General features: G+C 62.3%; 103 protein-coding genes, 5 tRNA genes and 1 riboswitch (2 of these 109 only partly in view). Of the genes, 38 read left to right on the top strand and 70 right to left on the bottom strand.

Going from position 1 to position 113,733, the window contains the following annotated elements:
* Positions 1-412: the 5' portion of a helix-turn-helix domain-containing protein gene (locus tag KHO53_RS19495; protein ID WP_213570680.1), read on the bottom strand. Its footprint begins 152 nt before the window's first position; the window shows 412 of its 564 coding nt (coding positions 1-412); its start codon is at positions 410-412; its stop codon lies off the left edge, out of view.
* An 84-nt stretch (positions 413-496) separates the two neighbouring features.
* Between KHO53_RS19495 and KHO53_RS19490 the strand changes: the two genes are divergently transcribed.
* The 7 genes from KHO53_RS19490 (at position 497) to KHO53_RS19460 (ending at position 7,654) form a co-directional block, all read left to right on the top strand.
* Entirely contained in the window at positions 497-1,441 is a 945-nt protein-coding gene (locus KHO53_RS19490) for a DMT family transporter (RefSeq protein ID WP_213570679.1), read from the top strand.
* 149 nt (positions 1,442-1,590) lie between these two features.
* On the top strand, positions 1,591-4,506 hold the full coding sequence (locus KHO53_RS19485; protein ID WP_159388323.1) for a monovalent cation/H+ antiporter subunit A: 2,916 nt from the start codon (positions 1,591-1,593) through the stop codon (positions 4,504-4,506).
* Positions 4,506-4,850, top strand: a complete 345-nt coding sequence (locus tag KHO53_RS19480; protein ID WP_010224297.1) for a Na+/H+ antiporter subunit C — start codon at positions 4,506-4,508, stop codon at positions 4,848-4,850. The genes KHO53_RS19485 and KHO53_RS19480 overlap by 1 nt, the downstream gene beginning before the upstream one ends.
* Positions 4,847-6,532 (top strand): monovalent cation/H+ antiporter subunit D, encoded by a 1,686-nt coding sequence (locus KHO53_RS19475; RefSeq protein ID WP_100782974.1) that lies wholly within the window; start codon positions 4,847-4,849, stop codon positions 6,530-6,532. Before KHO53_RS19480 ends, KHO53_RS19475 begins: the two co-directional genes overlap by 4 nt.
* On the top strand, positions 6,529-7,017 hold the full coding sequence (locus KHO53_RS19470) for a Na+/H+ antiporter subunit E (RefSeq protein WP_010224302.1): 489 nt from the start codon (positions 6,529-6,531) through the stop codon (positions 7,015-7,017). Before KHO53_RS19475 ends, KHO53_RS19470 begins: the two co-directional genes overlap by 4 nt.
* On the top strand, positions 7,014-7,292 hold the full coding sequence (locus KHO53_RS19465) for a K+/H+ antiporter subunit F (RefSeq protein ID WP_010224304.1): 279 nt from the start codon (positions 7,014-7,016) through the stop codon (positions 7,290-7,292). Before KHO53_RS19470 ends, KHO53_RS19465 begins: the two co-directional genes overlap by 4 nt.
* Positions 7,289-7,654, top strand: coding sequence for a Na+/H+ antiporter subunit G (locus KHO53_RS19460; RefSeq protein WP_036994447.1), 366 nt, complete (start codon positions 7,289-7,291; stop codon positions 7,652-7,654). The genes KHO53_RS19465 and KHO53_RS19460 overlap by 4 nt, the downstream gene beginning before the upstream one ends.
* A 14-nt stretch (positions 7,655-7,668) precedes the next feature.
* On the opposite strand, the gene KHO53_RS19455 is transcribed toward KHO53_RS19460, so the two are convergent.
* Entirely contained in the window at positions 7,669-7,875 is a 207-nt protein-coding gene (locus tag KHO53_RS19455; protein ID WP_010224308.1) for a hypothetical protein, read from the bottom strand.
* Positions 7,872-8,342 (bottom strand): hypothetical protein, encoded by a 471-nt coding sequence (locus tag KHO53_RS19450; RefSeq protein WP_010224310.1) that lies wholly within the window; start codon positions 8,340-8,342, stop codon positions 7,872-7,874. The genes KHO53_RS19455 and KHO53_RS19450 overlap by 4 nt, the downstream gene beginning before the upstream one ends.
* Positions 8,343-8,660: 318 nt before the next feature.
* On the opposite strand from KHO53_RS19450, the gene KHO53_RS19445 reads away from it, so the two are divergent.
* On the top strand, positions 8,661-8,873 hold the full coding sequence (locus KHO53_RS19445) for a hypothetical protein (RefSeq protein WP_036994446.1): 213 nt from the start codon (positions 8,661-8,663) through the stop codon (positions 8,871-8,873).
* A 12-nt stretch (positions 8,874-8,885) separates the two neighbouring features.
* Here the strand turns inward: KHO53_RS19445 and KHO53_RS19440 are convergent, their stop codons facing one another.
* The 7 genes from KHO53_RS19440 to exaC form a co-directional block, all read right to left on the bottom strand.
* Positions 8,886-9,101, bottom strand: a complete 216-nt coding sequence (locus KHO53_RS19440; protein ID WP_213570678.1) for a hypothetical protein — start codon at positions 9,099-9,101, stop codon at positions 8,886-8,888.
* A gap of 115 nt (positions 9,102-9,216) precedes the next feature.
* Entirely contained in the window at positions 9,217-10,437 is a 1,221-nt protein-coding gene (locus KHO53_RS19435; protein WP_374045272.1) for a methyl-accepting chemotaxis protein, read from the bottom strand.
* A 543-nt stretch (positions 10,438-10,980) separates the two neighbouring features.
* Complete coding sequence (locus tag KHO53_RS19430; protein ID WP_010224318.1) at positions 10,981-11,385, bottom strand: TraR/DksA family transcriptional regulator; 405 nt, start codon at positions 11,383-11,385, stop codon at positions 10,981-10,983.
* A 284-nt stretch (positions 11,386-11,669) separates the two neighbouring features.
* Positions 11,670-13,337: a PAS domain-containing hybrid sensor histidine kinase/response regulator gene (locus KHO53_RS19425; protein ID WP_010224320.1), complete on the bottom strand. Its 1,668-nt coding sequence runs from the start codon at positions 13,335-13,337 to the stop codon at positions 11,670-11,672.
* Entirely contained in the window at positions 13,321-14,484 is a 1,164-nt protein-coding gene (ercA, locus tag KHO53_RS19420; protein ID WP_010224321.1) for an alcohol dehydrogenase-like regulatory protein ErcA, read from the bottom strand. The genes KHO53_RS19425 and ercA overlap by 17 nt, the downstream gene beginning before the upstream one ends.
* Positions 14,485-14,607: 123 nt before the next feature.
* Positions 14,608-14,679 (bottom strand): pyrroloquinoline quinone precursor peptide PqqA, encoded by a 72-nt coding sequence (gene pqqA, locus KHO53_RS19415; protein WP_009394664.1) that lies wholly within the window; start codon positions 14,677-14,679, stop codon positions 14,608-14,610.
* A gap of 110 nt (positions 14,680-14,789) precedes the next feature.
* On the bottom strand, positions 14,790-16,310 hold the full coding sequence (gene exaC, locus KHO53_RS19410) for an acetaldehyde dehydrogenase ExaC (protein WP_100782972.1): 1,521 nt from the start codon (positions 16,308-16,310) through the stop codon (positions 14,790-14,792).
* 205 nt (positions 16,311-16,515) lie between these two features.
* Between exaC and KHO53_RS19405 the strand changes: the two genes are divergently transcribed.
* Positions 16,516-21,027 (top strand): hypothetical protein, encoded by a 4,512-nt coding sequence (locus KHO53_RS19405; RefSeq protein ID WP_213570677.1) that lies wholly within the window; start codon positions 16,516-16,518, stop codon positions 21,025-21,027.
* 40 nt (positions 21,028-21,067) lie between these two features.
* Here the strand turns inward: KHO53_RS19405 and KHO53_RS19400 are convergent, their stop codons facing one another.
* The 7 genes from KHO53_RS19400 to KHO53_RS19370 all read right to left on the bottom strand — a co-directional run bounded on the left by KHO53_RS19400 (position 21,068) and on the right by KHO53_RS19370 (position 28,763).
* A complete protein-coding gene (locus tag KHO53_RS19400; protein WP_213570676.1) occupies positions 21,068-21,841 on the bottom strand; it encodes an enoyl-CoA hydratase in 774 nt (257 codons plus the stop codon).
* A 14-nt stretch (positions 21,842-21,855) separates the two neighbouring features.
* Positions 21,856-22,983 carry an acyl-CoA dehydrogenase gene (locus KHO53_RS19395; protein ID WP_010224327.1) on the bottom strand — a complete coding sequence of 376 codons (1,128 nt, stop codon included), beginning with the start codon at positions 22,981-22,983 and terminating at the stop codon, positions 21,856-21,858.
* An 8-nt stretch (positions 22,984-22,991) separates the two neighbouring features.
* Positions 22,992-24,185 (bottom strand): acetyl-CoA C-acyltransferase, encoded by a 1,194-nt coding sequence (locus KHO53_RS19390; RefSeq protein WP_010224328.1) that lies wholly within the window; start codon positions 24,183-24,185, stop codon positions 22,992-22,994.
* Positions 24,186-24,203: 18 nt separating this feature from the next.
* Positions 24,204-24,971 (bottom strand): SDR family NAD(P)-dependent oxidoreductase, encoded by a 768-nt coding sequence (locus KHO53_RS19385; RefSeq protein ID WP_010224330.1) that lies wholly within the window; start codon positions 24,969-24,971, stop codon positions 24,204-24,206.
* A gap of 12 nt (positions 24,972-24,983) precedes the next feature.
* Positions 24,984-26,636, bottom strand: a complete 1,653-nt coding sequence (locus KHO53_RS19380; protein WP_010224332.1) for an AMP-binding protein — start codon at positions 26,634-26,636, stop codon at positions 24,984-24,986.
* Between the two features lie 158 nt (positions 26,637-26,794).
* The gene (locus tag KHO53_RS19375; RefSeq protein WP_010224334.1) at positions 26,795-27,826 is read right to left on the bottom strand and encodes an AraC family transcriptional regulator; all 1,032 of its coding nucleotides are present in this window, start codon (positions 27,824-27,826) and stop codon (positions 26,795-26,797) included.
* A 73-nt stretch (positions 27,827-27,899) separates the two neighbouring features.
* The gene (locus KHO53_RS19370) at positions 27,900-28,763 is read right to left on the bottom strand and encodes a LysR substrate-binding domain-containing protein (protein WP_036994439.1); all 864 of its coding nucleotides are present in this window, start codon (positions 28,761-28,763) and stop codon (positions 27,900-27,902) included.
* Between the two features lie 112 nt (positions 28,764-28,875).
* Here KHO53_RS19370 and KHO53_RS19365 point away from each other — a divergent pair, with 112 nt between their 5' ends.
* Both KHO53_RS19365 and phnX read left to right on the top strand, forming a co-directional pair.
* Positions 28,876-29,982 (top strand): 2-aminoethylphosphonate--pyruvate transaminase, encoded by a 1,107-nt coding sequence (locus KHO53_RS19365; protein ID WP_036994438.1) that lies wholly within the window; start codon positions 28,876-28,878, stop codon positions 29,980-29,982.
* A gap of 56 nt (positions 29,983-30,038) precedes the next feature.
* Positions 30,039-30,866, top strand: a complete 828-nt coding sequence (gene phnX, locus KHO53_RS19360; protein WP_100782967.1) for a phosphonoacetaldehyde hydrolase — start codon at positions 30,039-30,041, stop codon at positions 30,864-30,866.
* A gap of 65 nt (positions 30,867-30,931) precedes the next feature.
* On the opposite strand, the gene KHO53_RS19355 is transcribed toward phnX, so the two are convergent.
* Positions 30,932-31,486 (bottom strand): NADPH-dependent FMN reductase, encoded by a 555-nt coding sequence (locus KHO53_RS19355; RefSeq protein WP_010224342.1) that lies wholly within the window; start codon positions 31,484-31,486, stop codon positions 30,932-30,934.
* Between the two features lie 150 nt (positions 31,487-31,636).
* Between KHO53_RS19355 and KHO53_RS19350 the strand changes: the two genes are divergently transcribed.
* A complete protein-coding gene (locus tag KHO53_RS19350; RefSeq protein ID WP_010224343.1) occupies positions 31,637-31,855 on the top strand; it encodes a hypothetical protein in 219 nt (72 codons plus the stop codon).
* A 6-nt stretch (positions 31,856-31,861) separates the two neighbouring features.
* Here KHO53_RS19350 and KHO53_RS19345 read toward each other — a convergent pair whose 3' ends face one another.
* The 4 genes from KHO53_RS19345 to KHO53_RS19330 form a co-directional block, all read right to left on the bottom strand.
* Positions 31,862-34,117, bottom strand: a complete 2,256-nt coding sequence (locus KHO53_RS19345) for an Orn/Lys/Arg family decarboxylase (RefSeq protein ID WP_010224344.1) — start codon at positions 34,115-34,117, stop codon at positions 31,862-31,864.
* A gap of 78 nt (positions 34,118-34,195) precedes the next feature.
* Positions 34,196-34,993, bottom strand: coding sequence for a DNA polymerase III subunit epsilon (gene dnaQ, locus KHO53_RS19340; protein ID WP_081492822.1), 798 nt, complete (start codon positions 34,991-34,993; stop codon positions 34,196-34,198).
* A gap of 37 nt (positions 34,994-35,030) precedes the next feature.
* Positions 35,031-35,477, bottom strand: a complete 447-nt coding sequence (gene rnhA / locus KHO53_RS19335) for a ribonuclease HI (protein ID WP_010224348.1) — start codon at positions 35,475-35,477, stop codon at positions 35,031-35,033.
* A gap of 50 nt (positions 35,478-35,527) precedes the next feature.
* Positions 35,528-36,286 (bottom strand): methyltransferase domain-containing protein, encoded by a 759-nt coding sequence (locus KHO53_RS19330; RefSeq protein ID WP_213570675.1) that lies wholly within the window; start codon positions 36,284-36,286, stop codon positions 35,528-35,530.
* Positions 36,287-36,365: 79 nt separating this feature from the next.
* Between KHO53_RS19330 and gloB the strand changes: the two genes are divergently transcribed.
* From gloB to KHO53_RS19295, 7 genes are all read left to right on the top strand, one after another.
* Positions 36,366-37,145, top strand: a complete 780-nt coding sequence (gloB, locus tag KHO53_RS19325) for a hydroxyacylglutathione hydrolase (RefSeq protein WP_010224352.1) — start codon at positions 36,366-36,368, stop codon at positions 37,143-37,145.
* Positions 37,146-37,244: 99 nt separating this feature from the next.
* Positions 37,245-38,666 (top strand): transglycosylase SLT domain-containing protein, encoded by a 1,422-nt coding sequence (locus KHO53_RS19320; RefSeq protein ID WP_010224354.1) that lies wholly within the window; start codon positions 37,245-37,247, stop codon positions 38,664-38,666.
* 126 nt (positions 38,667-38,792) lie between these two features.
* Complete coding sequence (locus tag KHO53_RS19315; protein WP_050990027.1) at positions 38,793-40,622, top strand: extracellular solute-binding protein; 1,830 nt, start codon at positions 38,793-38,795, stop codon at positions 40,620-40,622.
* Entirely contained in the window at positions 40,619-42,472 is a 1,854-nt protein-coding gene (locus KHO53_RS19310) for an extracellular solute-binding protein (RefSeq protein ID WP_026001399.1), read from the top strand. The genes KHO53_RS19315 and KHO53_RS19310 overlap by 4 nt, the downstream gene beginning before the upstream one ends.
* 1 nt (position 42,473) lies before the next feature.
* Positions 42,474-43,547 (top strand): microcin C ABC transporter permease YejB, encoded by a 1,074-nt coding sequence (locus KHO53_RS19305; protein ID WP_010224360.1) that lies wholly within the window; start codon positions 42,474-42,476, stop codon positions 43,545-43,547.
* Between the two features lies 1 nt (position 43,548).
* Positions 43,549-44,568, top strand: a complete 1,020-nt coding sequence (locus KHO53_RS19300; RefSeq protein ID WP_010224362.1) for an ABC transporter permease — start codon at positions 43,549-43,551, stop codon at positions 44,566-44,568.
* 1 nt (position 44,569) lies between these two features.
* Positions 44,570-46,177, top strand: a complete 1,608-nt coding sequence (locus KHO53_RS19295) for an ABC transporter ATP-binding protein (RefSeq protein WP_036994432.1) — start codon at positions 44,570-44,572, stop codon at positions 46,175-46,177.
* A gap of 134 nt (positions 46,178-46,311) precedes the next feature.
* Here KHO53_RS19295 and KHO53_RS19290 read toward each other — a convergent pair whose 3' ends face one another.
* The 7 genes from KHO53_RS19290 to KHO53_RS19260 all read right to left on the bottom strand — a co-directional run bounded on the left by KHO53_RS19290 (position 46,312) and on the right by KHO53_RS19260 (position 55,360).
* Entirely contained in the window at positions 46,312-48,183 is a 1,872-nt protein-coding gene (locus KHO53_RS19290) for a SurA N-terminal domain-containing protein (protein ID WP_213570674.1), read from the bottom strand.
* A 198-nt stretch (positions 48,184-48,381) separates the two neighbouring features.
* Positions 48,382-48,654 (bottom strand): HU family DNA-binding protein, encoded by a 273-nt coding sequence (locus tag KHO53_RS19285; protein ID WP_010224366.1) that lies wholly within the window; start codon positions 48,652-48,654, stop codon positions 48,382-48,384.
* A 148-nt stretch (positions 48,655-48,802) separates the two neighbouring features.
* Positions 48,803-51,199, bottom strand: a complete 2,397-nt coding sequence (gene lon, locus KHO53_RS19280) for an endopeptidase La (RefSeq protein WP_010224367.1) — start codon at positions 51,197-51,199, stop codon at positions 48,803-48,805.
* Positions 51,200-51,350: 151 nt separating this feature from the next.
* The gene (clpX, locus tag KHO53_RS19275) at positions 51,351-52,634 is read right to left on the bottom strand and encodes an ATP-dependent Clp protease ATP-binding subunit ClpX (RefSeq protein WP_010224368.1); all 1,284 of its coding nucleotides are present in this window, start codon (positions 52,632-52,634) and stop codon (positions 51,351-51,353) included.
* 108 nt (positions 52,635-52,742) lie between these two features.
* Positions 52,743-53,384, bottom strand: a complete 642-nt coding sequence (clpP, locus tag KHO53_RS19270) for an ATP-dependent Clp endopeptidase proteolytic subunit ClpP (protein ID WP_010224369.1) — start codon at positions 53,382-53,384, stop codon at positions 52,743-52,745.
* A gap of 91 nt (positions 53,385-53,475) precedes the next feature.
* On the bottom strand, positions 53,476-54,786 hold the full coding sequence (gene tig / locus KHO53_RS19265; RefSeq protein WP_010224371.1) for a trigger factor: 1,311 nt from the start codon (positions 54,784-54,786) through the stop codon (positions 53,476-53,478).
* A gap of 271 nt (positions 54,787-55,057) precedes the next feature.
* Positions 55,058-55,360, bottom strand: coding sequence for a DUF6388 family protein (locus tag KHO53_RS19260; protein ID WP_213570673.1), 303 nt, complete (start codon positions 55,358-55,360; stop codon positions 55,058-55,060).
* A 190-nt stretch (positions 55,361-55,550) separates the two neighbouring features.
* Here KHO53_RS19260 and KHO53_RS19255 point away from each other — a divergent pair, with 190 nt between their 5' ends.
* Positions 55,551-56,084, top strand: a complete 534-nt coding sequence (locus tag KHO53_RS19255; protein ID WP_269467559.1) for a sigma-70 family RNA polymerase sigma factor — start codon at positions 55,551-55,553, stop codon at positions 56,082-56,084.
* Positions 56,081-57,037, top strand: a complete 957-nt coding sequence (locus tag KHO53_RS19250) for a FecR domain-containing protein (protein ID WP_213570672.1) — start codon at positions 56,081-56,083, stop codon at positions 57,035-57,037. Before KHO53_RS19255 ends, KHO53_RS19250 begins: the two co-directional genes overlap by 4 nt.
* A 6-nt stretch (positions 57,038-57,043) precedes the next feature.
* Here KHO53_RS19250 and KHO53_RS19245 read toward each other — a convergent pair whose 3' ends face one another.
* The 11 genes from KHO53_RS19245 to KHO53_RS19195 form a co-directional block, all read right to left on the bottom strand.
* Positions 57,044-57,811: an ATP-binding cassette domain-containing protein gene (locus KHO53_RS19245; protein ID WP_213570671.1), complete on the bottom strand. Its 768-nt coding sequence runs from the start codon at positions 57,809-57,811 to the stop codon at positions 57,044-57,046.
* A gap of 1 nt (position 57,812) precedes the next feature.
* Positions 57,813-58,823, bottom strand: a complete 1,011-nt coding sequence (locus KHO53_RS19240) for a FecCD family ABC transporter permease (protein ID WP_010224383.1) — start codon at positions 58,821-58,823, stop codon at positions 57,813-57,815.
* Positions 58,820-59,650, bottom strand: coding sequence for a heme/hemin ABC transporter substrate-binding protein (locus KHO53_RS19235; protein WP_036994423.1), 831 nt, complete (start codon positions 59,648-59,650; stop codon positions 58,820-58,822). The genes KHO53_RS19240 and KHO53_RS19235 overlap by 4 nt, the downstream gene beginning before the upstream one ends.
* Entirely contained in the window at positions 59,647-60,567 is a 921-nt protein-coding gene (locus tag KHO53_RS19230) for a ChuX/HutX family heme-like substrate-binding protein (protein WP_213570670.1), read from the bottom strand. The genes KHO53_RS19235 and KHO53_RS19230 overlap by 4 nt, the downstream gene beginning before the upstream one ends.
* Positions 60,568-60,592: 25 nt before the next feature.
* The gene (locus KHO53_RS19225) at positions 60,593-61,513 is read right to left on the bottom strand and encodes a ChaN family lipoprotein (protein WP_213570669.1); all 921 of its coding nucleotides are present in this window, start codon (positions 61,511-61,513) and stop codon (positions 60,593-60,595) included.
* Between the two features lie 11 nt (positions 61,514-61,524).
* Entirely contained in the window at positions 61,525-63,936 is a 2,412-nt protein-coding gene (locus tag KHO53_RS19220) for a TonB-dependent receptor (protein WP_213570668.1), read from the bottom strand.
* 209 nt (positions 63,937-64,145) lie between these two features.
* A tRNA-Leu gene (locus tag KHO53_RS19215) sits at positions 64,146-64,230 on the bottom strand.
* A 53-nt stretch (positions 64,231-64,283) separates the two neighbouring features.
* Positions 64,284-64,359, bottom strand: a tRNA-His gene (locus tag KHO53_RS19210).
* Between the two features lie 84 nt (positions 64,360-64,443).
* Positions 64,444-64,528 (bottom strand) — tRNA-Leu (locus KHO53_RS19205).
* 53 nt (positions 64,529-64,581) lie between these two features.
* Positions 64,582-64,657: transfer RNA gene (locus tag KHO53_RS19200), tRNA-His, on the bottom strand.
* Between the two features lie 41 nt (positions 64,658-64,698).
* Positions 64,699-64,775, bottom strand: a tRNA-Arg gene (locus tag KHO53_RS19195).
* A 284-nt stretch (positions 64,776-65,059) separates the two neighbouring features.
* On the opposite strand from KHO53_RS19195, the gene folD reads away from it, so the two are divergent.
* Positions 65,060-65,914, top strand: coding sequence for a bifunctional methylenetetrahydrofolate dehydrogenase/methenyltetrahydrofolate cyclohydrolase FolD (gene folD, locus KHO53_RS19190; RefSeq protein ID WP_115087907.1), 855 nt, complete (start codon positions 65,060-65,062; stop codon positions 65,912-65,914).
* Positions 65,915-66,022: 108 nt separating this feature from the next.
* On the opposite strand, the gene KHO53_RS19185 is transcribed toward folD, so the two are convergent.
* Genes KHO53_RS19185 through KHO53_RS19160 form a run of 6 tightly spaced genes read right to left on the bottom strand, consistent with a single transcriptional unit; the run spans position 66,023 to position 71,957 of the window.
* Positions 66,023-67,762, bottom strand: coding sequence for an ABC transporter substrate-binding protein (locus KHO53_RS19185; RefSeq protein WP_036994421.1), 1,740 nt, complete (start codon positions 67,760-67,762; stop codon positions 66,023-66,025).
* A gap of 50 nt (positions 67,763-67,812) precedes the next feature.
* Positions 67,813-68,085: a DUF2160 domain-containing protein gene (locus KHO53_RS19180; RefSeq protein WP_010224612.1), complete on the bottom strand. Its 273-nt coding sequence runs from the start codon at positions 68,083-68,085 to the stop codon at positions 67,813-67,815.
* Positions 68,086-68,095: 10 nt separating this feature from the next.
* Complete coding sequence (locus KHO53_RS19175; protein WP_010224614.1) at positions 68,096-68,896, bottom strand: carbohydrate ABC transporter permease; 801 nt, start codon at positions 68,894-68,896, stop codon at positions 68,096-68,098.
* Between the two features lie 9 nt (positions 68,897-68,905).
* Positions 68,906-69,769, bottom strand: a complete 864-nt coding sequence (locus KHO53_RS19170) for a carbohydrate ABC transporter permease (RefSeq protein WP_010224616.1) — start codon at positions 69,767-69,769, stop codon at positions 68,906-68,908.
* Positions 69,766-70,863, bottom strand: a complete 1,098-nt coding sequence (locus tag KHO53_RS19165; protein WP_036994420.1) for an ABC transporter ATP-binding protein — start codon at positions 70,861-70,863, stop codon at positions 69,766-69,768. The genes KHO53_RS19170 and KHO53_RS19165 overlap by 4 nt, the downstream gene beginning before the upstream one ends.
* Positions 70,863-71,957 carry an ABC transporter ATP-binding protein gene (locus tag KHO53_RS19160; RefSeq protein WP_010224620.1) on the bottom strand — a complete coding sequence of 365 codons (1,095 nt, stop codon included), beginning with the start codon at positions 71,955-71,957 and terminating at the stop codon, positions 70,863-70,865. The genes KHO53_RS19165 and KHO53_RS19160 overlap by 1 nt, the downstream gene beginning before the upstream one ends.
* Before the next feature lie 244 nt (positions 71,958-72,201).
* Between KHO53_RS19160 and KHO53_RS19155 the strand changes: the two genes are divergently transcribed.
* The 9 genes from KHO53_RS19155 to KHO53_RS19115 all read left to right on the top strand — a co-directional run bounded on the left by KHO53_RS19155 (position 72,202) and on the right by KHO53_RS19115 (position 80,808).
* The gene (locus KHO53_RS19155; RefSeq protein ID WP_100782961.1) at positions 72,202-74,010 is read left to right on the top strand and encodes a sigma-54-dependent Fis family transcriptional regulator; all 1,809 of its coding nucleotides are present in this window, start codon (positions 72,202-72,204) and stop codon (positions 74,008-74,010) included.
* 5 nt (positions 74,011-74,015) lie between these two features.
* A riboswitch (cobalamin riboswitch) is annotated at positions 74,016-74,219 on the top strand.
* A 106-nt stretch (positions 74,220-74,325) separates the two neighbouring features.
* Complete coding sequence (locus tag KHO53_RS19150; protein WP_159388314.1) at positions 74,326-74,712, top strand: (2Fe-2S) ferredoxin domain-containing protein; 387 nt, start codon at positions 74,326-74,328, stop codon at positions 74,710-74,712.
* Positions 74,713-74,922: 210 nt separating this feature from the next.
* Entirely contained in the window at positions 74,923-75,840 is a 918-nt protein-coding gene (gene ctlX, locus KHO53_RS19145) for a citrulline utilization hydrolase CtlX (RefSeq protein ID WP_036994469.1), read from the top strand.
* 20 nt (positions 75,841-75,860) lie between these two features.
* Positions 75,861-76,907 carry an ornithine cyclodeaminase gene (ocd, locus tag KHO53_RS19140; protein ID WP_213570667.1) on the top strand — a complete coding sequence of 349 codons (1,047 nt, stop codon included), beginning with the start codon at positions 75,861-75,863 and terminating at the stop codon, positions 76,905-76,907.
* Positions 76,908-77,155: 248 nt separating this feature from the next.
* Complete coding sequence (locus tag KHO53_RS19135; RefSeq protein ID WP_213570666.1) at positions 77,156-77,935, top strand: ABC transporter substrate-binding protein; 780 nt, start codon at positions 77,156-77,158, stop codon at positions 77,933-77,935.
* A 75-nt stretch (positions 77,936-78,010) separates the two neighbouring features.
* On the top strand, positions 78,011-78,736 hold the full coding sequence (locus KHO53_RS19130) for an ABC transporter permease (RefSeq protein ID WP_010224629.1): 726 nt from the start codon (positions 78,011-78,013) through the stop codon (positions 78,734-78,736).
* Positions 78,733-79,446 carry an ABC transporter permease gene (locus KHO53_RS19125; protein WP_010224630.1) on the top strand — a complete coding sequence of 238 codons (714 nt, stop codon included), beginning with the start codon at positions 78,733-78,735 and terminating at the stop codon, positions 79,444-79,446. Before KHO53_RS19130 ends, KHO53_RS19125 begins: the two co-directional genes overlap by 4 nt.
* A gap of 3 nt (positions 79,447-79,449) precedes the next feature.
* Positions 79,450-80,301, top strand: coding sequence for an ABC transporter ATP-binding protein (locus tag KHO53_RS19120; protein WP_010224631.1), 852 nt, complete (start codon positions 79,450-79,452; stop codon positions 80,299-80,301).
* Between the two features lie 12 nt (positions 80,302-80,313).
* Positions 80,314-80,808: an Lrp/AsnC family transcriptional regulator gene (locus tag KHO53_RS19115; protein WP_010224632.1), complete on the top strand. Its 495-nt coding sequence runs from the start codon at positions 80,314-80,316 to the stop codon at positions 80,806-80,808.
* 9 nt (positions 80,809-80,817) lie between these two features.
* On the opposite strand, the gene KHO53_RS19110 is transcribed toward KHO53_RS19115, so the two are convergent.
* From KHO53_RS19110 to KHO53_RS19070, 9 genes are all read right to left on the bottom strand, one after another.
* On the bottom strand, positions 80,818-81,870 hold the full coding sequence (locus KHO53_RS19110) for an AI-2E family transporter (protein WP_010224634.1): 1,053 nt from the start codon (positions 81,868-81,870) through the stop codon (positions 80,818-80,820).
* A 12-nt stretch (positions 81,871-81,882) separates the two neighbouring features.
* Positions 81,883-82,680, bottom strand: coding sequence for a DUF4892 domain-containing protein (locus KHO53_RS19105; protein WP_026001403.1), 798 nt, complete (start codon positions 82,678-82,680; stop codon positions 81,883-81,885).
* 115 nt (positions 82,681-82,795) lie between these two features.
* The gene (locus KHO53_RS19100) at positions 82,796-83,650 is read right to left on the bottom strand and encodes an alpha/beta hydrolase (protein ID WP_036994415.1); all 855 of its coding nucleotides are present in this window, start codon (positions 83,648-83,650) and stop codon (positions 82,796-82,798) included.
* A complete protein-coding gene (locus KHO53_RS19095; protein WP_213570665.1) occupies positions 83,647-84,441 on the bottom strand; it encodes an alpha/beta hydrolase in 795 nt (264 codons plus the stop codon). Before KHO53_RS19095 ends, KHO53_RS19100 begins: the two co-directional genes overlap by 4 nt.
* Positions 84,442-84,533: 92 nt before the next feature.
* Entirely contained in the window at positions 84,534-84,881 is a 348-nt protein-coding gene (locus tag KHO53_RS19090; protein ID WP_036994412.1) for a hypothetical protein, read from the bottom strand.
* A gap of 91 nt (positions 84,882-84,972) precedes the next feature.
* Positions 84,973-85,416 carry a hotdog fold thioesterase gene (locus tag KHO53_RS19085; RefSeq protein WP_010224643.1) on the bottom strand — a complete coding sequence of 148 codons (444 nt, stop codon included), beginning with the start codon at positions 85,414-85,416 and terminating at the stop codon, positions 84,973-84,975.
* A 38-nt stretch (positions 85,417-85,454) separates the two neighbouring features.
* Entirely contained in the window at positions 85,455-85,910 is a 456-nt protein-coding gene (gene sixA, locus KHO53_RS19080) for a phosphohistidine phosphatase SixA (protein WP_010224645.1), read from the bottom strand.
* Positions 85,907-86,254 carry a DUF4389 domain-containing protein gene (locus KHO53_RS19075; protein WP_010224647.1) on the bottom strand — a complete coding sequence of 116 codons (348 nt, stop codon included), beginning with the start codon at positions 86,252-86,254 and terminating at the stop codon, positions 85,907-85,909. The genes sixA and KHO53_RS19075 overlap by 4 nt, the downstream gene beginning before the upstream one ends.
* Positions 86,255-86,267: 13 nt before the next feature.
* Positions 86,268-87,293, bottom strand: a complete 1,026-nt coding sequence (locus KHO53_RS19070) for an NAD(P)H-dependent glycerol-3-phosphate dehydrogenase (protein WP_010224649.1) — start codon at positions 87,291-87,293, stop codon at positions 86,268-86,270.
* A gap of 171 nt (positions 87,294-87,464) precedes the next feature.
* Here KHO53_RS19070 and KHO53_RS19065 point away from each other — a divergent pair, with 171 nt between their 5' ends.
* The 5 genes from KHO53_RS19065 to fabB all read left to right on the top strand — a co-directional run bounded on the left by KHO53_RS19065 (position 87,465) and on the right by fabB (position 94,347).
* A complete protein-coding gene (locus KHO53_RS19065; RefSeq protein ID WP_213570664.1) occupies positions 87,465-89,576 on the top strand; it encodes a TonB-dependent receptor domain-containing protein in 2,112 nt (703 codons plus the stop codon).
* Entirely contained in the window at positions 89,576-90,469 is an 894-nt protein-coding gene (locus KHO53_RS19060) for an ABC transporter substrate-binding protein (protein WP_213570663.1), read from the top strand. The genes KHO53_RS19065 and KHO53_RS19060 overlap by 1 nt, the downstream gene beginning before the upstream one ends.
* On the top strand, positions 90,466-92,394 hold the full coding sequence (locus KHO53_RS19055; RefSeq protein WP_159388308.1) for a response regulator: 1,929 nt from the start codon (positions 90,466-90,468) through the stop codon (positions 92,392-92,394). Before KHO53_RS19060 ends, KHO53_RS19055 begins: the two co-directional genes overlap by 4 nt.
* Positions 92,395-92,599: 205 nt before the next feature.
* Complete coding sequence (gene fabA, locus KHO53_RS19050) at positions 92,600-93,115, top strand: 3-hydroxyacyl-[acyl-carrier-protein] dehydratase FabA (RefSeq protein WP_010224657.1); 516 nt, start codon at positions 92,600-92,602, stop codon at positions 93,113-93,115.
* Between the two features lie 11 nt (positions 93,116-93,126).
* Positions 93,127-94,347: a beta-ketoacyl-ACP synthase I gene (gene fabB / locus KHO53_RS19045; RefSeq protein ID WP_213570662.1), complete on the top strand. Its 1,221-nt coding sequence runs from the start codon at positions 93,127-93,129 to the stop codon at positions 94,345-94,347.
* Between the two features lie 170 nt (positions 94,348-94,517).
* Here fabB and KHO53_RS19040 read toward each other — a convergent pair whose 3' ends face one another.
* Together KHO53_RS19040 and KHO53_RS19035 are read right to left on the bottom strand one after the other, a co-directional pair.
* Positions 94,518-96,143, bottom strand: coding sequence for a methyl-accepting chemotaxis protein (locus KHO53_RS19040; RefSeq protein ID WP_213570661.1), 1,626 nt, complete (start codon positions 96,141-96,143; stop codon positions 94,518-94,520).
* A gap of 139 nt (positions 96,144-96,282) precedes the next feature.
* A complete protein-coding gene (locus KHO53_RS19035; RefSeq protein WP_010224660.1) occupies positions 96,283-96,747 on the bottom strand; it encodes a DUF3859 domain-containing protein in 465 nt (154 codons plus the stop codon).
* Between the two features lie 167 nt (positions 96,748-96,914).
* Between KHO53_RS19035 and KHO53_RS19030 the strand changes: the two genes are divergently transcribed.
* A complete protein-coding gene (locus KHO53_RS19030) occupies positions 96,915-97,775 on the top strand; it encodes a pirin family protein (protein WP_010224661.1) in 861 nt (286 codons plus the stop codon).
* A gap of 102 nt (positions 97,776-97,877) precedes the next feature.
* Here KHO53_RS19030 and KHO53_RS19025 read toward each other — a convergent pair whose 3' ends face one another.
* The 4 genes from KHO53_RS19025 to KHO53_RS19010 all read right to left on the bottom strand — a co-directional run bounded on the left by KHO53_RS19025 (position 97,878) and on the right by KHO53_RS19010 (position 101,593).
* Positions 97,878-98,603 (bottom strand): dienelactone hydrolase family protein, encoded by a 726-nt coding sequence (locus KHO53_RS19025; protein WP_010224662.1) that lies wholly within the window; start codon positions 98,601-98,603, stop codon positions 97,878-97,880.
* Between the two features lie 56 nt (positions 98,604-98,659).
* Positions 98,660-100,564 (bottom strand): molecular chaperone HtpG, encoded by a 1,905-nt coding sequence (gene htpG / locus KHO53_RS19020; protein ID WP_010224663.1) that lies wholly within the window; start codon positions 100,562-100,564, stop codon positions 98,660-98,662.
* A gap of 94 nt (positions 100,565-100,658) precedes the next feature.
* A complete protein-coding gene (locus KHO53_RS19015; protein WP_010224664.1) occupies positions 100,659-101,120 on the bottom strand; it encodes a PaaI family thioesterase in 462 nt (153 codons plus the stop codon).
* Positions 101,117-101,593, bottom strand: coding sequence for a PaaI family thioesterase (locus KHO53_RS19010; protein ID WP_010224665.1), 477 nt, complete (start codon positions 101,591-101,593; stop codon positions 101,117-101,119). Before KHO53_RS19010 ends, KHO53_RS19015 begins: the two co-directional genes overlap by 4 nt.
* 153 nt (positions 101,594-101,746) lie before the next feature.
* Between KHO53_RS19010 and KHO53_RS19005 the strand changes: the two genes are divergently transcribed.
* The gene (locus KHO53_RS19005; protein ID WP_026001405.1) at positions 101,747-102,025 is read left to right on the top strand and encodes a hypothetical protein; all 279 of its coding nucleotides are present in this window, start codon (positions 101,747-101,749) and stop codon (positions 102,023-102,025) included.
* Positions 102,026-102,112: 87 nt separating this feature from the next.
* Here KHO53_RS19005 and KHO53_RS19000 read toward each other — a convergent pair whose 3' ends face one another.
* The 9 genes from KHO53_RS19000 to sdhA form a co-directional block, all read right to left on the bottom strand.
* Positions 102,113-102,853, bottom strand: a complete 741-nt coding sequence (locus KHO53_RS19000; RefSeq protein WP_010224666.1) for a DUF599 domain-containing protein — start codon at positions 102,851-102,853, stop codon at positions 102,113-102,115.
* Between the two features lie 189 nt (positions 102,854-103,042).
* Positions 103,043-104,356, bottom strand: a complete 1,314-nt coding sequence (brnQ, locus tag KHO53_RS18995; protein ID WP_010224668.1) for a branched-chain amino acid transport system II carrier protein — start codon at positions 104,354-104,356, stop codon at positions 103,043-103,045.
* 354 nt (positions 104,357-104,710) lie between these two features.
* Entirely contained in the window at positions 104,711-105,595 is an 885-nt protein-coding gene (sucD, locus tag KHO53_RS18990; protein ID WP_038613108.1) for a succinate--CoA ligase subunit alpha, read from the bottom strand.
* Positions 105,595-106,761 (bottom strand): ADP-forming succinate--CoA ligase subunit beta, encoded by a 1,167-nt coding sequence (sucC, locus tag KHO53_RS18985; RefSeq protein WP_010224674.1) that lies wholly within the window; start codon positions 106,759-106,761, stop codon positions 105,595-105,597. Before sucC ends, sucD begins: the two co-directional genes overlap by 1 nt.
* 175 nt (positions 106,762-106,936) lie before the next feature.
* Positions 106,937-108,373, bottom strand: a complete 1,437-nt coding sequence (gene lpdA / locus KHO53_RS18980) for a dihydrolipoyl dehydrogenase (RefSeq protein ID WP_010224675.1) — start codon at positions 108,371-108,373, stop codon at positions 106,937-106,939.
* Positions 108,374-108,478: 105 nt separating this feature from the next.
* Complete coding sequence (gene odhB / locus KHO53_RS18975) at positions 108,479-109,696, bottom strand: 2-oxoglutarate dehydrogenase complex dihydrolipoyllysine-residue succinyltransferase (protein ID WP_213570660.1); 1,218 nt, start codon at positions 109,694-109,696, stop codon at positions 108,479-108,481.
* Between the two features lie 42 nt (positions 109,697-109,738).
* Entirely contained in the window at positions 109,739-112,570 is a 2,832-nt protein-coding gene (locus KHO53_RS18970) for a 2-oxoglutarate dehydrogenase E1 component (protein WP_010224677.1), read from the bottom strand.
* A 247-nt stretch (positions 112,571-112,817) separates the two neighbouring features.
* Positions 112,818-113,522, bottom strand: a complete 705-nt coding sequence (locus KHO53_RS18965) for a succinate dehydrogenase iron-sulfur subunit (RefSeq protein WP_010224678.1) — start codon at positions 113,520-113,522, stop codon at positions 112,818-112,820.
* Positions 113,523-113,533: 11 nt separating this feature from the next.
* Positions 113,534-113,733, bottom strand: partial view of a succinate dehydrogenase flavoprotein subunit gene (sdhA, locus tag KHO53_RS18960; RefSeq protein ID WP_010224679.1) — the 3' end only. It continues 1,573 nt past the right edge of the window; 200 of the gene's 1,773 nt are visible here — the last part of the coding sequence; its start codon lies off the right edge, out of view — the gene reads right to left on this strand; the stop codon is at positions 113,534-113,536.

Here is a 113,733-nt window from a genome sequence, read left to right as displayed (position 1 = left end):
ACAACTGCTCGCTCCAGCCATCGGCATCGGGCTCGCAGGGGTAGACCTCGCCAGGCTCCAGGCGCCACTCCCAGAGTTCAACTTCACGGCTGGCAGCGGAGCTGGCCAGCAACACGGCCTTGCTGCCGGGATGCACGCCGGTCCAGGCCAGTTCGTTGATCCGGCTCGGGTCGCGGTTGTCTGGCGCTTTGATCAAGTCACTGAAGGCGACTTGCAGGGCTTGGGCGATCAGATCCAGTGTGGTCAGGCTGACATTTTTCTCGCCGGCCTCGATAGCCACCAGCATGCGGCGGCTGACGCCAGACTTTTGCGCCAGGGTGCTCTGGCTCATTTCGCCAGCATGACGCAGGCGACGAATGTTCTGGCTGACGTGCTGAAGCACCGAAGCGCGTTGACTGGAATCTTTGTGCACTATATTGCTCATCAATAGGGGTTGCGCAGTATACTGCCCACTTTCGCCGCAATTGTGCGTCGACCCTTTCCCGTGTGCAAGGCCATGACTCCAACGAACGCTGCTGAACGCCCTTCCGTTTCCTTCCGGCTGAGCAAGGCCGAACTGGTGCTGGTGTTTATCACCATGCTCTGGGGCGGCACCTTCTTGCTGGTACACAACGTGATGAAGGTCAGCGGACCGATGTTTTTCGTCGGCCTGCGCTTTGCCGCCGCCGCCTTGTTCGTCGGCCTGGTCTCAGCCCGTACGTTGCCCGGCCTGACCGCCACCGAACTCAAGGCCGGGGTGTTGATCGGCGTGTCGATCATGCTCGGCTACGGCCTGCAGACCGTGGGCCTGCAAACCATCAGCAGCAGCCAGTCGGCGTTCATCACCGCCCTGTACGTGCCCTTCGTGCCCTTGCTGCAATGGCTGGTGCTGGGCCGCCGCCCCGGCCTGATGCCGAGCCTGGGCATTGGCCTGGCATTTGCCGGCCTGATGCTGCTGGCGGGCCCCGGCGGCGGTTCGCTGCAGTTCAGCCCCGGCGAAATCGCCACCCTGGTCAGTGCCGTGGCCATCGCCGCGGAAATCATTCTGATCAGCCGTTATGCCGGCCAGGTCGATGTCCGCCGGGTGACCGTGGTGCAGCTGGCCACCGCGTCGGCGCTGTCGTTCATGCTGGTGGTACCGACCCAGGAACGCCTGCCGGACTTCTCCTGGCTGTTGCTGCTCAGCGCCGTGGGCCTGGGCGCGATGAGCGCGGTGATCCAGGTGGCGATGAACTGGGCACAGCAATCGGTTTCGCCGACCCGCGCCACCCTGATCTACGCCGGTGAGCCGGTATGGGCCGGCATCGTCGGGCGCATCGCCGGCGAACGCCTGCCGGGCGTGGCCTTGCTCGGTGGTGTGCTGATTGTCGTCGCCGTGGTGGTCAGCGAACTGAAGTTTCGTCGCCGTGGCGAAGAGCAGTCCCTGGCGGTTGACGCCGAAGAACCTGAAGCGGGTCTCTGATCGGCAAATGCAGGCTATCCTTTGAAAAAAACTGTTATAAAAAAAAGGATTGATACAGCGCTCTTGTAGGATTCTGCGACAGCTTGCGGGTTGGTGATCGACCGGTCGCCACGTATGATCCCTTACAAACTCCTGCAGATTAGAAATCTATGTCCTTGATAGTGCTACTGCTTCTGCCGTTTATCGGCAGCTGCCTGGCGGCTGTCTTGCCGCACAACGCACGCAACAGCGAATCGCTGCTGGCCGGACTGGTCGCCCTGGTGGGCACTGTCCAGGTCGCTTTGATGTACCCGCAGATCGCCCATGGCGGTGTGATCCGAGAAGAATTCCTGTGGCTGCCGAGCCTGGGCCTGAACCTGGTCCTGCGCATGGACGGCTTCGCCTGGCTGTTCTCTTTACTGGTGCTGGGCATCGGCACCCTGGTGTCGCTGTACGCACGCTACTACATGTCCCCGCAAGACCCGGTGCCACGCTTCTTTGCCTTCTTCCTGGCGTTCATGGGTGCCATGCTCGGCCTGGTGATCTCCGGCAACCTGATCCAGATCGTGTTCTTCTGGGAACTGACCAGCCTGTTCTCGTTCCTGCTGATCGGCTACTGGCACCATCGCGCCGACGCCCGGCGCGGTGCCTACATGGCCCTGATGGTTACCGGTGCGGGCGGGCTATGCCTGCTGGCGGGGGTATTGCTGCTCGGCCATGTGGTCGGCAGCTACGACCTGGACAAGGTCCTCGCTGCCGGCGAGCAGATTCGCCACCATACCCTGTATCCCGTCCTGTTGCCCCTGATCCTGCTTGGCGCGTTGAGCAAAAGCGCGCAGTTTCCATTCCACTTCTGGCTGCCCCATGCCATGGCGGCGCCCACGCCGGTCTCGGCCTACCTGCACTCGGCGACCATGGTCAAGGCCGGGGTGTTTCTGCTGGCGCGGCTGTGGCCGGCGCTCTCCGGCACCGAAGAGTGGTTCTGGATCGTCAGCGGTGCCGGTGCCGCCACCCTGGTGCTCGGCGCCTTCACGGCAATGTTCCAGAACGACCTCAAGGGCCTGCTGGCCTATTCAACCATCAGCCACCTGGGCCTGATCACCCTGCTGCTGGGCCTGAACAGCCCGTTGGCGGCGGTCGCAGCGGTCTTTCATATCCTCAACCACGCCACCTTCAAGGCGTCGCTGTTCATGGCCGCGGGGATCATCGACCACGAAAGCGGTACCCGTGACATTCGCCGCCTCAGCGGCCTGTTCCGGCTGATCCCCTTCACCGCGACCCTGGCCATGGTGGCCAGCGCCTCGATGGCCGGGGTGCCGCTGTTGAACGGCTTCCTGTCCAAGGAGATGTTCTTCGCCGAAACCGTGTTCATCAGCTCCACGGCCTGGGTCGAAGCGGCCCTGCCGGTAATCGCCACCCTCGCCGGTACCTTCAGCGTCGCCTATGCCTTGCGCTTTACCGTCGATGTCTTCTTCGGCCCGCCGGCCACCGACCTGCCGCACACACCCCACGAGCCGCCGCGCTGGATGCGCGCGCCGGTCGAGTTGCTGGTGATGACCTGCTTGCTGGTGGGGATCTTCCCGGCCCAGTCGGTCGGCCCGCTGCTGGCCGCCGCAGCGCTGCCGGTGGTTGGCGGTACCCTGCCCGAATACAGCCTGGCCATCTGGCACGGCTGGAATGCCCCGCTGATCATGAGCCTGATCGCCATGAGCGGCGGCATCGTGCTCTACCTGCTGCTGCGCAATCAGCTCAAGCTCGGGCGCTTCCCGTCACCACCGCTGATCGAGCGATTCAATGGCAAGCGCCTGTTCGAACACGGCCAGGTGCTGATCATGCGAGCCGCCCGCCGCTTCGAACGGGTGTTCACCACCCGGCGCCTGCAGAAGCAGCTGTTCATGCTGGTGCTGATCGCCCTGTTGGCCGGCCTGCTGCCGATGTTGCACAGCGGCCTGAGCTGGGGCGACCGGCCGAAGATTCCCGGTTCCGGGGTGTTCGTCATGCTCTGGCTGATCGCCATCGCCTGCGCCCTGGGCGCCGCCTGGCAGGCCAAGTATCATCGTCTGGCGGCCCTGACCATGGTCAGTGTCTGCGGTTTGATGACTTGCATTACCTTCGTCTGGTTCTCGGCACCGGACCTGGCCCTGACCCAACTGGTGGTCGAAGTGGTTACCACGGTGCTGATCTTGCTCGGTCTGCGCTGGCTGCCTCGGCGAATCGAAGGCGTCTCGCCGCTGCCGGGGACCCAGGAACGTGCACGGCTGCGCCGTCTGCGCGACCTGCTGCTGGCAATCGGCGTGGGAGGCGGCATGGCATTGCTGTCCTACGCCATGCTGACCCGCCCGACCCCCAACGACATCTCCTCGTTCTACCTGAGCCGGGCCATGCCCGAGGGCGGCGGCAGCAACGTGGTCAACGTCATGCTGGTGGACTTCCGCGGTTTCGATACCCTGGGCGAGATCACCGTACTGGTGGCCGTGGCCCTGGCGGTGTTCGCCCTGCTGCGACGCTTCCGCCCGCCCAAGGAAAGCATGCAGTTGCCGGCCCAGCAGCGCCTGCTGGCACCGGACGTGGTCACCGACCTGGTCAACCCGCGCCACGCGGCCGACACCGCGCTGGGCTTCATGATGGTACCGGCGGCGCTGGTGCGCCTGCTGCTGCCGATCGCCCTGGTGGTATCGATGTACCTGTTCATGCGCGGCCACAACCAGCCAGGTGGCGGCTTCGTTGCCGGCCTGGTGATGTCGGTGGCGTTCATTCTTCAGTACATGGTGGCCGGGACCCAGTGGGTCGAGGCGCAGATGAGCTTGCGGCCGCTGCGCTGGATGGGCACTGGCCTGCTGTGCGCCACCCTGACCGGCGTCGGGGCGATGTTGCTGGGCTACCCGTTCCTGACCACTCACACCGCGCACCTGCACTTGCCACTGCTGGGTGACACCCACCTGGCCAGTGCGCTGTTCTTCGATATCGGCGTGTTCACCGTGGTGGTCGGTTCGACCCTGCTGATCCTCACCGCGCTGGCTCACCAGTCGGTGCGCGGTCATCGCCCGGGCAGCCAACAGAAACCCACTCAAGCAGGAGCCGCCTGATGGAAGAAGTCATTGCAATCGCCATCGGTGTGCTCGCCGCCTCCGGGGTCTGGCTGATCCTGCGGCCACGGACCTTCCAGGTGGTGATGGGCCTGTGCCTGCTGTCGTACGGGGTCAACCTGTTCATCTTCAGCATGGGCAGCCTGTTCATCGGCAAGGAGCCGATCATCAAGGACGGCGTGCCCCAGGACCTGCTCAACTACACCGACCCGCTGCCCCAGGCCCTGGTGCTCACCGCGATCGTCATCAGCTTCGCCATGACCGCGCTGTTCCTGGTGGTGCTGCTGGCCTCCCGCGGCCTGACCGGGACCGACCACGTCGATGGCCGGGAGCCTAACGAATGAGTGCGATGAACCAACTGATCGTCGCGCCCATCCTGCTGCCGCTGCTGACTGCGGCGCTGATGTTGCTGCTCGGGGAAAAACGCCGGCCGCTCAAGGCCCGTATCAACCTGATCTCCAGCCTGCTCGGTTTGGGCATCGCCATCACCCTGCTGCTGTGGGTGCAGGGCCAGGGGCAAGCCAGCTCGATTGGCGTGTACCTGCCCGGCAACTGGCCGGCGCCATTCGGCATCGTGCTGGTGGTCGACCGCCTTTCGGCCCTGATGCTGGTGCTGACCGGCATCGTCGGGGTCAGCGCCCTGGTGTTCGCCATGGCCCGCTGGGATCGCGCCGGCGCCAGCTTCCACGCCTTGTTCCAGATTCAACTGATGGGCCTGTACGGGGCGTTCCTCACTGCCGACCTGTTCAACCTGTTCGTGTTTTTCGAGGTCCTGCTGGCGGCGTCCTACGGTCTGATCCTGCACGGTTCGGGTCGTGCCCGGGTCAAGGCCGGACTGCATTACATCGCCATCAACCTCCTGGCTTCATCGCTGTTCCTGATTGGCGCGGCGATGCTCTACGGTGTCACCGGTACCCTGAACATGGCCGACCTGGCACTGAAGATCCCGCTGGTGCCGGAGGCTGATCGCGGCCTGTTGCACGCCGGCGCGGCGATCCTGGCCACGGCGTTCCTGGCCAAGGCCGGGATCTGGCCGCTGAACTTCTGGCTGGTGCCGGCTTATTCGTCAGCCAGCGCGCCAGTGGCTGCGTTGTTCGCGATCATGACCAAGGTCGGTTTCTACACCGTACTGCGTCTATGGACGCTGCTGTTCTCCGGCCAGGCTGGTGCTTCGGCGTTCTTTGGCGGCGACTGGCTGATCTATGGCGGCCTGGCCACCCTGGGTTGCGCGGCGGTGTCGATACTCGCGGCACAGCGCCTGGAGCGCATGGCCAGCCTGAGCATCCTGGTCTCGGCCGGCACCCTGCTGGCGGCTATCGGCTTCGGCCAGGCGACCCTGACGGCAGCAGCGTTGTTCTACCTGGTCAGCTCGACCCTGGCGCTGTGTGCGCTATTCCTGCTGGCCGAACTGATCGAGCGTTCGCGCTCGGCCAACGAAATCCCCCTGGACGATGAAGGTGACGGCCTGCCCTCCTGCGTAGAATCGCTGCACCCGCCCAAAGGCATCAACCTCGATGACGAACAGAAGGCAGTGATCGGCCAGGTGATCCCCTGGACCATGGCGTTCCTGGGCCTGAGCTTCATCGCCTGCGCCCTGCTGATCATCGGCATGCCGCCGCTGTCGGGCTTTATCGGCAAACTCAGCCTGATCAGTGCGCTATTCAATCCCCAAGGCTTGGGTGTCTCGCCAGAGCAACCACTGAGCATCGCCGGCTGGATGCTGGTGGCATTGCTGGTGCTCTCTGGCATGGCCTCGCTGATCGCCCTGACCCGCGTCGGCATCCAGCGTTTCTGGACCCCCCAGGAGCGCCCGTCGCCATTGCTGCGCCGTTATGAGTGCATCCCCATCGTGGTGCTCCTGGGCCTGTGCGTGCTGCTCAGCCTGCGCGCCGAACCATTGCTGCGCTACACCCAGGACACTGCGGCCGGCCTGCAGGACCCTGAGCAATACGTCAGCGCCGTACTCGGTACCCGACCAGTGCCCGGGCCCACCACCCTGGCGGCCAGTAGCGAGGTGCAGCCATGAAGCGTGTGTTCCCTGCCCCGTTGCTGTCCCTGTCGCTGTGGCTGCTGTGGCTGGTCCTGAACCTGTCGATCAGCCCCGGCAATCTGCTGCTGGGTGCCTTGCTGGGCATCGTCGCGCCGCTGCTGATGGCGCCACTGCGGCCACTGCCGGTACGCATACGTCATCCAGGCACCATCGCGCGCCTGATCCTGCGGGTTGGCGTCGATGTGCTGGTGTCCAACCTGCAGGTCGCCCGCGGCGTCTGGTCAGCCAAGCGCCGGCCACCACGCTCGCGGTTCGTGCATATTCCCCTGGACCTGCGCGACGCCCACGGCCTGGCGGCGTTATCGATGATCACCACGGTGATCCCCGGGACCATCTGGTCGGAGCTGGCCCTGGACCGCAGCATCCTCTTGCTGCACGTGTTCGACCTGGACGACGAGACCCGCTTCATCGAGCACTTCAAACACACCTATGAACGCCCGCTGATGGAGATTTTCGAATGACTGGCCTGCTTGCCAATGCCATTCTCGCCAGCCTGTTCATCTTCGCCCTGGCCATGGCCCTGACCCTGGTGCGGCTGTTTCGCGGCCCCTCGGCCCAGGACCGGGTACTGGCGCTGGATTACCTGTACATCCTGGCCATGCTGATGATGCTGGTGCTGGGCATCCGCTACGCCAGCGACACCTACTTCGAGGGTGCGCTGCTGATCGCGCTGTTCGGCTTTGTCGGCTCCTTCGCCCTGGCCAAGTTCCTCCTGCGTGGCGAGGTGATCGAATGATCAATGCCAATGAACTGCCGTTTTGGGTAGAGATGCTGGTCGCCGCGTTGTTGTTGCTGAGCAGCCTGTTCGCCCTGAGCGGTGCCGTCGGCCTGATTCGCCTGAAAGACTTCTTTCAGCGCATGCACCCACCGGCGCTGGCATCGACCCTGGGCGCCTGGTGCGTGGCCCTGGCCTCGATCCTGTACTTCTCGATGCTCAAGGAGTCGCCGGTGCTGCATGCCTGGCTGATCCCGATCCTGCTGTCGATCACCGTGCCGGTCACCACGCTGCTGCTGGCCCGCGCCGCATTGTTTCGCAAACGCATGTCCGGCGATGACGTACCTGAAGAAGTCAGCAGTGGCCGCGATCGGGGCAACTAGGGTCTACCCCAGGATCAACCGCTGAGTTGCTGCAGCTCGCGGCGGACCATAGCGGCATACTCGGGCGGGCTCAGTTTGTAGAGCTCGGTGGCCACCCAATCGAACCAGGCAGCCTGCATCTGTGGGCGCTGCAATAGCCATTGTTCGGCCAGAGCCCTTGCTTGCGCCTGGTGCCGGACATGGAAGTCGGCACGACTGGGGCGTTCGACAGGCTCGCTCACTCGCTGGCCTTGAAGGTGGTCAATTCACCTTTCTGCCATTTGGCAACCTTGCGGGTCACAGCTTTGAGGGTCTTGCTCAGGCCCTCCTGCAACTGCTCATGGGCGGCGAATACCAAGGCTACGCCCTGCCCTTCTTTGAAGACGATGCCTTCGCCTTCCGGTACCGAGACAAAGGCATAATCACCCAGGCCGTACACCGTCAGCTTGATCTCGCGAAATCGAATCTCCAGCTTGCCACCTTCACGGCTGGGCAATACGGCGGCGCGAAAATGATCACCGACCTTGAGCTCCAAGCGCTGTTTGTCATCCACCACCAAGGCGGTTTCAGTATCGATCTCGGCCATGTACAGGCCTTCCGCATTCTGTTCGGTGACATAAACAAAACGCGATTGAAACTGTTTGACCAGTTTCGCCCTGAGGTCGCCCAGAACAAACAGGGCGTGTGTATCCAGATTGCTGACTGCCAAAGAAGAATTCCTCAAAACCGATTACACGCCACTCCCTCACCGGGCCACGAGACGCCCGCAAGGCAGCGGTACTTCAATTCGAAGTCTGAAAGACTAGTAGATTAGTGCGTGAAAAGTCTGTGCAGAGAGGCAAAGCAAGGTGCAGGAATACTTACCCATTGCTGCAAGCCTTGGCCCGTTTGCAGATTTTCAGCGGATTTCCTTAATCGGAAACGCTTTTTCTGACAGCACTATCGCAACAAAAGTGCGATAGATGAGAGCAAGCCCTTCGACAGGGCAGACCCCAGGAAATCATCCACCGCACACAGGGAAGCGAATATGCACGAAAACACTGAATTCCGTCGAGAGGCTAGAGGTGTTTCCTACACGGAATATGCAGCTGGGTACAACCTGAACAGGCCGCCGCGCTTTGTCGTGGTCCCCGCCGGCATCGGCTTCTTTCATATCACCGAGCAGGCAACCGGTCGGGTCAAAGGCTTTCGCCGTGAGCATACTGAAGCCTGCGCGCTGGCCCGCCACCTTGAAAACTGAACCCTGCCGGCCTCACCCGGCCTGACGCGCGACGTCAGGCCGGCCCGCAATGCTCATCTGCTCCAGCCAGGCAGCACGGCACTCCCGGGCCTCACTGCGGCAGGCAAATGCGGGGCCGCGCCGCTCACCGTTGACCAGCACGACCCAACACACGCGCTTGCCCTGTGCCTGTAGAGCCGTCGGCACGCCGCTGCCAATCATTACCGCCACATCGACTTGGCTATTCATCATTCCCTCCGGAATTTATTAGCAACCTAACGATATGCGCATGATAAGACCTGCCCGTCTGTGAAAAAAGCTAGCCTGTGCACAGCTGTTTTACATCGCAGGTAACAAAGCCCTGTCAGTTCTGCTGAGGCCGGTAGCCCAGGCGCAAACCACCCCAATGCCTGCCTTGTACCTGGATCGGTACCGACAGGTCGTGCATCAGCTCGCCCGTATCGCGGGTATAGGTTTGCAACAACACCGCCTGTTGATGGCTACCGCAACGAATACCGGTGCGGTCGTCGAACTTGCGCTTGCTGCGGTTGTGCGCGGTGTCCAGGGTCTGATCCCCGGTCAACGGCTGATTGAAGGCGTTGTTATGAGTAGGCACATAGCCCTGCTGGGTGCAGGCTATGGCGAACACCAGGCCTTCATGCTGCTTGAGCAACGGCTCCTGGATCGTCGGCAGGACCTGGTCGGTGTACTGATCGAAGCGGGTCCGGTAGCGTGCCGGTGAGGTCCCCGGCAGTTGCTGGTAATGACGATCAAACAGGTCTTCGAGGCTGATCCGGCCCTGAGCGATATCGTTTTCGAACTGTGCGCCAATCTGCTGTGCGCCTTGGCGGGCCAGGTCGTAAACGCGCTGGTGATAGTCATCCAGGCCGACCTCGGCCAGGCGCTCGCTGATGCTTTCGGCCTGCCCTTCCAGTTGCACGGCAGCCTGGGCCAGGCACTGGGTTTGCTGGTCGCTGACCTGCAGGTCGCTGCGCATCCGCGCGACCGCCTCGAACAGGCTGTCCAGTTGTAGCCGATTGGTCTCGGTGCCCTCGGCAATCTCGCCGATCTGCTGCTCGACCCCGGCGGCCAGCCCGGCGATGCTGTCCAGTTGCTCCCCGGTGTGCTCGACCTGGTCCACGCCGCTGTGCAGGTCATCCGACAGCTCGCGGATCTGCTCGACCACCTGAGCCGTACGTTGCTGAATGTCGGCAACCATCTGCCCGACTTCTTCGGTGGCGCTGGCAGTACGGCCAGCCAGCCCACGCACCTCGTCGGCGACCACGGCAAAGCCGCGCCCATGGTCACCGGCCCTGGCCGCTTCGATCGCAGCGTTCAAGGCCAGCAGGTTGGTCTGGCTGGCGATGGTCTGGATCACCAGGGTGACCCGGGCAATGTCCTCGCTGCGCTGGTGCAGGGCTTCGATCAACTCGCGACTGGCGGTGGCCCGTGAACTCAGGTGATGCATGCGCTGGATCGACTCGGCCAGCACCGTACGCCCGGCAGCGCTGCTTTCGTGGGCGCTGCGGGCAGCGACCAGGGCCTGCTGGCTCAACTGTGAAGTAGCCTTCTCGGTACCGATCATCACTTCGGCACTACTGACAATCTGCGCTGCCGCGCTCAGTTGCGATTGCAGCTTGTCCGCCAGTTGTTGCACCGAGAACGCCACGCCAGCTGCCGACAAAGCGTTGTGGCTGGTGGTGCGGGACAGGTCGCGGGTCAGCTCGGCCAACGGCTCGTTGGTTATCTGCGGCACGGCCGAGGCTTTGCGCAGGCGCGGCAACCACAGCGCCAGCAAGGCCAGGGGCAGGCAGATATAGAACGAAAGCTCGGCAAACGCCATGGCTGCCAGCAACCCTGCCAGCACCAGGCTCTGCAAAACCGAGTCTGACCAGCGCACATCATTGTCCGGGGCAGCTTGCCCTTCAACCACGGCGCCGGGCAGAGATCCTTCTCGCATCATGTTTTGGCTCCATCGCAACACATCTTGTTGTGCGGCCATTAAACGCCACTATTAGGCCATTAGCCATGCTTCCTTGGACGTAAGACTGCCGCTGTTGATACAGGGCAAGAAAAACAAAACCCCCGAAGATCGCTCTGCGGGGGTTTTGTCGGACACCTGCGCGGGTCAGGCCTGACGCTGGTGCTTATCGATTTGCTCGTGCCGCTCTTGAGCTTCGATGCAGTACTTGGTGGTCGGGCTGATCAGCAGGCGTTTCAAGCCAATGGGCTCACCACTGTCGTCGCACCAGCCGAAACTTTCGTCGGCAATCCGGCCCAGGGCCATTTCCAGCTGTGGCAGCAGACGCTGATCGCGCTCGATCGCGTTGACCAGCCAATGGCGCTCTTCTTCGACCGAGGCGGCGTCGGCAGGATCGGCAGGCGTGTCCAGGCTTTCGATGGTTACACGGCTTTGCTCGATGCGCTCATGGGTCTCGACCTTCATCGACTGCAGCAGATCGGTGAAGAAAGCCAATTGCTCAGCGTTCATGTAGTCATCGGCCGGCATGGCCAGCAACTTTTCCTTTGTCATTGATTTCTCTATAAAAAATACGTGCATTAAGGCGAATCGGGTGCTCCTGGCGAACAGCTCGCCAGCAGCGGAATTCTTCAAGCACCATCCGGCACTCAATTTACAGGGGGCGGCAGTCTAAGGCCGAGATTCACACTGGGCAACAGAAATGACGGTGGATTTGACCGAAAAGGCGCTAATGGCCCTCCCCCGGCGCTGGTTTATAACAAAAAAACTGCGCCATAGGCGCTTTCCCGGGGACAAACGGTAACTCTCCGACAAAAACCTTGTAACAAAGATCCCTTTCAACTCAGCAACTGGCTCAATACCGCACGCAACTTGCCCGGTTTCACCGGCTTGTTCAACAACGGCGCACCCAGGCGTTGCATGGCACGACGGCTCTGGTCACTGCGATCGGCGGTGATCATCACGGCAAAGATACTCTGGGCGAAATGCCGGCGTAAATCTCGCACCACTTCGCAGCCGGTCACGCCGTGATCCAGATGAAAATCAGCCAGGATCAACTCCGGCGCCTGGCCTTCGAGCACCTCCAGGGCACCGGTATAGTCGCTGGCGGTGATCACTTCGCAGCCCCACTGGCGCAGCAGTGCGGCCATGCTGTGCTGGATAGTCAATTCATTGTCCACCACCAGCAGGCGGCGCCCGGGCAACGGATCGCCCACGCTGGGCTGTGCCAGCGCCGACAGGGGCGCCTCACTCGGCGCCTCGTTCGAGAGCGGCACATCGATACTGAACACCGAGCCGCGCCCCGGCCAGGAGCGGACCCTGACCGGGCAATCGAGTATCCGCGCGATCCGTTCGACGATTGCCAGGCCCAACCCCACCCCTTTGCGGTCGGCAGCGCGGCCGACGTCCAATTGGTTGAACTCAAGGAAGATCGATTCAAGACGGTCGGCGGCAATGCCCCGGCCAGTGTCCCAGACTTCCAGACGCAGGGATTCGCCGCGCCGCCGCGCACCGAGCAGGATGCGTCCATGCTCGGTATAGCGGCAGGCATTACTGAGGAAGTTGCGCAGGATTCGCGTGAGCAGGCGCAGGTCGGTGCGTATTGCCAGGCGCGCGCTGCGCATGCGCAGGCTGAGCCCGGCAGCCTCGGCGACCGGCTGGAACTCCGAGGCCAAGGGCGCCAGCACTTCATCCAGGCGGTACAGGTCCAGGTCCGGCTTGATCGTCGCCTGGTCCAGACGGGAGATGTCCAGCAGGTCGGTCAGCAGATCTTCGGCGCCTTCCAAGGCTTGATGCGCTCGCTCCACCAGCTGCTGCTCGCTCGTGGGCAGAGGCCGTTCGCGCAAGGTCGAGATCAATAGCCGTGCAGCATTAAGTGGTTGCAACAGATCGTGACTGGCCGCTGCCAGGTATTTGTCCTTGCTGCGGTTGGCCGCCTGGGCGGCATCACGGGCTTCGATCAGTTCATTGGTGCGCTCGGCGACCCGCTGTTCGAGCTGGTCGTTGAGTTGCTGCAGGCGCTCCTGGGCCAGCTTGCGCTCGGTGATGTCGGCGACAAAGCCCTCGACCACCCCCTCTTCGTCCGGACGCAACAACAGGTTCATCAGTACATCGATGCGGCTACCATCACGCCTGCGCAACTGGGTTTCATAGCCAATCAGCGCCTGCTCGCGCTGCAGCACCTGAGCGATGGCCAGTAGCTCATCCTGGCCACCAGCGAACAGATGGCTGGCCAGATCGTTGCGCGACAACACCAGTGCCTGGGCGTCCGGGTACCCCAGCATGCGCGCCAACGCCGGATTGGCCGCCCGCATGCCATCCTCGAGACTGGCCTGAAAGATGCCATGTACCGCATGCTCGAACAGCCACTTGTAGCGATTGCGTTCGGCTTCCAGCTCTTCAAGGCGCACCGCCAGTTCCGGGTAGTGGCTCTTGCGCACGGTGTGATTGCTCAGCCCCAGCAGCCCGGCCAGGGCATCGCCCGCCGGTTCAGAGGGCCTCGCCATACACCACCTCGACATCGCGCTGGCTGGAGCTGCGTGGGTTGGTCAGGATGCACGGGTCGTCCATGGCGTGCTGGGACAAAAAGGGAATGTCGGTCATGCCGACGCCATGCAGGCCAAGGGTTTCGTGAAAGCCCACGGCGTGCTTGAGCGCAATCAGGTGCTCGACCAGGCGCTGGCTGACCTGCTTGTGACTCAGGCCTCGGCAATCGATACCGAGGGTTTGCGCGATGACCTTGAAGCGCTCGGGGGCGGCGCTGTAATTGAACGCCACCACATGCTCGACCAGTACCGCGTTGCACAGTCCATGGGGCAGGTCGAGAAAGCCACCCAGGCTGTGGGACATGGCATGCACGGCACCGAGAATGGCGTTGGAGAACGCCAGCCCCGCCTGCATGCTGCCGAGCATGATCTTCTCGCGCAGGGCGATGTCGGCCGGGTTGGCGATCATCTGCACCAGGTTGCCGTTGATCAGGCGCATGGCTTCCAGCGCGTGGGGGTCGGTCAGCGGCCCGTGTCCGGTAGAGACGAACGCCTCAATGGCATGCACCAGCGCGTCGATGCCGGTACAGGCCGAGAGGAACGGGTCCATGCTCAGGGTGGTTTCCGGGTCAATCAGCGACACATCCGGCACCACCGCCTTGCTGACGATGGAGAACTTCATGCGTTCCTGTTGGTTGGAGATGATCACGAACTGGGAAACGTCGGCGGAGGTACCGGCAGTGGTCGGGATCAGGATCAACGGCGGGCTCGGCACGCGGATGGTGTCGACCCCTTCGAACTCGAGAATGTGCCGACCATGGGCAACCACGATGCCGATACCCTTGGCGCAATCCATGGGGCTGCCGCCACCGACCGCGACGATCACATCGCACTGTTCGCTACGGTAGCGCTCGGCGCCGGCCATGACCTCTTCAACCCGAGGGTTGGGCGAAACCTCGGTGTACAGGCAGTAATCAATGGCCTGCTGTTGCAGGCTGGCTTCGATATCAGCCACCCAGCCGGCGGCGATCACCCCTGGGTCGCTGACCAGCAGCACCTTGCGCGCGCCAAAGGTCTTGGCGTAATTGGCGACATGATGACGGCAACCGGCGCCGAAGATGATTTCCGGAGAGACGAACTTACGCAACTGGCTCAGCTTCGGGCTCATGGGACGCCTCTATTCTTGTTGTACTAGCGCCAGCCTAAAGCATCCCGCCTCGATTGCAATCAGACCATCGCAGGCAGAAACAGAAGCGCCGACCGCTGCAAGCAGCGACCGGCGCAAGAGGGATCAGCGATTGGCGAAGTACATGGTCACTTCAAAACCGATACGCAGATCAGTGAACGCAGGCTTTTTCCACATAGGTCCATCCTCTTCTGGCACCACAGGATTGCGGTGCGCCTATTAATACACCGTTGCCGGTGCGGGTCGAATGCTACTTTGGAACCGTTTCTTTCAGGTTATCCGGGCCTTCAGAAGAACCCCAGCGGATTGACGTCGTAACTCACCAGCAGGTTCTTGGTCTGCTGGTAGTGATCGAGCATCATTTTGTGGGTCTCGCGGCCGACCCCGGATTTCTTGTAGCCACCGAACGCGGCGTGGGCCGGGTACAGGTGGTAGCAGTTGGTCCACACCCGCCCGGCCTGAATGCCGCGGCCCATGCGGTAGGCGCGGTTGATGTCACGGGTCCAGACCCCGGCGCCAAGCCCGAACTCGGTATCGTTGGCAATCGCCAGGGCTTCGGCTTCGTCCTTGAAGGTGGTCACGCCGACCACCGGGCCGAAGATTTCTTCCTGGAACACGCGCATCTGGTTGTGGCCCTTGAGCAGGGTCGGCTGGATGTAATAGCCGCTGGCAAGGTCGCCCCCCAGGCGTTCACAGTCACCACCGGCCAGCACCTGGGCGCCCTCTTCGCGGGCGATCTGCAGGTAGGAGAGGATCTTGTCGTATTGCTGCTCGGATGCCTGGGCGCCGACCATGGTCTCGGTGTCCAGCGGGTTGCCGCGCTTGATCTGGCTGATCTTTTTCAGAACCTGGGCCATGAACGGCTCGTAGATCGACTCCTGGATCAACGCCCGCGACGGGCAGGTACACACTTCGCCCTGATTGAAGAACGCCAGCACCAGGCCTTCGGCGGCTTTTTCGATGAACGCGGGCTCGGCCTGCATGATGTCTTCGAAGAAGATGTTCGGCGACTTGCCGCCCAGTTCCACCGTCGAGGGGATGATGTTCTCGGCAGCGCATTTCATGATGTGCGAGCCCACCGGGGTAGAGCCGGTGAAAGCAATCTTGGCGATACGCTTGCTGGTGGCCAGGGCTTCACCGGCTTCGCGGCCAAAGCCGTGGACGATGTTGAGCACGCCAGCGGGCAACAGATCACCGATCAGTTCAGCGAACACGGTAATCGACAGCGGCGTCTGCTCGGCCGGCTTGAGCACCACGCAGTTGCCTGCGGCCAGGGCCGGGGCGAGTTTCCAGGCGGCCATCAGCAACGGGAAGTTCCAGGGGATGATCTGCCCGACCACGCCGAGCGGCTCATGGAAGTGATAAGCGGCAGTGTGCTCGTTGATCTCGGCGGCGCTGCCTTCCTGGGCGCGGATGCAGCCGGCGAAGTAACGAAAGTGATCGGCAGCCAGTGGCACGTCGGCATTCAGGGTTTCGCGGATGGCCTTGCCGTTGTCCCAGGTTTCGCTCAGGGCCAGCACTTCAAGGTGCTGTTCGATGCGATCGGCGATCTTCAACAGGATCCGCGAGCGCTCCTGCACCGAGGTGCGTCCCCAGGCTGGCGCCGCGCCGTGGGCGGCATCCAGGGCCAGGTCGATGTCAGCGGCCGCGGAGCGCGGGAACTCGGCAATGGCCTGGCCATTGACCGGCGAGCTGTTGCTGAAGTACTGGCCCGTCAACGGGGCCACGAATTCGCCGCCGATGTAGTTGCCGTAGACAGCCTTGAAACTGATCAGGGCATCAGGTGAGCCAGGGGGCGCGTAGATCATGGGGGGCCTCATGTGCGGTGCGGGCCTGTCGGCATGACAGGCAGTTGAGCCGATGGTAAGCAGCCGCATGGCAGGCGCGAATCGGTCCTTGGCAGGTGCCGTCTCGTCAATTGGTAGTAACGCCTGGGTGGTAACCGGCTACCGCCTGCTCATGCGGGCGCAATCGTCTTATGTGGCCTCCCTTCTTTTTTGGAAGCCTCGCCAGATGACCGTCCCTTCCCTCCATCAGTCTATAGCCGAACAGGCGACCTTGAGCTGCGCGGTCGCCAAGCGCTTCGTCAAGCGTCCCGCCCTGCTCGAAATCGCCGGCCAGATCCTGCTTGAGCACTGGGCCCAACGGCAACTGCCACTGCAGCACAATCCGCTGACGCTCTATCTGATCAGCCACACCGAACCTCATGTTCTTATCCGCCAGTTGCCTCAAGTGCTGATCGAGCGATATTGCCTGGGCAGCACCTTGAACCTGAATGACGGGGAAGACTATCTCAGCCGCTACCCTCAACAAGGTGCCGATGCACACCTTGAGGTGGACCTGCATACCGTTGAACTGCTGGTCAATGACTGTGGTCCTTTGATCGTCGAGGCGTTCCTGCAGGCACTGGTCGAATTCTGGAGCCAGAGTGACGCACATGGCGAAACGCCCTGGGGCTGGTACGCCGCTTACCTGCAAAAGCTGATGAAGGATGCGATCGTTGTCGGCCTCAACGCTGGCCGGCTGACCCCGGCGCAAGCGGCTATCGCCAGCATCGTGCCGGCCTTTCCAACACCGCAGCAACGCAGCCGCTTTGACAACCTGCAGGGCTTGAGCGTCCAGCAGATAACGGTCGACCTGACCTCGGCCCAGCTCATTGATGCCGATCTGTCCAGTGCCTTGCTGGTCGAAGACTTTCCCGACCCACCCAAGGCCCAGGTGGCGATGCTGTTTACCCTGGTAGGCGCCCTGGCGCCCTTCGATTCCACCCAGGGTTTTCTCGACATGCTCACCCGGCACTGGCCAAGGTCGTTGTTATCCATACCTCCCCAGGCTCGATTCCGCGAGCCGACAACCTCGGCATTCGAAGCCCAGGCCGTCGGTTTTCTCAAGCAACAATTGCGTTTGATCGAGGTCATCGCCCAGGCATCGAGAACGCCTGAGCAAGCGGCAGCGCTCAACGCCATCATCGACCGCTCGACCTCGATGCTGGACCTGTGCACGGCTCAAGAGCTGGAACGTCAGAACAAGATCGCTTCACTATTGCCGGCATGGCTACTCGACAACGAGCTGGCCATCCGCTACAGCACCTTGCTGATCAATCAGGCCCAATCACACAAAGCGGCCGCCGGCAAAACCTGGCGTGACGGCATCGACACCGCCGAGGCCTTCGCCTGCAAGGCCCTGGACGCGAGGATCGAGCACGATCACCCTGCTGCCGGGTTCAAGGCCAGCGACGTGATAGTCACTAATCATCAGGTCATCGCCAGCGCCAGCGCCGGGCACGACAGTGTGATCACCGACGGCGTAATCAAGGTCGTCAATTTTTCCCTCGCACAACTGGCCATCGACAATCTGGGCCTGCTGGCCGCAGGCACTGTGAGCCTGCATTTGCTCAGCGGTGCCGACCTGCCCGACTGGATGAATGAAGCCTATGTGCGCACTCTGGTAGGTGAACTGGACATTGGTGGGCAATATCCGCAGACCTTGCAACGGCAATTGCTCGACGACCCCGATCAGTCGAAGACGCGGCGGACGCTGTTCAGTGCGCAGCTCAAGACCCAGTTGCCGCTCTTGGCACTGGAGCTGTATCTGCGCGATAAACGCATCAGCCTGGCGGCCTGCCAGGCGGTAGACGCCCTGTTTGGCCAGTCAGCGCCAGGGGGCTTCGTACTCAGGCCCCTGACCCTGCTGCGTGCAAGTGGCGCTACTGCCGATACGCCACTCAATGCATGGCTGATCGAACCTGGCGATGTCAGGCAAGGCCCTTGTTTGCTGTATCGTCCGTTGCATACCGAAGCGCTGCTGGAGTTTCGCGACCGGACTGCCCTGTTCGACGCGCTTGCCAGCAGCGGCCCGTTGCAGGATGACCTGCTCGATCGCCTGCCTGAACAAACCCGTCCGATCTATGCCAATGGCGGCCTGCATGAGCCACACATTCACCGCTTCGTCCCTGGTGCCGAGTTCGAACAGTTGCAGACGCCTGCACCGGCCAGCCTGGGTACGGCTCCGGCACAAGGGTCGCTACGCGAGCTGATCTACCAGGCCAGTGCCGAAGAACTGGTCGAACGGGCCAAGCGCCACTCAACCAGCACCGCGCAATCGCGCTGGAACGCCTGGAAGCAACTGGGTTGGCTGATGTTCAACACTTTGCTGCCGTTGTTCGAAGGCACCGTGGCCAAGGTCACCTGGATGATCCAGGTGCTCGACAGTGCCAAGCGCCTGCTCGAGAGTGATGAAAAGGACAGCCCGGCAGCGCATCGCCAGGCGTTCGCCGACCTGCTGATCAATATCGCCATGGTCCTGTTCGTGCACGCCACCCGCAGGCTGGGCATCCGCCCAGAAGCGCCCACGCCGCCCACCCACGCCTCTGTGCCAGCAAGAACACCCACCGCTCAGACGCTACCCGCACCGCAGGCCGAGCTGAACTTCAGCTGGGCGCGTCCTGACCACCGGCTTACAGCCCAGCAGAAAACCCACCTTGAAAGCCTGGCCAGCCCGCTATCACCCAGTACGCTCGGCTCCCCCATCGCGGACGGGACGCTGCAGGGCCTGTACCTGCACAACGAACAACTCTATTTCGCCCAGGGCGCTCGCGCCTATCCAGTGCAATTCGATGCCGCCATCGACCAACCGCGCATTATCGCCGGGCCCTGGCTGAGAAGAGATGAGGCCCTGCGCTGGACACTCGATCTGCGCTTGCGCCTGCGCGGCGGGCAGCCCCTGCGCAATCGCCTCAAGTCCGCTGACCTGGAGCAGTCGATCGACAACCTGGATCAGACATTACGCACGCAGCAAGCCGAGGCACTGGCCAGCCAGCAACGTCTGCAGGCATTTGCCCGGCAGCTCACTGACGACACCGACCCGCGCATCCTGCAAGGCTATCTGGGCAAGATGGAAACGTTGTCCCAGGACTTCGAGCGACACCGAGAGACGCTGCGTGAACGCAATGAAAAACGCCCCCTCAATCAGTACAAGACACTGCAGGCAAAAGCCCTGTTTGAACGAGCACGTTGCCAGCTGTCCATGCTTTCGACCCTGGGCAAACTGTACAAACCGTTGCGCCAGCGCTTTGTCCAGTCGGTCAGGGAAACCGACGGAGTCTTGCCTGAGCCAGGCTCAAGCAAACATTCAATGCAGGTCGATCTGCTCGACCAGATCGAGCTCCTGCTCGGCAAACTGATCAGCCATACCGAGACCCTGAGCACTACCCGCGAGCAACTGCACAAGCTGTCCAGCATCCGTCAACCCACTATCCAGATGATGGAACTGAGCCTCAACGAACCTGCCGTCGGTCCTGCGTCGCGGCTGTACTGGTACACCCTGCGCAGCGAGGTGCTGAGCAACCGCTTGAGGCTGGTGGAGGCAGGCGAGGATGCCAGCGAAAGCGATTACTGGCTCGAGCACAGCTGGCGCAATATCGAGCAGGGCATGCTGCAGCGCATGAACCTGCAGGCCTTGAGCCGTGAGCAGGCAGAGGTTCATGCCCGCGTACTGGACAATATCCAGCGCCACTTCAGCACGGCGCTGCGCCAACTGGGCAATCTGAAAAACCTGGTGCCCGGTCAGCAGGCCGCCGACAGCCTGGTGTCCAGGCTCGAAACCGACTTGACCTTGATGCTCAAGGAGACCCGCGCCGACCTCGACGAATACCCGCAGCCGCTGCTTGAGCGCAGCAGCCTGCGTCAGTTGCACCGACAAGTGCCAGGGCTGATCGAAACCCGTGACGAGGGCGTGCTGCTAGGGCAACAGCGACGCGACAGTGAAGGTATCGTCGACATCCACAACCCACAGGACGACAGTATCCGTGCGTCCTACCGTGAAGATCCGCTTACTGGGACCTGGGAGCCCATATCCCCCGAGCAAGCGCTACCTCCACAGGTCACAGACGCCGATCTGAGTGCCCTGCTGCGTGAAGGCATGCGCCTTGCCGCACTCGCTAGGCAAGATATCCAGCGCCTTAAGAACCAGGGCAGAAGCACCTACCTGCCAATCGAAATCGAGGAAATAGCCGATCGCCGACGGCTGGCGCTGACTGCGCAGCGCCAGGCCATCGAGCGAACCCTGACCCGCGACAACCAGACCGATCAGGCGGCTGGCAACACGGATGCAGCCCTGCAGATCAAACAGCTGGATGAAGTCGCTGGCGAACTGTTGCACACCGGCGAGCAACTGAGGATAGAGGCGGCCCTGACGCAAGCACCGAGCATGCGCGAGCTGGAGTACCTGCTGGGCAAGGGCCAGGTGAAACTCAAGCGGCTGGTCAAGCGCAAGCCGCTGGCCAGTACCCGGGGCTGGGCACAGGAGTACCTGGATGAGTACGTGGTGCTGCACGCCAACAAACCCTTGTGGTATGCGCACTTTCACTACGCGGCCGAGAACACCCCGGTCGACGACTTCAAGGCCGCGCACCTGAAGCTTGCCAGTCAGCGCTATGACCGCGGGCAGTTCGTCGAAGGCAACAAGGTGGTGCACCGCGGGCCGATAAGCCTGGCGGCGGCTCGACAATGGTTTTTCAAGGAGTGACGGTAGAAAACCGGGCGCTGGCAGCAGCGCCCGATCCATTTCAACGATCCTTGAACTGCGCCTCACGCTTGGCGATAAACGCGGCCATGCCTTCCTTCTGGTCTTCGGTGGCGAAGGCCGCATGGAACACCCGGCGCTCGAAACGCACGCCCTCGGCCAGGTTGACCTCAAAGGCACGGTTGACGCTTTCCTTGACCATCATGGTCATCGGGATCGACTTGCTGGCGATGGTCGCGGCCACTTTCAGCGCTTCCTCCAGCAACTCGGCCTGCGGTACTACCCGTGCGACCAGGCCAGCGCGCTCGGCTTCCTCGGCGCCCATCAGGCGGCCGCTCAGACACAGCTCCATGGCCTTGGCCTTGCCCACCGCACGGGTCAGGCGCTGGGTGCCGCCCATGCCTGGCAGCACACCGAGATTGATTTCCGGCTGGCCGAACTTGGCGTTATCGGCGGCAAGGATGAAGTCGCACATCATCGCCAGTTCACAACCGCCGCCCAGGGCAAAACCCGACACAGCGGCGATGATCGGCTTGCGCCGGTTGGCGATGCGATCAGCGTCGCTGAACAGGTCATCGACGTAGATCTGCGGGTAGCGCAGGTCGGCCATTTCCTTGATGTCGGCGCCAGCTGCGAACGCCTTGGCGGAGCCGGTCAGCACCACGCAACCGATGTTCGGGTCGGCCTCGAGCTGGTCCAGGGCCTGGTTGATCTCGCCGACGATCTGCGCGTTCAGGGCATTGAGCGCCTGAGGGCGGTTGAGGGTGATCAGGCCGACCTTGCCGTGGATGTCCAACAGAATGGCTTCAAATGACATGCAAGCTGCTCCCTTCAAAGATTGCGCGCAATGACCATGCGCTGAATGTCGCTGGTGCCTTCATAGATCTGGCAGACCCGCACATCGCGGTAGATGCGCTCCAGCGGAAAGTCGCTCAGATAGCCATAACCGCCGAGGGTCTGCAAGGCATCCGAACAGACCTTTTCGGCCATTTCCGAGGCGAACAGCTTGGCCATCGACGCTTCGACCAGGGCCGGACGCCCGGCATCGCGCAGCGCCGCGGCATGCAGGACCATCTGCCGGGCCACGGCAACGCGGGTGGCCATGTCGGCCAGGCGGAAGGCCACGGCCTGGTGCTCGATCAACGGTTTGCCGAAGCTCTCGCGCTCGCGGGCATAGTCACGGGCCACCTCGAAGGCGGCACGGGCCATGCCCACCGATTGCGAAGCGATGCCGATACGGCCACCTTCAAGGTTGGCCAGGGCGATCTTGTAGCCTTCGCCCTCCTCGCCCAAGCGGTTGGCCACCGGCACGCGCACGTTGTCAAAGACGATCTGGCAGGTGTCGGAGGCGTGCTGGCCGAGTTTGTCCTCGACTCGCGCCACTTGGTAACCCGCTGAGTCGGTGGGCACGATAAAGGCACTGATGCCGCGTTTACCGGCCTCGGGGTCAGTCACGGCAAACACAATCACCACCCCGGCGTTCTGCCCGGAGGTGATGAACTGCTTGCAGCCGTTGAGCACGTAGTGATCGCCATCTCGGCGGGCGCGGGTCTTCAGGCTACTGGCATCGGAGCCGGCCTGCGGCTCGGTCAGGGCGAAGGCACCGAGCATCGCGCCACTGGCAAGCGGCGTGAGGAACTGCTGCTTCTGTTGCTCATTGCCGAACTTGAGGATCGGTACGCAGCCCACCGAGTTATGCACGCTCATGATGGTCGAGCAAGCGCCGTCGCCGGCGGCGATTTCTTCCAGGGCCATGGCATAGGCGACATAACCGGTGTCGCTGCCGCCCCACTGCTCCGGCACCAGCATGCCAAACAGGCCCAGCTCGGCCATCTCCTGGATGGCCTCCTTGGGAAAGCGGTGTTCGCGGTCCCACTGCTCGGCGAATGGCCGCAGGCGCTCCTGGGCAAACTGGCGCACCGCATCGCTGATTTGCTGTTGTTCGTCATTGATTAGCATGGTGCACCTCAGTACAGACACTCGACGGCCATGGCCGTGGCTTCACCGCCGCCGATGCAGATGGCGGCAATCCCGCGATGCAGGCCTTTCTGGCGCAGGGCCGCGAGCAAGGTGACAAGGATGCGTGCGCCCGAAGCACCGATCGGGTGGCCCAGGGCGCACGCGCCGCCATGGACGTTGACCTTGTCGTGCGGCAGGTCCAGGTGCTTCATCGCCGCCAGGGTGACCACGGCGAAGGCTTCGTTGATTTCGAACAGGTCGACCTCGGCCAGGCTCCAGCCGGTGCGTTTGACCAGCTTGTCGATAGCACCGATCGGTGCGCTGGGGAACAACGCCGGGGTGTCGGCAAATGCCGCGTGACCATGGATCACCGCCAGCGGCTTCAAGCCTTGCTTTTGTGCCTGGGAACGACGCATCAGCACCAGCGCCGCAGCACCGTCGGAGATCGAGCTGGAGTTTGCCGCGGTCACCGAGCCGCCGTCGCGAAAGGCCGGCTTGAGCTGCGGGATCTTGTCCAGGCGCGCCTTGGGCGGCTGCTCGTCGTCGCTGATCAGGCGCTGGGTCTTGCCCTCGGTCACTTCGACCGGAACGATCTCGCTGGCAAAGCTGCCGTCCTTGATAGCCTGCTGGGCGCGGGTCAGCGAGGCGATGGCGAAATCGTCCTGCTGCTCACGGGTAAATCCATTGCTCTGGGCGCAGTCCTCGGCAAAGGTGCCCATCAACCGGCCCTTGTCGTAGGCATCTTCCAGGCCGTCGAAGAACATGTGGTCGATGATCTTGCCGTGGCCCATGCGGTAACCGCTGCGGGCCTTGTCCAGCAGGTAAGGGGCATTGGACATGCTCTCCATGCCGCCGGCCACAACCACATCGGCGCTGCCGGCCAGCAGCAGGTCGTGGGCCATGATCGCCGCCTGCATGCCCGAGCCGCACATCTTGTTCAGGGTGGTGCAGGTGGTGGCCTTGTTCAGCCCGGCGCCCAGCGCCGCCTGGCGCGCCGGGGCCTGGCCCAGGCCTGCCGGCAGCACGCAGCCGAACAGCACCTGCTCGACGCTGTCGGGGGCTACCCCGGCACGCTCGACAGCGGCACGAATGGCCGCAGCACCCAGCTGCGGTGCGGTCAGGCTTTTCAGGTCGCCCTGCAGGCCGCCCATGGGCGTGCGCACGGCGCTGACGATTACAATCGGATCATTGGCAAGGGTCATGATTGAATACTCCGAAAATTATTTGGCAGCCATGCGCAAGGCGCCGTCGAGACGGATCACCTCACCGTTGAGCATGCTGTTTTCAATGATGTGGCGGGCCAGCGCGGCGTATTCCTGCGGGCGGCCCAAGCGTGGCGGGAACGGTACTCCGGCGGCCAGCGAGTCGCGTACTTCCTGGGTCATGCCGGCCATCATCGGGGTTTCGAAAATGCCCGGGGCGATGGTCATCACACGGATGCCGAAGCGTGCCAGTTCACGGGCGGCGGGCAAGGTCAGGCTGGCGATCGCACCCTTGGAGGCGGCGTAGGCGGCCTGGCCGATCTGGCCGTCATAAGCGGCGATCGACGCGGTATTGATGATCACCCCGCGCTCACCGTCGGCGCCCGCCTCGCCTTCGGCCATGGCCGCAGCGGCCAGGCGCAAGAGGTTGAAGCTGCCGATCAGGTTGACGTTGATCACCCGGCTGAAGCTGTCCAGGCCATGGGGGCCGTTCTTGCCCAGAACCTTTTCGGCGCCAACGATACCGGCGCAATTGATCAGGCCATGGAGACTGCCGAAGGCGGCAACGGCGGCATCGACCGCGGCCTTGGCGGCGGCCTCCTGACTGATATCGGCAACTGCAAAGCGTGCCTTGGTGCCCAGCGCCTGGGCCTTGGCAGCGACCGCCTCGGCATTGAGGTCGACCAGCATCACCTGGGCTCCGGCCTCGATGAGCATCTGTGCGGTGGCGGCGCCCAGGCCGGAGGCTGCGCCGCTGACGATGAAGTTCTTGTTGGCAATCTGCATGATGGTCGTTCCTCAGGCGCTGACGGTCGAAGCCTGCGCGGCTTGTTGTTTGGCAATTTCCTGGTTACGCAGGATGAAACGCTGCAGCTTGCCGCTCGGGGTCTTGGGCAGTTCGCTGACGAATTCGATTTCCCGTGGATAGGCGTGGGCGTACAGGCGCTGGCGGACATGCTGTTTCAGCGCCTCGGCCAGTTCCTCGCAGGGCTGTGTGCCGCTGGCCAGCACCACGAAGGCCTTGATCAGTTCGGTACGTTCCGGGTCGGGCTTGCCGACCACCGCGGCCTCGATCACCGCCGGGTGTTCGATCAGCGCGCTCTCGACATCGAACGGGCCGACCCGGTAGCCGGAGGTGGTGATCACGTCGTCACTGCGACCGACAAAGCTGATGCTGCCATCGCTATTGAGCTCGACGGTGTCGCCGCTCAAGTAGTACTTGCCGACGAAGGCCTTGGTCGGCAAACCGTGGTAGCCGTTAAACCAGCACAGCGGCGACTGCTCGCGATCCACGGCGAGAATCCCCGGTTGCCCTGCCGGCAGTTCACGGTGCTGCTCATCGAGCACGACGATGCGGTGGCCGGGAATGGCGAAGCCGGCCGAGCCCAGGTGCACCGGGTGCTCCAGGCCATGGTGGTTGCACAGCACCATGCCCAGCTCGGTCTGCCCGTAATGGTCGTGGATGGTCACCCGCAACTCATCGGCAAACCAGCGGATCACTTCCGGGTTGAGCGGCTCGCCGGCGCTGCTGACCACCCGCAAGCGGCCCTTGATCGGCGTGCTGAACGCGCGGCCGGCAGCGATCAGCAGGCGATAGGCGGTGGGCGAGCCTGCCAGGTTGCTGATGGCGTACTTGTTGATGACCCGGCAGGTGCTTTCGACACTGAACGGCCCATCGAAAAAGGTCGTGGCGTGCCCCAGCGCCAGGGGCCCGGTCACCGCGTAGTAAAGCCCGTAGGCCCAGCCCGGATCGGCGAGGTTCCAGAAATTGTCCTCAGGGCGCAGGTCGATGGCGTCACGCATGTAGCCCTGGAAGGCAACGATCGCCCGCAGCGGCACTTCCAGCGGCTTGGCCGGGCCGGTAGTGCCGGAGGTGAACATCAGCAGGAACGGCGCATCTGCACCGAGCAGCACCGGCGGGCAATGATCATCGGCTGCTGCCAGCGCCGTGTGAAAGTCGATATCGCTGGCGTCGTCGGCGGCACCAACACAGATGATCGTCGGGCAGTCATGGACCTCGTCGAGCTTGCTGCGATTGAGCGGCTCGGTGACCACCACCTTGGCCCCGGACTGTTCCAGCCGGTGCTCGATAGCCTTGGGGCCAAAAGCAGTGAACAGCGGTTGGTAGACTGCGCCCAGGCGCCAGGTGGCCAACACGGTGATCAGCAACTCGACCGTACGCGGCATCAAGCCGGCAACCCGGTCGCCGGCGCCTACACCCTGGGCCCTGAGCACATTGGCCAGGCGCGCAGCAGATTGCTGCAGTTGCTCGAAGCTGTACTGGGCGCTGCTACCCTCGCGGCCTTCGCAGTTCAGTGCAATACGATTGCCGCCAACATGCCGGTCGCAGCATTCGACGCAGGCATTGAGCGCTTCAAGGCTGCCTTGCAGGGCGGCCGCAGCGGTTTGCGGGTAGTTGAATCCTTGCGCCGCGGCACGGTAATCACGCATCGCCAGACTCCTCGTTTTTTATTGTTGGAATAAAACGATTGATCTGAAGATAGTCGCGCCAGAGCCGTTACGGGACAATGGCCAAAGCTGTCAATCTGGATGACTGGTTTGGCCTCAAGGATTGCGTGGACCGTTTGCCGACGTTGCCGCAGCCGCGATCATCGCGCCGGTGGATGGGTTTCACCCTGCCCGATCAGCGTCCGATAGTGGCCAGGGTTGCAGCCATACCATTTGCGAAACGCCTTGTAGAATGAGCTGCTGTCGGCGAACCCCAGACGCTCGGCAATCTCGGCGAAGCTCACCTGCGCCTCTGCCAGCCAGGCAATCGACAGCTCTTTGCGCACACTGTCCTTGAGGCCCTGATAGGTCGTGCCTTCTTCGGCCAGACGGCGACGCAGGGTCGAGGCCGATATGCACAGCTGCTGGGCCTGGGTTTCGGTTTCCGGCCACTCGCCGGCGGGTAGCTGGCGCAGCGTTTCCTTGATCCGTCGCGCGAGGCTGGCCGGGTCACGGTACTTGACCAGAATGTTGGCCGGCGCCTCGGCCAGAAAGCGCTGCAACTCTTCCGGCGTACGTTTGAGCGGCAGGTCCAGGCAATCGGCCGCGAAGATCATCCGCGTACGCGGGCGGCCGAACTGCAGGTTCTCCGAAAACATTACCCGGTAGTCATCGCAAAATGGCGGTTCAGCGCAACGCAGCTCGATGGCCAGGATCGGAATGCGCCGCCCGGCCAGCCAGCAGGCAACCCCATGGACAATCATCCAGAAAGTGAAATAAGTGAAGGCCCGGCGCGGCTCATCCAGCGGCTCGCCGACGACGATTTCCGCCAGGCTCTGCTGGCGTACCAGGACCGGCTGCAGGTGCTCGAGCATCAGCCCGAGAAACGCCAGGGCGCTCTCCAGCGCGGCGCCCAGGGTTGGCTGGGCCATGGAAGAACGGCACAGGAAGGCCAGGCTGCCGGTGCGCAGGCCGCGCGGGTCCATGCAAAAGAATTCATCGTGGCAACGGCGAGCGAGCAAGCGCCAGAGCTGCGCGTAGGCACTGGCCGGCACCCGTGCGTCAGCTTCGTGCAGTTGCCCGGGATCGATCCCCACGCGGCCGAGCAAGGCCTGGCTGGGTGCACCCGGGGCATAACTCTGCAGCAGCGCTTCACGCACCAGTTGCATGGAGATGGTGTCTTTCTCCGTCATCAGCAGTATTTCGCCTTGCCTGTGTTATTTGATCGCCATCTTAGGAGCCTGCCGGGAAAAAACCAGCCCTGGCTCAGCGTACCGGAGCCAGGTTGAGAAAAGCCTGGATCAGGCGCAGTTCGCGGCGCCGCTGCAAGCAGCCGATCATGTGCTGGTTGACCAGCCCCGATCCGGCGATGGGCCGTGCCACCACCCGCGGGTCATGGCTGATTTCCGCCGAAGACACGATGCCGATGCCAAGCTGCGCAGCCACGGCTTCAGTCACTGCTTCACGGCTATCGAGCTCCAGCAGGACCCGCGGCTGAACACCGGCCTCACTGCAGGCCTGATCGAACGTGCGGCGGGTGATCGAGCTGGGTTCGCGCAGCACCATGATCTGTGCGTCCAGTTCCCTCAACTGCAGCTCACCTGTACTGCCCGCCCAAACGTGCCCGGCCGGTAGCAAAGCGCAGATCCGTGAATCACCGAGGCTTTGCAGGTACAGGCCCTTGCGCGGTTCGACTTCGGTCAGGACCGCCACATCGGCATGCTCGCAGAGCAGCGCTGCCAGGGTTTCCTGGGCGTTGCCCAGGCGCAGGTTGACGGTGATGCCCGGGTAAGCCTCACGCAACTGCGCCAGCATCGGCATGACCCGGTGCGGGCCATCGGCCGCCACTTCCAGGCGCCCGGTGAGCAACTGCCGGTTGGCCTCAAGCATCACCTGCGCTTCTTCGGCCAAACCGAACATGGCGCGGGTAATCGCCGCCAGGCGAATGCCTTCCTCGGTCAGCTCGACCCGCCGGGCGGTGCGACGCAGCAAGGTGATCTGGTAATGCTCCTCCAGGGCTTTGATATGCCCGGTCACCGCTGGCTGGCTGATGAACAGGCGGTTGGCGGCGCGGGTAAAACTGCCCTCACGGGCCACGGCGTCGAAAGCGCGGAGCTGGAACAGGTTCATATCTATCGGCCTTACTTATGGCTGGCATAACAACAAACAATTTGATTGATAGCTCACGGAATTGCAACTTAGGCCCCATAGATTCAGCCCACCGCTTGTGAGGATTACCGGAATGAGTAACGCCCCTATCCTGCTGACCCCCGGCCCCCTGACCACCTCAGCCCGTACCCGCCAAGCGATGATGGTCGACTGGGGCTCATGGGACCGCGACTTCAACCAGCTGACCGCCAGCCTCTGCGAGCAACTGCTGGCCATCGTCAACGGCGCCGACAGCCACCACTGCGTGCCCCTGCAAGGCAGCGGCACCTTTGCCGTGGAGGCCGCCATCGGCACCCTGGTGCCTCGCGATGGCAAGGTCCTGGTGCTGATCAACGGCGCCTACGGCCAACGCCTGGCGAAGATCTGCAAGGTCCTGGGGCGTGCCTGCAGCACTTTCGAAACCGCCGAAGACCAGCCGACCACCGCCGCCGACGTCGATCGCCTGCTGGCCGCCGACAGCAGCATTACCCACGTGGCGCTGATTCACTGCGAAACCAGCACTGGCATTCTCAACCCACTGGCGCAGATCGCCGAGGTCATCGCCCGCCACGGCAAGCGTCTGATCATCGACGCCATGAGCTCGTTCGGCGCCTTGCCGATCGATGCCCGCCACGTGCCGTTCGACGCCTTGATCGCCGCGTCGGGCAAATGCCTGGAAGGTGTGCCCGGGATGGGCTTCGTGTTTGCCAACAAACAGTCGCTGGCCGCCGCCGAAGGCAACTCGCCGTCGCTGGCCATGGACCTGCAGGACCAGCATGCCTACATGGCCAAGACCGGCCAATGGCGCTTCACCCCGCCCACCCACGTGGTAGCGGCGCTGCACGAGGCCTTGCTGCAATACACCGAAGAAGGCGGCCTGCCCGCCCGCCATCAACGCTATGCCAGCAACTGCAAGACGCTGCTCGACGGCATGGCCGCGATCGGCTTGCGCAGCTTCCTGCCGGCTGAGATCCAGGCGCCGATCATTGTCACCTTCCATGCCCCGCAGGATCCGCGCTACCAGTTCAAGGACTTCTACGAGCGGGTCAAGGCCAAGGGCTTCATCCTTTACCCAGGCAAGCTGACCCAGGTCGAGACCTTCCGCGTCGGTTGCATCGGCTGCGTCGGTCCGCAGGGCATGCAGGCTGCGGTCAATGCCATCGCCCACGTCCTGCAGGAAATGGAAGTGCTGGACATCTGACACCACGAATTCCTTTTACCTGACCAGCGCCACCACCCGCTCAAGGAACCCTGAACATGAACTACAGCAATCCGACCCACCTGCAAGCCGCGATTCTCGACTGGGCCGGCACCGTGGTCGATTTTGGCTCCTTCGCCCCGACGCAGATCTTCGTCGAGGCCTTCGCCGAGTTCGACGTCGAAGTGTCCATTGAGGAAGCCCGCGGCCCGATGGGCATGGGCAAGTGGGACCACATCCGCACCTTGTGCGACCAGCCGCAAATCGCCGAGCGCTATCGCAAGGTGTTTGGCCGCACCCCGAGCGATGCCGACGTCACCGCCATTTATGAACGCTTCATGCCGCTGCAGATCGAGAAGATCGCCGTGCACTCGGCACTGATTCCCGGTGCCCTCGACACCCTGACCGGGCTGCGCCAGGACGGCCTGAAGATCGGCTCGTGCTCGGGCTACCCGAAAGTGGTGATGGACAAGGTGGTGGCGTTGGCGGCGCAGAACGGTTATGTGGCCGATTACGTGGTGGCCACCGACGAAACCCCGAACGGCCGCCCCTGGCCGGCCCAGGCCTTGGCCAACGTGATTGCCCTGGGGATCGATGACGTCGCCGCCTGTGTCAAGGTCGACGACACCGTGCCAGGCATCCTCGAAGGTCGTCGTGCCGGCATGTGGACGGTAGCGCTGGTGTGCTCGGGCAACGCTCTGGGCCTGACTTACGAAGGCTACCGCGCTCTGGCCTCGGACACGCTCGAACGCGAACGCAAGCGCATTCATGCCCTGTTCGAAAGCTCGCGCCCGCACTACCTGATCGACACCATCAACGAGTTGCCGCAAGTGATTGCTGATATCAACAAGCGCCTGGCACGAGGCGAGATGCCACAGGCGGTGTAAAACCACCCTCGCGGTGCAAGCCCGCTCCTACAGGCAGGAGCGGGCTTGCACCGCGATTAGCTGCCTCACTTCTGATGCCGCTCGACCCACACGGCAAATTTGTCGATAAAGGCCTGCAAGAACGGCCGGGTCTTCTCCGACAGTTTGCCGTGCTCATCGAACAGCGTTGCCGCCCCTGCGATATACGCCTCCGGCTGCTGCATGCACGGCACATCGAGGAACACCAGCGACTGGCGCAGATGATGGTTGGCGCCGAAGCCGCCCACCGCACCGGGCGACACACTGATCACCGCCCCCGGCTTGCCGTTCCAGGCGCTCTGGCCATAGGGCCGCGAGCCCACATCGATGGCGTTCTTCAACACCCCCGGCACCGATCGGTTGTATTCCGGGGTGACGAACAGTACCGCATCACTGCTGCGAATCTGCTCGCGAAAGGTCTTGTAGGCCTGGGGCGGATTGGCATCGATATCCTCGTTGTACAAGGCCAGCTCGCCGATTTCGACACTGTGCAGTTTGAGGTTGGACGGCGCGAGCTCCGCCAGCGCACGGGCGACCTTGCGGTTGAGGGACTCCTTGCGCAAGCTGCCGACGACGACGGCGACTGAATACACCTGGCTCATGGCAATTTCCTGACGTGAAGAAGAAAGGGAGTTGTAGGTATAGATGATCCCGCCCGGGTCTGAAGTTTTTTTCCGTTCGGGCAAAACTTACCAGGCAAAACAGTGGTCTATGCCTGACAGATCCCTATTTCTTCAGAGGTTGCACGGTAAATGACAGCAGTACTGGTCGGACAGTTTCATGCACGGGACGCAGAGGGCCGCATCTATCCCGTTCATGAGTTCCAGGAAGCCACCCTGCAGGCCGACGGTAGTGGCGCAGCCCTGCCGGTTACCACCTATAAGCTGGCAATCGGCGACCGGGTCAATCATCTGGGTGAGGATCGCTTCGAGCTGGTGCAAAGCGGCGTGGAAATCATCCGCATTCCCTGACCGTGCTCACACCTTGATGCAATCGACGGTATAGATCCGCCCCTGCGCAGTCGTTTCGTGCTGCAACCCATGCACATCGGCGACAAAGCCGGGAAAGCCGCTGTCGAAGGCGGCGGCAAACGCCAGGTAATCGATGATCGAGCGGGTCGCCTCGGTAAACCGCTCCCCCGGCATGATCAACGGAATTCCCGGCGGATAGGGCACCAGCATGACTGCGGCGATGCGCCCGAGCAACTGCCCGATCGGCACCGCCTCGACCTCCCCGCGCACCATCCGGTCATAGGCATCGGCGGGTTTGATCACCACTTCCGGCAAGCGGGTAAACAGGCGCTTGAGCTGCTTGGCGATGGCATTGCTGCGGTAGCAGGCGTGCAGTTGGTCGCACAGGTCCCGCAGGCCCAGGCCCTGATAGCGCAGCGGATCAAGCTGAGCGATGCACGGCAGGCTTTCGACCAGGCTGGTATTGGCGTCGTAGTTGCGCTTGAACTCGAGCAACTCGGTCAGCAGCGTGCTCCATTTGCCCTTGGTGATGCCCATCGAGAACAGCACCAGAAAGGTATACAACCCGGTCTTCTCCACCACCAGGCCGCGCTCCCAGAGAAACTTGCTGACCACTGCCGCTGGAATGCCGTGCTCGCTCAAGGCTCCGCCGGCGCTGAGCCCCGGCATCACCAGGGTGACCTTGATCGGGTCGAGCAGCACGTAATCATCACTGACATCGCCAAAGCCATGCCAGTCGGCCTGCGGCTGCAACAGCCAGTCCTCGGTCGCTACCCGGCGTACGCCCTCCTCCAGCGGCGGCTGCCAGATGCTGAACCACCAGTCGTCCTTGTCCATATGCTCGCGCAGTTTGGCCATGGCCCGGCGAAAGCTCAGCGCCTCATCAAACATTTCCTGTAGCAGGGAGCGCCCGGCCGGGCCTTCCATCATCGCCGAAGACACATCCAGCGAGGCAAGGATGCTGTACTGCGGCGAGGTGGAGATATGCATCATGAAGGCTTCGTTGAAGCGGTCGCGGTCCAGCTGCCGGGCGCCACCGTCCTGCACATGAATCATCGACGCCTGGCTGAAGGCTGCCAACAGCTTATGGGTGGAATGGGTGCTGAACACCAGCGGGCTGCCGGCACTGCGCGAAGTACCCATGGCGTAACGCCCGCGGAAGAATTCGTGGAACGCCGCGTAGGCGTACCAGGCCTCGTCAAAATGCAGCACCTCGACACTGTTGCCCAGTTCCTGCTTGATCAGTTCGGCGTTGTAGCACAGCCCGTCGTAGGTGGAGTTGGTCACCACCGCCAGCTTGACCTTGGCCGGCCGGCCCCGGGCCAGGGGGTTGGCCTGAATCTTGGCGTGGATCGACGCCGGGCTGAATTCACTCAGCGGGATTGGCCCGATGATGCCCAGCTCGTTGCGCTCCGGGCACAGGTACAAGGGGATGGCCCCGGTCATGATGATCGCGTGCACCACCGATTTGTGACAGTTGCGGTCGACCAGCACCAGGTCATCACGGCCGACCATCGAATGCCAGACGATTTTGTTGGCCGTCGAGGTACCGTTGATCACGAAGAAGGTATGGTCAGCGCCAAAGTTTTTTGCCGCGCGGGCCTCGGCGGCGGCCAGGGGGCCGGTGTGGTCGAGCAGCGAACCGAGCTCGGGCACCGACACCGACAAATCCGAACGCAGGGTATTTTCCCCGAAGAACTGATGGAAGGCCTGGCCGACCGGACTTTTGCGGTAGGCCACGCCACCGCCATGACCGGGCGTATGCCATGAATAATTCGATTGCGCGGTGTGTTGCACCAGGGCCTTGAAGAACGGTGGCAGCAGTCCATCCAGGTAGCTGTGCGCCGCCCGTGCCACTTGCCGGGCGAGAAACGGCACGGTGTCTTCGAACAGGTAAAGAATGCCGCGCAGCTGGTTCAGCTCGCTCATCACATCGGCGGGGGCGTTTTCCAGCGTCACCTGCTCGCCAAGGGCGAAGATCGGCAAGTGCGGGGCACGCACCCGGGCCAGGCGAATCAGATCGACCATGTTCTGCAGCAAATGGGTGTTTTCGCCTGCGCCTTCGGCGGCAACCAGCATGCAGGCAAGGCCATGGTGGGTCGAGGCGACCAGACGAGCTTCGGCGTAGTCGATCGCCGGCAGGATGGTGAGACCGTCCTGGGCCAGCTCCTGGGCAATACCGCGGACACGCTCGCCGGCGACCGTATCGGCCTTGATGTCGCGATGCACGATCAGGACGGGAAACTTGAGGTCCTTGTACATGGGCGGGCGCTTCCTCCGAGTGACAGCTGCGTCAACTCAGGGTAGAAGGTCGCCAGCGCCTCTGCGCGGCAAATTGCCTCAGTTTGCGTCGGCCAGCTGCTGCCACAGTGCCGGGCCACCGGCGGACTTGGCAATCGCCTCCAGGCGAGCCATGTGCAGCTCGAGCTCTTGCTCGCTGGCGCGGATGATCCGCCCTGGCTGTCGGCTGGCGGGCAGGCGGCGGATCTCGCTGGCGCGGTTGTCTTGCCCCTCCTCCTCGCCGTCGGCACCGTGCCCGGCCAGCGACAGGCTGGTCTGGCCACCGGTCATGTTCAGGTAGACGTCGGCCAGCAGCTCCGAGTCGAGCAGCGCGCCGTGCAGCTCACGGCCGGAGTTGTCGACGCCGTAGCGCTTGCACAGGGCATCAAGGCTGTTGCGCTGGCCCGGATGCCGGGATCGGGCCAGCATCAGGGTGTCGAGAATGGTGCAGTGCTGGGTGATATCGGCGCGGTCGCGCTGACCGAGCAAGGCGAACTCGTTGTTGATGAAGCCAACGTCGAACGCTGCGTTGTGGATGATCAGCTGGGCGCCCTGGATGAACTCGAAGAATTCATCGGCGACCTCGGCGAAACGCGGCTTGTCGAGCAGGAAGGAATCGGTGATGCCGTGGACGCCGATGGCGCCTTCATCGCTCTCGCGGTCCGGTTGCAGGTAGACGTGGAAGTGTCGCCCGGTCAAGCGTCGGCCCATCAGCTCGACACCGCCGATCTCGATGATTCGGTGGCCGTCGGTGACCGGCATGCCGGTGGTTTCGGTGTCGAGGACGACCGACCTGTTGTTCTGAATCTCCACGCCGGGGGTCTCCTGCCGCGTACAGTCTGGTGAAAAGCCGGCCATTCTACCTCAGCTCAAGGGTGAGTGGCGGCCGCTGTGCTCAACGCAGACTACGGACCTCGTCAACGCCGCGGTTGGCCAACTGGTCGGCGCGTTCGTTGCCATGATGGCCGACGTGCCCGCGCACCCACTTCCAGGTGACCTTGTGCCGGCCCACCTGCTCATCGAGCAATTGCCAGAGGTCGGCGTTCTTCACCGGCTCTTTGGAGGCGGTCTTCCAGCCACGCTTCTTCCAGTTGACCATCCACTCGGTGATGCCTTTCATCACGTACTGGGAGTCGGTCACCAGCAGCACTTCGCATTCACGCTTGAGCGCTTCCAGGCCCTTGATCGCGGCCATCAATTCCATGCGGTTATTGGTGGTGTCGCGCTCGCCGCCCCACAGTTCCTTCTCGACGCCCTTGCAGACCATCAGCACACCCCAGCCACCCGGGCCAGGGTTACCCTTGCAGGCGCCATCGGTAAATATCTCGACGCTATCGCTCATTTACAGCCTTTTCATCAATGATTTGACCCCGTGCCCTTGGGGCCCGGAACTCAGGGTTCGGAATGGCGCCGGTTGACCTTGGCCATCGGCAGCGGCAGCAGCTTGCCCATCGGTTCGCGGCGCTCCAGACGCAGGGGTCGCAACCCCACCACCATCTTGCGCGCCACCAGCAGGTAGACGCCGCCACCGCCACTCTGCCAGCCACCGGCAACCCGCTCCCAGCCGGCCAGGCGCTGTTGCCAGGCGGGGGATGCGAGCGGCGGACGATAGCACCCGAAGCGGCGTTTCTCCAGCGCGAAGCCCAGCAGGTTGAGCCAGTCGCCGACCCTTGAGGGGGAAATGCAGCGCGCCTTGCGCAGGGCATCATGGGCAAACACCCGACGCATGCCCCAACTGCTCCAGGGGTTGATACCGACGATCAGCAGATGGCCGCCCGGACGCACACTGCTGGCGGCCTCGCGCAACAGGCCATGGGGCGACAGGCTGAAGTCCAGGCCGTGCTGCAGCACCACAACGTCGGCGGCGTGCTCGCTCAGTGGCCAGGCCTGTTCTTCGCAGACGATCTCGACCCCCGGCAGCGGCGCGCCCAAGCGCACGTTGCGCTGCACCTGCAGGGCTTTGGGCGGCGCTTCGGCGCAGGGGCCGTAGTGCACCAGGTAACCACCGAAGTAACGCCCCAGCTCCTCTTCGAGCAGGCGTTGTTCCTCCTTGAGCATGAGTTGCCCGAGGGGGCCGGCGAACCAGTCGCGGGCCTGGCTGATCAGCTCCAGCCACTGCGGATCGGCCTGGGCGAAGGCTTGATCGGTCATTGCAGTCTCCCTTGAAGGTTCTCGACAGCGCACATAGCTACTAAGATGCACCCATGTCCACCGTTTGGCGAATCGCACCATGATACAGATCGATGCCCTGCCCGCTTTCAACGATAACTACATCTGGTTGTTACAAGATTCTGCCAGCCAGCGGTGCGCGGTGGTCGATCCTGGCGATGCGGCACCGGTACTGGCCTGGCTTGAACGCCATCCCGGCTGGCACCTGAGCGATATCCTCATCACCCACCACCATCACGACCATGTCGGTGGCGTCGAGCAGCTCAAGGCGCGGACCGGCGCGACCGTCTACGGCCCCGCCCAGGAACGCATTCCCGGTCGTGACCAGGCCCTGGACGACAACGCCAGCGTGCGCGTTCTGGGCCTGGATTTCCAGGTCATCGCCGTCCCCGGACACACCCTGGGACACATTGCCTATTATTGCCAGCAAACAGCCACGCCCGTGCTGTTCTGTGGCGATACCTTGTTCGCCGCTGGATGCGGGCGCCTGTTCGAAGGCACACCGGAGCAAATGCACCATTCCCTGCAGCGCCTGGCCGCCCTGCCCGCCGAAACCCTGGTGTACTGCACCCACGAATATACCTTGAGCAACCTGCGCTTCGCCCAGGCCGTCGAGCCTGAAAACCCGCACATTGCCCAACGCTTCGCCGACGTTACCGAGCTAAGATCACAAGATCGCATCACGTTGCCTTCAACCCTGGCCCTGGAAAAGCTCACCAACCCCTTTCTGCGGACCTCCGTAACATCCGTTAAAGAAAAACTAGACGAACGGAATGGCCCGATAAACCCCACGCCAAGTGCTGTTTTTGCTGGGTTGCGCGCTTGGAAAGATCGGTTCTAAACAGCCGCTGTTGGTGACGGAAAGTTCTGAAAGGTTGACCGTTGAGGGGCCGCTTTCTAGAATCCCCCGACATTTTTGCCCGGAACTTTGTCCCAGCCAATGTCGTCCACTAGCCGCAGAACCTTCAATTCCGTCGCCCTGACGCGCCTGGCCCAAGCCAGTGCGCTGGCCCTGGCCGCCACCCTTGTGGGCTGCCAGAGCACCCGTCAAGTCGACGAATCCGACAGCGTTCGCGCGCACAACTACCAGGCTCGGGCCAAGCAGAAACCGCTGATCGTACCGGTCAAACCGGTGGAGCAAGCGCCTCAGGACGTCTGGGAACGCATGCGCCAGGGCTTCGTGCTGCAGGACGGCGTTGCAGTCAACCCACGCATCGAACAGCAACGCCTGTGGTTTGCCAGCAACCCCTCGTTCCTGGAAAACGCCGGCGACCGCGGCAGCCTGTACATCCATTACATCGTCGAACGCCTCGAAGAGCGCAACATGCCGCTGGAGCTGGCCCTGCTGCCAGCGATCGAAAGCGCCTACAACCCAATGGCCTATTCACGGGCCCATGCGGTAGGCCTGTGGCAGTTCATCCCCTCCACCGGGCGTTACTTCAACCTGCGCCAGACCCGTTTCTACGATGGCCGCCGCGACATCACCGCCTCGACCAACGCCGCGCTGGACTACCTGACCCGTCTGCACGACATGTTCAACGGCGACTGGCTGCTGGCCCTGGCGGCCTACAACGCCGGCGAAGGCACCGTCAGCCGCGCCATCGAGCGCAACGAGAAGCTCGGCCTGCCGACTGACTACTGGAACCTGCCGCTGCCGCAGGAAACCCGCGACTACGTGCCCAAGCTGCTGGCCCTGTCGCAGGTGGTGATGACACCGCAGGCCTATGGCGTCAACCTTAACCCGATTGCCAACGAACCGTACTTCGAAGCGGTCGCGATCAAGGACCGCCTCGATCTGTCACGTGTCGCCGCCCTGGCCGAAATCGACGAAGACGAACTGTTCCAGCTCAACCCGGCCTTCAAGAAGCGCATGACTGTCGACGGCCCGCAGCAGTTGCTGGTGCCGACCGCCAAGGCACAGCTGCTGACCGCCTCACTGTCGAACATGAAGCCTGAAGAGCTGCTGACCCTGCAGCCGAAAAAAGCCGTGTTCGAAGCTGCCATGGCCGAAGCCGCACCGCGCACCAGCACGACCCGCAACAGCCGCTACCGGGTCAAGCGTGGCGACAACCTGGCCAGCATCGCCAAGGCCAACAAGGTCAGCGTCAAAGACCTGCAGCGCTGGAACAAGCTCTCCGGCCAACGCCTGAAGACCGGCCAGACCCTGGTGATGCAGAGCACCCAGCCGGCTGGCGCAAAGAACCAGAAAAAATCCACCCAGTACAAGGTGCGCAAAGGCGACTCGCTGTACCTGGTGGCCAAGCGCTTCAACGTCGAGATGCAGCACCTCAAGCGCTGGAATCCACGCAGCGGCCACGCCCTCAAGCCGGGCCAGACCCTGACCGTCTACCTCAATCATTGAGGCCCGCGCTCCGGTCACTGACCGGAGCGCCCTGCAGCGCCCCATGCGGCACTCTTTTTCCAGTCGATACAAGCTGTTACTGTAGCCGGAATAAAGCCCAAGCCGCCTGGATCGGATCTCGACTTGATACGTCCCCTCCTGTTGCTGTCACTCAGCCTGGCCTTGAGCTTTCCCGCGGGCGCAACAATCAGCGAAAGCCACGGTTACGCCCAGTTCGGCACGCTCAAGTATCCAGCCAAATTCACCCACTTCGACTGGGTCAATCCGCAAGCGCCCAAGGGCGGTACCTTGCGGGCCATGGCATTTGGCACCTTCGACACCCTCAACCCCTATACCTTCAAGGGCTCAAGCCCGGTCACCACGCCGAACTTCTTGCAGTACGGGGTGAGCGAGCTGAACGAAACCCTGATGGTCGGCACCGGCCAGTACGACCCCTCCGGTGATGAGCCCACGTCCAGCTATGGCCTGATCGCAGGCTCGGTCGAGTACAGCGAAGACCGCAGCTGGGTGGTGTTCAACCTGCGTCCCGAGGCGCGCTTTCACGACGGCAAGCCGATAACCGCCAGCGACGTGGCGTTCTCCTACCGCACCCTGCTCAAGGAAGGTCACCCGATCTACCGGACCAACCTGCAGGAAGTAAAGCGCGTCGACATTCTCAACCCGCGACGTATCCGCTTCGTCTTCAAGCGCGCAGGCAACCCGCTGCTGATCCTGCGCCTGGGCGAGATGCCGGTGCTGCCGGCGCACTACTGGAAGGGCCGCGACTTCAAGGCCACCACCTTCGAGCCGCCGCTAGGCAGCGGCCCGTACCGCATCACCCAGGTCCAGCCTGGGCGGCGCCTGGTGTTCGAGCGGGTGAAGGATTACTGGGGCAAGGACCTGGCGGTCAACCGCGGCAAGTACAACGTCGACCGCGTCGAATTCGAGTTCTACCGTGACAGCGCAGTGGCCTTCGAAGCCTTCAAGGCCGGCGAGTTCGACATCTACATCGAGCACCAGGCGAAGAACTGGGCCAACGGCTACAACTTCCCGGCGGTGCGCCGCGGCGACGTGATCAAGGCGCAGATCCCGCACAAGATCCCGACCCAGACCCAAGGCCTGTTCATGAACAGCCGCCGCGCGACCTTCAGCGATGTGCGGGTGCGCCAGGCGCTGGGGTTGATGCTCGACTTCGAATGGACCAACCGCACCCTGTTCAGCAGTGCCTACCAACGTGCCAGCAGCTATTACCCCAACAGCGAGCTCGCCGCCAGCGGCCTGCCGGTGGGCAAGGAATGGCTACTGCTGGCGCCCTACCGCAAGCAATTGCCGGCGGCGCTGTTCACCGAGCCGTACAAGGTCAGCCACACCGACGGCCGCGGTATCAACCGCCAGACCCTGCGCCAGGCCCTTGACCTGCTCGGCCAGGCCGGCTGGAAGCTCAACGGCCAGCGCCTGCTCAACAGCGCCGGGCAACCCTTGAAGCTGGAGCTGCTGCTGGTCAATCCGAACCTTGAACGGATCCTGCAACCTTATGTCGAAAATCTTGCCAGCATTGGCGTCGAAGCACGCTTGCGCACAGTAGACCGGGCCCAGTACAAACAACGCCTGGACCAGTTCGATTTCGACATGATCCTGATGACCCTGAACCAGACCCTGAGCCCGGGCCTTGAACAATGGCTGTACTTCCATTCAAGCCAGGCCTCGACCAAGGGCAGCAAGAACTATGCTGGCGTGAAAGACCCGGTGGTCGATCACCTGCTCGACACCCTGCTGGCCGCCCAGAGCCGTGAGGACCAGGTGACTGCGGCACGCGCCCTGGACCGGGTATTGCTGTGGCAGTACTACATGATTCCCAACTGGTATCTCGACAACCACCGCCTGGCCTACCGCAATCGCTTTGCCTTTGTGGCCACGCCGCCCTACACCCTGGGGCTCAACAGCTGGTGGATCAAGCCTTCGGAGAAAGCCCAATGATGCCAATGTCCCGCCTGCGCCTGAAGGCCTGCGCACTGCTGCTGGCCTGCCTCGGCAGCCAGGCACTGGCTGCACCGCAACACGCCCTTACTCTCTACGATGAAGCGCCGAAGTATCCGGCAAACTTCAAGCACTTCGACTACGTCAACCCCGACGCGCCCAAGGGCGGCACCTTCCGCCAGGCCGGTTTCGGCGGCTTTGACAGCCTCAACCCGTTCATCAACAAGGGCGTAGCGGCCGACGACATCGGCCTGATCTACGACACCCTGATGACCCAGAGCCTGGATGAGCCTTTCACCGAGTACGGCCTGGTCGCCGGCAAGATCGAGAAAGCCCCGGACAACAGCTGGGTGCGCTTCTACCTGCGCCCCGAGGCACGTTTTCACGACGGCCAGCCGATCCAGGCCGACGACGTGGTGTTCACCTTCAACACCTTGATCAAGCATGGCGCACCGCTGTACCGCGGCTACTACGCCGATGTCGCCGAAGTGATCGCCGAAGACCCGCAGCGGGTGCTGTTCAAGTTCAAGCACAGCAATAATCGCGAACTGCCACTGATCCTCGGCCAGTTGCCGGTATTGCCCAAGCACTGGTGGGAAAACCGCGAATTCACCAAGGGCAACCTGGAAATCCCCCTGGGCAGCGGCCCGTACAAGGTCGCCGAGGTCAAGCCGGGGCGCTCGGTCCGCTATGAGCGGGTCAAGGACTACTGGGGCAAGGACCTGGCGGTCAACCGCGGCTTCTACAACTTCGACGAGATGACCATCGACTACTACCGCGACAGTGCGGTCACCCTCGAAGCACTCAAGGCCGGCCAGTTCGACTACCGCCTGGAAACCGCAGCCAAGAGCTGGGCCACTGCCTATGACGTGCCAGCAGTGCGGCACAAGCGCCTGATCCTCGAAGAGCTGCCCAACGGCAACCCGACCGGCATGCAGGGCTTTGTCTACAACATCCGCCGCCCGCTGTTCCAGGATATCCGGGTGCGTGAAGCACTGAGTCTGCTGCTGGACTTCGAATGGACCAACAAGCAGCTGTTCAACGGTGCCTACACCCGCACCGGCAGCTACTTCGAGAACTCCGACATGGCCGCCCGCGGCCTGCCCGACGCCGCTGAACTGAAGATTCTCGAACCGCTGCGCGGCAAGATTCCCGATCAGGTGTTCACCCAGGCCTTCGCCAACCCGGTCACCGACGGCAGCGGCATGATCCGCGAACAACAGCGCAAGGCCTACAAGCTGCTGCAGGAAGCCGGCTGGCGCATTGTCGACGATAAGATGGTCGACGCCCAGGGCAAGCCGGTATCCATCGAATTCCTCCTGGCACAGACAGAATTCGAGCGCATCCTGCTACCGTTCAAGCGCAACCTGGCGGACCTGGGTATCGACCTGGTGATTCGCCGGGTCGATGTCTCGCAATACATCAACCGCCTGCGCTCGCGGGATTTCGACATGATCGTCGGCGGCTACCCGCAGTCCAACTCCCCGGGTAACGAGCAACGCGAGTTCTGGCAGAGCGCCGCCGCCGACAATCCCGGCAGCCGCAACTTCATCGGCCTGAAGGACCCGGCCATCGACACCCTGGTAGAGCAGCTGATCAACGCCGATTCGCGACAGAGCCTGATCGAGCACTCGCGCGCCCTGGACCGGGTGCTGCAATGGGGCTACTACGTGATCCCCAACTGGCACATCAAGACCTGGCGCGTGGCCTACTGGAACCACATCGGCCACCCCAAGGTTTCGCCCAAGTACGACATCGGTATCAACACCTGGTGGATCAAGCCCGATGTCGAGCCGGTGGTGCCGCTGAACCCGGCGCCCGAAGCGCAAGCGGCCGAAGGGGCGAAATAGCATGCTGGCCTATATCTTTCGCCGTTTGCTGCTGATCATCCCGACCCTGCTGGGCATCCTGATCATCAACTTCATCATCATCCAGGCCGCCCCGGGCGGCCCGGTGGAGCAGATGATCGCCAAGCTCGAAGGCTTCGAGGGCGCCACCAGCCGCATCGCCGGTGGCGGCGCCGAAGTTTCGGTGGCCGGCTCCAACTACCGCGGCGCCCAGGGCCTGGACCCGGCCTTGATCAAGGAAATCGAGCAGATGTACGGCTTCGACAAGCCGGCGCCGGAACGCTTGTGGATCATGATCAAGAACTACGCCCACCTGGATTTTGGCGACAGCTTCTTCCGTGACGCCAAGGTCATCGACCTGATCATCGAGAAAATGCCGGTATCGATCTCCCTGGGGCTATGGAGCACGCTGATCATGTACCTGGTGTCGATCCCCCTGGGGATCGCCAAGGCCACCCGTCACGGCAGCCACTTCGATGTCTGGACCAGCTCGGCGATCATCATCGGCTACGCCATCCCGGCGTTTCTGTTCGCCATCCTGCTGATCGTGCTGTTCGCCGGTGGCAGCTACCTGGACTGGTTCCCGTTGCGCGGCCTGACGTCGAACAACTTCGATGAGCTGAGCACCACCGGCAAGCTGCTCGACTACTTCTGGCACCTGGCGCTGCCAGTCACTGCGCTGGTGATCGGCAACTTCGCAACCATGACCCTGCTGACCAAAAACAGCTTCCTCGACGAGATCAACAAGCAGTACGTGGTCACCGCCAAGGCCAAGGGCCTGAGCCCCAACCGCGTGCTCTACGGTCATGTGTTCCGTAATGCCATGCTGCTGGTGATCGCCGGTTTTCCCTCGGCGTTCATCGGTATCTTCTTCACCGGCTCCTTGCTGATCGAAGTGATCTTCTCCCTCGACGGCCTGGGCCTGATGAGTTTCGAGGCAGCGATCAACCGCGACTACCCGGTGGTCTTCGGCACCCTGTTCATCTTCACCCTGCTCGGGCTGGTGGTGAAGCTGATCGGCGACCTGACCTACACCCTGGTCGACCCACGCATCGACTTCGACAGCCGGGAGCACTGAGATGAACCTGTCACCTCTGAATCGCCGGCGCTTCGAGCGCTTCAAGGCCAACCGCCGTGGCTGGTGGTCGCTGTGGCTGTTCCTGATCCTGTTCGGCCTGAGCCTGGGCGCCGAGCTGATCGCCAACGACAAGCCCCTGGTGGTGCGTTACGACGGCCAATGGTACTTCCCGGCGCTCAAGCGCTACCCGGAAACCGCCTTTGGCGGCGAATTCCCGCTGGAGGCCAACTACAAGAGCCCGTACATCCGCGAGTTGCTGGCGGCCAAGGACAGCCTGGTGCTGTGGGCGCCGATCCCGTTCAGCTACCAGAGCATCAACTACGACCTCAAGGTCCCGGCCCCTGCCCCGCCGTCGACGCAGAACTGGCTGGGTACCGACGACCAGGGCCGCGACGTGCTGGCACGGGTCATCTATGGTTTCCGTATCTCGGTGCTGTTTGCCCTGACCCTGACCATCCTCAGCTCGATCATCGGCGTGATTGCCGGCGCCCTGCAGGGCTTTTACGGCGGCTGGGTGGACCTGGCCGGGCAGCGCTTCCTGGAAATCTGGTCGGGGCTGCCGGTGCTGTACCTGCTGATCATCCTCGCCAGCTTCGTGCAACCGAACTTCTGGTGGCTGCTGGGGATCATGTTGCTGTTCTCATGGATGAGCCTGGTGGATGTGGTGCGCGCCGAGTTCCTGCGCGGGCGCAACCTGGAGTACGTGCGTGCGGCGCGGGCGCTGGGCATGCAGAACGGCGCGATCATGTACCGGCACATCCTGCCCAATGCGATGATCTCGACCATGACCTTCATGCCGTTCATCCTCACCGGCGCGATCGGCACCCTGACCGCCCTGGACTTCCTCGGCTTCGGCCTGCCGCCGGGGGCGCCGTCACTGGGTGAACTGGTGGCCCAGGGCAAGTCCAACCTGCAAGCGCCCTGGCTGGGCATGAGCGCTTTTGCCGTGCTGGCACTGATGCTCAGCCTGCTGGTGTTCATCGGCGAATCCGCCCGCGATGCCTTCGACCCGAGGAAATGAAATGAGCAAGCAAACCTTGATCGAAGTCCGCGACCTGGCCGTCGAGTTCGTCACCGGCGATCAATGCCAGCGGGTGGTCGAAGGGGTCAGTTTCGACATCCGCCGCGGCGAAACCCTGGCCCTGGTCGGCGAAAGCGGGTCGGGCAAGTCGGTGACGGCGCACTCGATCCTGCGCCTGCTGCCCTACCCGCTGGCCCGCCACCCTAGCGGCAGCATCCTGTTCGAGGGGCGCGACCTGCTGACCCTCGACGAAAAACAGATGCGGCGCATCCGCGGCAACCGTGTCGCGATGATCTTCCAGGAGCCGATGACCTCGCTCAACCCGTTGCACAACATCGAGAAGCAGATCAACGAGATCCTCCTGCTGCACAAGGGCCTGCGCGGCAAGGCGGCCACCGAGCGCACCCTGGAGCTGCTGGCGATGGTCGGCATACCCGAGCCCCACAAACGCCTCAAGGCGCTGCCACACGAGCTCTCAGGCGGTCAGAGGCAGCGTGTGATGATCGCCATGGCCCTGGCCAACGAGCCCGACCTGCTGATCGCCGATGAACCGACTACGGCGCTGGACGTTACCGTACAGTTGAAGATCCTCGAACTGCTCAAGTCCCTGCAGGCCCGCCTGGGCATGGCCCTGCTGCTGATCAGCCACGACCTCAACCTGGTCAAGCGCATCGCCCATCGGGTCTGCGTGATGCAAAAGGGCCAGATCGTCGAGCAGGCCGATTGCGAAGAACTGTTCCGCAACCCCAAACACCCCTACACGCAGATGCTTCTCGGTGCCGAACCCAGCGGCGGGCCGGCCGGCAACCCGCCTGGCGCCCCGATGCTGCAGGTCGAGGACCTGCGCGTGTGGTTCCCGATCAAGAAGGGCCTGCTGCGGCGCACCGTCGATTACGTCAAGGCCGTGGACGGCATCAACTTCAGCCTGCCCCAGGGCCAGACCCTGGGTATCGTCGGCGAAAGCGGTTCGGGCAAGTCGACCCTGGGTCTGGCGATCCTGCGCCTGCTTGGCAGCCAGGGCAGCATCCGCTTTCAGGGCACGGCCCTGGAGAACCTGACCCAGCAGCAGGTGCGGCCATTGCGTCGGCAGATGCAGGTGGTCTTCCAGGACCCGTTCGGCAGCCTCAGCCCGCGCATGTGCGTCAGCGATATCGTCGGCGAAGGCCTGCGCATCCACCGCATGGGCAGCGCCGCCGAACAGGAGCAGGCAATCATTGCCGCCTTGCATGAGGTGGGGCTCGATCCGCAGGCGCGGCATCGTTATCCGCACGAGTTCTCCGGCGGTCAGCGCCAGCGCATTGCCATCGCCCGGGCGCTGGTGCTCAAGCCGGCCCTGATCCTGCTCGACGAGCCGACCTCGGCACTGGACCGTACCGTGCAGCGCCAGGTGGTGGAACTGCTGCGCTCATTGCAGAGCAAGTACAACCTCACCTACCTGTTCATCAGCCACGACCTGGCGGTGGTCAAAGCGCTCAGCCACCAGTTGATGGTGGTCAAGCAGGGCCAGGTGGTGGAGCAAGGGGTGGCGGCGGATATCTTTGCCGACCCGCAGCATGCGTATACACGGCAGTTGCTGGAGGCCGCGTTTCTGGCGCCAACACCGGCCTAGTCGCGTCGCCTGGATTACGCCCGCTTCGCGCTCGATCGCTGGCAAGCCAGCTCCCACAGGAGCCAGTGCATCCCTAGACCCTGAAAACAAAAAAGGCCGCATCAGCGGCCTTTTCTGTTTCAAGCATCAAGCACTCAGTAGCGAGTGATATCCGCCTTGGCTTCCAGCTGCTTGCGGTACGCCGCGAAGTCCTGCTGGCCAGCACGCGAAGCGAGGAAGCGGCGGTAGGTCGCTTTCTCTTCTTCAGTGGCCGCAGCGCCTTCGTTGACGCCGTTCAGGCGCAGTACCACCAGGCTACCGTCAGCCAGGGTAACGCTGGCGTACACCGGCTTGTCCTTGGCTTCTGGCTTGCTCATGCGGAACAGCGCCTGCAGCTCGACCGGGTCGATACCGTCCTGGCTGCGCGAAACCGCTTCCTGGACTTTCCAGGCCTGACCGTCCTGGCTGGCCGCCAGGGCAATCTTGCCATCACGCAGACCGGCGATCAGGGCATCGGCCTTGGTCTTCAGTGCAGCAGTCGCCTGCTCTTTGGCCAGGTGCTTGCGGATGCTCTCGGAGACGACTTCAAGGCCCAGTTGCACAGGCTTGCGGTGTTCATTGACGCGCAGCACAACGATGGTTTCCGGATCCAGCTCGATGGCCGTGCTGTTGGCAGCCGCTTCCAGCACTTCTGTGCTGAACGCAGCCTGGATCACGGCGCGGTTGGCAGTGATGCCTTCGCCGCCTTCACGACCGAACGCCGCCGAAGTCTGCACCTTCAGGCCCAGCTCCTGAGCCGGTTGGGCCAGGTCGGAGGCTTCGAACGCCGAGTCTTCCAGTTGCTTGGTCACTTCGACAAAGCGCTGTTCGACCTGCTGGGCCTTGAGCTCGCGGGTCAGCTTGTCTTTCAGGCTGTCGAAGCTTGGTACTTCCGGCGCCTGGACACCGAGCAGCTTGATCAGGTGGAAACCGTACTCGGTACGCACCGGCCCCGAGACCTGGTCCTTGTTCAGCGCGTACAGCGCCTCTTCGAAGGCCGGATCATAGACGCCCTGCCCGGCATAGCCGAGGTCACCGCCGTTGTTGGCCGAGCCCGGGTCCTGGGAGAATTCCTTGGCCAGGGTGGCAAAGTCTTCGCCCTTGGCCAGACGCGTCTGGATCTCTTCGATCTTGGCCTTGGCCTGCCCCTCGTTCACCTTGTCGTTGATTTCGACAAGGATATGCGCGGCATGACGCTGCTCGGCGAGGTTGGCGATTTCTTTCTCGTACAGCGCCTTGAGCTCGTCCTGGTTGACTTCAACCTGGTCGAAGAACGCGGACTTCTTCAGCTCGATGTAGTCGATGACGACCTGATCGGGGCTCATGAATTCCTTGGCGTGTTGGTCGTAGTGCGCCTTGATCTGCTCGTCGGTAACCTTGACCGCGGCCGGGTCGGCCTTGAAGGTCAGCGAAGCGAAATCACGGGTCTGTTTTTCCAGACGGGCGAAAGCGTTGACCTGGTCGTCGGTGACAAAACCGCTGCCGGCAAGGCCGGTGCGCAGTTGGCCGATGAGCATTTCCTGGGCCAGCATTTCGCGGAATTGCAGACGGCCGTAGCCCATCTGGCGAATGACCTGGTCGAAGCGCTCGGCGCTGAACTTGCCATCTTCCTGGAATTCAGGCGTTTGCAGGATCAATTGGTCGAGGGCCGCCTCGGAGAAAGCGAACTTGGCGTCTTCGGCGCCCTGGAGCAGCAACTTGCGATCGATCAGCCCCTTGAGCGCGGCTTCACGCAGCATTTGCTCGTTGAGCATGGCCGGATCGAAATCCTTGCCCAGCTGTTGCATCAGCTGCCGACGTTGCATGTCGACGGCCTGGCTCAGCTCGTTCTGGCTGATCGTGTCGCCATTGACCTTGGCAGCGTCCTGGCTGTTGGTGGTGGCCTGGAAGATGGCATCGAAGCCGGTCAGTGCCATCAAGGCTACGATGACACCGATGATGGTCTTGGCAATCCAACCTTGTGAATTGTCCCTGATATTCTGCAGCATGCGTCCCCCAGAAACGGTTGTACTGAATGAACCAACCGTGGAGCGTGGGTAGAGTCCTGATAGAAGAAAGGCGCATCCGAGGATGCGCCTTCTCGTAACTGGCCGAGCGCCGGGAACCTGGTATCAGGCCTCCCGACGCTCGGCAGCCGGGCCAGGCATGAACCGGGCTCGGTTAGGCGTGTGCCTGAAGGAAGCGACTTAGTTGACGGCTTCTTTCAGAGCCTTGCCAGCCTTGAAGCCAGGCTTCTTGGCGGCAGGGATTTCCAGGGTCTTGCCGGTTTGCGGGTTGCGGCCGGTGCGCGCTGGACGGTCGGTGACGGAGAAGGTACCGAAACCTACCAGTACCACGGAGTCACCTGCCTTCAGGGCGCCGGTGACGGATTCGATTACTGCGTCCAGCGCTTTGCCAGCGCTAGCTTTCGAAATATCAGCAGATGCGGCGATAGCGTCAATCAGTTCCGACTTGTTCACTCTAAGTCCCCTTATATCTCTATTGAGTTTGTTTCTAAGTATGTAATGAAAAGCTAAACGAGCGCTGGGTGGCCTGTTGACACTTAAGTGCCGCTTTATAACAAGGGCCTGAAAATACTGTCAAGAAAGCCCCCCAGCCAAATACGTACTAATGCGTGCTGATTCTTTCCTTGGAATCGCTGTCGCGCTTTTCATCCTTGGCGACAATCTCCGGAGCCACATCGGGCAAGGGCTCCGGGGCGTATTGCAGCGCAATTTGGAGGACTTCGTCAATCCATTTGACCGGTTTAATCTGCAGATCCTGCTTAATATTCTCAGGAATTTCCTTCAAATCGCGCACATTCTCTTCCGGAATGATCACCGTCTTGATTCCACCACGGTGAGCGGCCAGTAGTTTTTCCTTCAAACCACCAATCGCCAGCACCTGGCCACGCAGGGTGATCTCACCGGTCATGGCCACATCGGCACGCACCGGAATCTGGGTCAGGGCCGAGACCAGGGCGGTGCACATGCCGATACCGGCGCTTGGACCGTCCTTGGGCGTGGCACCTTCGGGCATGTGGATATGGGTGTCGCGCTTCTCGTGGAAGTCGGCAGGAATACCCAGGCTCCGCGCCCGGCTGCGCACCACGGTTTGCGCGGCGGTGATCGATTCGACCATGACATCACCGAGCGAACCGGTCTTGATCAGTTGGCCCTTGCCCGGGATAACCGCCGCTTCGATGGTCAGCAATTCGCCGCCCACCTGGGTCCAGGCCAGGCCAGTGACCTGACCGACCTGATCCTGCTGCTCGGCCAGACCGTAGCGGTACTTGCGCACGCCAAGGTAGTGCTCGAGCTGCTCGCCCGTGACCTTCACCGCCACCTGCTTGAGGCCGGCGTGCTCCTTAACCACCTTGCGGCAGATTTTCGCGATCTGGCGCTCCAGGCCCCGCACACCGGCTTCGCGGGTGTAATAGCGAATGATGTCGCGAATGGCCGTGACATCGACCTCCAGCTCGCCCTTCTTCAGGCCGTTGGCCTTGATCTGCTTGGGCGACAGGTACTTGACCGCGATGTTGATCTTCTCGTCTTCGGTGTAACCCGGCAGACGGATGACTTCCATCCGGTCCAGCAGGGCTGGCGGAATGTTCATCGAGTTGGAGGTGCAGAGGAACATCACGTCCGAGAGGTCGTAGTCGACTTCCAGGTAGTGATCGTTGAAGTTGTGGTTCTGCTCGGGGTCGAGCACTTCCAGCAGCGCCGAGGCCGGGTCGCCACGCATGTCGCTGCCCATCTTGTCGATTTCGTCGAGCAGGAACAGCGGGTTGCGCACGCCAACCTTGGTCATTTTCTGAATCAGACGACCGGGCATCGAACCGATGTAGGTACGGCGGTGGCCGCGAATCTCGGCTTCATCACGCACGCCGCCCAGGGCCATGCGCACGAACTTGCGGTTGGTGGCGCTGGCGATCGACTCGGCCAGGGAGGTTTTACCCACGCCAGGCGGCCCTACCAGGCACAACACCGGGCCACGGATCTTTTTCACCCGCTTCTGCACGGCGAGGTACTCAAGGATGCGCTCCTTGACCTCTTCCAGCCCGTAGTGGTCGGCGTCGAGGATTTCCTCGGCCTTGGCCAGGTCCAGGCGCACCTTGCTCTGGGCCTTCCACGGCACCTGCACCAGCCAGTCGAGGTAGGAACGCACGACAGTGGCCTCAGCCGACATCGGCGACATCTGCTTGAGCTTGTTCAGCTCGGCCTGGGCCTTGGCATAGGCATCCTTGGGCAGGCCGGCGGCGTCGAGGCGCTTTTTCAGCTCTTCGACTTCGTTGTGACCTTCTTCGCTGTCGCCGAGCTCTTTCTGAATGGCCTTCATCTGCTCATTCAGGTAGTACTCGCGCTGGCTGCGCTCCATCTGTTTCTTGACCCGGCCACGGATACGCTTCTCGACCTGCAGCAGGTCGATCTCGGCATCCAGCAGCGCCAGCACGTGTTCAACACGGGCCGAAAGGTCGAGGATTTCGAGGATTTCCTGCTTCTGCTCGATCTTCAGCGCCATATGCGCTGCCATGGTGTCGACCAGGCGCCCAGGCTCGTCGATGCTGTTGAGCGACGACAGGACTTCAGCCGGGACTTTCTTGCCCAGCTGAACATATTGTTCAAATTGTGACAGCAAGCTACGGACGAAGACTTCAGACTCGCGCTCGGCAGCCTGGGACTCGTCGATCAGCGAAACCTCGGCACGAATGTGCCCGTCGACTTCGTTGAAACGCTCAACGGCACCGCGCTGCTCACCTTCGACCAGCACCTTGACGGTGCCATCGGGCAGTTTCAGCAGTTGCAGGACGGTGGCAATGGTACCGACGCGGTACAGGGCGTCTTCGCCTGGATCGTCGTCAGCGGGGTTCTTCTGGGCCAGCAGGAGGATCTGCTTCTCGCCCGTCATCGCGGCCTCAAGGGCCTCGATGGACTTCTCGCGCCCCACGAACAGTGGGATGACCATATGCGGATAAACGACGACATCACGCAATGGCAGGAGAGGCAAGTCGAGGGTGGTCTTCATGATTTCGCCTCTACAGCGGCCTTATGGCCGGAAACCGATGGAATTTGAGCGTGGAGTTAATGTGGGGGCAGGCCCGCAAAAAAACAAGCGCTGCGACAGGAAAAGCAAAGGGGCCCGAAGGCCCCTTGCTTGAATCGAGCCGCAGGGCGACTCAGACGTCGGGTGCAGCCTTGGCTTGCGGCTCGCTGTTCTCGTAGATCAACAGCGGCTGCGAGGAGCCATCGATGACGCTCTCGTCGATCACCACCTTGCTGACATCCTTCTGCGAAGGAATCTCGTACATGGTGTCGAGCAGGATGCCTTCGAGGATCGAACGCAGGCCACGAGCCCCGGTCTTGCGCTCCAGGGCCTTGCGAGCCACCGACTTGAGCGCATCGCTGCGGAACTCCAGATCCACGCCTTCCATTTCGAACAGCTTGGCGTACTGCTTGGTCAGGGCATTCTTCGGCTCGGTCAGAATCTGCATCAGCGCAGCTTCGTCCAGCTCGTCGAGCGTCGCCAGCACAGGCAGACGACCAACGAATTCCGGAATCAGGCCGAACTTGACCAGATCGTCAGGCTCGACTTCACGCAGCGACTCGCCAACCTTCTTGCCTTCCTGCTTGCTGCGTACTTCGGCACCAAAGCCGATGCCGCCGCGGGTGGAGCGTGCCTGAATGACCTTTTCGAGGCCCGAGAACGCACCGCCACAGATGAACAGGATGTTACGCGTATCGACCTGCAGGAACTCCTGCTGCGGGTGCTTGCGACCACCTTGCGGCGGAACCGAAGCGACCGTGCCCTCGATCAGCTTGAGCAGCGCCTGCTGCACGCCCTCGCCCGAGACGTCACGGGTGATGGACGGGTTGTCCGACTTGCGCGAAATCTTGTCGATTTCGTCGATGTAGACAATGCCCATCTGGGCTTTTTCCACGTCGTAGTCGCACTTCTGCAGCAGTTTCTGAATGATGTTCTCGACGTCTTCACCCACGTAACCGGCTTCGGTCAGGGTGGTGGCGTCGGCGATGGTGAACGGTACATTCAACAGACGCGCGAGGGTTTCGGCGAGCAGGGTCTTACCCGAGCCCGTCGGACCGATCAGCAGGATGTTACTCTTGCCGAGTTCGACATCGTCGTTCTTCTTGTCGCGTTGATTCAGGCGCTTGTAGTGGTTGTACACCGCTACCGCCAGTACCTTTTTCGCACGCTCCTGACCAATGACGTACTGGTCCAGGATGGTGCTGATTTCTTTCGGCGAAGGCAGTTTATGCGCGCTGCTTTCGGCCTGGGCTTCCTGCACCTCCTCACGGATGATGTCATTGCACAGGTCGACGCACTCGTCGCAGATAAATACCGAGGGGCCGGCAATCAACTTGCGCACTTCGTGCTGGCTTTTGCCGCAGAAGGAGCAATAGAGCAATTTGCCGTTGTCCTCGCCGTTACGGGTGTCAGTCATTCGATCGATCCAATCCGGTAGGCTTGCAACACAAGATGAAGGCAATTGCGGGCTTTTTCAAGTCCGCAAGTAGGCGCAATGCGCGCCCGCCTGCTCTGGCACCCGGATTCAGGAGGCCAGTTGCCGCTTGTCGTAGACCGAGTCGATCAGGCCGTATTCGGCTGCGCGCTCGGCGCTCATGAAATTGTCGCGCTCAGTGTCACGCTTGATGGTCTCCAGGTCTTGACCTGTGTGGTAGGCCAGCAACTCGTTCAGACGCGACTTGATGGAAAGGATTTCCTTGGCGTGGATCTCGATATCCGTCGCCTGCCCCTGGAAACCGCCCAGTGGCTGGTGAATCATCACCCGCGAGTTCGGCAGGCAATGACGCTTGCCTTTTGCACCCGCAGCCAACAGGAAAGCACCCATGCTGCAGGCTTGGCCGATGCAGATGGTCGAGACGTCCGGCTTGATGAACTGCATGGTGTCGTAAATCGACATACCGGCAGTCACCGAACCGCCCGGCGAGTTGATGTAGAGATGGATATCCTTGTCCGGGTTTTCCGCTTCAAGGAACAGCATCTGCGCCGCTACCAGGTTGGCCATGTAGTCCTCTACCGGGCCGACCAGGAAGATCACCCGCTCCTTCAGAAGGCGCGAGTAGATGTCATAGGCGCGTTCGCCACGAGCGGATTGCTCGATAACCATCGGGACCAGGCCGCCTGCGGCCTGGATGTCAGAGCTCTGCTGATAATAAGAATTGCGGGACATGTCCTGCACTCACTCCCAAATAGTCATGTCTTGAATACGCACAAGCCAGCTCGAAGGCTGGCTTGTGGTGTTTTCCTACGAAAGAAGGAAATCAGTCAGCGGCAGGTGCCTGGGCTGGCTTGACAGCTTCTTCGTAAGAGACCGATTTGTCGGTCACAGTCGCTTTCTGCAGAACAGTATCCACAACTTGTTCTTCCAGCACAACCGAACGGACTTCGTTCAGCTGCTGGTCGTTCTTGTAGTACCAAGCCACGACCTGCTCAGGCTCCTGGTAGGCCGAGGCCATTTCCTGGATCATTTCGCGAACGCGGGCGTCGTCAGGCTTGAGGTCGAATTGCTTGACCACTTCGGCGACGATCAGGCCCAGCACGACGCGGCGCTTGGCTTGCTCTTCGAACAGTTCAGCCGGCAGTTGCTCAGGCTTGATGTTGCCACCGAACTGCTGAACGGCTTGAACGCGCAGGCGGTTCACTTCGTTTTCCAGCAGGGCTTTCGGCACTTCGATCGGGTTGGCAGCCAGCAGGCCGTCCATTACCTGGTTCTTGACCTTGGTCTTGATCGCCTGACGCAGTTCACGCTCCATGTTCTTGCGAACTTCGGTGCGGAAACCTTCCAGGGTTGCTTCCTTGATGCCGAACTGGGCGAAGAACTCTTCGGTCAGCTCAGGCAGCTTTGGCTCGGCAACGCTGTTGACGGTAACGGTGAACTCGGCGGTTTTGCCAGCCAGGTCCAGGTTCTGGTAGTCCTCAGGGAAGGTCAGGTTCAGAACGCGCTCTTCACCGGCCTTGGCGCCAACCAGGCCTTCTTCGAAGCCCGGGATCATGCGGCCGGAACCCAGCACCAGCTGGGTGCCCTTGGCCGAACCACCGGCGAACACTTCACCGTCGACCTTGCCGACGAAATCGATGTTCAGCTGGTCTTCGTTCTGGGCAGCGCGGTCGGCGGCTTCGAAACGAACGTTCTGCTTGCGCAGCACTTCCAGCATGTTGTCCAGGTCGGCGTCAGCCACTTCGGCGCTCAGGCGCTCGACGGCGATCGAGTCGAAACCGGCAACGGTGAACTCAGGGAATACTTCGAAAATGGCGACGTATTCCAGGTCCTTGCCCTTTTCGAACGATTTTGGCTCGACGGCAGGGGCGCCAGCCGGGTTCAGCTTCTGCTCGACCACGGCTTCGTAGAAGGAAGCCTGTACCAGGTCGCCGAAGGCTTCCTGACGGGCGGCGTCTTCGTAGCGCTGACGGATCACGCTCATCGGCACTTTGCCAGGACGGAAGCCTGGGACCTTGGCACGACGGGCAGTCTGTTGCAGACGCTTGTTGACTTCGGTCTCGACGCGCTCGGCCGGAACGGCGATGGTCATGCGGCGCTCGAGAGCAGAAGTATTTTCAACAGAAACTTGCATGGATATTCCTCGTTGCACAGACGTTAGCCGGCGATACCCGACTCCAGAATCAAGGGCAAGCATTCTAGTGGCTCAAAGGCCAGAAGTCACCCCGTTCAAGACAACGGGAAAGCACGCCGGTCCATTTCATTCAAAGACCCCGGCAAAAATCCCGCCGAGGGCCGCTCAACACACGCAGGCCCTGGCCTGGACCCCACACGTGAACGCATGACGATCCAGCCCCGGGGCTGCAGAAAATATTGTCAAAACACTACAAAATCGAGTCGCCGCATTACGGCGCCTCCTCGATGATGTCGTTGAACGCGCAATACTCTTCCCACTCCATCCCCAGCGCCTCGGCCGCTTCGCGGTGCACCTCAAGGCGCATGGCCGCAAGCTCCTCGGGGGACTCGGCGATCAACTGCAAGGTCAACTCCCAGGGTTCCAGCCCCTGCTCCTGCGCGGCATCCTCGAAGGCCCAGAGGACCTGCTGAGCCTGCTCGTGCTCGCTGAGCGCGGCGATCTCCTCGCGCATCTGCGGATGGGCCTGGAGATAGCGCTGCAGGGCAATGGCCTGACGTTCGGGTGAAATCATGGTGCTCTTCCTTTTCGCGACCGCAAACCCGGCCACTGTTTCAACCGGCTGAAATCTATCAGCTTTTGATCGCTTGTCACTAGCCGTGCGCGATCAAGTGGCAAGTCAGTTTCAAGCCACCACAAAGACACTAATAACAATCATTAACATTTGATAATTAGTCTCGCTATACTGCGTTCCCGAAACCCCGATGCCGATCTCGCCCCCGATGGACACCCGCCACTCTCCAGCCGCGCTCAACACCTGCCTGAGCACACTCTACAACGACCATCACCGCTGGCTGCACCGATGGCTGCGAAACCGCATCGGCTGCCCGGAACATGCCGCCGACATTGCCCAGGACACCTTCCTGAGCATTCTCAGCTCCAAGGACCTGTTCAGCATTCGCGAGCCGCGCTCGTTCCTGTCGACCGTGGCGCGGCGGCTGATGGCCAATGTCTATCGCCGGCGCCTGGTCGAACAGGCGTATCTGCAAGCGTTGGCCAGCCTGCCCGAAACAGTGGAACCCTCACCCGAAGTCCGCGTGCTGGCACTCGAAGCACTGGCCTTGCTCGACCGCATGCTCGACGCCTTGCCGGGCAAGGTCCGCGAAGCGTTCCTGCTGTCGCACCTGCAGGGTTTGAAGATCGCCGAAATCGCTGAGCGCCTGCAGGTCAGCAGCCGCTCGGTGAAGCTCTACCTGGTTCGAGCCAACCAACACTGCTTTTTTGCCGACCTGTCATGAGCCCCTCGCCATTCAATCCGCGCACCACCCGCGAAGCTGCACAATGGCTCACCGAAACCATGGAAGGCCGGCTCAGCCCCGAGCAGCAGCAAGCGCTGGAACACTGGCGCGCCGCCCATCCGGATAACGAACGCGCCTGGCAGCACATCGAAGCGCTACGCCGCCGGATGGCCGGGCTGGAGCCGCAGGCCGGCTACAAGAGCCTGTCCCTCGGCAAGCGGAGCAGTCGCCGCCAAACGCTGAAAACCCTGGTGCTGCTCGGCCTGTTCGGCTGCGCCGGGCAACTGGCCTACCGCAACGTCTGGCGCCCTAGTCAGACTCTGACCTACAGCAACGGTGCCAGCGCGCCGCAGCACATTACCCTGGAGGACGGCAGCCAGCTGACCCTGGATGCTGACACCGAGGTAGCAGTGCAGTTCGATAGCCAGCAACGCCGCATCGAGTTACGCAGCGGGCGCGTGCTGATCAGCAGCGGCCACCCGCCGGACGCCGCCCAGCGGCCACTTGGCGTGGCAACGCCGCAGGGCCTGGTGCGGGCATTGGGGACACGCTTTTGCGTCGAACTGCAACCGGGCCTGACCCAGGTCGCGCTGTTCGAAGGGGTGATCGAGGTACGCACCGAGCAGTCGCCGGGCAGCACCCTGCGCCTGACACCGGGGCAACGCGCCCGCTTCACCCCGACGCGCATCGAGCCGGCTACCGCTAACCAGGCCGAGCCAGCCTGGAGCAAGGGCTTGCTGATGGCCGACAACATGCGCCTGGATGCCTTTGTCGAGCAGCTCAGCCGCTATCGGCCAGGCCTGCTGCGCTGCAGCGACGAGGTTGCCGCGCTACGTATCTCTGGCGTCTATCCGCTGGCCGATACCGATGCGGTGCTCGACGCCCTGCCCCATTCATTGCCACTGCAGGTGCAGCGACGCTCGCGCTACTGGGTGACCTTGAGCGCTCGTTAAGCACCTTCATGGCGCCAGCTCGATGCGCACCTGGTGCCGGCCCATCGGGCTGACATGCACCTGGGCGGCAAATACCCGGGCGATACGCTGCTCGCTGAGCACCTGGGCTGGCGCACCACTGGCACAGAGCCGGCCGTTTTCCAGCAACCACAGGCGATCGCAATAACGCGCCGCCAGGTTCAGGTCGTGTAGCACGCACACCACGGCAATCCGCGCGGAGCTGGCGAGCTTGCGCAAAACCCGCATCAGGTTCTGCTGCTGGCCGATGTCCAGGGCACTGGTGGGCTCGTCGAGCAACAGCAGGCAACCCTGGCCATCACGCCAGGCGTCAGTCGTGGGGCTGATTGCCAGCTGGTTCATGGCCCGGGCAATGGTCACCCGCTGCAGCTCGCCACCGGACAGGGACAACACCCCGCGCCCCAGCAGATAGCGGATATCCAGGGCGTCGACAATGCCCGCGCAGGGCTCACCGGGATGCTGCTGACCGAGGCGAATGAACTCATCGACCTGCCAATCAAAGGCACTGTCCATCTGCTGGGTTACCAGGGCCCGCCTGCGCGCCAGTTGTCCGGGCAGGTAAGCAGCCAGTTCACGACCCAGCAATTCGATGCGCCCGGAATCTGGCTGCAGGTAACCAGAAATCAGCGAAAGCAGCGTGCTTTTACCTGCGCCATTGGGACCGATCAGCCCGAGCAGCTCACCGGCCTTGATCTGCGCATTGATGGGTGCCAGGGCGAACGGCTGTTCCAGGCTGATATTGATCAGTTCAAGCATCTCAGAACTCCCGCACCTTGCGACCGAGTAACAACCAGAGAAAATACGGCCCGCCAATGATGCTGGTGACCAGGCCTACGGGGATTTCCGCCGGGCTGGTCAAGCTGCGCGCCAGGGTATCGGCCACCAGCAGCAGAATCGCGCCGCAGAGCATCGAAGCCGGAATCAGCAAACGATGGCCCGGGCCGAAATACAAACGCAGGCAGTGTGGCACCAGCAGGCCGATAAAACCGATGATGCCGCTCAAGGCCACACACAAGCCTACCCCCAGCGACGAAGCCAGGACCACGCGACTCTTCAACCGGTCGCCATCCAGCCCGGCAGCGTGGGCCGACACGTCCCCCAGCTGGAACAGGTCCAGGTCAGCGGCGCAACGCGCCAACACCCACAAGGTCAATGGCAGGACCAGGCAGGCCACGGCCAGGGTCGACCACTCGGCGCTGCTCAGGCTGCCCATCCCCCACAGGCTCAGTTGGCGCAGCTGTTCTTCGCTGGCGAGGTAGGTAAGGATGCCGCCCACAGCGCCCGTCAGGGTATTGATCACCAACCCCGCGAGCAGCAAGGTAATGGTCGACTCACGCCCCTTGTAACCACGACCGATACGGAAAATCACCAGAGTCACCAGCAAGGCGCCGATGAAACCGGCGAGAAACTGCCCATAGCGCTCCAACCCGGCAAAGCGGCCATTGAACAGCACCACCCAGATCGAAACCGCAAGCCCCGCGCCGCTGGCTTGGCCCAGCAGCGTCGGGTCGGCCAAGGGGTTGCGAAACAGGCCCTGCATGGCTGTGCCGCCAGCGGCCAGGGTCGACCCCACCAGCACCGCCAGCAGCAACCGAGGCAGGCGCACTTCACTCCACACCTGCCACTCCAGCGCGCTTGGCAGCTCACCGAGCAGAATCCGCGGCGACAAGCCGATACTGCCGACCAGCGAGCACATCGCCAGCATCGCGCACAACCCTGCCAGCATCAGCACCAGGGTCGGCAATGAGACATTCCCGGCGCCCTTCATGGGAACAGCGCTCCCGCATCCTGACGCAACTGCAACATGGCCTGCACCGTGCGCGGCCCGAGGTTGAGCAGCGCCTGGTCATCGACCAGCACCAGGCGCCGATGCTGTCCGGCGGGAGTGTGCGCCAGGCCGCCGAGCTTCCACAGGTTGTCTTCACCGCCCAATGCTGCCAGCCCGGCCTTGCTGACAATGACGAAGTCCGGTGCCAGCGCCACCATGGCTTCCGCTGCTACTTGCTTATAGGCATTGAAGCCAGCGCCGTTTTCGATACCGGCCTGCTCCAGCGCGGCCTGGGCTTCGGTACCACGCCCCATGATCAACGGCGTCATGCCGGCACGGTTGAAAATAAACACCGCCTTTGGCCCTTTCAATGCCGGCATCGTTGCCAGCGCCGCCGCTAGCTGGCGCTGCTCATCGAGCAACGGCTGAGCCTGTGCCTGGCGATTCATGGCCAGTGCAACCTGCTCGATCTTGCCCGGGATATCGCCAATACCCTTGCCTCGGGCGACACTTACGACCTCAAGCCCGAGACCGCCGAGTTGGCGCAGTACGCTAGTCGGGCGGGCGGCATCGCTGATCAGCAGCCGTTGCGGTTTGAGGGTCAGCACGCCTTCTGCCGAGAGTTGGCGCAAGTAGCCTACCGATGGCAGGTTGGCGATGGCTTCAGGATAACGACTGGAATCATCGCGGCCGACCAGGCGCGAGGTGCCGCCCAGGCGATCGACGATTTCCGCCAGGTCATTGCCGATCACCAGGGTGTCGGCAGATTCGGCCTGTACGGTCATTGCCGTACACGCCGCCAGCAGGCCGAGGAGCAAGCGCTTCATCGCGCCGCCTCCAGAGCATCCAGCCATTCACGCCAGGCCAACTGCTCAGGCTGCCCCGCCGGGCGACGGGCGAACACCTGGACGATCAGACGCTGCTCGGCGTCAAAAAACTCAAGACTGGTGACGCCGCCGACCTGGTTAGGCTTATAGACGCGCCAGATTTGCGCATCCGGCGCATCGGCGATTCTAAAGCCGGTAGGCGCCGCCTGTTCACTGGCAGGCATATCAAACAGCAGCTCAGCGCCCGCCTCGCTCATGCCCGTCAGCCGGCCCGTAAAGATCTGCACGCTACCGGCACTGTAGACGAACAGCATCAATTCCAGCGCACTGGCGGCCAATTGCCGGAACACCGCGACCGGGCTGGTTTGCGCCAGTTGCCGGGCGAACTGCGGCGCCACCAGGGCGTTGCCCTCAAAGCGGGTCAGGCCGTGGCGCTTGAGCAAGGCAAAGTGCTCATGGACGTTGGCCATCGCCGCCCACTCTTCGACCAGGCCGGGCACCTGCGGATTGCGCTTGCTGAAGGAAGGTTGCACGCTGAAATCGGCCGGTTTCTCGACGCACCGTCCATACAGCGCTGCCCAGCCGGCCAGTGACGATTGCTCCGTCGAGGCCAGGCACAGCAGCAGTTTGCCGTGGCGATCAAAGACCCTAAGGCTGTAGACACCCACCTCAGGATCAAGCGAGATGCCGACCCAGTGCCAGGCGCGCAGGTTCAAGCGCAGATCCAGGCCGTCCTCGCCAATCACCAACCCCGCGTCGCTGATGTCGTCGGACTGCGGATAACGGCCTAGTTGCTCGATCGAGGCGTGGCTGGCCGGTGTGCGGGTGCGCACCGGGCCCAGGGTATGCAGTTGGGCGGCCACTTGCACGGCGGGCAGGTCCAGGCACTTGAACCCGCTATCAGTCAGTTGAGTCATGGATAAATTCCTTGTAGTGAAGGGTTCAATGGGCGGGCTGATCGCAGCCGCCCGCGTCGGCAACCAGGGCGGTACCGTCGGCATCCTCAGCTGGCAGCAGCCAGACATAGTCGGCATCCCGGGTCGTCAGGCTATGGCCCTGCTCGCTGATCACCAGCACTTTCAGCCCCGGATCACTCGCCCCTTGCGCCAGGTACTGCGGGGCGCCCAGGCTTTTCAGCGTGTGCAGGACGCCGGCGAACAACAGCCGGGGCGCTTCGGCGCTATCGAGCACCTGCGCCATGCGCTGGTCGCGGGCGTGCTGGATCGCAAGCAGGCCGTTCATGCGCACGGCATCGATCTGCCCGCAATGCATCTCTTTGATGTACTGGCGCTGGCGTGCGGCAATGCCGGGTGACGGGAACAGGCCGTCAGGGTCCTGTACCGCTGCCGCCATCAAGCGCTTGCGCTCAGCGGCCGGCAGGTTGCCGGCCAACAGCGTGGACGGCGCCGTCATCAGGGCCTCCATCAGGGGGCCGTACTGCTCCCAGCTCCAGCGCTCGTCCCAGTGGATGATCTGTTTCAGCCGCTGGCTGCGCACCTGGTTGCCCTGCCCCAGCCAGGCCTGGACTTCACTCACCGGGCGCTGCCGTTCACTGTCGAGCATTTCCAGCACCACCGCGCCCTGGGGCCGACGCTGCGCCAGGTGAGTGGCCAGCCATTGTTCGATCAGGTGATGGGCGAAGTTGTCGTGCACTTCGCCGACCATCACCGTCTGGGCCGGCGCCAGCTCATCGAGCAGTTGAGTGGGCGAGATCTGCTTGCCACTGCTCAGCTCGATGATCGCGCCCCATCCGGAAATGTGCGATTCGACCCGGATGTAGGCACTGTCGGCCACCGGCGCATTGACGCTGGCGCAACCCGCAAGCAGTGCCAGCCCCATCCCTATAAAGGAAGACTTGAACATAAAGGGTCCTGTCAGTATTCGAGGGTGAAGCCGAACGAGGTCGTGCGGCCACGGCCGTTGCCTTGATCCATCACCGCCGACATCAGGTAGTCCACCGAGGCGCTGTTGTTGTAGACCTTGTTGCCGACGTTCTCGACGTTGAAGAACAGGCTCAGGTTGTCCTGCACCCGGTAGCTGCCATACAGGTCCCAGATCACGCCGGTGGCGTTGGATTTTTTCGTCTCGTACCAGTCCCAACTGGTTTCCGACGGCCCGGCGTATTCACCACGGGCCCCCAGCACCAGGCGCTCATCGAACCAGCGGGTACCCAGGTCGAGGGTCCAGAAGCGGTCCGGCTGGCTGTTGATGTCCTCCAGCTCGATGCCGGAGGTGGTCGGCGATTTGGTCGTGGCCTTGGTCCACGACAGGTTGGCGTAGAAGAAGCCGGCGTCGTAGCGGCCTTCCAACTCGTAACCGCTCATGCGCACTTCTTCAGGCCAGTTGACCCAGTTCATCTTCGCCGACTCTTCGCCGTCGTCATCGAGGATGTCGAAGGACTGCGGCGTGATGTAGCCATCGATCTTGCTGATGAAGCGGTTGATCTTCAGTTGCCCGTAGTCGGCGTCGGTGAACAGCCCGCTGCGACTGAAATTGACCCCGAACTCGTAGTTGGTCGAACGCTCCTGGCGCAGGAACGGGTTGGCACCGACACCGTCGGCGTCGCTGGCATCGGCCTCCAGTGGCACTTTCTCGAAGAACATTTCCTGCACCCGCGGCGCCCGCGAAGTGCGCGACCAGCTGCTGTAGAGCTGCATCCAGTCGTAAGGTCTGACGGCGAAACCAACCCGTGGGTTGAAGCTGTGTTCGCGGCGGGTAATGTCTATGTCGCCACCGTCGATACCGCGGCACTGGCCAATGATCGAGCACTTGGGCACATGACCGCTGACCTTGTAGCCGTCGTAATGACCGGCCAGGGTCAGGGCATAGATGTCGTAGTTAAACTCCAGGGTGCTGAACAGGCTGTGGGTAGCCTGCTTGCCCTCGGGGTTGGCCCCGCGCTTCTCCGGGGTCTGGGCGACGAAATCATCGGTGTAGTAACGCGCGCCATTACTCCAGCTCGCCTCTACCGGCCCGAGGTTGAAACGGCTGACGTTGGTCAGGTCGAAACCGTGGGCATCGTCACGGGTCTTGCGACCGATGTAGTGGGAGTCTTCTACCGGCGGATACTCCAGCTCGGTCTTGTTCTGGTAGGCATTGACCGTCAGGTTCAGCCATTCGCTGTAGGGCGTATAGGCGTACTTGGCGCGATAGGTCTCGTTATCCAGCTGCCAGGGGTAGTTGTGATAGAACTCGTTGCGGTACTTCACCCCACTCAGGTCCAGGCGATGCATGTCGTTAGGCTGCAGGCGCAGCTTGAGCAAACCGGAGCGCGGGTTCTGCTTGGTGGTGTCGTATTCGTTGGACTGGCCATTGGTGGTCTTGTACTCGCCAGTCTGGGTGCTGCTGACTGCCGCGACCAGGCCGTAAACGCCCTCGACATCTTCCGGGCGGGTACGGGCACCGGCGGCGAACATGCGGGTATTGCCGTAGCCATTGTTACCGGTGCGATAGGTCGTACGCAGACCTACGCGGTGGTCCGGCTTGACGATGTCATCAATATCGAAGGTACGAAAGTTCGCCGAGCCGCCCAGGGTGTTGGCCCCTTCGGCGCCATCCACCGAACCACGCTGTACATCCACCCCAGCCAGCAGGTTGGCGTCGACAAAAGCCATCGGCCCGCCCGAACCGTGGCCGGCGTTGTTACGGAAGGTTTGGGTGACGCCATCGATTATGGTATTGACCCGGCCCAACCCGGCCAGGCCGCGGATGTTCACCGACACCCCCGGCTGGCTGCGCGAATGCAAGGTATAGGTGCCCGGTATCGAGCGCACCACGCTGTTGAGGTCCTGGCGCTCGGCATGCACCTCGCGACTGCTCTGGATCGCCCCGGGCCGTTCAGCCAAAGCGCCGACCATGGTCGGCCCGACCTCCAGGGCACTATCGCTGCGCTCGTTCACGCGCAACACATAGGTGCGATCCTTCAGCCGCTCGACCCACAGGCCGGTGCCCATCAACAACAAGTCGAAGGCTTCCTTGAGCGTGTAATCGCCACTCAAGCCTTGGGTGCTGCGATTTTCGCCAAGCTGCGGATCAAAGGTGAGGGTCACCCCTGCAGCCCCAGCCAGTTGATTCAAGGCAGGTGCCAGCGGGCCTGGCGGAATGTCGTAAGGCTTGCGCAACGGCGCTTGCTGGGTCGCCGCCCTTTCAGTTGCATAGGCCAACGACCCGCCGCTACACCCGCCCACCAATGCCAGTGCGGTCAGCGCACTGCACGCAACTTTCCATGCACCGCTTTTGTTGTTGTGCTGCAGCCGCTGAACGGCGGCCGGCTGTGTGCTCTTCACGAGGCGCTCCCTTGCAGATGAAATGATCTTGCAAGAGAGGTCACGCGAAGGAATGAAAAAGGGAAATGAAAATCAGTTTTATATGAAACTAATTTCTATTTGGCGAAAAGGTAAGGCGCAGCCGTCAAACCCCAGAAACGACAAAAGCCGCACAAGGCGGCTTTTTCGAGGCTTTCAGGCGCTTCAGCGAAGGGCGGTGAAAGCGTGGATGGTGCGGACGAAGAGACTCGAACTCTTACAGCTTGCGCCGCTGGAACCTAAATCCAGTGTGTCTACCAATTTCACCACGTCCGCATGAAGCGCTTAAAACAAAGGCGCCAGATTTTCATCGGGCGCCTTCGGGAATATGGGGTGGACGATGGGAATCGAACCCACGACCACAGGAATCACAATCCTGCGCTCTACCAACTGAGCTACGTCCACCATATTGCATTTGCCGCAGGGCTTGTGTCAAAGCTACCTGCTGGCACATTCACGCGCTTCAGCGAAGGGCGGTGAAAGTTTGGATGGTGCGGACGAAGAGACTCGAACTCTTACAGCTTGCGCCGCTGGAACCTAAATCCAGTGTGTCTACCAATTTCACCACGTCCGCATGAAGCTTTTAAAGCAAAGGCGCCAGATTTTCATCGGGCGCCTTTTGGAATATGGGGTGGACGATGGGAATCGAACCCACGACCACAGGAATCACAATCCTGCGCTCTACCAACTGAGCTACGTCCACCATATTGCATTTATCGCTTTACTTGTGCCAAAGCTGCCTATTGGCGCACCCGGCAGGACTCGAACCTGCGACCATCCGCTTAGAAGGCGGATGCTCTATCCAGCTGAGCTACGGGCGCATATTTAATCTGCTTTCTGTTACGATTACAAATTAACTTTAGCCGTACTGAACAAGCTAATAAATCTGCTTATTCTGCCTGACCTTGCTAACCAGTGCTAGGCTCTGCCCGACAAGTGCGACGAATCTTATAGACGAGCGGAAAGGTCGTCAACTATTTTTTGAAAAAAATTCATTTTATTTAAGGGCTTAGGGCAATTGCCGGACCAAGCGCCTTTGCCCTCGGCCCCCTTCATGCGAGAATGCGCGCTCTTTTTATTCCCTCTCGATGGTTAATCACGCGTCATGACTGCACACCTTATCGACGGCAAGGCGATCGCCGCCAGCCTGCGCCAGCAGATCGCCCAACGTGTCGTGGAGCGTCGCCAGCAAGGCCTGCGTACGCCTGGCCTGGCGGTGATCCTGGTCGGCACCGACCCCGCTTCTCAAGTCTATGTCTCGCACAAGCGCAAGGATTGCGAAGAGGTCGGCTTTATCTCCCAGGCCTTCGACCTGCCCAGCGATACCACGCAGCAAGCGCTGACCGAGCTGATCGATCGCCTTAATGATGACCCGAACATCGACGGCATCCTCCTGCAGCTGCCGCTGCCGGCGCACCTGGACGCCTCGCTGCTGCTCGAGCGCATCCGCCCGGACAAGGACGTCGACGGTTTCCATCCGTATAACGTCGGCCGCCTGGCCCAGCGTATCCCGCTGCTGCGCCCGTGCACGCCAAAAGGCATCATGACCCTGCTGGAAAGCACCGGTCAGGACCTGTACGGCATGAACGCGGTTGTCGTCGGCGCCTCCAACATCGTTGGCCGGCCGATGGCCATGGAACTGCTGCTGGCCGGTTGCACCGTGACCGTCACCCACCGCTTCACCAAGGACCTGGCCGGCCACGTCGGCCGCGCCGACCTGGTGGTAGTCGCCGCCGGCAAGCCGGGCCTGGTCAAGGGCGAGTGGATCAAGGAAGGCGCGATCGTCATCGACGTCGGTATCAACCGCCAGGAGGATGGCAAGCTGGTTGGCGACGTGGTCTACGAGACCGCCCTGCCCCGCGCTGGCTGGATCACCCCGGTGCCGGGTGGCGTCGGGCCGATGACCCGGGCGTGCCTGCTGGAAAACACGTTGTATGCGGCCGAAGCGCTGCATAAGTAAGTGCTGATGGCGGGATAAGAAACGGCACCGGTGAAGGTGCCGTTTTTTTGTGCCTGGCGTCAGGGCCTCATCGCGGGTCAAGCCCGCTCCTACACACAACCTGTGTGGTTACTTGCGTGCAGCCTCCCAGGATTTGAGCAGTTCGCTGTAGCTCACGGTCTCGCCCTTGGGCTTCTCGTTGGCCAGTTTCGGCTTCGGTGCCCCCGGCTGGTCGAACCAGTACTGGGCATCACGCTCCTTGTTCAGCTTGGGTGCGCAAGTCGCCTGAGCCTTGGAGCGCTCCAGACGCTCGAGGATGCGGTCCTGATCCTTGGCCAGGCCATCCAGCGCCTCTTGCGGGGTCTTCTCGCCACTCGCCGCTTCGGCGATATGGCTCCACCACAGCTGCGCCAGCCGCGGGTAGTCCGGCACGTTGGTGCCGGTCGGAGTCCATTGCACCCGCGCCGGGCTGCGGTAAAACTCCACCAGCCCACCGAGCTTGGGCGCAAGATCGGTCATGGCCTGGGAGTTGATGTCCGACTCGCGGATCGGCGTCAGCCCGACAATGGTCTTTTTCAGCGAGACGGTCTTGGAGGTGACGAACTGGGCGTATAGCCAGGCGGCCAGGCGCTGCTTCTCTGGCGTCGACTTGAGGAAGGTCCAGGAGCCGGCATCCTGATAACCAAGCTTCATGCCCTCCTCCCAGTACGGCCCCTTGGGCGATGGCGCCATGCGCCACTTCGGCGTGCCGTCGGCGTTCATCACCGGCAGGCCTGGCTTGGTCATGTCGGCGGTAAAGGCGGTGTACCAGAAGATCTGCTGGGCGATGTTGCCCTGGGACGGCACCGGCCCGGATTCGGAGAAAGTCATGCCCTGGGCCTCTGGCGGCGCATAGGCGCGCATCCAGTCGACATATTTTTGCGTGGCGTAGACCGCAGCCGGGCCATTGGTGTCGCCGCCACGGGTAACGCTGGAGCCAACCGGGTGGCAGTCTTCGACGCGAATGCCCCATTCATCCACCGGCAAGCCGTTGGGCAGGCCCTTGTCGCCACCACCGGCCATGGAGAACCAGGCATCGGTGAAGCGCCAGCCCAGCGACGGGTCTTTCTTGCCGTAGTCCATGTGCCCGTAAACGCGCTTGCCGTCGATTTCCTTGACGTCCTCGCTGAAGAACTTGGCGATGTCTTCATAGGCCGACCAGTTCACCGGCACGCCCAGCTCGTAGCCGTACTTTTCCTTGAACTTGGCCTTGAGGTCGGGGCGGTCGAACCAGTCGGCGCGGAACCAGTAGAGGTTGGCGAACTGCTGGTCAGGCAGCTGATAGATCTTGCCGTCCGGCGCGGTGGTGAAGGAGATGCCGATAAAGTCCTTAAGGTCCAGGGTCGGCGAGGTGTAGTCCTTGCCTTCGTTGGCCATCAGGTCGGTGATGGATTCGGTCTTACCATAGCGAAGGTGGGTACCGATCAGGTCGGAATCATTGACCCAACCGTCGTAGATATTCTTGTCCGACTGCATCTGTGTCTGCAGTTTTTCCACCACGTCGCCTTCCTGCAGCAAGTCGTGGGTCAGCTTGATCCCGGTGATCTCGCTGAAAGCCTTGGCCAGCACCTTGGCCTCGTATTCATGGGTGGCGATGGTTTCCGACACCACGTTGATCTTCATCCCGCGAAACGGCTCGGACGCCTTGATGAACCACTTCAACTCTTCAAGCTGCTGCTCGGGAGTCAGGGTCGAAGGCTTGAACTCGCTGCCGATCCACTTCTTGGCGGCATCTTCATAGGCATCGGCCCAGGCACTGGCGTGAAAACTGCCAAGCACCAGCAGGGCTGCCAGGGTCAAATGTCGCCGGTTCTTGTTGTTGTCGAACATTGTGATCTCCCGATTGAGTATTTTCCCGGAGCCGTGCCGATTGCCCTCGGCTAACCCCAGCGCATCACCACCAACAGCCAGGCCAGGGATAGCAGCGAGGCTACCCACAGGTTCCAGTCGCTGAGCCCGATTACCAGCAGGTGCAGGTAAGCGCTGACCAGCAAACCAATGAACAACCGGTCACCACGGCTGGTGGCGATCGGCAGAAAACCACGACGTTCGACGCACGGCCGACGCAGCTCATGCAGCGTCATGCCCAGCAGCAACAGGCCGATCGAGGCGAAGAAGATCGCTGTTGGCAAAGTCCAGGCCATCCAGTCCATAGCGCGCTCCTCAGACCCGGCCCAGGGCAAAGCCCTTGGCGACATGGTTACGGACAAACCAGATCACCAGCATGCCCGGCAGAATGGTCAGTACCCCGGCAGCGGCCAGCACGCCCCAGTCGATCCCCGAGGCCGACACCGTTCGGGTCATCACCGCGGCAATCGGCTTGGCGTTCACCGAGGTCAGGGTGCGTGCCAGCAGCAGTTCGACCCAGGAAAACATGAAGCAGAAAAACGCCGTGACGCCGATGCCGGAGCCAATCAGCGGCACGAAGATCTTCACGAAGAACCGCGGGAAGCTGTAGCCGTCGATGTAGGCGGTTTCGTCAATTTCCTTCGGTACTCCGGACATGAAGCCTTCGAGAATCCACACCGCCAGCGGAACGTTGAACAGGCAGTGGGCCAATGCCACGGCAATGTGCGTATCGAACAGGCCGATGGACGAATACAGCTGGAAGAACGGCAGGAGAAACACTGCCGGTGGCGCCATGCGGTTGGTCAGCAGCCAGAAGAACAGGTGCTTGTCGCCAAGAAAGCGGTAGCGCGAGAAGGCATAGGCTGCCGGCAAGGCCACGCTCAGGGAGATCACCGTGTTCAGGCACACGTAGTACAGCGAGTTGATGTAGCCGCTGTACCAACTGGGGTCGGTGAAGATCACCCGGTAGTTGTCGAAGGTGAAGTTCTGCGGCCACAGGGTCAGGCCACCGAGGATCTCGGTGTTGCTCTTGAACGACATGTTCAGCAGCCAGTAGATCGGTACCAGCAGGAACAGGATGTACAGCAGCAGCGGCAGCGTCTTGCGCAGGTTCATGGGCGGCCCCTACTGTTTGTCGGCGTGGGTCATGGCGGTATAGAACAGCCACGACACCAGCAGAATGATCAGGAAGTACACCAGCGAAAACGCCGCCGCAGGTCCCAGGTCGAACTGCCCGACCGCCATCTGCGTCAGGGTCTGGCTGAGGAAGGTGGTGGCATTGCCCGGCCCGCCACCGGTGAGCACGAACGGCTCGGTGTAGATCATGAAGCTGTCCATGAAGCGCAGCATCACCGCGATCAACAGCACGTTCTTCATCTTCGGCAACTGGATATGCCGGAACACCGCCCAGGCCGAAGCGCGGTCGATGCGCGCCGCCTGGTAATACACGTCGGGGATTGCGCGCAGGCCGGAGTAACACAGCAGCGCCACCAGCGAGGTCCAGTGCCAGACGTCCATCACCAGCACCGTGACCCAGGCGTCCATGGTGTTGGCGGCATAGTTGTAGTTGATGCCCAGCTGGTTGAGTGAAGCACCGAGCAGGCCGATATCGGCGCGGCCGAAAATCTGCCAGATGGTGCCGACCACGTTCCACGGGATCAGCAGCGGAATGGCCATGACGATCAGGCACAAGGACGACCAGCGGCCCTTGGTCGGCATGGTCAGGGCGATGGCGATCCCCAGGGGGATTTCGATCAGCAGCACGCAGGCCGAGTAGATGAACTGGCGCAGCAGGGAGTCGTGCAGGCGCGGGTCCTGCAGCACCTGGCGGTACCAGTCGGCGCCAACGAAGTAGCGGCTGGACTGGTCGAAAATGTCCTGCACCGAGTAGTTGACCACGGTCATCATCGGTACCACGGCGCTGAAGGCCACCAGCAAAAACACCGGCAGCACCAGCCACCAGGCCTTGTTGTTGGGCACCTTGTTCATGGCCGGGCCTCCAGCAGCACGTCATCGGCATAGAGCATCAGCCACTGCGCCGGAAAACTGATCCAGGCCTGGCCTTCGGGCAGCGCACGGTCCTCGCCCAGGCGCACCTTGAGCGGCACGCCCTGCAGGTCGAGGGTGAGGATCTTGTAGGTCCCCAGGTCTTCGACATCCACCACCCTGGCGCTGAAGCCTTCGTCGAACGGCGCGTCCCAGACCTGGACGAATTCCGGGCGGATGCCCACCTGCAGGTGCGTGGTGTTGCTCGCCGCCAGGCGCTCCTGCAGATCCCCAGGCAATGGCAGATGGATGCCGGCAAAGCCGACCCCGCCGGGCTGCACCTGCACCGGGATCAGGTTCATCCCCGGGCTGCCGATGAAGTAGCCGACAAAGGTGTGGCGCGGCCGTTCGAACAACTCGCGGGGGGTGCCGAACTGGACGATCTGCCCGCCATACATCACCGCGATCTTGTCAGCGAAGGTCGAGGCTTCGAGCTGATCGTGGGTGACGTAGATCATGGTGATGTTGAACTGCTCATGGATCTGCTTGAGCTTGCGCCGCAGCTTCCATTTAAGGTGCGGGTCGATCACCGTCAGCGGCTCGTCGAAGAGGATCGCCGAGACGTCGTCGCGCACCAGGCCGCGGCCCATGGAGACCTTCTGCTTCTCATCGGCGCTGAGGTTGCGGGCTTTCTTCTTCAACAGGTTACCCAGGTCGAGCACCTCGGCGATCTCTGCCACCTTCTTGCCGATGCGCGCTTCATCCAGGCCCTGGTTGCGCAGCGCAAAGGCCAGGTTGTCGAACACTGTCATGGTGTCGTAGACCACCGGGAACTGAAACACCTGGGCGATGTTGCGTGCCTGCGGCGACAGCGCGTTGACCACCTTGCCATCAAACAATACCTGGCCCTGGGACGGGCTGAGCAGCCCGGAAATGATATTGAGCAACGTGGATTTGCCGCACCCCGAAGGCCCGAGCAAGGCATAGGCACCGCCCTGCTCCCAGACATGTTCGAGCTCGCGCAAGGCATAGTCGTCAGCGCCCTGCGGGTCACGGCTGTAGCTGTGCGCCAGCTGTTGCAGGCGAATCTCGGCCATCAGGCGACCCTCGCTTCACGCAGGCCCGGCGCCTGCACCAGTTGCCCGGCGGTGTCGAAGACAAACAGCTTGTGGGTGGGGATGAACACCCGGATCGGCGCATCGACGTGGTACTCGTGCACGCCGGGCAGGTGCAGGACCAGGCGAAAGTGCTCGTTGCGCACATGCAGGAAGGTTTCCGAGCCGCTGATTTCCGCTAGTTCCACCAGCACTGCCAGCTCCAGGTCATCGTCGTTGGACGGCACCAGGCTGATATGGCTCGGACGCACACCGAAGCGATAGTCGCCATCGCCAATGCGGCGCAGATCGGCGTTCATGGCGAAATGCACGGCGCCGGCAAAACTCACCTCATTGCCGCTGATACGCCCAGGCATCAGATTGATCGGCGGCTCGGAAAACAGCTCGGCGGCCAGTACCGTGCGCGGCTGGTGATAGACCTGGGCAGTGGGCCCGCTCTGCACGATGCGCCCTTCATGGAGGATGGTGGTGGTGCCGCCCAGGGCCAGGGCTTCGTTGGGTTCGGTGGTGGCGTACACGGCAATGCAATGGCGGGCGGCGAACAGCTCGCGCATCTCCTGGCGCAGCTCTTCGCGCAGCTTGTAGTCGAGGTTCACCAGCGGTTCATCGAACAGGATCAGTTCGGCGTCCTTGACCAGTGCCCGGGCCATGGCCGTGCGTTGCTGCTGACCGCCCGACAGCTCCAGCGGCAAGCGTTGCAGAAACGGCTCGATACGCAGCATCTGCGCGGTCTGCTGGACTTTCTCGCGGATCAGCGCTTCGGCCATACGCGCCTGGCGCAAGGGTGAGGCAATGTTCTCGAACACGCTCAGGGTCGGGTAGTTGATGAACTGCTGATAGACCATCGACACATTGCGCTGGCGTACCGGGCGGCCGGTGACATCTTCGCCATTCATCAGCACCCGGCCACGGTCCGGCCGATCAAGCCCGGCCATCAGGCGCATGAGGCTGGTCTTGCCGGCCAGGGTGCGGCCGAGCAGCACATTGAACGAGCCGGGCTCGAAGCTCAGGCAGGCATCGTCGATGCACACCTGGTTATCCACGGTACGGCTGACATGTTCGAGCGTGAGCGACATGGCGCGGCCTTCTTGTTGTTATCGAGCAGGCGCACAAGGCAGAGCCAGATTCGTGCCAGCGGTTGCCAAGCCTTTGCCGGCAAAAGCATTTCAGCGAATTGACCGATGGCCAGGGTTCACACCTGAACAGAAATGAACAGCTTTCGCTGCACAGTTGAACAGCCGCGACATTGACAATGAACAGGACTGAACAACACTGGATCAGACAAAAACAACAACACTGCCACCGGCAGAGGACGGGGCCATGGCCGCATCCACCAGCGCCCATGCGCAACTGATCCAGGCCTCCTGGCAGCGCTGCCGCGCCTACGGCCTGGATCACCAGTCACAACCGCAGTTCGGCGAAGCATCCGCCGCCCAGGTCAGCGAACTGCTCGAACGCGAGCATTCACTGCTGGGCACCACCCGCGACGAGGTGCTGCCGCAATACGCGCACCTGCTCGGCAACTCCAGTTACCTGATCATGCTCAGCGACCATCTGGGCCAGTTGCTCGATGCCTGGGGCACCCGCCGCTTTATCGAGCCGCGTCAGCGCCACGGCTTTGTCGCCGGCGCCTGCTGGCGGGAACAAGGGGTGGGCACCAATGCCATCGGCACCGCCCTGGCTACCGGCGAGGCGGTGCATGTCAGCCAGGACGAGCACTTCCTCAAGCTCAACCGCTTCATGGCCAGCGCCGCCGCCCCCTTGTTCGACGCCGAGCGCCAGTTGATCGGCGTACTCGATGTGTCCAGCGACAGCTACCTGCCGGCGGCGCAAACCCAGGGCCTGGTGCGGATGATGAGCCAGAGCCTGGAGAACCGCCTGATCCTTGCGCGCTTCGCCGGGGATTACCGGCAACTGAGCTTCAATACCGGCGCCAACAACCTCGACAGCCAATGGGCCGGGCTGCTGGTGTTCGATGACCAGGGCCGGGTACTGGCGGCCAATCGCCGGGCCGACAGTTTGCTCGGCCAGAATCCGTTGCAACTGAACCTGGAGCAGTTGTTCAGGACGCCCCTGGTGCAACTGCTCGGCCACAGCGCAGAGCAACCGTTCGCCGTGCAGGTGACCGGGCGCAACCGTTTTCATTGCCTGCTGCATGCCCCCACCCAAACCCCGCGGGCCACACCGGTCAGCCATGCACAAACCACCTGCGACCCGCGTATCGACAAGGCCCTGCAGCAGGCCGGGTTGTTGCTGGAAAAGGACATTGCGCTATTGATCGAGGGCGAAACCGGAGCCGGCAAGGAAGTTTTCGTCAATGCCCTGCACCGCGCCAGCAGCCGCGCCGGCCAGCCGTTGATTGCGGTGAACTGCGCAGCGATTCCGGCCGAGCTGGTCGAGTCGGAGCTGTTCGGCTACGAGAAAGGCGCATTCACCGGCGCCCATCACAAGGGCAACATCGGCCTGATCCGCAAGGCCGACCGGGGCATCCTGTTTCTCGATGAAATCGGTGACATGCCGCTGCCGACCCAGGCACGCCTGCTGCGTTTTCTGCAGACCCGCAACATCCAGCCATTGGGCAGTGGTGAACCGATCCCGGTGGATATCCGCGTGGTCTCGGCGACCAACCAGAACCTCGCCGACCAAGTACGCCTGGGCCACTTTCGCCAGGACCTGTACTACCGCATCGCCGGTCTCAGCCTGATGCTACCGCCCTTGCGCGAACGCAGCGACCGCCTGGCCCTGATCGAACAGCTCCACCAGCAGTACCGCGAGCCCGGGGCGCCGACGCAACTGCCCGGCAAGGTGCTGGAACTGCTGCTCCAGCATCCCTGGCCGGGCAACCTGCGCCAGCTGGCCAGCGTGCTTCAGGTGGCGCTGGCGCTGGCGGGCGGGCAGCCGATTGCTGTGGAGCACCTGCCGGACAGTTTCTTTGCCGACCTGCCCGCCTCCAGGCCACAGGCCCCCGTGTTGCCGCCAGCTAGCGCTGACGACCTCGGCCAGCGCCTGCAAGGCCTCAACGGCAATATCTCGGCCCTGGCCCGGGCCCTGGGCATCAGCCGCACCACCCTGTACAAGCGCCTGCACGCCCAGGGCCAGGCCGGCACAGTTGACGAACGCCTGGGCTGATGGTCAGATGCCTGCCAGTTTCAGGTGCCTGCCGCCGCCGTGCGTCAGGTGAAACGGGAAGCCGGTGCGTCGTTATCGACCAGTCCGGCGCTGCCCCCGCAACGGTAAGCGAGTGAAGCATTCAACCCGCCACTGTGCCCACAGGCATGGGAAGGCGAATGGCTTCAAGCCTCGCAAGCCCGGAGACCGGCCTGAAGCCCCACGACTGCATGCAGTCATTTAGGCAAACCTGCGGAGGGCGGGCACGAGCCGGCTGCCTGGCGCGTGTTGGCTGGGGCCCTCCTGTGCGCTTCGCGAATGTTTTTCGAGAAGTCCATGACAGCAACAACCCCCAAGCGTCGCCGCGGCCGCGTCGCCGAAGATGAAATCCAGAGCAAGCCCGAGTGGTCGCAGATCCCCGAGCATACCCGCCACGTGATGCTCTGCACCGGCCCTCGCTGCGTGCAACGCGGTGCCCTGCCGCTGTGGAAAATCCTGCGCCGCGAGCTGCTGGTGGCCAATCGTATCGAAACCACTGACGGCGTGCTGCTGACCCGCAGCCATTGCCAGTTCCCCTGCAACCTCGGCCCAGTGCTGACGGTGTATCCGGACCGTTGCTGGTACCGGGTGGCCAACGCCGAAGACGCGCAACGGCTGGTGCGCGAACACCTGATCGAGGGCCAGCCGGTGCCCGATCTGCTGCTCAATGGCCAGGTGTCATGAGGTGGTTCGGCGCCAGCTTACTGGCCGTGCTGAGCCTGGCGCGGCAGCTGCGGGCCTTCAAGCAAGACCCACCTTGAGTCGTCACAGCAGATTCCGCTGTCTAACCCACTACTTCAGCTTTACCGGCTGAGCGCCCAACGCGCTTCAGCCGGGATTTATCATTGATCAGGTCGACAATAAGCACACAGCCAACCCCGGATGCGTGCCTCGATGCAAACAACAAATACAGTCTTGATGATCCGCCCGGCGCGGTTCGCCTTCAACCCGGATACCGCCCTCAACAACCGCTTCCAGCAGGCCCTGCTCGAGCCGGAGCAGGCACAGCAGAAAGCGCTGGAAGAGTTCGATGGTTACGTCGACACCCTGCGCCAGCACGGCGTCGAAGTGCTGGTGGTGCAGGACACCCCGGCGCCGCACACCCCTGATTCGATCTTCCCCAACAACTGGTGGAGCAGCCACGCCGACGGCAGCCTGGTGCTCTACCCGATGGAAGGCCAGAACCGCCGCCTGGAGCGCAGCAAGGGCGTACTCAAGGTGCTCGAGGAACGTTTTGCCGTTCGTCAGACCATCGATCTGAGCCCCCTTGAACAGCAGAGTATGTATCTGGAAGGGACCGGCAGCATGGTCCTGGATCGCGAGCACCGGATCAGCTACGCCTGCCATTCCGGACGCACCCACACCCAGGCCCTGCGCCTGTTCGCCGAACAGCTCGACTATCGCCTGTGCCTGTTCCACGCCGTCGACCGCCACCAGGCACCGATCTATCACAGCAACGTGATGATGAGCGTCGGCCGCGGGCTCTCGGTGGTCTGCCTGCAGGCGCTGCCCGAGGCCGATGAACGCCGCGCCCTGGAGCATTCGCTGCGCGACACCGGCAAGGACATCCTGGCCCTGGACTTCGACCAGCTCGAAGGCTTCGCCGGCAACATGCTTGAAGTCCATGACAAGCAAGGCCAGCCGCTGCTGGTGATGTCGCGCAGTGCCTGGCGCTCGCTCAGGCCCGAACAACGCCGGCAGGTGGAGCAGCACAGCCACCCGGTGGTGGTGAACATCGACCACATCGAGCGCATCGGCGGCGGCAGCGCGCGCTGCATGCTCGCAGAAGTGCACCTGCCCGTCCGTCACTGATTACAACAAAGGAGTTCATCATGACCCGCTATATCGACGTTACCGACCTCAGCCGCCTGGTGGTCCGCAAAGGCCTGAGCACCTGCATCAGCGAGATGGCCGAGTACATCCGTGAGGACTACCTGCGCTGGCACGACTTCGAAAAATGCGCACGCCTGGCCAACCATTCACCCGATGGCGTGATCGAGCTGATGCCGGTGTCCGACGCCAACCTGTACGCCTTCAAGTACGTCAACGGCCACCCGAAAAACACCCAGCACGGCATGCTCACGGTGATGGCCTTCGGCGCTCTGGGCGACGTCGATACCGGCGCGCCGGTACTGCTCAGCGAAATGACCCTGACCACCGCCATCCGTACCGCCGCCACTTCGGCCCTGGCCGCCCGCTACCTGGCGCGCAAGGACAGCCGCAGCATGGCGCTGATCGGCAACGGCTCGCAAAGCGAGTTCCAGGCCCTGGCCTTCCACGCCCTGCTAGGCATCGACGACATCCGCCTGTACGACCTGGACCCACAAGCCAGTGCCAAGCTGGTGGCCAACCTCAGCGCCTTCCCGGCAATCAAGGTGAGCGTCGCCGGCTCCGTCGCCGACGCGGTGCGCGGTGCCGACATCGTCACCACGGTGACCGCCGACAAGGCCTACGCCACCATCCTCACCCCGGACATGATCGAGCCGGGCATGCACCTCAATGCCGTCGGTGGCGACTGCCCGGGCAAGACCGAGCTGCACCGCGAAATCGTCGAACGCGCGCGGGTGATCGTCGAGTACGAACCGCAAAGCCGCATCGAAGGCGAAATCCAGCAAATGCCCGCCGACTCGCCGACCACCGAGTTCTGGCAGGTAGTCAACGGCCAGGTGGCCGGCCGCGAGAACGCCGAGCAAGTGACCCTGTTCGACTCGGTCGGCTTCGCCCTCGAAGATTACTCGGCGCTGCGTTATGTGCTGGATGTGGCCAAGGCGCTGGACATCGGCAGCGAGATCGCCCTGGTGCCGGAACTCAAGGACCCCAAAGACCTGTTCGCGCTGCTGCGCGCACCGGTTGAAAACCTGCAGAAAAAACGCGCCTGAGGCCGACCGATTCTGCTGCGCTACGGCGCGGCAGATCGGAAACTGCTGCATGCGAAGCCTAAACAGGAGGTGCTTCAGCCGATTCGGCTGCAATACACGCGTTAACAGCAAAATCCGGCAGCCGACGCCGGCGCAAACGACACAAAAAAAACGTCGTCATCGCGCATTCTGAGCCCGACCCGAGAGTCACTAAAAGACCAGAAGCGCACCACTGCCCTACATCAACTATAAAACTCAGGGATACTCATATGACTTCGCTGCGAAAGCTCCTCAGCGTGCTGCTCCTGCCACTGTGCGCAAGTGCGGTGCAGGCCAAGGAATGGACCGAGATCCGTTTCGGCGTCTACCCCGAATACCCTCCTTTTGAATCCGTTGCCGCCGATGGCAGCCTGCAAGGCTTCGACATCGAGCTGGGCAACGCCATCTGCGCCAAGCTGCAGGTCAAGTGCACCTGGGTGCACAATGAATTCGACGGCATGATCCCGGCCCTGCGGGCACGCAAGTTCGACGCGATCATGTCGTCGATGGCGGTGACGCCGGCGCGGCAGAAACAGATCGACTTCAGCGCCCGGCTGTTCCTCAGCCCGACCTCGGTCATCGTGCGCAAGAACGCCGATTTCGGCGACACCCCAGAATCGCTCAAGGGCAAGCAGGTCGGCGTACTGCAAGGCTCGCTGCAGGAAGCCTACGCCCGCGCCAGGCTGGCGCCGCTGGGGGCCCAGGTCAAGGCCTACCAGTCCCAGGACCAGAACTACGCCGACCTGATCAACGGCCGCCTCGATGCCACCCTGACCGACAAGCTCGAAGCACAGCTGAACTTCCTCACCAAGCCCGAAGGCGCCGACTTCAAGAGCGGCCCGGCGATCAAGGACCCGACCCTGCCACTGGATATCGCCATGGGCCTGCGCAAGAACGACAGCGAGCTCAAGGCCCTGCTCGACAAAGGTATCGCCGCGGTGCACGCCGATGGCACTTTCGCCGAAATCCAGAAGAAGTACGTCGGCGACCTGGATATCTACAACGAGTAAGCCGTGCCGTCGTGATCAGTTCGCCCTGAGCTGATCACGGTCGCATTTGCCCTGCGTCCTACCGAGATTTTTCCCGTGAACGACTTCCTTCACTCCCATGGCTGGCAGGCCCTGAGCTTGCAGGGCTTCGGCCCACTGTTGCTGCAAGGGACCTGGATGACCCTGAAACTGGCGCTGCTGTCGCTAGCCCTGAGCCTGGCCCTGGGCCTGTTCGGCGCCAGCGCCAAGCTCTCGCGGCACACGTTGCTGCGGGTGCCGGCAACCCTGTACACCACCCTGATTCGCAGCGTGCCGGACCTGGTGCTGATCCTGCTGATCTTCTACACCCTGCAACTGTGGCTCAACGACCTGACCGACCTGCTCGGCTGGGACTACTTCGAGATCGATCCGTTTACTGCCGGGGTCATCACCCTGGGCTTTATCTATGGTGCCTACTTCACCGAGAACTTTCGCGGCGCGATCCTCAGCGTCCCAGCCGGACAACTGGAGGCCGCCACGGCCTACGGCTTGAGCACCGCGCAACGCTTTCGCCTGGTGCTGTTCCCGCAACTGATGCGCTTCGCCCTGCCGGGCCTTGGCAACAACTGGCTGGTGCTGCTCAAGTCCACCGCGCTGGTGTCGATCATTGGCCTGGCCGACTTGGTCAAGGCTGCGCAGAACGCCGGCAAGTCCACCAACAACACCCTGTACTTTCTGATCATCGCCGGGCTTGTGTACCTGCTGATCACCACCCTCTCCAACCGCTTGTTCAAGCACCTGGAGCGGCGTTACAACACCGGCATCAAGGGGCTGGCACGATGATCGAACTCTTTGAGCAATACGGCCAGGCCTACCTCTACAACGATGGCGCCGGGATGTCCGGGCTGGCCATGACCCTGTGGCTGTTCGTCATCACCATGGTCCTGGGCTTTTTCCTGTCGTTGCCGCTGGCCCTGGCGCGGGTGTCGCGCAGCCTGTGGCTGCGCTGGCCGGTGGAGTTCTACACCTTCGTGTTCCGCGGCACGCCGCTGTATATCCAGTTGCTGATCTGCTACACCGGCCTGTACGGGCTGGAGGTGGTGCGCGATCACGCCCTGCTCGACCAGTTCTTTCGCAACGCGCTGAACTGCACCCTGCTGGCCTTCGTGCTCAACACCTGCGCCTATACCGTGGAAATTTTCGCCGGGGCGATTCGCAACATCCCCCATGGCGAGATCGAAGCGGCCCAGGCCTATGGCCTGCATGGCTGGAAGCTGAACCTGTTCGTGGTGCTGCCAGCGGCCCTGCGGCGTTCGCTGCCGGCCTACAGCAACGAACTGATCCTGATGCTGCACGCCACCTCGCTGGCCTTCACCGCCACCATCGCCGACATCCTCAAGGTCGCCCGCGATGCCAACGCCGCCACCTTCCTGACCTTCCAGGCCTTCGGAACGGCGGCGCTGCTGTACATGTTGCTGTCCTTCGCGCTGGTCGGGCTGTTTCGCCTGGCCGAGCGACGCTGGATGGGCTTTCTTGTTCCTGCCCGAGGCTAACTCATGACCACTACCGTACACGCCCTGGCGACCGCCGAGCACACCCACAGCAGCCGCCCCACCCCGCGCATTGCCAGCATTGGCGCCGATGCCACGGTCAAGCTGAGCGTCGCCGACCTGCACAAGCGCTATGGTGAGCATGAAGTGCTCAAGGGCGTCTCGCTGCAGGCGCGCAAAGGCGACGTGATCAGCCTGATCGGCGCCAGCGGCTCGGGCAAGAGCACCATGCTGCGCTGCATCAACTTTCTCGAGCAGCCCGATGCCGGGGTCATCACCCTCGACAACCAAACGATCGAAATGCGCCAGGGCCGGGCCGGTGCCCGGGCGCCGCACCCGGCGCAGCTGCAGAACCTGCGCACGCGCCTGGCCATGGTCTTCCAGCATTTCAACCTGTGGAGCCACATGACCGTGCTGGAGAACATCTGCATGGCACCGCGGCGGGTGCTCGGGGTCAGTAGCCAGGAAGCCGAAGCCCGGGCGCGCAAGTACCTGGACAAGGTCGGTCTGCCGGCCCGCGCCGCCGACCAGTACCCGGCGTTTCTTTCCGGCGGCCAGCAACAGCGGGTGGCGATTGCCCGGGCGCTGGCCATGGAGCCGGAAATCATCCTCTTCGATGAACCGACCTCGGCCCTGGACCCGGAGCTGGTCGGCGAAGTGCTGAAAGTCATACAGACGCTGGCCGAGGAAGGTCGTACCATGCTCATGGTCACCCACGAGATGGGCTTTGCCCGTCAGGTGTCGAGCCAGGTGCTGTTCCTGCATCAGGGCCGGGTCGAGGAACAGGGAAGCGCCGAGATACTTGACCAGCCGCAGAGCGAGCGCCTGCAGCAATTTCTTTCCAACCGTTTGAAGTGAAGCCGAACCTGCATGGATACCAAGGTCAACAGCCCACAGACCACGCCGCCCCTGGACCGGATCGACGAAGCGATCATCGATGTCTTGCGCCATAACGGGCGCATCACCTATGAAAAGCTCTCATCGCTGGTGCACCTCACCCCACGCCCGTGCCTGGAACGGGTGCGCAAGCTGGAACGGCGCGGGGTGATTCGCGGCTATGGCGCAATCATCGATGTGCAGATGGTCTCGCCGGGGTTGTCACTGCTGGTGCTGGTGGCCCTCTCCAACCAGAGCGGGCGCGCCGCGCAAAAGGCTTTTGAGGCCTGCGTGCGCGCCTGTCCGCAGGTGTTCGACTGCCAGCTGATCAGTGGCCACTTCGATTACAGCCTGCGCATGCGCTGCCGTGACATGGAGCACTACCGGGTGCTGACCGAGACCTGGATGAACAACGACGAGCTGCACATCGACAAGCTGGTCGCCCACCCGGAGCTGGCGGTGGTCAAGAACACCGCCCCGCAGCTCTAAACCCGCCAATCAGGTACGCGGCGGCGCCACCGGCCCGCTGCGCGACCAGTCCAGCAACAGGCTGTAGGCCACCGCCAGCAAGGTCGGGCCGATGAACAGGCCGATAAAGCCGAAGGCCAGCAGGCCGCCAAACACCCCGAGCAGGACGATCACCAGCGGCAGGTTGCCGCCACGGCTGATCAGGTAGGGTTTGAGCACGTTGTCGACGCCGCTGATGATGAAAGTCCCCCAGAGGCCGAGGAACACCGCCATGCCGTACTCACCCTGCCAGGCCAGCCAGGCGGTGGCCGGCACCCAGGCCAGCGGTGGGCCCATGGGGATCAGGCTGAGCATGAAGGTGACGATTGCCAGCACCAGTGCCCCCGGTACCCCGGCAATCAGGAAGCCGATCAGCGCCAGCACGGCCTGCGCCGCTGCCGTACCAATCACACCGTTGACGACCCGTTGCACTGTGCCGGCGACCAGGTCCAGGTAATACTCACCACGCTCGCCGATCAGCCGGTCCAGCAGGCGCAGCACAAACGCCGCCAGCCGTGGCCCGTCCCGGTAGAAGAAGAACACGAAGACCAGGCTCAGGGTCAGCTCGAGAATGCCGCTGCCGATCTGCGCGCTGCGCGCCAGCAGCCAGTTGCCGACCTGGCCGAGGTACGGCTTGATCGCCGTCAGTAACGCCGCGCCCTGCTGGTCGATGGTGTCCCACATGCCGACCAGACGCCCGCCCACGAACGGCACGCTACCCAGCCAAACGGGCGCATCGGGCAGGCCGTCGACCTGCACGTCGCGTACGAAGGCGGTGGCATCACGAATGTGATCGGCCAGGTTGAAGCCCAGCCACACCAGCGGCAACGCCACCAGCAGGATCCACAAACTGGTCAGCAAGCCTGCCGCCAGGGTTTCGCGGCCGCCGAGCAGGCGGGTCAACAGGCGCATCAGCGGCCAGCTGGCATAGGCCAGGATGGCGCCCCAGAGCAGCGCCGAGATAAACGGTGCCATCACCCACAGGCCGGCGCCAAGCAGCGCCAGCAGGATGATTTGCACCAACAGGCGGTCATTATTGGGCATCATGCTTCTCGATCAACGAATCAGTTCGACGTGGAAACCATCAGTCTCGGCCTGACCCACTTCCAGCCGCGCCGGACGTACCCCGGCCTTGACCAGTTGCTCGCGCCAGGCTTCGGCCTTGGCCCCGCTCAGGCTCACGCGCAAGGTGGTGCTGTTGTTCAGGCTGCGCCCGAGCAGGTTGATCCAGGCTTCTGGTGGCTCGCCATCAAGGTCAGGGTAGTCGAGCTTGCCGGTGTCGAGCAGTTCGCGCATCAAGGTTGCCGGCGTTGGCAGCAGCTCGCCCAAAGGCGCGTCGGCGACGAATTCCTCGACGTGCAGGTAGGCGCGCTTGTTACCGCGAGTGATGCTGTACAGGGCGACCAGGGTGTTGTTCTGCTCGGCGGAGCGGCGCAGCAGAATGAACGCCTGTTGCTCGTCGGCGCCCGACAGTAGGCGGTTCTTGAACACCTCGTTGGCCCACAGGCTGTTTTCGCCGCAATCGCGGGCCTGACACCAGAACAACGGGTAGCCACCGTCCTTTTGCAAGGCTTCCCGGGCGGCGGTGAAGGCTTCATTGGCGCTGCGCTCGCGCGGCAGCTCATAGGTGGTCGAGCTGACCTGGCCGCGGCTTTCGATCTTGCCTTCGACCCGCAACTGGTTGCTGATCTTGCGCAGGCCACCCAGCGGGTAGACCCGTTCCTGTACCAGCGCCGGGCGCTGATCGACCACCTTGGCGTCCAGCGGGACCGGCAAGCTGTCGGCCAGCAACGGCGCGCTGGCAAGAACGCCGAGCCCGGCCATCGCGGCCTGGATGAAAAGTATGAGCCTCATAGGCTCGCCACCGAGCGCGGGGCGTCAAGGTGGTCAACGGATGTGGCGTTGTCTTGCTCGTTCATGGTTGTCTCCCTGTTCAACCCGCCAAGCCTCGACAGTTGCCCGCCACAAGTCAAGAAATGCCAAAGAAGCGATTGAAACAGTCTGCAACAAGGGTTGCGCCGGTCTCGTCATTCAGGTGCAGGTGATGGCCGCCCGGCAGTTGTTCTCGCTCAAAGGGTAGCTGCTCAAGCAACTCGCCGTGGCGCGCGAGCATACCGTCCGCGGCCACCACCAGTTTCGCCGGGCAGGCGATGCGCTGCACGAAGCTCATCGCCTGGGCTTCGTTGAGCCGAGTCGGTGATGGCAGGGTCAGACGGCTGTCGCTGCGCCAGCTGAAGCCACCGGGTACCGGCATCAGCCCGCGCTGGGCGAGCAGTTCGGCGGCTTCGCGGCTGACCGCCACCAGGCCTTTCATGCGCGCCTCGATGGCCTGGTCGAGGGTCGGGTGCACCGCCTTGCGCTTGCTGTCCAGGCGCAGTTGCGCCTGCAGGGCCATGCCCATGCGCTCGGCGGCATCCTGCGGGCCGCTGGTGGGCGGGATCACCCCGTCGATCAGGGCCAGTCGGGTGACCCGCTCGGGCAGCGCGCCGGCCAGCACGACCGAGATGATCGCCCCCAGCGAGTGTCCGAGCAGGGCAAAACGTTCCCACTCCATCTGCTCGGCGACCCGCAGCACATCATGGGCGTAGTCGGCCAGGGCATAGCCGGCGCCGGCCGGGCGATGCTCGGAATGGCCGTGGCCAGCCAGGTCCAGGGCCAGAATGCGCAAGCCCTTGAGCCGCGGCGCCAGGCGGGCAAAGCTGTTGGCGTTGTCCAGCCAGCCGTGCAAGGCAATCACCGGCAGGCCATCGACCGGGCCGAACAGGTGCGCGGCCAGTTCGATATGGCCGAGGTTCAGGCGCACTTCTTCCATTTCGGTGGTCATGCCGACGTATCCTGCCAGCGGTCGAACAAGCCCTTGATCAGGCTCGCGGTGTCGGTTGGGTGCTCCAGCGGAAACATATGCCCGCCGGGCAGGCTATGGTACTCCCCCCGGGGCATGCCCCGTACAGCCAGGGCATGATGGCGTTTGACCACCCGGCTGTGGCTGCCACGGACCATGGCCAGGGGCAGTTCAAGCAGTTTGGCCGGGCTCGGGCTGGTGTGCGGCAGGCTGCGGTAGATGCTGATTTCGGTGGCCGGATCAAAGCGCAGGCGCAAACCGTCTCCGCCCGGCTGCAGGCCATGCTCCAGGTAGGCGTCGAGGCACTCGGGGTCGAAATGCCGGAACAGCGTCTTGCCGGCGAAATAGGCCCGGGCGCTGTCACGGTCGGCAAACGCTTCGCGGCGCCCCAGGGTACGCCCGGCCGGGGTAATGCGATCGATAAAGCCCATGCGCTTGGCCGCCTGGATCAGCCACTGATCGACCCGGGTCAACACCGGCGAATCGAGCATCACCACGCCGCGATAGTACTGCGGGCAGCGCATGGCGGCATGCAGGTGCAACATGCCGCCCAGGGAATGGCCGACGCCCCAGACCGGCCCCGGCTGTTGTTCCAGGTGATGGATCAGCTCGTCGACCAGGCTCTGCCAGTTGTCATTGACCGGAAAGCGCGGATCGTGGGCGTGTTGGGCCAGGTGGGTCACCTGATAGTCCGGCGCCAGCGCAGCAAAGAGCTTGCCGTAGGTGGCCGAGGGGAAGCCATTGGCATGGGCGAAGAAGATCTGCTGCGACATGGCCGCCAATCCAGAGGGAAGTGATGGCTCATTGTCGGCAACCGCACCCGCGGCGGCAATGTCCGGAAAAGCCATCGGCGACGGCAATCAGGTCAATACTCGCCGAAACTGGCCATCGAGCGGCGCAGGCAAGCCTGCATATAAGCCAATTGCTGCTCCAGCGCTTCGCGGGCGCGACGTCTGTCTTCGACATCGAGTTCGAGTCGGCGCAGGGCCAGGCAACTGGTCTGCAACAGGTGCGACATGCGGATACTGGCCTGGCGCAGCTGTTCCAACTCGTACTGGCCTTCGAACTTGCGCAACAGGTAGTCGAGCTTGGCATCGGCGCTGTCTTGCAAGATGCGGTACTCGGCAAAATCCAGTGCCTGATGCCTTTGTACCTTGTCGAGCGTGGACCGCACGTCGACCGAGTACACCAGATCCAGATGTCTACTGCTCATAGTCGAATTCCCTGGGACCCCCTGCCCCGCAACTTCAACGCACGCTAACAAGCTGCACGGGACACGACAACTGGTAAAAATGCCAGGTCGATCAGCGGCTGGGGACGTCCTGGCCGAGAGGAATCACGGCCATGGTCAAGCGTGAAATGCAGCTGGCCTTGCCCTCGTCGCTGCTCAGGCGAATATCCCAGACGTGGGTACTGCGGCCGATGTGTACCGGTTTGGCCGTCGCCGTTACCCGCCCGCCACGGATCCCGCGCAGGTGGTTGGCGTTGATTTCCAGGCCCACGCAGTAGAATTTCTGCGGGTCGATGCACAGGCAGCTGGCCATCGAACCGACCGTTTCGGCCAGCACCACCGAAGCGCCGCCGTGCAGCAGGCCGAACGGCTGGTGGGTACGGTGATCGACGACGATGCTGGCGCTCAGCGAGTCTTCGCTGAATGCTTCAAAACGGATGTCCAGCACTTCGCCAATGGTGTTCTTCTGCAAGGCGTTGAGTTGTTCGATGTCAGGCTGGGTATGCCACAGGCTCATGGGCGCAATTCCTTGTTGTGCTTGTTATTGAGGGTGACTCACGGGTGCTTGAGACTCTTGAGGGTCATCAGCCCGGCCAGCGGCCAGTCGCCTTCAAGCTGTGCCAGGCTGGCGGTACTCATGGGCGCCGGGGTGCGGTAATGGCCGTGCTCCAGCAGCCCCACAAGCGTGCCCACCAGCGGCTGGTGACTGACCAGCAGCACCTCCTCCAGGCCCAGCTTGTCCAGCTCGGCGATGACCGCTTGCGGATCGCTGTCCGGCGTCAGCCAAGGCACGGTCTGCACCGGCTTGGCAAAACCGAGGGCCTCGTGGACCAGCGCGGCCGTCTGTTGGGCGCGCACGTAGGGGCTGGCGAGGATCACCTGCGGCGGCTGGCCAAGCAGCACCGCCGCGCTGCGCAGCACCTGCTCGCGGCCATGGGCGGTGAGCCGACGCTCGGCGTCGGTGTGGGCCCGTGGCTCGGCTTCGCCGTGACGCAAGACCCAGAGCTTCACAGCTTTGGCTCTTCGTCACGCACCGGATGCGGCGCAGGCGGCACGCTGTGCGCGGCTTCGCCTTCCGGCGCGCGCGGGGTTGGCCAATCGGCGAATGGCCAGGGTTTCTGGTCGCTGTGGAAGCTGCCGAAGCGGCCGATCTGGGCCAGGAACTGGCTGAGGCTGTCGCCGAAATTCATCAGGCTGGCGCTCGGTGCGCCGTAGATCAGCCGATAGATCAGTTGCACCAGCACCAGGCCGCCGAGCAACAGTTCGGCCAGCTGCCAGACCACCAGGAACACCAGCATCCACAACACGCGCAAGATGATCGATTCGCGCTGGGTCTGGTTGGAAGATTCGTTCATGTCCTGCTCCTGCTTAGTTGAAACCGCTGGTGGAGATAAAGTCGACATCGGTTTTCGGCTCGCCGCGCATCAGCAGCTCGATCACCTGGGTCAGGGTCCGGCCTTCGAACAGGATCGCATGCAGCCCGGCCACCAGGGGCATGTAGACCTGCACTTGCTGGGCTTTGACCTTGAGCACCTTGAGCGTGTTCACCCCTTCGGCGACTTCGCCCAGGCGGCTGACCGCCTCATCCAGGCTCAGGCCCTGGCCCAGGGCGTAGCCAACTTGATAGTTACGGCTCTTGGGCGAGGAGCAGGTGACGATCAGGTCGCCGACGCCGGCCAGGCCCAGAAAGGTCATCGGGTTGGCCCCTTGGCTGACGGCAAAGCGGGTCATCTCGGCCAGGGCGCGGGTGATCAGCATGCTCTTGGTGTTTTCGCCCATGCCCAGGGCCACGGCCATGCCGGCGATGATCGCGTAGACGTTCTTCAGCGCCCCGCCCAGTTCGACGCCAAAGCGGTCGCCGCTGGCGTAAACGCGAAAGGTGCGCCCGTGCAACACGGCCTGAACGCGCTGGCACAGCGCTTCGTCTTCACTGGCAACCACGGTGGCGGTCAATGCGTGTTCAGCCACTTCGCGGGCCAGGTTCGGCCCCGACAGCACGCCGATGCGCGCTTGAGGCGCGATTTCTTCGAGGATCTGGCTCATCAGCTTGAAGCTCTGCGCCTCGATGCCCTTGGTCAGGCTGACCAGCATCTTGCCGCCCAACAGCTGGGCATGGGGCGCCAGCACGCTGCGCAGGGCACTGGAAGGCAAGGCCACGAAGATCAGCTCGCAGGCCTCGAGGGTCGCCAGCAGATCGTTGACCGGCTCAACCCCGGCATGCAGCTTGATGCCTTTGAGGTAGCGCGGGTTCTCGCGGTTGCTGCGCATGGCCTCGGCCTGCTCGGGGTCGCGCATCCATTGCCGCACCCGAACGCCGTTTTCCGCCAGTAGATTCGCCACGGCGGTGCCGAAACTCCCGCCTCCCAGAACTGCAACAGGCTGCTGTTCAGTCATATCCAATCCGTTAAAACCAATTAAAGTGGCGACTTGCGCATTATACGGAGCGCCAGTGCCAGAGCCAGTGGCAGATGACCGAATCGGCCTTGGCATCGCCTTGAGCACGACTGGAAAATACCCGTCACTCGGTTAACATGCCCGACTTGAACCCGCTACCAAGGCCGCACTGTGTCTTTTGGCCCGACCTCCACACGCCCTTTGTTGCTGCTGACAGCCCTGCTCAGCGGCCCCAGTATGGCTGACGACCTGTTCGTCGACAGCCAGGCCCTGCCACAGGTGCTCACCGCCACCCGCCTCAAGCAATCGCCAGCGGCGGTGCCGGGCAGCATGACCGTGCTCGACAGCGAGCTGATTCGCGCCAGCGGCGCCCGCGACATTCCCGAACTGCTGCGCCTGGTGCCAGGCATGATGATCGGCTATGGCGCCGGCAACCAGCCGACGGTCAACTACCACGGCAGCAACGTCAACGATGCCCGGCGCATGCAGGTACTGATCGACGGCCGCTCGGTGTACCGCGCAGGCCTGGCCACCGTGGACTGGAGCGACATTCCGCTGGCGATGGAAGACATCGAGCGCATCGAGGTGTTTCGTGGCCCCAACACCGTCAGCTATGGCGCCAATGCGCTGATGGCGGTGGTCAACATCCTTACCCGCAACCCGGCCGACAGCCATGGCACGCGCCTGAAAGTCACCCGCGGCCAGCGCGGCATCAATGACTGGTACGCAAGCCAGGGCCTGGACTGGGACGGTGGCGACCTGCGCCTGTCGCTCTCGGGGATGCAAGACGATGGCTTCGACGAAAACCGCTGGGGCCAGGACTACCGCGACAGCCGCCGCCTCAACCGTCTGGGTTTGAGTGCCAGCCACAGCCTGGCCAGCAACCAGAGCCTGGACTGGCAATTCTCGGCCAAGGAAGGCAGCGATCAACGGCCCTATACCTATAAACCGGTGTTTCCCTATGTCACTGCGGCAGGCAACAACGCCGACCTCAACGCCAAGGACTATGCCGGTTCGCTGCGCTGGAACATCGACTTCAACCCCGACCACAGCCTCTATGTGCAGGGCTCGGCCCAGCACTGGGAGCGCGAGCAAGTGTGGCGTGCCTGTGACGCGGCGCTGTCCTTCAGCCCGCAACTGACCCAGCTCTGGCGCCTGAACCCGAACTACGCAGAGCAGGTGGCCCGCAACATCACCTCGCCACTGCCTGCAGGCAGCGCCGAGGAGCGCGCCCTGGCCGAACAGGTGCAGCAGCAGTGGCGCAATGGCGGCGCGCAACAAGTATGCGGCGATATCGACCAGAGCACCCGCGAGACCCGCTATGACCTGGAGGTGCAGGACACCCTGAGCCTGTCCGACAGCCTGCGCCTGGTCAGCGGGGCCAACTACCGGTACGACCGCGCCGACTCGCAGACTTACTTCAATGGCAGCCTGGATGACAGCACCTGGCGCCTGTTTGGCCACCTGGAATGGCGCGCCGACGAGCACTGGATCCTCCAGGGCGGGGCGATGTACGAAGATACCCGCCTGTCCGGCAGCTCCCTGACCCCGCGGATGGCGCTCAACTACCTGATCACCCCGCGCCACGGCTTGCGTGCGGTGTACTCCGAAGCCGTGCGCTCGCCGGACATGTTCGAGAACAACGTCAACTGGAGTTATCGGGTCAACAACCTGGTACCCGGCGCCTTCGGCCAGCGCAACGCCGAGTACTTCGTCAAGACCCGCGGCCCCGGCGATCTTGAACAGGAGCGTATGCGCTCGCGGGAACTGGGCTATAACGGATACTTCGCCGATGCCGACCTGAGCGTCGACCTCAAGCTGTTCTACGATGAAATCACCGGCATGATCAGCGAGCCGCTGCGCAACAACCAGTACATTGCCAGCAACAGCAACAGGGCCCGCTTCAGTGGCAGCGAAGCGCAACTGGACTGGCGCCTGAGCCAGGCCGACCGTGTGCGCCTGACCTACGCCTACGTCGACGCCTGGGCCAGCAACCCGGCCGACCGCCGCCTGAGTGCGCGCAACAGCGGCTCGGCCGGCTGGCTGCGTGACTGGGGCATGGGTTGGTCCAGTGCTCTTTTCTACTACGGCGATGACGCCCTCAACCAGTACCGCTTCGAACGGGTTGATCTGCGCGTTGCCAAGCGCCTGCGCTGGGAGCGCACCAGCCTGGAGCTGGCGGGCATGCTCCAGCAGCGCCTGGACGACGAGCCGACGACCATCTACGACAACCGTTATGACAGCCGCCAGGTGCTGTCTTTCAGTGCGCAGTTGGAGTTCTGATGCGTTACCTGCGGCGCTGGCTGCTGCTGATCTGCCTGTGGCCCCTGAGTGCCCTGTCCGCCAGTGAAATCCTGCTCACCGGTAGCCAGGACAGCCCCGGCGTGCGCAGCTTCGTCGAGGCGTTACGCGAACGCCGCCCGGCTGACCAGGTGCACTTCGTGCCAGTGGCCGAGCTGCCACGCCCCAGCCAGATCAAAGCCGCCACCCGCTTGATCCTGCTTGATGGCCCCAGCCTCGAATGGCGCCTGAGCGAAACCGCCGGGCCTGCGGCGCTGGCCTTGCGCGTGAGCCGGGTGCAGGCCCAGCAACGCCTGGGCAGCCTGCGCCCGGCGTACCTGAGCCTGCTGTGGAGCGACCCACCCCCGGCCCGCCAGCTGCGCCTGACCCGCTACCTGTTGCCACAGGCCAAACGGGTGGGCGTGCTCTATACCGAACATAGCCAGTTTCTCCTCGACGAGCTGCGCAAGGCGGCGCGCCCGTTGGGCCTGGAAATCATCGCCGAAGCCTGGCCCGACCTGCGCGACAGCCGGCCATTGCAAACCCTGCTGCAAAACAGCGATGTACTGCTGGGCATCGATGACCCGCAGTTGTACAACTCAAAGTCGGCGAAGAATGTTCTGCTCAGCAGTTATGGTCGACAGATGGCGTTGATCGGGCCGAATGCCGGGTTCGTCAAGGCCGGTGCCCTGGCCAGCACCCTGAGTGACCAGGACGACTGGCTGGCGGTGCTCGATCGGCTGCTCGAGCAACCACCCAACCGCTGGCCGCGAACGCTCTACCCTGATCATTTCAGCGTCCTGGGCAACCAGCAGGTGGCCCGCGCCCTGGGCATCGAAGCGATTGACCCGGCCGCCGCCGCCCTGGCCGTGGCCGAAGGAGAAAGCACACCATGAGTCGGCGCCTGAGCTGGGACATTCACACCCGCACGCAGATCATCAGCCTCGGCCCGGCCCTGTTGCTGACCCTGCTGTTGATCAGTTTCTTTACCTTCGTGCGCATCCAGGACCTGCGCCAGGAGCTCAACCACACCGGCCAACTGATCGCCAACCAACTGGCCCCGGCCTCCGAATACGGGGTGATCGCCGGCAACAACGAAGTGCTCGAGAGCCTCATGCGCGCTACCTTGAGCATCCCCCACGTGCGCTTTCTCGAGGTGCAGGACAGTAGCAACCATATTCTCGTCTATGTCGAGCAGCCGGATGAGAGCAGCAACCGTGCGCAGCAGGTGGAAGTGTTCCAGGCACCGATCCGCCTGCAGCAGATTCGCCTGGACAACGACTTTCTGCACAATAACGCGCCAACCAAGAACATCGGCGATGACTACCTCGGAAGGGTCATCGTCGGCATGTCGGACGACGCCTTCAGCGAGCGGCAACAGGAGATCGTGGTCAAGGCCGGGATCCTCGCCCTGTTCGCCCTGCTGTTCACCTTCATACTTGCCCGGCGCCTGGCCCTGAGCCTGGCCAAGCCGATCAGCGATATGGGCCATGCGGTCAAGGCCATCCAGCAAGGCGATTTCAATGCGCCGTTGCCGGTGGTCGATGACAGTGAACTGGGGCACCTGGCCCGGCACATCAACAACCTTGCCAGTGCGCTGGGCAAGGCCAGCCATGAACAGCAACAAGCCATGTCGCAACTGATCCAGGCCCGCGAGGAAGCCGAACAGGCAAACAAGGCCAAATCTGATTTCCTGGCGATGATGAGCCACGAGCTGCGTACGCCGATGAACGGCGTCATGGGCATGCTGCAACTTCTGGAAACAACCTCGCTCAACGAAGAGCAGGCCGAATACACCGCCGTGGCCAGCGAATCCACCGGGCACCTGCTCAAGGTCATCAACGACATTCTTGATTTCTCGCGCATCGAACGTACCGCTCTGGAGCTGGAACACATCGACTTCAACCTCGGCGAGCTGATCGGCAGCAGCGTCCAGTCGTTCCAGCACCTGGCCCAGCAGCGCGAGCTGGACCTGCAGTTGCACCTGCCGCCGGGCATGGAGCAACTGCAGGTAGTCGGCGACCCGACCCGCATTCGCCAGGTGCTGCTCAACCTGATCGGCAATGCACTGAAGTTCACCGAACACGGCAGTGTGCACATCGAACCACGCTGGCAGGTGCTCGACCGCCAGCTGATCTGGTTCACCTGTGCGGTACGCGACACCGGTATCGGCATCGACAACACGCGCCTGGAAATGATGTTCGTGGCATTCCAGCAGGCCGACAGTTCGATTTCCCGCCGCTATGGCGGCACCGGCCTGGGCCTGTCGATCGCCCGCACCCTGACCGAACGGATGGGCGGTACCCTGCGCGGCGAAAGCCGTGAAGGCCTGGGTTCGATCTTTACCCTGGAAATGCCCCTGGCCTTGTCCACCGCGCAAACGCCACGCCTGCCCGGTGGCCTGACCCGTGCCGAAGACGACGGCCAGGGCCGGCGCATCTTGCTGGTCGAAGACAACCCGGTGAACCAGACAGTGATCGAAGCCATGTTGCGCAGCCTGGGCTTTGAGGTGTGCGTCGCCGTCGACGGCGCCCAGGCCGTGGCCCAGGCCGGGCGCCAGCGCTTTGCCGCGGCACTGATGGACTGCCGCCTGCCGATCATCGATGGCTACGAAGCCACCCGGCGCATTCGCCAGCTGCCGCAGGCCGCCGCCATGCCGATTATCGCCCTGACCGCCAACGCCTTGCAGGGTGACCGCGAGCGTTGCCTGAACGCGGGCATGAACGACTACCTGGCCAAGCCGTTCAAACGCACTGATCTGCAGCAAATTCTGCAACGCTGGCTGCCCGGTCAGACAGCTGTGACTGGCGATAAATGCTAAATTGCGGCAGTCTTAGAGACTGGACAAGCGCCGCGAAGGGCTTGAAAATAAAATTTCAGTGCACAAGTGTACTTCTTTGCCCCGTGCGCTGTGACTTTCACTACAACGCAATAGTCTATGTGTAGGCTGCCGGCTCAAACGTACATGTTTTGGGACGGCCGGGAAGATTTGCCCCCTGCCGCACGGGGACTATTGAGGAGCTCGCATGACCAAACAAAACGCCTTTACTCGGGAAGACCTGCTGCGCTGCAGTCGCGGTGAGCTGTTCGGCCCAGGTAACGCGCAACTGCCCGCCCCGAACATGCTGATGGTGGATCGCATCACCCATATCAGCGCCGAGGGTGGCAAGTACGGCAAAGGTGAATTGGTCGCCGAGCTGGATATCACCCCGGACCTGTGGTTCTTCGCCTGCCACTTCGAAGGTGATCCGGTGATGCCAGGCTGCCTGGGCCTGGACGCCATGTGGCAACTGGTCGGTTTCTTCCTCGGCTGGCAAGGCTTGCCGGGCCGTGGTCGTGCCCTGGGTTCGGGCGAAGTGAAATTCTTCGGCCAGGTCCTACCGACCGCCCAGAAAGTCACCTACAACATTCATATCAAGCGCGTCCTCAAAGGCAAGCTGAACATGGCCATCGCCGATGGTTCGGTCAGCGTCGACGGTCGCGAGATCTACACCGCCGACGGCCTCCGGGTCGGCGTATTCACCTCCACTGACAACTTCTAAGGGTTATCCGCATGCGCCGCGTCGTTATCACTGGTCTGGGCATTGTTTCGTGCCTGGGCAATGACAAAGAGACCGTCTCCGCCAACCTGCGTGCAAGCCGCCCTGGCATCCGATTCAACCCGGAATATGCCGAAATGGGTCTGCGTAGCCAGGTTTCCGGCTCCATCGACCTCAACCTCGAAGAACTGATCGACCGTAAAGTCTTCCGTTTCGTCGGTCACGCCGCCGCCTATGCCTACCTGGCGATGGCCGACGCGATCAAGGACTCGGACCTGACCGAAGAGCAGGTCTCCAACCCGCGTACTGGCCTGATCGCAGGCTCAGGCGGCGCGTCGACCCTGAACCAGATGGAAGCGCTGGACATCCTGCGTGAAAAAGGCGTCAAGCGCGTTGGCCCCTACCGCGTCACCCGGACCATGAGCAGCACCGTCTCGGCGTGCCTGGCCACCCCGTTCAAGATCAAGGGCCTGAACTACTCCATCGCTTCCGCCTGCGCCACCAGTGCTCACTGCATCGGTACCGCCATGGAACAGATCCAGATGGGCAAGCAGGACATCGTCTTCGCCGGTGGCGGTGAAGAAGAGCACTGGAGCCAGTCGTTCCTGTTCGACGCCATGGGCGCACTGTCCAGCAAGCGCAACGACACCCCGGAAAAAGCCTCCCGTGCCTACGACGCTGACCGTGATGGCTTCGTCATCGCTGGCGGTGGCGGTATGGTCGTGGTTGAAGAGCTGGAGCACGCCCTGGCCCGTGGCGCCAAGATCTACGCCGAAATCGTCGGCTACGGCGCCACTTCCGACGGCTACGACATGGTCGCTCCAAGTGGCGAAGGCGCCATCCGCTGCATGCAGATGGCCATGTCCACTGTCGACACCCCGATCGACTACCTGAACACCCACGGCACCTCGACGCCGGTCGGCGACGTTGCCGAGATCAAGGGCGTTCGCGAAGTATTCGGCGACAAGGCTCCAGCCATCAGCTCGACCAAGAGCCTGTCCGGTCACTCCCTGGGCGCTGCCGGCGTTCACGAAGCGATCTACTGCATGCTGATGATGGAAGGCAACTTCATTGCCGGCTCCGCCAACATCGACGAAGTGGACCCGGAAGTAGCCGACATGCCGATCCTGACCAAGACTCAGGAAAATGCCAAGATCGATACCGTGATGAGCAACAGCTTCGGTTTCGGCGGCACCAACGCCACCCTGGTGCTCAAGCGCTGGGCAGGCAAATAAGGGCTAGCCCCCCTTATGTTCGAACGCCCCGACTCGTCGGGGCGTTTTTGTTTGTGCCATCCAGGGCCGCTGCGCGCCCCATCACCGCCAAGCCCGGCGCCCACAGTTACTGCAGGCGCTAGCCCTTGTGGGAGCTGGCTTGCCAGCGATGGGCTGCACAGCAGCCCCTCCTACACCGAAAACCGCCCCACCAACCCATTGAGTTCGATCGCCAGCTGCGACAATGCCTGGCTCGCCGCGTTGGTCTGATTGGCCCCCGCCGAGGTCTGCATGGCCAAGTCGCGAATATTGGTCAGGTTGCGGTCCACCTCCCGCGCCACCTGTGCCTGCTGCTCCGAGGCACTGGCAATCACCAGGTTGCGCTCGTTGATCAGGCTGATGGCCGCGGCTATCTCCTCCAGCGCCGCACCGGCAGCATGAGCGCCCTCCAGGGTGCCGCGAGCCCGTTCGTTGGTCTGCTGCATACCCTCAACGGCGCGATGGGTGCCTTGCTGGATGCCATCGATCATCTGCTCGATTTCACGGGTGGATTGCTGGGTGCGATGGGCCAGTGCCCGTACTTCATCAGCCACCACAGCAAAACCACGCCCGGCATCACCGGCCCGTGCGGCTTCGATCGCAGCATTGAGGGCCAGCAGGTTGGTCTGCTCGGCAATCGCGCCGATCACATCCAGCACCTTGGTGATGCCATTAACCTGCTGCGCCAGTTGCCCGACCTCTTCGGCGTTGGCGGTAACACCGGCCGCCAGGCCCTCAATCGACGTCACGGTCAGGCGCACCTGCTCGCGTCCTTGACGGGCAATGCGGTCCGACTCGCGCGAAGCTTCGGAAGTGGCCACGGCATTGCTCGCCACCTCCTCCACTGCGGTGGTCATCTGGTTGACCGCGGTCGCCGCCTGCTCGATTTCCTGGCTTTGCTGCATCAGCCCACGGGTGGCATCTTCCGTCACCGCGCTGAGCTCCTCGGAGGCCGAGGCCAACTGGCCGGAGGAGTCGGAGATGCGCCCGATGGTATCGCGCAGGCTTTGCTGCATCTGCTTCAAGGCTGCAAGCAAGCGTGCCGGCTCATCCTTGCCCTGCACCGAAATCTGCGGGGTAAGGTCGCCGGTGGCCACCACTTCGGCAACCTTCAGGGATTGCGCCAACGGCCGGACGATACTGCGGGTCAGGGTCAGGGCCAGCACCACCGTGAGCACCACGGCGGCAATCAGCCAGCCAATCACCCAGATCCGCGCCTCCTTGTAGACGACTTCGGCAAGGTCGGTCGCGGTATTGGCATGCTGGTTATTGAGCGCGATCAGCTCGTTGAGGCTGGCCGTCAACTGGTCGGCCAGCTGATTCATCTCACCGTTGACCATGGCCACCGCCTCTTCGAGCCGGTGCTCGGCAGACAGCTCCATCACCTGCGCCTGCAGCTTGAGGTAACGCTGCTCCAGACTCAGGTAGCGGTCGAACAGGACCTGCTCTTCAGGCAGCACGATCAGCGCCTGGTACTTCTGCTGGGCCTTGCCCAGGCCCGCCTTGATCTCTTCGATGCGCGACTTGTTCTGCGCCAGCGCCGCCTCATCGCGATTGACCAGCAGGCGCAGGGTCAAGGCGCGGATGCGCAGCATGTCCTGGGTCATCTGGCCGACCGAAATGACGCTGGGCAACCAGTTGCTGTCGACCTGCTCGGACTGCTGGCGCATGCTGGTCATCTGCATCAGGGCAAACGCGCCCAAGGCAAACACCAGCGCCGCCACCAAGCCAAAACCCAGGCCGGCCCTGGGCGCGATATTCATGCTTCTCAAGCTCATCTTCTGGCTCCCTCCAAAAGCGCTGCACAACAGTGCAGCTGTCCTTGCTTCTAGACGGTATCGGCCTGGCGAAAATTTGCGTAAGACGAAAACGTGATATCAAAAGGCCTTATGATCGCGACGCCCCGGTGGCCCTGACTCAACGCACCGTAAAGCGCTGCTCGGCGAGCAACCGGTCACCCTGGAAGACCATGAAATGCCACTGCCCCGGCACCATTTCGTGGTTTTCGGTGAACTCATAGGCCATCACATCCTGGGCAGCGCCCGGCACCAGCTTCTGCACGACTTCGAACTTGTCGTGGCGCTTGCCATCCGGGGTGCGCACACCCGGGGTGAGGTACAGCAGGGTCAGCGGCGTGTCTTCGGCGACCTTGCCCTGCAGCCGATAGCGCATGCCGAACTTGCTGCCCAGGCGCGCCGGGATCTCATCGGTCTGTTCAATCGTCTGGTTACTCTGGGTCAGCACCCGCTCGCCCGGCTGGAAGTTCTGGTGGCGGGTTTCAAACAGACCGTACTCGACCGGCCCTTCGAGACGAACCTCGGCGCTGGCCAGGCCACTGACCAGCAACAGCCCGCACAGGGCGCTGAAACGACGTGGAAACATAGTGAACTCCATCAGGTTGATGGCGGCAGGCTATGACGCAGGCATGACAGGCTGATGACAGCGCTGTTATTTGCCCGCCACAACCCCGGGTATAGCGCGGGCATGCGCTCGATATGGGCCACGGCAGGTTATGCTAGAAAAACGTCCCCCTTGGTCTGGAGCACACCGTGAGCCTTCCCCTGGTCATCCGCCCTCGCGCCGAATCGGTCGAAGGCCAACCTATCCTGCGCCCCCTGCCTTCGGCCCAATGCCGCAGCGTCGGGCCATTCGTGTTCTTCGACCATATGCTGGAGACCGACTACCCGGCCGGCCGTGGCATGAACATCCGCCAGCACCCGCATATCGGCCTGTCGACCCTCACCTACCTGTTCGAGGGCGAGATCCAGCACAAGGACAGTCTGGGCTCGGATCAACGGGTCAAGGCTGGCGAGGTCAGCTGGATGACCGCCGGCAGCGCGATTGCCCATGTCGAGCGCACGCCTGCCGATCTGCTGCCCAGCACGTCGCGCCTGCACGGCTTGCAGGTGTGGCTGGCCTCGCCCAAGGCGCACGAGCAAGGCCCGGGACTCTACAGCCATCACCCGGCGGCGAGCCTGCCGGTCAGTGACAACCTCGGGGTCAGCATTCGCATGATTGCCGGCAGCGGCTTCTGCCTGCAATCGCCGGTGCCGGTGCTGTCACCGACCCTGTATGCGCTGGTGCAGATGCAGGCGGCCACCACCCTGACGGTGCCCACCGAACACGCCGAGCGCGCGCTGTATGTACTGGATGGCGAAGTCAGCCTCAACGACCAGGCGGTCGAGCCGTGCAGCCTGGTGATCTTGCCGCCCGGCGAGGAGATGAGCCTGTATGCCGATAGCGAAAGCCAGTTGGTGCTGTTCGGTGGCGCGCCATTGGACGGGCCACGGCGGATGAACTGGAACTTCGTTGCCAGTGACCCGGCATTGATCGAACAGGCGCGGGCACGCTGGGCGGCCGGAGACTGGCCGACGGTACCGGGGGAAAGTGAACGGATCGAGTTGCCTTGAGATTGATCGCCGGCAACGCGGCTCCCACAGAGTGGATGCATGCAGGTCCAGTGTGGGAGCCAGCCTTGCTGGCGATGGGCTGCACAGCAGCCCCGCCCCCACTCAGCGCTGGAACACTTCATCGAGCAAATTGAACATCGCCCGGAACGCGCGCTTGGACGTGCGTGCGTCGTACTTCATCTTGCCGGGGATATTCGCTGCGGTATCGGTGAACGAGTGCACCGCGCCGCCATAGCTGATCAGCTGCCAGTCGACCTTGGCCGCGTCCATCTCGGCTTCGAAAGCCGGTAGCTGCTCCTTGGGCACGAACGGGTCGGCGGCGCCATGCAACACCAGCATCGAAGCCTTGACCCTGCCCTCCACGGCTGGCAGCGGCGTATCCAGGGTGCCATGGAACGATACAGCGGCCAGCAGGCGGGCATCTTCACGGGCCAGCTCCAGGGCACAGCAGCCGCCGAAGCAGAAGCCGAAGGTGGCCAGCTTGCCAGGCTCCAATACCGCCCTCGATTGGCCCAGCAACTGGTCCAGCGCCGCCTTCAAGCGCTTGCGCAGCTCGACGCGGTCATTCTTCAGCGGCGTCATCGCCGCACCGGCTTCATCCATGTCCGACGGACGCAGGGTCTGGCCGTAGATGTCGGCCAGCAACACCACATAACCCTGGGCGGCAACCTCGCGGGCGATCCGTTCGGCGCCCTCGCCCACCCCCATCCAGTTTGGCGCCATCAAAAGCCCAGGCTGCTCACGGGCGCCCTGGGTATAGAACAAACGGCTCTCATAGGCTTTGCCGGCAACATGATAGACCAGCGATTCGACGGTAACCTTGCTCATGCACTCCTCCTTGCACCATGAAAAAAGCCCGCCGAAGCGGGCTTTCCTGCAACTACTTAAGCCGACAATTCGACCAGTAGCTTGTTCAGGCGACGAACGTACGCCGCCGGGTCCTTGAGGCTATCGCCCGCCGCCAGCGCGGCCTGATCGAAGAGGATGTGCGAGAAGTCGGCGAAACGGTCTTCGCTTTGCTCGTTGTCCAGTTTCTCGATCAGCGGGTGGCCAGGGTTGAATTCGAAGATCGGCTTGGAGTCCGGCACCTTCTGCCCGCTGGCCTCGAGAATCTGGCGCATCTGCAGCCCCAGGTCCTGCTCACCGATGGCCAGGATCGCCGGCGAATCGGTCAGGCGGTGCGACACGCGCACTTCGCTGACGCTTTCGCCCAGGGCCACCTTGAGGCGCTCGACCAGGCCTTCTTTCTCCTTGGCGACTTCTTCCTGGGCCTTCTTGTCCTCTTCGGAGTCCAGCTTGCCCAGGTCCAGGTCACCACGGGCGACGTCGACGAAGCTCTTGCCGTCGAATTCGCTCAGGTAGCTCATCAGCCACTCGTCGATGCGGTCGGTCAGCAGCAGCACTTCGATGCCTTTCTTGCGGAAGACCTCCAGGTGCGGGCTGTTCTTGACCTGCGCATAGGACTCGCCGGTGAGGAAGTAGATCTTGTCCTGACCTTCCTTGGCACGGGCCAGGTAGTCGGCCAGGGCAACGCTCTGCTCGCCGCTTTCATCAAAGGTGGAGGCGAAACGCAGCAGGCCGGCGATCTTCTCTTTGTTGGCGAAGTCTTCAGCCGGGCCTTCTTTCATCACCTGGCCAAAGTTCTTCCAGAAGCCCTTGTACTGCTCAGGCTCGTTCTTGGCCAGCTTCTCGAGCATGTCCAGCACGCGCTTGGTCAGGGCCGACTTCATCGAGTCGATGATCGGGTCTTTCTGCAGGATTTCGCGCGAAACGTTCAGCGACAGGTCGTTGGAGTCGACCACGCCCTTGATGAAGCGCAGGTACAGCGGCAGGAAGGATTCAGCCTGGTCCATGATGAACACGCGCTGTACGTACAGCTTCAGGCCACGTGGCGCTTCACGCTGGTACAGGTCGAACGGGGCACGGGCCGGTACGTAGAGCAGCGAGTTGTACTCAAGCTTGCCTTCGACCTTGTTGTGGCTCCAGGCCAGCGGGTTCTCGAAGTCGTGACCGATGTGCTTGTAGAACTCCTGGTATTCCTCGTCCTTGATCTCGGTGCGAGGACGGGTCCACAGGGCGCTGGCGCGGTTGACGGTTTCCCATTCTTCGGCCGGCTTTTCTTCGCCTTCGGCGGCTTCGACCTGTTTTGGCAGCTCGATCGGCAAGGCGATGTGATCGGAGTATTTCTTGACGATGTTGCGCAGGCGCCAGCCGTCGGCGAACTCTTCTTCACCCTTTTTCAGGTGCAGGACGATGCGGGTGCCGCGCTCGGCCTTGTCGACCGTGGCGACTTCGAACTCGCCTTCGCCCTTGGACGACCAGTGCACGCCCTCGGCGGCTGGCAGGCCGGCGCGGCGGCTGAACACGTCGACCTTGTCGGCAACGATGAAGGCCGAGTAGAAGCCCACGCCGAACTGGCCGATCAGGTGCGAGTCCTTCTTCTGGTCGCCGGTGAGGTTTTTCATGAAGTCGGCAGTGCCGGACTTGGCGATGGTGCCCAGGTGCGCGATCACCTCTTCGCGGCTCATGCCGATGCCGTTGTCTTCGAGGGTGACAGTGTTGGTGTTCTTGTCGAAGCTCAGGCGGATTTTCAGCTCGGCGCCGCCTTCGAGCAGCTCTGGCTTGGCCAGGGCTTCGAAGCGCAGTTTATCGACGGCGTCGGAGGCGTTGGAAATCAGTTCGCGAACAAAGATTTCCTTGTTCGAATACAGGGAATGGATCATGAGGTGCAGCAGTTGCTTCACCTCGGTCTGGAAGCCCAGGGTTTCTTTTTGAGTTTCCACACTCATGGTCTTCAACACTCCGATCTGATGACAGTTGTCGCTGGGCAGGCCGACGGCCTGCTTTCACGGCGGGATGCACAACAGATGGGGGTGGCTCGGGCTATTTCAAGGGCGAGGTCATTTCTTCGATCTTGAAATGCGCCCGCGCCGTGGCAATCGGTTCGTCCGGGTCGCCTTGCCAGGCGGTGATCGCGACGTTGGTCACCCGCCGGCCCTGGCGCCACAACTGACACTGGGCGTAAGTGTCACGGTAATGGCCGGCGCGCAGGTAATCGATGGAAAAGTCGATGATTTTCGGGATCGCCGCACTCTCACTGAAAATCAGCAGGTACAGCGCCGCCGACAGCTCCATGAAGCCGGCGATTACCCCGCCGTGGATCGCTGGCAGCAACGGATTGCCGATATTGTCCTGGCTGGCTGGCAGGCAGAACAGCAGGTCGTCGCCCTGGCGGCTGCACTGGATACCAATCAATCCGGCATAAGGAATCAGCCGCAGCAAGGGTTCATAGTTGCCTTCGGCATGTGCCTGGCGCAGTTGCTGGTGCACTTCTGGCGGGATCATTGGCCGCTCCCCTTGAGCGTGTTGGCGAAATTGAGACCGCCCTTGATGCCCTTGCCCAGACGCATGAAGGTGCCGACCACCTGGGCGATCGGTTGCTCGGGATCGTCCTGGTAGGCCACCCCGCGGGTGAAGATCACATCCCGCGAGACGCGGTAGCAATAGGCGTGGCCGAAGATATCCTTGCCGGCCTCGGCCGGGTGCATGTAGTCGATACGCAGGTCTAGCGTCGGGCATACCTCGAACTCAGGCAACACGCAGAGGGTGGCCATGCCGCAGGTGGTGTCCATCAGGGTGGTGATCGCACCGCCGTGCACGGCCCCGGTTTGCGGGTTGCCAACGATCTGTGTGGAATACGGCAGTATCAGGGTCATGCCTTGCGCGTCCGCGTGATGCACCCGCATCTGTAATACCTGACAATGACGCAGTGCCGAGAGAAAGCGTTGGGCCATAGCCTGCAAAGAAGTGTCGATCATTTCAAAAAACTCTCAGGCCGTTGAGGCCATGCACAGAGAAAGGGAAATGTCCATATAGATCCATTTGTTATATATCTGTATGGTGCGCGGAACTTCTACCGGTTACTTGAGCTCAAAGGAACAAGTAACTTATTCCACAAGGAGAAACACCCCATGCGTAAACCTTTTGCTTTTGCCGTTATGCTCGCCGCTGCTCTGGGTCTGGCCGCTTGCGATAAAGCCAGCGAAAATAAAGCCCAAGATGCTCAGCAACATTCCGAGAACGCTCAAGAGAAAATGAACGAAGCTCAGGATAAAGTGAACGAGGCAGCGAAAGAAAACGTCGAAGCCGCCAAAGATCAGGCCGAAGCGCAACAAAAAGCCGCTGAAGAAGCTGCGAAAGAAGCCGCTCCTGCTGCCCCAGTTACTCCTGCTGAGCCTGCTAAACAGTAAGCAAGCCTGCCGGAATAAAAAAAACCCGACACTGTCGGGTTTTTTTATGGCTGCCGAAACTGGATTAAACGATTCAGTCGTCACTCTTCAGGCAAGGTTCTCTTTAGCCGGCTCCGGCGCAGGTGCCTCGGTAGGGGTGTAAACCATCACATCGAGCACATCCGAATGGAACTCGCGACGATAAAGCACCAACACTACCCCGGTACTCATCAGCATGAACAACCAGGGGCCGATAAACCAGCAGAGCATGGCCATCCCGAAGTAATAAGAACGCAAGCCGAAGTTGAACTGGTTGGCCGCCAGCGAAATAACCCTGGCCGCTCTAAGGGCAAATGCCTTGCGCTCCAGTTCACTGACATGGCGCTCACCAATCATCGGCGCCGAGCCCACCAGCACCGCGGCAAAGTTGTATTGGCGCATGCACCAGCTAAAGGTGAAGAAGGCATACACAAAGACCATCGCCAGGCACAGCAACTTGATTTCCGACATCCCCTGGGAAGCCTGCTGGACCAGCGGCAAATCCGCCAGTAACGATACAGCGCGGTCCGAAGCCCCGAGCACGGTGAGAATACCGGCCAGAATAATCAGGGTGCTGGAGGCGAAGAACGACGCATTGCGCTCCAGATTGCCGATCACGCTGGCATCGGCGATGCGGTTGTCACGCAACAACATGCGCCGCATCCAGTCTTCGCGGTAAAGGTGCAGTACGCTGGCCAGGCACGCAGTATCACGGCCCTTCCAGGTCGCGTAGCGGGTATAACCGCCCCAGCAGACGACAAACCAGCAGGCGGCCAGCAGGTGGATCAGATTGCTTTGAATGAAGCTCATGCAAGGTCCTGATTGAAGTTTCGAGCACAATAAAGCCCATTGACCGGCTTTCGACGCTTTACCGCAGAAAAAGACACGTCTTGCCCGCAGAAACGAAAAAGCCCCGCATCCTTTCGGACGCGGGGCTTGGAATCTGCCGTGACGGACACCCTGTTGGCTTGTGGCCGGTGTCCGTTACATGGCTAATTCTCAGGCCAGCGCTTCGCGCGGCTTGCCCAGCATGCGGTCACACAGCACCGCAACACCCAGGGTCACCACCGAAGGCACCAGCCAGGCCAGGCCCTGCTCGCTCAGCGGCAGATGCGCCAGCACGTCCGGCAGTTTACTGGCCAGCACAGTGCCTTTGATGGCATCGATCATGCCGAACAGCAACGACACCAGCATCACTGGCGCCAGGATGCGAACTTGCGAGTTCCACAGGTCCTTGCAGAAGCTCAGGCCTACCACCACGATGCACGGCGGGTAGATAGCGGTCAGCACCGGGATCGAGAACAGGATCAGCTTGGTCAGGCCCAGGTTGGAAATCAGCAGCGAGAAGGCCGCGAGGATCACCACCAGGGTGCGGTACGACAGCGGCAGCACCTGGCTGAAGTACTCGGCGCAGGCGCAGGTCAGGCCGACGGCGGTCACCAGGCAGGCCAGGGCGATCAACACGGCGAGGAAGCCGCTGCCCAGCGAGCCGAAGGTGTGCTGCACGTAGGCATGCAACACCGCGGCGCCGTTGCTGGCACCGGCGGCGATCTCATGGCTGCCGGCACCCAGGCGGAACAGGCTGATGTACACCAGGGCCAGGCCGACACCGGCGATCAGGCCAGCGATGATCGCGTAGCGGGTGATCAGCTGCGGCGACTCGACGCCGCGCGAACGGATGGCGTTGACGATGACGATACCGAACACCAGCGCACCGAGAGTATCCATGGTCAGGTAACCATTGATGAAGCCCTGGGAGAACGGCGCGGCAACATAGGCTGGCTGTGCTTCGCCGATACCACCGGCTGGCAGCATGAACGCGGCGATGCCGAGTGCGGCCAGGGCAATGATCTTCAGCGGCGCGAGGAAGCGGCCGACAGTGTCGAGCAGCTTGCCCGGGTACATGGACACCGCCAGCACCACCAGGAAGTACACCAGGCTGTAGATGAACAGGGCCAGCGGGCTTTCACCGGTCAGCGGCGCAACACCTACCTCGAAGGATACGGTGGCGGTACGCGGGGTGGCGAACAGCGGGCCTACCGACAGGTAGCACACCGCTGCCAGCAGGCCGCCGGCGACCTTGCCGATCGGGCTGCTCAGCGCATCCATGCCGCCGCCGACCTTGGCCAGGGCGATGACAGTGATGACCGGCAGGCCCACAGCAGTGATCAGGAAACCCAGCGCCGCCATCCACACGTGTGGACCGGATTGCAGACCGACGATAGGAGGGAAAATGATATTGCCCGCGCCGACGAACAAAGCGAACGTCATAAAACCAAGTGCCAGGATGTCCTGGCCTTTCAAAACTTTCATTAAGGAAATACCACACTGCTGAAATCGGGATTTAGAGAGGGATTTCCCCTTGGGTGAGGGAAATGCTGCCTGGCTGGATGAGCCAGACCCGTTTAGCGTGTCGTTCCCTTTTGGGGAGCGGGCACAAAATGAGTGCATAGGTTAACGAATTTGTCATAGAAACGCACTGTTGCAGGGCTGCTTGTCCGATGTGTGAATATGCGTGTCGCTTGCGCGACAGCTCCAAGCCGCAAGTTACAAGCCGCAAGCTTGCCGCAACACCCTCTTGCAGCTTGAAGCTTGTCGCTTGAAGCTGCTGCCCAGTAAACAAAAAAGGCCACCCGAAGGTGGCCTTTCTTGTTTACTGGGCAGTGATTACTTCTTCACTTCCCAGCCAGTCAGCTCGGCCAGGGCCTTGCCGATGTCTGCCAGCGAACGCACGGTTTTCACACCAGCGTCCTGCAGCGCAGCGAATTTCTCGTCTGCAGTGCCTTTGCCGCCAGAGATGATGGCGCCAGCGTGGCCCATACGCTTGCCCGCAGGAGCGGTAACACCAGCGATGTAGGAAACCACAGGCTTGGTGACGTTGGCCTTGATGTAGGCAGCCGCTTCTTCTTCAGCCGAACCGCCGATCTCGCCGATCATGACGATCGCTTCGGTCTTCGGGTCTTCCTGGAACAGCTTCAGGATGTCGATGAAGTTGGAGCCCGGGATCGGGTCGCCACCGATACCGACGCAGGTGGACTGACCGAAACCGGCGTCAGTGGTCTGCTTGACCGCTTCGTAGGTCAGGGTGCCGGAACGCGAAACGATACCGACCTTGCCTGGCAAGTGGATGTGACCTGGCATGATGCCGATCTTGCACTCGCCCGGAGTGATGACGCCTGGGCAGTTAGGGCCGATCAGGGTAACACCCAGCTCGTCGCACTTGACCTTGGCATCGAGCATGTCCAGGGTAGGAATGCCTTCGGTGATGCAGACGATCAGCTTGATGCCGCCGAAGGCAGCTTCCAGGATCGAGTCCTTGCAGAAAGGAGCCGGAACGTAGATGACCGACGCGTCAGCGCCGGTAGCCGCTACGGCTTCTTTGACAGTGTTGAACACTGGCAGGCCCAGGTGGGTGGTGCCACCCTTGCCCGGGGTCACGCCGCCGACCATCTTGGTGCCGTAGGCGATGGCCTGTTCGGAGTGGAAAGTACCTTGCGAGCCGGTGAAGCCCTGGCAGATGACTTTGGTGTCTTTATTGATCAGGACGCTCATTACTTGCCCTCCGCAGCTTTGACAACTTGTTGAGCAGCGTCGGTCAGGCTGGTTGCAGCAATGATGTTCAAACCGCTTTCTGCCAGTACTTTAGCACCCAGTTCAGCGTTGTTGCCTTCCAGGCGAACAACAACCGGCACCTTGACGCCGACTTCTTTCACAGCGCCAATGATGCCTTCGGCAATCATGTCGCAGCGAACGATGCCGCCGAAGATGTTGACCAGAACGGCCGCGACATTGCTGTCGGACAGGATGATCTTGAAGGCTTCGGTAACGCGCTCTTTGGTAGCACCACCACCTACGTCGAGGAAGTTGGCTGGCTTGCCGCCGTGCAGGTTGACGATGTCCATGGTACCCATGGCCAGGCCGGCACCGTTGACCATGCAGCCGATGTTGCCTTCCAGGGCCACGTAGTTCAGCTCGAAGCTGGCAGCGTGGGCTTCACGAGGGTCGTCTTGCGACGGGTCGTGGAAGGTTTTCAGCTTAGGCTGACGGTACATGGCGTTAGCGTCGATGTTGATCTTGGCATCGAGGCAGTGCAGGTCGCCGTCGGCCTTGATGACCAGCGGGTTTACTTCCAGCAGGGCCAGGTCGTGTTCTTTGAACAATTTGGCCAGGCCTACGAAAATCTTGGCGAACTGAGCAACTTGCTTGCCTTCCAGACCCAGCTGGAACGCCAGTTCACGACCCTGGAATGGCTGAGCGCCAACCAGTGGATCGATAGTAGCCTTGATGATCTTCTCAGGAGTTTCGTGAGCGACTTTCTCGATGTCCACGCCACCTTCGGTGGAGGCCATGAACACGATACGACGGCTCGAACGGTCGACTACAGCGCCCAGGTACAGCTCTTTGGCGATGTCAGTGCAGGATTCGACCAGGATCTTGGTCACTGGCTGACCGTTGGCGTCGGTCTGGTAGGTCACCAGACGCTTGCCCAACCATTGCGCAGCGAACGCCTTGGCGTCTTCCTTGCTGCGAACCAGCTTGACGCCGCCCGCTTTACCGCGACCACCGGCGTGGACCTGGGCTTTGACAACCCACTCGGTGCCACCGATCTTGTCGCAGGCTTCTGCGGCAGCTTCAGGGGTGTCGACTGCGAAACCCTTGGAAACTGGCAGGCCGTATTCAGCGAACAGCTGCTTACCCTGATACTCGTGAAGATTCATGCTTTTTACCGTCTTCGTTAGGTACTGCGCTTCGGCGCTGCGCCCCAAAGGAGTGCCGCGCCACCTGTGACCACTTGCCCCCGGTATGCTCCGGGAGTTCGAGTCCGGCGGACTTTCCGCGGTGAGTCATGCACGCAAGACTCACGACGGGCCACCCGCCGTGGTTTCTTATTGTTTAACGCTTCTTACGGTTGGCAACGTGAATGGCACCGCCATTCACTGCCAGCGCGGCTTCATGCAGCGCTTCGGACAGGGTCGGATGGGAGAAAACCATCATGCCCAGATCTTCGGCGCTGGTGCCGAATTCCATTGCGATTGCACCCTGCTGCACCAATTCGGCAGCCGATGGGCCAATCACGTGTACACCCAGGACGCGGTCGGTCTTGGCATCGGCGATGACCTTGACGAAACCACCGGTGTCGTTGGCAGCCATCGCACGGCCGCTGGCCGCGAACGGGAAGGTGCCCACGTTAACCTCAACGCCTTCGGCCTTCAAGGTCTGTTCGGTTTTACCGACCCATGCGATTTCCGGGTGGGTGTAGATAACCGACGGGATCAGGTCGTAGTTCATCTGGGCTTTGTGGCCCTTGATGCGCTCGACAACCATGATGCCCTCTTCCGAGGCCTTGTGCGCCAGCATCATGCCACGAACCACGTCACCGATGGCGTAGACGCCCGGTACGCTGGTCGCGCAGTGATCGTCGACGAAGATGAAACCACGCTCGTCGATGGTCACGCCGCTGTCGGCAGCCAGCAGATCGGTGGTCACCGGACGACGGCCGACCGCAACGATCAGCTTGTCGAAGGTGATCTTCTGCTCGCCGTTGGCATCGGTGTAGGTCACTTCGACTTCAGCGCCATTGACCTTGGAGCCGGTCACGCGAGCGCCCAGCTTGATGTCCAGACCTTGCTTGGTCAGGGTTTTCAGCGCTTCCTTGGAGACAGCGGCGTCAGCGGCCATCAGGAAGGTGTCCAGGGCTTCCAGGACGGTGACTTGCGCACCCAGGCGAGCCCAGACCGAACCCAGTTCCAGACCGATCACACCAGCACCGATCACGCCCAGGCGCTTAGGTACGGCCTGGAATTCCAGGGCGCCGGTGGAGTCGACGATGACATTCTGGTCGACCGGAGCCGGTGGAATGTCGATCGGACGCGAACCGGAAGCCAGGATGACGTTTTCGGCTTCGATGATTTCGGTGGTGCCGTCAGCCTTGGTGACTTCGACCTTCTTGCCAGCCAGCAGCTTGCCGTGGCCCTGGATCGAGGTCACGCCGTTGGCCTTGAACAGGGTGGCAACACCGCCGGTCAGGTTCTTGACGATGCCGGCCTTGCGGCCAACCATCGCGGCGACGTCCATCTTCACTTCGCCAGTGGAGATACCATGGACGTTGAAGCTCTCTTTGGCTTCCTTGTATTTCCAGGAGCTGTCCAGCAGCGCCTTGGAAGGAATGCAACCCACGTTCAGGCAGGTACCGCCGAGGGCCAGCTTGCCTTCGCCGTCAGTGTACTTCTCGATACAGGCAGTGCTCAGACCGAGCTGCGCGGCCTTGATGGCAGCTACGTAGCCGCCAGGACCTGCGCCAATCACTACCACATCAAATTTTTGCGACATTCAGAAAATCCTCTTTAAAGCTGCAAGCGATAAGCTGCAAGCCACAAGTTCAAGCGCAAACCGTTCAGGCTTGCCGCTTGAAGCTTGCAGCTTGCAGCTGCTCAATCAGATATCCAGCAGCAGACGAGCCGGGTCTTCCAGCAGGTTCTTGATGGTCACCAGGAAGGTCACGGCTTCTTTACCGTCGATCAGACGGTGGTCGTAGGACAGTGCCAGGTACATCATCGGACGGATCACGACCTGACCGTTAACGGCCATAGGACGCTGGATGATGTTGTGCATGCCCAGAATCGCAGCCTGCGGCGGGTTGACGATCGGGGTCGACATCATCGAACCAAAGGTACCACCGTTGGTGATGGTGAAAGTACCACCGGTCATTTCGTCGATCGACAGTTTGCCGTCACGGGCTTTCTTGCCGAAGGTGGCGATGCCGTTCTCGATCTCAGCCAGGCTCATTTGCTCGGCGTTGCGCAGTACCGGTACCACCAGGCCGCGGTCGCTGGAAACGGCAACGCCGATGTCCGCATAACCGTGGTAGACGATGTCGGAACCGTCGATCGAGGCGTTGACGGCCGGGAAGCGTTTCAGCGCTTCGGTGGCCGCCTTGACGAAGAACGACATGAAGCCCAGGCGCACGCCGTTGTGGGTCTTCTCGAACAGGTCCTTGTACTTCGAACGCAGGGCCATGACTTCGGTCATGTCGACTTCGTTGAAGGTGGTCAGCATGGCCATGTTCGACTGTGCTTCTACCAGGCGCTTGGCCACGGTAGCGCGCACGCGAGTCATCGGCACGCGCTTCTCGGTACGATCGCCAGTGGCGACAACCGGGGCAGCAGCGGCGGCTGGCTTGGCGGCAGGAGCGGCAGCCGGAGCGGATTTCTTCGCTTCGATGGCAGCAACCACGTCTTCCTTGGTGATGCGACCGTCTTTGCCGGTGCCCTTGATGCTGTTCAGGGCAATGCCGTTTTCTTCGGCCAGCTTGCGAGCAGCCGGAGCGCCGATGGCGTCTTCGTCGCCAGCAGCGGCGGCGGCAGGAGCAGCGGCAGCAGGCGCGGCAGCAGCGGCAGGTGCTGCGGCAGCAACGCCACCTTCTACGATCGAGCCCAGGACTTCGTCGGACAGGACGGTGTCGCCCTCGCCCTTGACGATTGCACCCAGTACGCCGTCAGCGGTAGCCAGTACTTCCAGGACAACCTTGTCGGTTTCGATGTCGACGATCAGCTCGTCACGCTTGACGGCTTCGCCCGGCTGCTTGTGCCAGGTGGCAACGGTGCCATCGGCAACCGATTCCGGGAAAGTAGGGGCTTTGATCTCGATAGCCATTATCAGTGGTTCCTTAAATTCGGTTTCTGGTGCGCGATGGCATTAAACGGTGAAGGCATCTTGCAGCAGTTTTTCCTGCTGCTCGGCGTGCATCGAAGCGTAACCACAGGCAGGTGCTGCCGAAGCATCGCGACCGGCGTACTCGAGGACCAGGTCCTTGTTGTGACGGGTCAGGATACGACGCATGTGGTGCTGGCTGCTGTACCAGGCGCCCTGGTTCATCGGTTCTTCCTGACACCACACCACATCCTTGAGATTGGTGTACGGCGCGAGGATTTCGACCAGGTCGTCTTCAGGGAACGGATACAGCTGCTCGATACGCACGACGGCGATATCTTCGCGGCCTTCGGCACGGCGTTTTTCCAGCAGATCGTAGTAGACCTTGCCGCTGCACAGGACCAGGCGCGTGACTTTTTTCGGATCGAGGGTATCGATTTCCGGGATCACGGTCTGGAACGAGCCTTCGGCCAGTTCTTCCAGGGTCGAGATGGCCAGCTTGTGGCGCAGCAGCGACTTTGGTGTCAGCACGATCAGCGGCTTGCGCAGCGGACGGATGACCTGACGACGCAGCAGGTGGTAGATCTGAGCCGGGGTGGTCGGTACGCACACCTGGACGTTGTGCTCGGCGCACAGCTGCAGGTAACGCTCCAGACGTGCCGAGGAGTGCTCAGGCCCCTGCCCTTCATAACCGTGTGGCAGCAGCATGGTCAGACCGCACAGACGGCCCCACTTGTGCTCGCCGCTGGTGATGAACTGGTCGACAACCACCTGGGCACCGTTGGCGAAGTCGCCGAACTGGGCTTCCCAGATCACCAGCGCGTTTGGCTGGGTGGTCGAGTAACCGTATTCGAATGCCAGGACCGCTTCTTCGGACAGGAACGAATCGTACAGGTCGAAACGTGGCTGGCCTTCATAGAGGTTCTGCAACGGGATGTAGGTGCTGGCGTCCTTCTGGTTGTGCAGCACCGCATGGCGGTGAGAGAAGGTGCCGCGACCAATATCCTGACCCGTCATGCGAATCGGGTGACCTTCGAACGCGAGGGTGGCGTAGGCCATGGTTTCGGCGTAGCCCCAGTTGATCGGCAAGCCACCGGCCTGCATCTTCTGGCGGTCTTCGTAGATCTTCGAAACCTGACGCTGAACCACGAAGCCTTCCGGCAGTTCCAGCAGCTTGGCCGACAGTTCCTGCAGGGTCTTCAGATCGAAGCGGGTGTCGTGACGCGCGGTCCAGGCGTGGCCCAGGTACGGACGCCAGTCAACGAACAGCTCCTTGTTCGGCTCTTTGACCAGGCTTTTTACGACGTGCAGGCCGTTGTCCAGCGCGTTGCGGTACTCGTCGACCTTGGCCTGGACGCGCTCGGCATCAAGACGACCCGACTGGGTCAGGGCTTCGGCGTACAGCTCGCGGGTGGTGCGCTGCTTGGTGATCTGCTGGTACATCAGCGGCTGGGTGCCGTTCGGCTCGTCGGCCTCGTTGTGGCCGCGACGACGGTAGCAGACCAGGTCGATGACCACGTCACGCTTGAACTGCATGCGGTAATCAACCGCCAGCTGGGTCACGAACAGCACCGCTTCCGGATCATCACCGTTGACGTGCAGGATCGGCGCCTGAATCATCTTGGCGACGTCGGTGCAGTACTCGGTGGAACGCGAGTCCAGCGGGTTGCTGATGGTGAAACCAACCTGGTTGTTGATCACGATGTGCACGGTACCGCCGGTCTTGAAACCGCGGGTCTGCGACATCTGGAAGGTTTCCATGACCACGCCTTGACCGGCGAATGCCGCGTCACCGTGGATGGAAATCGGCAGTACCTTGTCGCCAACGGTGTCGTTACGACGGTCCTGACGGGCACGTACCGAACCTTCAACCACTGGCGAGACGATTTCCAGGTGCGAAGGGTTGAACGCCATGGCCAGGTGAACTTCGCCACCGGCGGTCATCACGTTGGACGAGAAGCCCTGGTGGTATTTCACGTCACCGGAACCCAGCTCGACCTTCTTCTTGCCTTCGAACTCGTCGAACAGGTCGCGCGGGTTCTTGCCGAAGGTGTTGACCAGTACGTTCAGACGGCCACGGTGGGCCATGCCGATGACAACTTCCTTGGTGCCGTAGGAACCGGAGCGTTGAATCAGCTCGTCCAGCATCGGAATCAGGCTCTCGCCGCCTTCCAGGCCGAAACGCTTGGTGCCCGGGTATTTGGTACCCAGGTATTTTTCCAGACCCTCAGCGGCGGTGACGCGCTCGAGCAGGTGGCTCTGAATATCCGCGGAGAAGACTGGACGCCCACGTACGCTCTCCAGACGCTGCTGGAACCAGCTGCGCTGCTCGGAGTCGACGATGTGGGTGAATTCGGCGCCAATGGTGCGGCAATATGTCTGCTGCAAAGCGTCGAAGATTTCGCGTAGGCTCGCTTCCTCTTTGCCGATGAACAGGTCGCCGGCACGGAAGGTCGTATCAAGATCGGCATTGGTCAAGCCGTAATGATTGATCGACAGGTCTACTGGCGCAGGGCGCTGCCACAACCCCAGGGGGTCGAGCTTAGCAGCTTGGTGGCCGCGCATACGGTAGGCCTGGATCAGTCGCAGAACTTCAACCTGCTTCTTCTCGTGTTCACTGCTCACGCTGCCGGCGGAAACCGGTTGGGCGCGGCGCTGGTTCTTTGCCAGCAGTACGAAATGGTCGCGGATTGTAGAGTGCGATACATCGGTAGCGGTGCTGCCTTCGGCGGGCAACTTCTGGAAGTAAGTGCGCCACTCTTCTGGCACAGCGTTAGGGTCGTGCAGGTAAAGCTCGTAGAGCTCTTCCACATATGCAGCGTTACCACCTGAAAGGTGGGCGCTATCCCACATGCGCTGCATCACGCTTTCTTGCATGCTTGGTCACCCTCGGTTAGGGGACGGATCGGCAAGAGCCACAGCACGCCTGGAAAAAGTCCTAATGCAGCGACCCAACCAAGCCACCAAGGATCCTACAGATTTTCCGGGTACCAGCCCGGAAGCCCCTGCTGGTCTCATATCTTCATAGGTAAAAGCTTGGGCTTTGTGGGCCCCAGCTCGGGTTTCACCTTGGTGCGGGCAACGGCCCGCACCTTGGCGTACTACGGGTACAACACTTTTAAAATCAGGTACCGCTTTGCAGCAGCATGTTACGTACGTGACCGATGGCCTTGGTCGGGTTCAGACCTTTAGGGCAAACGTTCACGCAGTTCATGATGCCGCGGCAACGGAACACGCTGAACGGGTCATCCAGCGAAGCCAGACGCTCCTGGGTCTTGGTGTCACGGCTGTCGGCCAGGAAGCGATAGGCCTGCAGCAGTGCAGCTGGACCGAGGAACTTGTCCGGGTTCCACCAGAACGACGGGCAGGAAGTCGAGCAGCAAGCGCACAGGATGCACTCGTACAGACCGTCCAGCTTTTCACGCTCTTCCGGCGACTGCAGGCGCTCGATGGCCGGAGCCGGCGTGTCGTTCTGCAGGAATGGCTTCACCTTCTCGTACTGCTTGTAGAAGATGCTCATATCGACGACCAGGTCACGAATGACCGGCAATCCAGGCAAAGGGCGGACGATCAGCTTGTTGCGCTTGACCACGGCCGAAAGCGGCGTGATGCAGGCCAGACCGTTCTTGCCGTTGATGTTCATGCCATCGGAACCGCAAACACCCTCACGGCAGGAGCGACGATACGAGAAACCTTCGTCCTGCTCTTTGATCAGTGCCAATACATCGAGAACCATCAGGTCCTTGCCGCCGGTATCGACCTGGAACACCTGCATCTTGGGTGCCGAGTCGGTATCGGGGTTGTAACGATAAACTTCGACTTGCAACATTGTGGCCACCCTTAGTAAGTCCGGACTTTAGGCTCGAACGCCGGAACGGTTTTCGGCGCGAAGTTGACGGCGCGCTTGGCGACGCGCTTCTCACCCGGGAAGTACAGGGTGTGGCACAGCCAGTTTTCGTCGTCACGGTCTTCGAAGTCTTCACGGGCGTGCGCACCGCGGGACTCTTTACGGACTTCTGCAGCGATTGCAGTGGCTTCAG

It is taken from the genome of Pseudomonas sp. RC2C2, from assembly GCF_018390435.1.
GTDB classification, from domain to species: Bacteria; Pseudomonadota; Gammaproteobacteria; order Pseudomonadales; family Pseudomonadaceae; genus Aquipseudomonas; species Aquipseudomonas donghuensis.
The sequence above is the reverse complement of the archived record's forward strand: the minus strand, read 5'-3'. Positions and strand labels throughout refer to the sequence as shown.

Coding starts and splice junctions, on each gene's coding strand:
- KHO53_RS19035 (WP_010224660.1), bottom strand. CDS start 96,747: ATGTTTCCACGTCGTTTCAGCGCCCTGTGCGGGCTGTTGCTGGTCAGT.
- KHO53_RS19180 (WP_010224612.1), bottom strand. CDS start 68,085: ATGGACTGGATGGCCTGGACTTTGCCAACAGCGATCTTCTTCGCCTCG.
- KHO53_RS19465 (WP_010224304.1), top strand. CDS start 7,014: ATGACTGGCCTGCTTGCCAATGCCATTCTCGCCAGCCTGTTCATCTTC.
- KHO53_RS19170 (WP_010224616.1), bottom strand. CDS start 69,769: ATGAACAAGGTGCCCAACAACAAGGCCTGGTGGCTGGTGCTGCCGGTG.
- KHO53_RS19175 (WP_010224614.1), bottom strand. CDS start 68,896: ATGAACCTGCGCAAGACGCTGCCGCTGCTGCTGTACATCCTGTTCCTG.
- KHO53_RS19070 (WP_010224649.1), bottom strand. CDS start 87,293: ATGACTGAACAGCAGCCTGTTGCAGTTCTGGGAGGCGGGAGTTTCGGC.
- KHO53_RS19040 (WP_213570661.1), bottom strand. CDS start 96,143: ATGAGCTTGAGAAGCATGAATATCGCGCCCAGGGCCGGCCTGGGTTTT.
- KHO53_RS19365 (WP_036994438.1), top strand. CDS start 28,876: ATGAGTAACGCCCCTATCCTGCTGACCCCCGGCCCCCTGACCACCTCA.
- KHO53_RS19460 (WP_036994447.1), top strand. CDS start 7,289: ATGATCAATGCCAATGAACTGCCGTTTTGGGTAGAGATGCTGGTCGCC.
- KHO53_RS19330 (WP_213570675.1), bottom strand. CDS start 36,286: ATGACCGATCAAGCCTTCGCCCAGGCCGATCCGCAGTGGCTGGAGCTG.
- KHO53_RS19240 (WP_010224383.1), bottom strand. CDS start 58,823: ATGAAGGGCGCCGGGAATGTCTCATTGCCGACCCTGGTGCTGATGCTG.
- exaC (WP_100782972.1), bottom strand. CDS start 16,310: ATGATCTACGCGCCCCCTGGCTCACCTGATGCCCTGATCAGTTTCAAG.
- tig (WP_010224371.1), bottom strand. CDS start 54,786: ATGCAAGTTTCTGTTGAAAATACTTCTGCTCTCGAGCGCCGCATGACC.
- KHO53_RS19015 (WP_010224664.1), bottom strand. CDS start 101,120: ATGATCCCGCCAGAAGTGCACCAGCAACTGCGCCAGGCACATGCCGAA.
- KHO53_RS19155 (WP_100782961.1), top strand. CDS start 72,202: ATGGCCGCATCCACCAGCGCCCATGCGCAACTGATCCAGGCCTCCTGG.
- KHO53_RS19100 (WP_036994415.1), bottom strand. CDS start 83,650: ATGACCACCGAAATGGAAGAAGTGCGCCTGAACCTCGGCCATATCGAA.
- rnhA (WP_010224348.1), bottom strand. CDS start 35,477: ATGAGCGATAGCGTCGAGATATTTACCGATGGCGCCTGCAAGGGTAAC.
- KHO53_RS19490 (WP_213570679.1), top strand. CDS start 497: ATGACTCCAACGAACGCTGCTGAACGCCCTTCCGTTTCCTTCCGGCTG.
- clpX (WP_010224368.1), bottom strand. CDS start 52,634: ATGACTGACACCCGTAACGGCGAGGACAACGGCAAATTGCTCTATTGC.
- KHO53_RS19440 (WP_213570678.1), bottom strand. CDS start 9,101: ATGAATAGCCAAGTCGATGTGGCGGTAATGATTGGCAGCGGCGTGCCG.
- KHO53_RS19305 (WP_010224360.1), top strand. CDS start 42,474: ATGCTGGCCTATATCTTTCGCCGTTTGCTGCTGATCATCCCGACCCTG.
- KHO53_RS19110 (WP_010224634.1), bottom strand. CDS start 81,870: ATGCCCAATAATGACCGCCTGTTGGTGCAAATCATCCTGCTGGCGCTG.
- KHO53_RS18970 (WP_010224677.1), bottom strand. CDS start 112,570: ATGCAAGAAAGCGTGATGCAGCGCATGTGGGATAGCGCCCACCTTTCA.
- KHO53_RS19090 (WP_036994412.1), bottom strand. CDS start 84,881: ATGAGCAGTAGACATCTGGATCTGGTGTACTCGGTCGACGTGCGGTCC.
- KHO53_RS19085 (WP_010224643.1), bottom strand. CDS start 85,416: ATGAGCCTGTGGCATACCCAGCCTGACATCGAACAACTCAACGCCTTG.
- dnaQ (WP_081492822.1), bottom strand. CDS start 34,993: ATGGCCGGCTTTTCACCAGACTGTACGCGGCAGGAGACCCCCGGCGTG.
- KHO53_RS19395 (WP_010224327.1), bottom strand. CDS start 22,983: ATGCTAATCAATGACGAACAACAGCAAATCAGCGATGCGGTGCGCCAG.
- ctlX (WP_036994469.1), top strand. CDS start 74,923: ATGCAAACAACAAATACAGTCTTGATGATCCGCCCGGCGCGGTTCGCC.
- KHO53_RS19185 (WP_036994421.1), bottom strand. CDS start 67,762: ATGTTCGACAACAACAAGAACCGGCGACATTTGACCCTGGCAGCCCTG.
- ocd (WP_213570667.1), top strand. CDS start 75,861: ATGACCCGCTATATCGACGTTACCGACCTCAGCCGCCTGGTGGTCCGC.
- KHO53_RS19400 (WP_213570676.1), bottom strand. CDS start 21,841: ATGTCATTTGAAGCCATTCTGTTGGACATCCACGGCAAGGTCGGCCTG.
- KHO53_RS19260 (WP_213570673.1), bottom strand. CDS start 55,360: ATGATTTCACCCGAACGTCAGGCCATTGCCCTGCAGCGCTATCTCCAG.
- KHO53_RS19435 (WP_374045272.1), bottom strand. CDS start 10,437: ATGATCGGTACCGAGAAGGCTACTTCACAGTTGAGCCAGCAGGCCCTG.
- sucD (WP_038613108.1), bottom strand. CDS start 105,595: ATGAGCGTCCTGATCAATAAAGACACCAAAGTCATCTGCCAGGGCTTC.
- KHO53_RS19320 (WP_010224354.1), top strand. CDS start 37,245: ATGTCGTCCACTAGCCGCAGAACCTTCAATTCCGTCGCCCTGACGCGC.
- htpG (WP_010224663.1), bottom strand. CDS start 100,564: ATGAGTGTGGAAACTCAAAAAGAAACCCTGGGCTTCCAGACCGAGGTG.
- KHO53_RS19165 (WP_036994420.1), bottom strand. CDS start 70,863: ATGGCCGAGATTCGCCTGCAACAGCTGGCGCACAGCTACAGCCGTGAC.
- KHO53_RS19300 (WP_010224362.1), top strand. CDS start 43,549: ATGAACCTGTCACCTCTGAATCGCCGGCGCTTCGAGCGCTTCAAGGCC.
- sucC (WP_010224674.1), bottom strand. CDS start 106,761: ATGAATCTTCACGAGTATCAGGGTAAGCAGCTGTTCGCTGAATACGGC.
- KHO53_RS19105 (WP_026001403.1), bottom strand. CDS start 82,680: ATGAGGCTCATACTTTTCATCCAGGCCGCGATGGCCGGGCTCGGCGTT.
- KHO53_RS19485 (WP_159388323.1), top strand. CDS start 1,591: ATGTCCTTGATAGTGCTACTGCTTCTGCCGTTTATCGGCAGCTGCCTG.
- KHO53_RS19355 (WP_010224342.1), bottom strand. CDS start 31,486: ATGAGCCAGGTGTATTCAGTCGCCGTCGTCGTCGGCAGCTTGCGCAAG.
- brnQ (WP_010224668.1), bottom strand. CDS start 104,356: ATGAAAGTTTTGAAAGGCCAGGACATCCTGGCACTTGGTTTTATGACG.
- ercA (WP_010224321.1), bottom strand. CDS start 14,484: ATGAGCCCGAAGCTGAGCCAGTTGCGTAAGTTCGTCTCTCCGGAAATC.
- KHO53_RS19055 (WP_159388308.1), top strand. CDS start 90,466: ATGAGTCGGCGCCTGAGCTGGGACATTCACACCCGCACGCAGATCATC.
- KHO53_RS19350 (WP_010224343.1), top strand. CDS start 31,637: ATGACAGCAGTACTGGTCGGACAGTTTCATGCACGGGACGCAGAGGGC.
- lpdA (WP_010224675.1), bottom strand. CDS start 108,373: ATGTCGCAAAAATTTGATGTGGTAGTGATTGGCGCAGGTCCTGGCGGC.
- KHO53_RS19095 (WP_213570665.1), bottom strand. CDS start 84,441: ATGTCGCAGCAGATCTTCTTCGCCCATGCCAATGGCTTCCCCTCGGCC.
- phnX (WP_100782967.1), top strand. CDS start 30,039: ATGAACTACAGCAATCCGACCCACCTGCAAGCCGCGATTCTCGACTGG.
- gloB (WP_010224352.1), top strand. CDS start 36,366: ATGATACAGATCGATGCCCTGCCCGCTTTCAACGATAACTACATCTGG.
- KHO53_RS19480 (WP_010224297.1), top strand. CDS start 4,506: ATGGAAGAAGTCATTGCAATCGCCATCGGTGTGCTCGCCGCCTCCGGG.
- KHO53_RS19390 (WP_010224328.1), bottom strand. CDS start 24,185: ATGACCCTTGCCAATGATCCGATTGTAATCGTCAGCGCCGTGCGCACG.
- KHO53_RS19295 (WP_036994432.1), top strand. CDS start 44,570: ATGAGCAAGCAAACCTTGATCGAAGTCCGCGACCTGGCCGTCGAGTTC.
- KHO53_RS19445 (WP_036994446.1), top strand. CDS start 8,661: ATGCACGAAAACACTGAATTCCGTCGAGAGGCTAGAGGTGTTTCCTAC.
- KHO53_RS19060 (WP_213570663.1), top strand. CDS start 89,576: ATGCGTTACCTGCGGCGCTGGCTGCTGCTGATCTGCCTGTGGCCCCTG.
- KHO53_RS19150 (WP_159388314.1), top strand. CDS start 74,326: ATGACAGCAACAACCCCCAAGCGTCGCCGCGGCCGCGTCGCCGAAGAT.
- KHO53_RS19225 (WP_213570669.1), bottom strand. CDS start 61,513: ATGTTCAAGTCTTCCTTTATAGGGATGGGGCTGGCACTGCTTGCGGGT.
- KHO53_RS19370 (WP_036994439.1), bottom strand. CDS start 28,763: ATGAACCTGTTCCAGCTCCGCGCTTTCGACGCCGTGGCCCGTGAGGGC.
- KHO53_RS19430 (WP_010224318.1), bottom strand. CDS start 11,385: ATGACAAAGGAAAAGTTGCTGGCCATGCCGGCCGATGACTACATGAAC.
- KHO53_RS19345 (WP_010224344.1), bottom strand. CDS start 34,117: ATGTACAAGGACCTCAAGTTTCCCGTCCTGATCGTGCATCGCGACATC.
- folD (WP_115087907.1), top strand. CDS start 65,060: ATGACTGCACACCTTATCGACGGCAAGGCGATCGCCGCCAGCCTGCGC.
- KHO53_RS19245 (WP_213570671.1), bottom strand. CDS start 57,811: ATGCTTGAACTGATCAATATCAGCCTGGAACAGCCGTTCGCCCTGGCA.
- KHO53_RS19005 (WP_026001405.1), top strand. CDS start 101,747: ATGCGTAAACCTTTTGCTTTTGCCGTTATGCTCGCCGCTGCTCTGGGT.
- KHO53_RS19380 (WP_010224332.1), bottom strand. CDS start 26,636: ATGCGTGATTACCGTGCCGCGGCGCAAGGATTCAACTACCCGCAAACC.
- KHO53_RS19310 (WP_026001399.1), top strand. CDS start 40,619: ATGATGCCAATGTCCCGCCTGCGCCTGAAGGCCTGCGCACTGCTGCTG.
- KHO53_RS19425 (WP_010224320.1), bottom strand. CDS start 13,337: ATGGCGAGGCCCTCTGAACCGGCGGGCGATGCCCTGGCCGGGCTGCTG.
- KHO53_RS18965 (WP_010224678.1), bottom strand. CDS start 113,522: ATGTTGCAAGTCGAAGTTTATCGTTACAACCCCGATACCGACTCGGCA.
- KHO53_RS19160 (WP_010224620.1), bottom strand. CDS start 71,957: ATGTCGCTCACGCTCGAACATGTCAGCCGTACCGTGGATAACCAGGTG.
- KHO53_RS19125 (WP_010224630.1), top strand. CDS start 78,733: ATGATCGAACTCTTTGAGCAATACGGCCAGGCCTACCTCTACAACGAT.
- KHO53_RS19255 (WP_269467559.1), top strand. CDS start 55,551: ATGCCGATCTCGCCCCCGATGGACACCCGCCACTCTCCAGCCGCGCTC.
- KHO53_RS19000 (WP_010224666.1), bottom strand. CDS start 102,853: ATGAGCTTCATTCAAAGCAATCTGATCCACCTGCTGGCCGCCTGCTGG.
- clpP (WP_010224369.1), bottom strand. CDS start 53,384: ATGTCCCGCAATTCTTATTATCAGCAGAGCTCTGACATCCAGGCCGCA.
- KHO53_RS19025 (WP_010224662.1), bottom strand. CDS start 98,603: ATGAGCAAGGTTACCGTCGAATCGCTGGTCTATCATGTTGCCGGCAAA.
- KHO53_RS19230 (WP_213570670.1), bottom strand. CDS start 60,567: ATGACTCAACTGACTGATAGCGGGTTCAAGTGCCTGGACCTGCCCGCC.
- lon (WP_010224367.1), bottom strand. CDS start 51,199: ATGAAGACCACCCTCGACTTGCCTCTCCTGCCATTGCGTGATGTCGTC.
- KHO53_RS19475 (WP_100782974.1), top strand. CDS start 4,847: ATGAGTGCGATGAACCAACTGATCGTCGCGCCCATCCTGCTGCCGCTG.
- KHO53_RS19010 (WP_010224665.1), bottom strand. CDS start 101,593: ATGATCGACACTTCTTTGCAGGCTATGGCCCAACGCTTTCTCTCGGCA.
- KHO53_RS19115 (WP_010224632.1), top strand. CDS start 80,314: ATGGATACCAAGGTCAACAGCCCACAGACCACGCCGCCCCTGGACCGG.
- KHO53_RS19470 (WP_010224302.1), top strand. CDS start 6,529: ATGAAGCGTGTGTTCCCTGCCCCGTTGCTGTCCCTGTCGCTGTGGCTG.
- KHO53_RS19135 (WP_213570666.1), top strand. CDS start 77,156: ATGACTTCGCTGCGAAAGCTCCTCAGCGTGCTGCTCCTGCCACTGTGC.
- KHO53_RS19385 (WP_010224330.1), bottom strand. CDS start 24,971: ATGCAGATTGCCAACAAGAACTTCATCGTCAGCGGCGCAGCCTCCGGC.
- fabA (WP_010224657.1), top strand. CDS start 92,600: ATGACCAAACAAAACGCCTTTACTCGGGAAGACCTGCTGCGCTGCAGT.
- KHO53_RS19250 (WP_213570672.1), top strand. CDS start 56,081: ATGAGCCCCTCGCCATTCAATCCGCGCACCACCCGCGAAGCTGCACAA.
- fabB (WP_213570662.1), top strand. CDS start 93,127: ATGCGCCGCGTCGTTATCACTGGTCTGGGCATTGTTTCGTGCCTGGGC.
- KHO53_RS19405 (WP_213570677.1), top strand. CDS start 16,516: ATGACCGTCCCTTCCCTCCATCAGTCTATAGCCGAACAGGCGACCTTG.
- KHO53_RS19120 (WP_010224631.1), top strand. CDS start 79,450: ATGACCACTACCGTACACGCCCTGGCGACCGCCGAGCACACCCACAGC.
- KHO53_RS19235 (WP_036994423.1), bottom strand. CDS start 59,650: ATGAAGCGCTTGCTCCTCGGCCTGCTGGCGGCGTGTACGGCAATGACC.
- odhB (WP_213570660.1), bottom strand. CDS start 109,696: ATGGCTATCGAGATCAAAGCCCCTACTTTCCCGGAATCGGTTGCCGAT.
- KHO53_RS19075 (WP_010224647.1), bottom strand. CDS start 86,254: ATGAACGAATCTTCCAACCAGACCCAGCGCGAATCGATCATCTTGCGC.
- KHO53_RS19290 (WP_213570674.1), bottom strand. CDS start 48,183: ATGCTGCAGAATATCAGGGACAATTCACAAGGTTGGATTGCCAAGACC.
- KHO53_RS19375 (WP_010224334.1), bottom strand. CDS start 27,826: ATGACGGAGAAAGACACCATCTCCATGCAACTGGTGCGTGAAGCGCTG.